We start from the raw sequence: 105,852 nt of genomic DNA on the forward strand, positions 1-105,852 counted from the left end.
CTCGAGTAGGACGCGTCGGCGTTGATCGCCCACCCGTTGCCGAAGTCGTACTGGTTGTTCCAGCCTGCGGAGAACAGGCGGTCCTTTTCCTTGGTGTACTCGTTCTGCAGGATCGAATGGAGGCCATCGATATGCCCGGTGGTCACGATCGGATAGGGCAGGGCCGGCACGTAGCCTACGTTCGAGTACGACACATTGTCGTAAGAGCTGCTCGACCACTGCGCACCATTCAGGTACGTCTTCTGGTCGAAGGTGGAGTAGTAGAGGTCCAGCGTGGAGTGGTAATGGTCGTTGGGCGCCCATTCGAGCACGGTCATCAGGCCGTTGCGCAATTGATTTTCCGATTTCGCGCGCAGTTGCATGCCCTGCTGTGACAACACGTTGTCGGGCATGCCCGGGGTGTGTGGCGCACGCCAGTAATCCGGGTTCTCCGCGCCCTCGGAGCCGTTGTTAATGTTCCACCACCATGCCTGGTACTGCTTTTCCTGCACCGGCGAATCCAGTTGCGCGAATCCGACCGCCAGGCCCAGCGTGTGGTCGAAGAACTGGTCGATGTACGAGAAGCTGGCGCGATGACCGGTGTCGCCGACACCCGTGCCGTGGTTCAGACTGCCGTGGGAATTGTTCTCTCCACGAAGATTGGCAGCGATGGCTCGCTTGGGCAGGTCGAGCGGTCTGATCGTGTGCAGGTCCACCGTGCCGGACAGGCCCTGGCCGATGAGGCTGGCGTCCGGCGTCTTGTACACCGCCGCTCCACTGATCAGCTCAGATGGATACTGGTCGAAATCGACGCCGCGGTTCTCGCCGATGGTGGCCTGCTCCCGGCCGTTCAACGTGGTACCGGCGAAGTCGGGCGACAGGCCGCGAATGGATATCTGGTTGGCGCGGCCGTCCACGCGCTGCGTGGCAAGACCGGACAGGCGCGCCAGGCTCTCGGCGATGCTGCTGTCGGGCAGCTTGCCGATGTCTTCCGCGGAGATGGCTTCGATGATGTTGTCGGAGTTCTGCTTTGCCTTGATCGCGTTCTGGATGCTTCCCTGAATGCCGGTGACGACCACGGCGTCGAGGTTGCTCACGGCGTCCGGGTTCGGGTTGCGCTTCGGTTTCTGCGCAGTGGCGGCAGGTTTCGCGGGCGCGTTGCCGGAGGTGTCCTGCGGGGGCTGTTCCTGTGCCCATGTCGTGCCGCAAGCGAAGGAAACTGCGGCGGCGCAGGCCATGGCAAGCGGTTTCGCACGGAAAGCAGGCACGGCGAAGCCGCGCGGCAGGTGGCGACGAATCATTCGATTTTTCCCCGCAAGTTCTTGCGACGCCCCCGCGGCGCCCTTGCGGCGGGAGGATGGGGTAGCGACACGTAAGTGTCATCCTGCGTCGCAACAGAATGCGAGGCACCCGTTCAGCTACCGGGTGGGCGTGAACGAATGAAGCTGCGGGAAGCGCGAGCGCGCTTCCCGCAGTTGTCACTGAAGCATCAGGCCTTGATGAAGGCCAGAAGATCCTTGTTCAGCTCGTCGGCGTGAATCGTCAGCATGCCGTGCGGGTAGCCCTTGTACACCTTGAGCTCGCCCTTCTTCAGGAGCTTCACCGACAATGGCGCAGAATCGGCAAAAGGCACGATCTGATCGTCGTCGCCGTGCATCACCAGCGTGGGCACGTCGATCTGCTTCAGGTCTTCGGTGAAGTCCGTTTCCGAGAACGCCTTGATGCAGTCGTAGTGCGCCTTGATGCCGCCGATCATGCCCTGGCGCCACCAGTTGCCCACGGTGCCCTCGTTGGGCGTCTTGCCGGGACGGTTGTAGCCGTAGAAGGGAATCGGCACCTCGCGATAGAACTGCGCGCGGTTGGCCGCGAGTTGCTTGCGAAAGCCGTCGAACACGGAGATGTCGAGTCCGCCCGGGTTGGCGGCGCTCTTCACCATGATCGGCGGCACGGCGCTCACGAGCACGGCCTTCGCTACGCGGCCCTTGCCATGCCGCGCCACGTAGCGCGCCACTTCGCCGCCACCCGTGGAGTGGCCGATATGGACGGCGTTCTTCAGGTCGAGGTGTTCCACCAGCGCGGCGACGTCGGCGGCATAGGTGTCCATGTCGTTGCCGGTGTCGGTCTGGGTGGAGCGGCCGTGTCCGCGGCGATCATGCGCGATGACGCGGAAGCCCGCGTTGAGGAAGAACATCATCTGCGCGTCCCAGTCGTCCGCGCTGAGCGGCCAGCCGTGATGGAACATGACCGGCTGGCCCTTGCCCCAGTCCTTGTAGAAGATCTGGGTTCCGTCTTTGGTCGTGATGAACGGCATCGTGTTTTCCTTTTTTCCGGTGGTGTTTGAAGCGGGTGCGGCAGCGGTCGCGGTGCTGGCGGCCAGCGTTCCGATGCCTGTCAGGGCGCCTGCGGCAAGTACGCCGGCGCCAATGACGAAGTTGCGGCGCGCCGGGTCGAGTGCCGGTTCGGGTGAGTCGGTCACGGGTGTGTCTCCTTGGTGGCTCCCTTCCTTTTTTAGGGGTTGCCGCCAGGAGCGGATAGGACGCGCATGCCCTCGTTTTTGGACGATTGCGGAGCGTGCACGCCGCGGGACTCAGCGAGTGCGATCGAAGCGCTCCTTATCGGCGGCTTCCTCCACGGTGTAGCAGGTCTCGGGCACGGCCTCGAGCCGTGCGCGCGGAATGGCTTCGCCGTTGCCGTCCGAGATGCCATAGGTGCCCTCGTCGATCTTCTCCAGCGCGCGGTCCACGGCCGCCAGGCGGCGCTCGTTGTGACCGAGCAACGCCTCGTCGTTTTCCTGCTGGGCGAAGCGCTCGCCGTCGTCGCCGGTGTCTTGCGGTTCTCCGCCGGCAGCCGTCTGGAGCGCCTGCTCGTCGGCGCCGGCGGCATCGCCCACATCCACCAGCTGCCGGCGCAGGTCGAGTAGCCGTTGCTTCTGGCGGGCTAGGAAGTCGTCATCGAGAGTCGTCGGTGCCATGGGGTTCTCCTGGGAAATGACCGGTATAGCAGGCCGCCGAATCCACGGCTTGTCGAATTCGGCGGCGCCTGCGGTGTCGCCGGGGATGCCGGAAGTACCATGGCGTGGTGCGGCGGGGCGCGGCTAAGATGCCGAAAAGCCACCGCGCCCAGGGGTAACCGCATGAAAGCCCGTTCTTTCGCCGTCATCGTAGCTGCGGCCTTGTCCGGCGCCATGGCGCCCGCATTCGCCTCGACACCGGAACAGTCCGCCGTGCTGGCGCCGGTGCAGGCGATGTTCGATGGCATGGCGAAGTACGACCAGGGGGCGATGCGGGCGACCGTCCAGCCCGAGGGAAGCGTGGCGTTGCTCCGCAAGGGCAAGGTTGTCCGGATGACGCTGGGGGAGTTCATCGATCGCATCAAGCCGGGCAAGGACACCATCGAAGAGCGTATACATGATCCGCTGGTGCGCATCGACGGCGATCTGGCCATGGTCTGGACACCGTACGAATTCCTGGTGAATGGCAAGGTGAAGCACTGCGGCACCGACCTCGTGCACCTGGTGAAGATGGACGGCCGCTGGCTGATCGCCGGTATCGCGGACAACAGCCGCGACGAGTGCGGTCACTGAGGGCCGCTCAAGTTTCCGTGCCGCGGGCCGTCACAGGGGCGATAGGGGCGACCCACGGAACGATGGGGACTTCGGGACATGATCGGACATGCAGGTATGGCCACGGCGAACACCCGGCTCGTCGAGGTGTCGTCTCTCCCAGTGCCGTCCGTTTCCGCCAATGCAGCGCCGGACACGGCGACCGCTCCCGCTTCGGTGGTGGTTACGCTGAGCGGCCTCGCCGCGCCGGAAGCATCGCCGACGTACGCGTTTCCTCCCGCATCGCCGCCCGTGTGGCAGACGCCGCCCCAGGACGCGATCTCTTCCCTCATGGCGAGCCGTTACACGGCCGCTTCGCTGAGCGGTCGTTTCGATGGCGTAGGCAAATCGCTCTTGGAACGGTTCGCGGCGGATGGTGGGGACTTTTCCCAGAGCGTGCGCCTGGGTGGCCCTTTCGCGGCGCCCGGTAACGGCGCGCAGGCGACTACCACGCTGAGCATACGGACGGCCAGCGGGAAATCGGTGGTGCTGGACATGACCACCGAGGACGGCAGCCTCGCGGTCGGCGTTCACGGCAGCGCCGGCCTGGACGAAGCCGAGCGTGCGGCCGTGGGAAAGCTTGCCGACGCGTTCCAGAAGGCGCTCGACGGCGCGGTGTCGACACCGCCCCGCATCGACCTCGAAGGCTTGGGCGGGTTCGACACCGCGGTGCTGTCCTCGGTCAACTTCACCGTCCGCTCGGCGGAGGCGGGCCGCACTCCCACCAACCTCGTGTTCCACGCCGATGCCACGACGCGCAACCTCACGCTGACCGGCGAGCGCGGAACCATCGACATGGCCGTCGATTTCCATGCCGCCGCCATTCTCGGCAATCGCGCGCAGCGCGCCGAAGCGCTCGCGGGATACCTGCGGCAGTTCGACGCCGCCGCGGTACGCGGGCAGGGCGACAGGGCCTTCATGGCGATGTTCAAGAGTGCTTTCGGTCAATTGACGGCATCGTCGGATGTTTCGCCTTCGGGCCTCGTGCCGATGGCGGGGGCACCTTCCGCCGTGCAAGCCTCGGTGCTCACGGGGCTGCCCGACTTCCATGCGTCGATCGTGCAGGCCGCGAGTGCGCCGAATCCTCTGAAGCCCTCCGAAAAGGACGGGTTCGCCTACTCGGTATCGCAGGAGACACGCATCAGCGGAAACGGCGCGCTCGATCGGGGTATTTCCCAGAACTTGCACTCGCAACTGAGCGCCAGCTACCACTCGCCGCTCAGTGCGGATGGTGCCTTGATGCTCACACTGGACCCGAAGTCGCAGAACTATGTCTACACGCACGTCGAAGACGTGGCCGACAGCCAGACCGACATCGCTTATGAAAAGGGGCGCCTTGCAAGAGCGAGCATCGCCCGCTCAGCCAGCCAGACGACGGAACGTTCAAGGTACGTGATGGCCAAGCTGGTGGACCAGGCCACAGTGCCCCATCGCGCGTCGGAAACGCGCGACCTGCTGGATCTGCTTCGGCCGCTGGATGAGGACGGAAGCGCGCCTACACGGCAAAAGCAGGCGTACCGCGACCAGGCGCTCGCCGCCGTGCACGCCACCGTCGGCCTGGAAGCCGATCCTTCGGCCTTGCTCGACACCAGGCGCGCGCGCGACTTCCCGTCATGAATGCCTGATCGTCGAAATCCGGCCGATCGGTCGTTGTCGGCATCGCATGCGGAATGTGTTCGCCGTGGGCACGGTATGGGCGTCGGACTTTCACATCCGGGGTTCTAAGCTCCCGAGGTCCCCTAACAACGGAGCCTCGATAATGAAAGCCGTCGTATTTCATGGCCTCGGTGACATCCGTCTCGACGATGTTCCGGAACCTCAGATCGCCTCCGAGTTCGATGCGATCGTCCGTCTTACCGCATCGGCGATCTGCGGCACCGATCTGCATTTCATCCGCGGAACGATGGCCGGCGTGGAACCGGGAACCATCCTCGGCCACGAGGGCGTCGGCATCGTCGAAGCGGTGGGCGAGGGCGTACGCAACCTCAAGGTGGGCGATCGCGTCGTGATTCCTTCCACCGTGGCTTGTGGATACTGCTCGTACTGCCGCGCGGGCTATTACGCGCAATGCGACAATGCCAATCCGCACGGCCCGGGCACGGCCTTCTACGGTGGCCCCAAGGAAGCCGGCGGACTGAACGGCATGCAGGCCGAGAAAGTGCGCGTGCCGTTCGCGCATGTGAACCTCGTGACGCTGCCCGATGCCGTGAGCGACGACGAGGCCATTCTTATTTCGGATATTTTTCCCACGGGCTACTTCGGTGCCGATATGGCCGACATCAAGCCCGGCCACACCGTTGCGGTCCTGGGTTGCGGTCCCGTCGGGCAGTTCGCCATCGCGTCGGCGCGGCTGCTGGGTGCCGGGCGCGTCATCGCCATCGACCAGCACGAAGACCGCCTGGAGATGGCCCGTGCCCAGGGAGCGGAGACGGTGGATTTCGGACGGGAAGATCCGGTAGAGACGGTGAAACGCCTGACCGGCGGCATCGGCGTGGATTCGGTGATCGATGCGGTGGGCGTGGATGCGGAGCACGCGCACGGTGGGCCTGCGGCCCAACATCCCGCGCCGGGCGACGCGAAGGATGCGTCACCGGATGCGCGCAGCGACGAAGGGACCTGGAAGGCGGGCGACGGACCGATGCAGGCGCTGGCCTGGGCGGTGGAGATGGTCGCGAAGGCCGGCACGGTGTCCATCATCGGTGTCTATCCTCCCACCGACAATCTGTTCCCCATCGGTGCCGCGATGAACAAGAACCTCACGGTACGGATGGGCAACTGCAACCATCGGAAGTACATCCCCATGCTCGTGGAGCGTGTTCGTTCCGGCGAGGTTGTACCGACGCGGATACTGACCCAGCGCGAGCCGTTATCCGACGTGCTTTCGGCCTATGAAGCGTTCGATCAGCGTCGGCCCGGCTGGATAAAGGTCGAGTTGAAGCCGTCCGTCCGGCAGGCCGGATAACCCTCCGCGTACTTGACGGACATATCGATGGGGGCCGCTGCTGCGGCCCCCATCTTTTTACTTCTTGGCTTCTTCCTGTTGCAACGTGCCGAGATCCGCGCCCGTGACGGGGTCTCGCTTCGGATCGGACTTGCCTCGCGCGGCGAACGCGTCGACCGCGGCCTTCTCGCCGCGTGACAACTTGACGTCGGCGTGTCCGTCGCCGCCATCGACAGGCAGGCTGTCCTCGCTCGGTACGATGACTTCGCTGAACCCCTTGCCCTCGCACCAAGGTCCAGTGCGATCGCCTTCGCCTTGCGACGTGTTGACGTAAGTGTCGGTGAAACGGGGATCGCCAGGGAGTTTGCCCGGCGGGAAGCTCTTGTCCATGGAGTACAACGCTTTTTCGAAAGACTTCTGGTGCGCGATCTCGCGCGTCATGAGAAAATTGAGCGCGTCGCGGACACCCGGATCTTCGGTGACGTTGATCAGCCGCTCGTATACGATCTTGGCGCGCGCCTCGGCGGCGATGTTGGAACGCAGGTCGGCCGTCGGCTCGCCGATGGTGTCCACGTATCCACCACTCCAGGGGACGCCGGCGGAATTGACGAGTGCCGGGCCGCCACCATAGAGCACGTGGGTCACGTGGCTATCGTTACCCGCACCCTGCAGGGCGCGGTACATCTCGGCCTGCTGGTCGACGGTCTCGGCGAGCATGCCTTTCGCACCGCGGTTCAGCATCGCGATGATGGAACCGATGACCTCCAGGTGGCTCAACTCCTCGGTGGCGATATCCAGAAGCATGTCCTTCCGGCCCGGATCTTCCTCGGCCAGCGCCTGCGTGAAATAGCGCATGGCCGCCGCCAACTCCCCTTGCGGGCCGCCGAACTGCTCAAGCATGAGATTGGCCAGGCCGGGATTCGATTCACTGACGCGTACGGTGTATTGGAGTCTCTTGTTATGACTGAACATCGCTGGCTGCGCTCCTCTTGGCTTGCGTGTTCGCCATGATGGGCATAGCCGGGGTGCAGGCAGTGGGCACCATGGGTGACGACCGAATCTACTCACGTGAAGCGCCGCTCGTTCACATCATGGTTCCGTCACGCATCCTGGCTGTGCGCTGCACGTCCGTTCCGAAAGCATGGGCGCTCCCGAAACCGACCGAAGGAACATACCTATGGCAGACATGCGCGAGAACCTCCTCGACTGGCTTCGCGACGCCCACGCTATGGAGCAACAAGCGGAGCACATGCTCAAGGCACAGGCCAGCCGTATCGAGCATTATCCCGTGGTGAAGCAGCGCATCGAGGAACACCTGCAGGAAACGCTGGGTCAGCAGGAACTCCTCCGCCAGTGCATCGAACGTCTGGGCGGAAAGCCTTCGGTCATGAAGGACATGATGGGCAAGGCGGCCGCCTTCGGCCAAGCCGCCGGCGGCATGGTGAATTCCGACGAGATCGTGAAAGGCGCGATGGCGAGCTACGTCTTCGAGAATCTGGAGATCGCGATGTATACCGCGCTCATCGCCGCGGCCGAAACCGTGGGCGACGAGGAAACGAAGCGGGCGTGCGAGAAGATCCTTCCCCAGGAACAGGCCATGGCCGAGTGGGTGCTGGAACACCTGCCGCAGCTGACCGAGGAGTTCCTGGTTCGCGACGCGACTCCCGACGTCGAAGCCAAACGCTGAAATCAGTGGCGCGGCGGCGACTCCTTGTCGCCCCGCGCCCGCTTCGGCGAGTCCACGTCCTCGTACATCTTCTCGTTCATGCGCGCCTGCATGTGCTCGGACATGAACCGGCGTGAGAAGACCATGGCCTTGTTGACGGCGCCGGCCACGACGACACGCTCGCCGCCCATGCACGCGCCGTAGCCGATCTCCGCCACTTCCTCGGGGTCCATGAGGTTCGCCTTCTGGAAAGCGAAGCTCTCCTCCAGGTCGCCTTTCGGGAAAAAGTCCGTGTCGGTCGGGCCAGGGCAGAGTGCGGTCACTGATACACCGGACCCTTCCAGTTCCGTGGCGATGGCTTCGCTCCACGACAGGATGAACGCTTTGCTCGCGTGGTACACGGCCATCGTCGGCCCCGGTTCAAAGCCCGCTATCGAGGCGGTATTCAGTACGCGCCCTTGCCCGCGCTGCACCATGCGCGGCAGGAACATCGACGTCAGCCGCAGAACGGCCTCCACGTTCAGCCGAAGCACCGAAAGGTGGGTGGCGAGCGGAACCTCCGCATAGTTGCCCTTGAAGCCGTGGCCGGCATTATTGACCAGGATATCCACCTGCCAGCCGGCGCCGTCCACCGCCGAGGCAATTGTCTCGAAGGCCTCCTTGCTTTCCAGATCGACGGCCACGGACAAGGTTTCGACGCCATGGCGCTGCTGGATGTCGCCCGCCAGCAACTCCAGTTCTGCGGCATCCGGCGCGACGAGGCATACGGGGTGGCCGTACATCGCGAACCGATGCGCCAGGTGCATGCCGATGCCGCTGCTCGCGCCGGTGATCAGGACCCGCTCGCTGTTCACGTTGCTCATCGTCGTCTCCGGTGGTCACCGCCATGCCCGCGGTACGGCACGATGCTGCGCGGGTAGCGCTCAAGCCCGCGTGCGCGGCGGATGAATTGACGCGACACGTGGATGAAGGCGTTCGCCAATGTCTTCGCCGGTGCCACACCCCTTTGCCGTGCCGACGACATCCGAGGGCAAAGGATGCAAGACGCCTCGTCAAGGGAGAACACAATGCTCGCGACTACCTATCGCCGGCCCTATCGGGTCAGCGCGCGCCACGTCCCCGACCCGGTCATCGAGCATCCACTCGACGCGGTCGTGAAGGTGCTTCGCTCGTGCATCTGCGGGTCAGACCTTCACCTCTACCACGGGCTCGTACCCGACACGCGCGTGGGCTCCATCTTCGGGCACGAGTTCGTCGGCGAGGTCGTGGACGTCGGTTCGGATGTTCGCAACCTGAAGGTTGGAGACCGGGTGCTCGTCCCGTTCAACATTTTCTGCGGCACGTGCTATTTCTGCCAGCGCGAGCTCTACAGCAACTGTCACAACGTGAACCCCGAGGCCACGGCGGTGGGCGGCATTTATGGGTACTCACATACCACGGGCGGCTACGACGGTGGCCAGGCTGAGTACGTTCGCGTGCCCTTTGCCGACATCGGGCCGACGGTCATCCCGCCCGGCATGCATATCGAGGATGCGGTATTGCTGACAGACGTGGTTCCCACGGGATACCAGGCCGCCGAGATGGGCGATATCCGGGAGAACGACACAGTCGTGATCTTCGGCGCCGGACCCATCGGCATCATCGCCGCGCGCTGCGCCTGGCTGATGGGGGCCGGGCGGGTGATCGTGGTCGATCATATGGACTACCGTCTGGATTTCGTCCGCCGCTACGCACAGTGCGAAACCGTAAACTTCCGCTCCGTGGGCGACATGGCCATCCATATCAAGAAGATGACCGACGGCCTCGGCGCGGACGTGTGCATCGATGCCGTGGGCTGCGAAGCGACGGGCAGCGTGATGCAGCACATCACGGGCGTGAAGATGAAGCTTCAGGCAGGTGCGGCCACGGTGCTGCATTGGGCCATCAACTCTGTTCGCAAGGGCGGAAACGTTTCCATCGTGGGTGTCTACGGCCCCACTTTCAACGCCGTTCCGATCGGAAACGCGCTCAACAAGGGCCTTACGCTGCGGATGAACCAGGCCAGCGTGAAGCGGCACCTGCCACGGCTTATAGAGCACATCCAGGAAGGTCGGCTCGATCCCCGCGCCATCATCACGCACCGCGTGCCACTCGAGGAAGTGAGCGATGCGTACGAGATGTTCTCGCGCAAGCAGGACCAGTGCATCAAGACCGTGCTCATCCCCCCGGGCGCCGACAGCGCTTCCTCGACCGCAACCTGAGGTATTCGCCATGAATGCACCGAAAGACCGCATCCCCGGCTGGGGCGCCGACCTCGACCGCGCCAACCGCCCCGCCGTGCCCATGGAGCGCATGCCGCCCCGCCTTGAAGGCGTTCATTGGGGCGACCCGACACCGCAAGCGTCCGACGTGGAGATTCTTCAGTCCACGGAACATTTCAAGCGGCCACCCGTGTTCGGCACCAGCGTGCCGCCGCGCGGTGTCAGCGGGTGGATCCGGCGCCGCGCCTTTCGCCACAGCGAGAACGACCTGCGCCACTGGCTTATGCTGCTTTTCGCAGACCGCGTGGACGTCGTGGAGAGCCTGGCCTCGGATGCACGGCGATCGCCGCGTGCGCGTTCGGCGGCAATGATCGCGGGAGCTACGCTCGCTGCGGCATGGTTATTGCGACGCGCGGGATATTAGGTCAGCCCATGAGGTCAGCCCGTGAGGGCGATGCGCACGATGGACAGCAGCGACAGCACCGCCATCAGCAACAGCGCCAGGCGGGTGAGAATGGCGCTCCAGAACGCAAGCCAGCGCGTGTGGATGTAGTCCTCATAGATATTGCGCAGCCCAAGTTCCGTGTGCCAGCAAACAAGCACGACAAACGTGGCCATCAGCGTGGCGTTCGCGGGATGGGCCAGCGCATGGCGCACCGTCGCATAGTCCTCGTGCATGAGTGTCAGCACGAGGACGACGAACCAGACGGAGAGGCCGACAAGCACCAGCGATGTGAACTGCATGCCCATCCAGGCCGCGGCGCCCGACTTGGCGGAACCGATGTTCCGGGCGCGTTTCAGCGGGTTGCGCAGGTCGCTCGTCATCGCCTCGTCCTCGTCGTAATCGCGCTTGTCGTGTCGCGGAAAGCTTGTCGAGGGGAGCGTGCAGCCAATCTTCCCCTTTCGTCAATACCCATTCACGTTGCTTAATGGAGCGGTCGCTCCGAGTCGTCCTGCGCACGGGAAAAACGTGATCCCGCAATGTCTTCATTGCGTTCACGGGATCAAGCTGGGCGCATGACGGACGCGCGCCTACGCTGCTGTCTTCAGTGTTGCATGACCCGACGCGGAGAAGACCCATGGCAGTAAAGACGATCGAAGACCTCTTCATTCACGAGCTTTCGGACATCTACAGCGCGGAGAAGCAGCTGACCAAGGCGCTGCCGAGGCTGGCACGCGCTGCCGAGGCTCCGGAACTCAAGCAGGCCTTCGAAGCCCACCTCGAAGAAACCCAAGGCCAGGTCGAGCGTATCGACCAGATCGTGGAGACGCTCGGCATTCGCCTGAAGCGCATGAAATGCGCGGCGATGGAAGGCCTGGTGGAAGAGGGCAAGGAAGTCATCGACGAGATTCCGGCCGGCCCGCTGCGCGACGCTGCCCTGATCGGCGGCGCCCAGAAGGTCGAGCATTACGAGATCGCTTCATATGGCACGCTTTCCGCCATTGCGAAGCAACTCGGCTACAAGGACGCCATTCCGCTCCTCCAGGCGACCCTGAAGGAAGAGAAAGCGACCGATGAAAAGCTCACGTTGCTTGCCGAGCAAGCGGGTAACCAGCGCGCCGCTGAAAAGTCAGCGGCCTGATGTCCGGCATGGAAGCCCGCGCCGGCCTCGTTCGGCGCGGGTTTCTTCGATGGAAGCTCGCCGCGGAGGAAACGACTGATGGGACGCACAGCAAGTAAGGTATTCACCGATCCCCAGGACATCGCACGCATGGAGCGCTGGGTGGAAGAACTGGCGATCAACGCACGGGTCCGCGTGCACCTGGTCGAAGAAGCGCCGGTGGAGGGCGTGGTCATGGTCACGCCGACCGTGCAGGTCTTCAAGGACGCCGACGACGTGGAAGGCATCAACGGTACGGTAAAACTCGAGGATCCGCAGCAGCCTGGCTGGAGCGGAGTGGTCTGGCTGGGCGACATCGTGCGCGTCGAGCATCTCGACTCGGTGACCATGGGCGCGACGAAAGCGTAAGGCGTAAACCTGTCCCGGGTAACGTTCAGCCCATATCTGCAGCGTGCGTGCGCGCCGGCCGCAGCGGTGGGCGTGTGCCGAGGTACGCCAGGAGTGCGGGCAGCGGCATGGGCTGCGCCACATGGTACCCCTGGATCTGATCGCATCCGTTCCGGCTTAGCCAGGTGTACTGGTTCTCGCTCTCCACGCCCTCGGCGACTACATGCATGCCGAGGGTGTGCGCGAGCATGATGATCGAGCGGCAGATCGACGCCGCGCGCTCGTCGGTGTCGACGCCGACCACGAACGACCTGTCGATCTTCAGCGAATCGATCGGCAGGTCGCGCAGGTAGGCCATGCTGGAGAACCCGGTGCCGAAATCGTCGAGGGACACGTGCGTGCCCTGGGCGCGCAGCGCTTGCAATGCCGGTACCGCGCGCTCCTGATCCATGAGGCTGCTCTCGGTCAGTTCCACTTGCAACGCATGCGCGGACAAGTGATATGCGGTCAAGACGGCGCGCACCTGGGCCGCCACGTCGCTGCGCTGGAATTGCACCGCCGATACGTTCACGGCCACCGGTAGATCCCCATGGCCGGCCGCGGCCAGGTCCAGGCAGGCCTTCGCGACGGCGTCCAGTGTCCAGCGGCCGAGCGGCAGAACCAGGCCCGTTTTCTCGCAGAGCGGAATGAACACGGCCGGTGGGACATGGGTGCCGTCGGACTGGCGCCAGCGGACCAATGCTTCAAGCTTGCATATCGCCCCGGTCGCGGCGTCCACGATGGGCTGGAAGTGCATCGACAGCTCGTCCGAATCGATGGCCTGACGCATGCGCGAGGCCATCGTCAGGCGTCCCATGGCGCGTTCGGCCATGGCGGGCTCGAACATCTGGATGGGCTCCGGTGCATTCGTGCGGGCATGTGCCGCCAGCGCGGCACTGGCGATCACCTGTCCGGCGCGGCGTCCGTCCAGCGGATGCGAGGCCGCGCCCAACTGCGGGTCCAGCGTGTGCAGGGTATCGTTGACCGCCACCGGCTCGTTCACCACGGCGAGCAGCCTTGCCACGATATCGTCGCGGCGCTCCGGATCGGTGATCGCGACCATGAACCGCTCGCCGGGGCGATGCGCCACCATGCCGTGTGCGCTGCCGATGGCGGCGAATCGCGCGGCGACCTGCCGCAGCACGTTGCGCCCGACCTCCAGGCCAAAGGTATCGCTTACGCGGTCGATGCCGCGGAGATGGATGTAAACCAGTTCATACCATGCGTGATCGCCGAGACCGTGTTCCAGGTATTCGACCAGTGCCTCGGTATTGGGAAGCCCGGTGATGACGTCGTGGGTGGCACGATAGGTGAGGGCGCGTTCCGAACGCAGCCGTTCGGTGATGTCCTCGGCCAGAACGAGTCGTGCCTCGTGTCCTGCGAAATCGATGCTCGCCGCGTGCACACGTACATCGAGCGTGGTGCCGTCCTTGCGACGGTGCACCCAGACCTTGCCCGGTTCGACGTCCTCGCCGTGATCGCGCGTCTGAAAAAGCCGTTCCAGGATCCGCGCATCCTGCAACGACCGAATATCGGTGATGCGCATGGAGAGGAATTCGTCTCGCGAGTATCCATAGCTGCGCACGGCGGCCTCGTTCACCTCGAGGAACGCCAGAGTCTTCGTGTCGAACACCCAGTAGGGGAGAGGGTTTTTGTCGAAGGCCAGCCGGAAGCGCCGCTCCGCGTCGGCCAGTTGGGACTGGATCTGCAGCCGCTCGTTCAGTTCGCGGATCTGCGCTCGTTCGCTGGCCGCCACCCGGCGGTACAGGTAGACGAAGCCGACGCAGTACGCGAGGTAGAGACAGATGCCGAAAAAGGCAAAGCGGTACCAGGGGCCGAGGATGGTGGACGTGGCGACGCCCACACTGATCCACAATGGATATTTCTCGGGACCGCTGACCGCCACCAGGCGATCCACGCCGTCCATGGGGGTCACCCTGTGGCTAGCGGCGGCATCGAACGGTTCGAACAGGCCGTCGACCGATTCGCCGACGAGGCCCGGTGAATGGCCGGTGCGAGCGACGATCTTCCCGTAGCGATCGGCAATGGCCGCCACGCCGCCGGTGCCCGCGTGCACGTGCTCCACGATGACCTGCAACTGGCTTTGCCTCAAGCGTGCGAGCACCCAGCGGCCGTCGCCGGCGGGTACGGCAATCGGCAAGAACCATTGTCCCTGCCGCGATTCCAGCGGGCCCAGGCGAAGGCTTTCACGGTTCGCGGCGTCGCGGACCCATGCAGGCAACGCCGGGTCGCCCTCGCCGGGCGTAATGGCCTTGCCGTTTTCGTCCACGAAAAGGAGGTCGGCGATCTCAGCCTTTTGTCGCCTGGCGACGCCCGCCATGTTCTCGGAAATGAGCGCTTCTGCGCGGTCGGGCACCGTGGCGAAGAATTCCTCGCTATCGGATGCCACGCCCTCCATGGCCCGTTGCACGACGCCCAGGTGTTCACCTAGCAGGTGCTGGCCGCTGTCGGCGAAGGCCTTCGTCTGCGCGCGCGCCGTCTCGACGCGTCGCTCGTAGTCCATGTCGAGGACAAGCGCCAGCCCGATGGCGAGAAGGAATGCGAGCACACCACCGACCATGCGGACCAGCCGCGCGGAACGATAATGTGCTGCTTCGGCCATGGACGCTCGCAGACGGCGGGAAGGGGCTCACCTGAGGCGAAACTAGCAACCTGCCCGCTCGACGGCAAGTCGCATCCCGTCACGTGAATGTGAAATCACAGGTCGAGCGACAACGGCCCTCGCGGTGTCGTGCAACAGATGAGTACATCGCCTTCGGGTGGCGGCAGGAGCGGGTCGGGCGCATAGGCGACCGCGCCTTCGACGAGCCCGCACTGGCAGGTATGACAGACGCCGGTACGGCACGACCAGCGCACCGGTACGTTGCATGCCTCCGCGAGTTCGAGAAGCGAGCCGTAACGTGGATCCCAGGCCACGCTCAGCCCGCTGCGAGTGAAAGTGACCTCCGGTCCGGTACCCGCTTCCGCGGGCGGATGGGGAGGCCGGCCCTCGGGCCCTGTCGTACCGGGAGTGAGGGAGGCTTCCGCGCCGAACGTCTCGCTGTGGATGTGAGAGACGTCAACGCCGAGCCGGCCCAGATCCGCCATCGTCTGCCGCATGAAGGACTGCGGCCCGCAAAGGTAGTAGTGCGCGTCGGGTGGAAGCCCCATCGCCGCAAGCCGGGAGCCGTCGATCCTGCCGCCCACCGCGTAGTCGCGGCCCTCGATGTCGCCGGCGGCGGGCCGGCTATAGAACAAGCACTCGCGCGAGCCGGGCAGCCTCGCCAGCGCGCTGCGTGCTTCGTCGCGAAACACGTCCTCGGTGCCGCTGCGTGCGCTGTGGATCCACCACACCGCCCGGGGCGGCGATTCCAACGCCAGCGCGTCGAGCATGGGAAGCAGCGGCGTGATACCGATGCCCGCGCTGATGAGCACCACGGGCGAGCCGTTCGACACCAGAGTGAAATCGCCTCGCGGCGCGCTCGCTTCCACACGGTGGCCGGCCGCGACGTGCTCGTGCAGGAAGCGGCTGCCTTCGCCTTCCGCCCGTTTGACGCTGATGCGATAGCTTTGCCCCGGCACGCAGCCGGAGATGGAATAGCTGCGCAGGACCGGCGATTGCTCGTCGCCCCTATCGACACGCAATGCCAGGAACTGCCCCGGCAGCGCAGGGGGCAGCGGCGAGCCGTCCGCCGGCACGAGCACGAACGACCGCACGGCGTCGTTTTCGCGATGCACGCTCTGCACGATGAATGGTCGGTAGCCGCTCCACGCCGGCTGGCTCCTTGCCGCGTTCCTGGGGCGGCCCTCGTCTTCCAGCATTTTCGCGAACGACTGCTTCCAGCCGGGACTCAAGGCAGGAATGCGCAACGCGCGTTCGAGGGTGTCGCGCGAGTGGCCGGGAAGATAGAGCAACGCGTCCACGTCGGCGACCGTCAGGTCTTCCGGCCCCTGGGACACGCGCTCGATCGTGTCGCCGGCGCCTATCTCGCCTTCTTCGAGCACCCTGAAGTAAAAGCCGGGACGATGGTGCGCCACCAGCAGCGACGCCATCTGCGGATGCTCCATGCGGATGCCCACGCGATAACACGTGACCCGTGGTTGGGTGACCTCGAAAAGCGCGCTGCCGATCCGGTACCGATCGCCAACGCGAACCTCGCTGTCCGGCAGTCCCTCGATGGTGAGGTTCTCGCCGAATCGGCCGTATTCCAGCGGCGGGCGCCCGAGGAAGGACTCCCAATAGCGATACGATTCGATCTGATAGACCATGACGGCGCGATTGGGGCCACCATGGCCCGCGGTGTCCGCCTGGCCGTCGCCGTCGATGTTGAGCGTGCGGACCATGACCCGGCCTTCCACCGGAGACTTGAAGATGCCGGTACGCACGATCCGGCCTTCCCATGCCACCTCGCGTGGCAACCCGACGTTGACCGAAAGCACGCTTGCCATGTCGTCTCTCCGCTGTGCGCGCAGTATATGCCTGCCGGGCGGATCGGTTTCGCCGCTCAGCGGGTGAATGCGGCCCGATGGCCGCTCAACCAGACGGCCATGTCTTGCAGTAGATGTTGCGAGGGAAACACCCGCCCATAGCACAGCGCCAGGATGGCTAGGGCGCCGCACCCGAGCACCGCCCTCCATGGGCCGTCGGGTGCACCCGGCGTCGCGCGCGGCGACGACAGCCCCCGCAGGAACCAGAAGGCGACGGCGGCACCGAGCGCCGCGCCCAGCCACACTTCCGATGGGCTGTGGAAACGCAAGACCAGCCGCGATACGCCTACCGCGAGGCCGAGAAGCAGGCCGAAGGCGATCGCCGCCGGGTGCCCGGCATGTCGCCAACCGCGCGAGAGCAGGGCCGCCAGCGCGGGCCACACCAGGATCGCCAGCGCGGTGTGTCCGCTGAAACCCGTGTAATCGAGCCCCGGCGGGCGCACACCCCACGCCATGAACAGCAGTTTGGAGAGCGCCACACATCCGCCGCACAGCGCGGCGGCCACCAGCCAGCGCCAACCGTCGCGGCGGTAGGGTGGCGGCAGGCCCAGGCAAATCGCCATCCAGCCCATCAGCGGAAGCAGCACCGCGCTGTCGCCCAGGGCGGTGATGGCCATCCATATCGTCACGTGCGACTCTCCCATCGGTTGTCTATTATGGCGACATGTTCCAGCGCCTATTGATCGTCTGCATCGGCAACATCTGCCGAAGTCCTACCGCGGAATACCTGCTCCGGCATCGCCTCGGTTCCGGTCACGCTGCCACAGTGTCGAGTGCCGGCCTCGGCGCGATGGCAGGCCGCCCCATGGACGGCACGGCGCTCGAGCTGTTGCGCGAGCATGGCGTCGACGGCGAAGGCCATGTCGCGCGCCAAGTGGACGAACGCCTGCTGCGCGATGCCGATCTCGTCCTCGCGATGGAACGGAGCCACGTCGATGCCATCCGGCGCATGGCGCCCGAAGCCAGCGGCAAGGTGTTCCTGCTCGACAAATGGCTTGGCGGTCGCGACATTCCCGATCCCTACCGCCAGCGCCGGCCGGCGTACGAGCAGGCGTACGGCATGATCGAGCAGGGCGTGCAGAGCTGGCTGCGTTACCTGTAGGTTCTATTCGCGGATCTTCTCCAGGTTCTTGTCGAACAGGTCGCCGTCCAGGTCGTTCGTGAGGGTATACAGGGTGTAGCGCTTGTTGAGGCGCGCGCCGCCGTCTCGTATCAGCGGCTGCCAGAGGAGGGTGGCGCGGCTGCGCGAGGAATGCGGCAACAGCATGTCGAAGGGAATGGACACGTAGATGCCCTTGTCGAAGCTGCCTTCGCCGTATCCGGCGCTGCCGGACTTGTTGGTGATCGTGGCATAGGCGCCCATCCTGGCCCCATTTGCGAACTCGCGCGACACGTCCACCGTGCTGCCCCAGTCGCCGGCAAGATAGCGGCCGACGCTCACCGCCACCGTGACGTCGTGGAAGCCGGTATTGAAATAGGCCGTGGCCTGCCCGGTGATCACGTGGTAACGGCGCAAGGAAAAATCCTGCCGGAAACCGCGCTGCTTCACCCAGTTCACATCGGCGCCCACGGCCCATCGCTCGCCGAAGGGACGGTAGAGCACCTCGCCGCCGACGCCGCCGTACATGCTCTCCAGCATGCCGGCGTACGCCAGACCGTAAAGATCCTGCCCGAGGCGTCGCGTCCCGGTGAGCTGGACATTGGGGAGAGTGACGTCCGAACGGGTCAGGTACTGCCGAAGGTCGGTGCGCACGCGAGGAAGGTTGCTCGGGGCGTCGTATTTGAACTTGTCGTAGTTGTTGGCCAGGTTGACGGCGAGCACGCCGTCGAGCCACAGATTGCGGTTGAAGTTGAAGGTGCCCGAAGCCGCACCGTACACCTGGTAGAGGACGAACGCGTCAGGGCCACCGAGATTCTGCTGGTAGCCGAGTGACGTGCCACCGGTGAAACGCTTGAGCGGCGCTCGATAGAGGACCTCTTCCTCGCGCGCGGTCACCGGGTCTTGCTCGACGCTTCGGCGGAAGTCGGCGAGCGGAAGCCGGTCGTCCAGCAGTTCGACGAATCGCGGCCGATGCACACTGGTTTCCACGATGGGCAGCCCGTTGCGTTCACTGGAGACGGTCAGCCATCCGATGCTGTCGTCCACGCGGCGGTCGACGATGCGGGTGGCGCGGCCGACGCCCTCGGCCGTGTAGAAGAACCGTTGCTGCTCGCCGTGGATCACGAGCTCGGAGCCGCGCCGTCCGATGCGCGACACGTCGATGCCCGCGTTCTCGCGAAGCCTGTCGGCCACCGCGGGCCAGTCGACCTGTTCCGGCGCAGCGCGTTGCGGTGCCGGAACTTCGGGCGGAGGCGCAGCGGTGGCCAGCGGCTCGGGTGCGGGATCGAAGGTCTTCGGTGGATCGACATGCGTCGCGAGGTTGCTGTGCAGGTTGAGGCCAGCCGTGACCACGTTGCCGCGTTCATAGCCGACAGTGAGGTCGACATTGCGGTTGAGGCGGAACACCGCGCCCAGGTTCACCGGCCAGCGTTGCGGCTGGTTGTTCTTCTGTGGCTGATGCTTGTAATCGTTGCCATCCAGTTCCGCCTTGAGGATCAGCCAGTCCCATGGCGAGCGGTACTCCACGCCGCCGAAGAAACCTGGCCGGCCACGCAGGAACTTGTTGATGCTGAACTTGCCGGTTCCCGTGCCGCCCGTGGGCCGGGTGCTGAAGCGGTCGCTCAGGATGTCCAGCGGATTGCCGATATCACCGCGCGCGCCCATGTAACCCCATGCGAGGCCAAGGCTGAAATCGAACGGGCCAGCGCGCTTGCTCGCCACCACGTATTCGCTGGAGAAGAGGCCCGTGCCGCCGACGTCGCGCGCGCCGACCGCCACCGCGGGCAGCCAGCGGCTCTCCTGCCACAGGCGCACCTTGGCGTCGATGGACTTGTCCTTGTAGGTCTGACTCCCGCTGAGCGAACGTGGCCCGTAGAGGCGATTGCTGACATTCGTATAGCGGAATGAGCCCTCCAGCCATGGCAACGGCTGCATGGAAACGTTGTAGTTCGTATAGGGCGTCGTGCGGCTCAGCACGAAACTGAACTCGCCTTCCTCCGCCATGCGCGCGGTCGGTGTCTGCAACAGTCCCACGCCGCCGAAGTCGCTCTGCGTGAAGGCTTCCTGGGCGTGAGCCACGGATGTGCCCCCGGCGAGCAACGCGAGCGCGGTGCGGCAGCAGCCGTGCCATGCGCGGCGCCGCATCAGGGGCCACCGCCATCGCCAGGCACCTGCGTGGCAAGGAAGGCGGCAACGTCCCGGTTGAACGCATCGTCCGCCGCGCCCGCGATGGCATGCCTGTCGAAGGGAACGTAGATCCAGGCTCCCGGCGCGAGCGGCCGGGGCGGGTCGCGATTCCACAGGGCCACGCCCTGCTCGAACACGGAGCCGTCGGGCTGCACTACGAATACGATGTCCGGATCGGCTGCGGCGGACGCAGGACACGCGGCGAGGTAACGGCGCGCATCCTGCATTGCAACGTGGGGCACGCGGCAAGCTTTCTCGACGGCGCCGACCACGCGAACGTCGTCGGGACGGCGAGGATAGACCAGGGTGTCGCCCGTGTTCATGGGCCAATCCTTGGCCCGGCCGGTTTCGAGGCGGGCCGGATCCAGTGAGACGCCCGTTCGTCTTCCGGTAATGGGAAGCTCCGACAGCCACGACTGGAACGACTTGCCGGCCGCAGAGGGCGTGAGGTCTCCCTCGCCAAGCGCCTTGTTGCGGATGGCCCCCAGTTCGTACACGAGACCGGCCCGGAGGCGAAGCTGTTCGCGCCGCAGACCCGGTTGGAGCCATGCGCCGGCGACGGTGTAGGCGTGAGGGGGCGCCTGCCGGGCCGCGGCAACGGAAAGCCGCTCACCGTCGCCGGGAGGCGCCGCGGGCGGAGGCGTCACATCGGCTGCGGATGCGGCGGACTCGCGGTACGGCTGCAATTGAATGAGTTCGAGGGGCAGTCCCGGCGCGACATGCTGCACGCTCTTCCAGACGAAGCCGTCGGTCGGATCGATCCAATAGCGGTTCGTCATGCTCACGCCCAGCGCCGGCGCGGATACATGCTCGTCGATGCGGCGAAGACGATGGATCGTGCCGAGGATCTCGACGTCCTCGATGGCCTTGGGCTCCAGTGTCGCCGTCAACGCGATGCCATAGCGGTAGCCCGGCGACCAGTCGACCTGGCGGGCGTACGTGACGGGCGCGCTCAAGTGCTGCAATCCGTCGTGGAACGGATTGCCGGCAGGGGTCGTCGTTTCCTCCAGGTCCTGTGGCAGGCCCACCGTCTTCACCACGAGTCCGTCGCGGGTGAACACCGCATCGCGCCCCGCGCCGTACCAGCCCAGTTCCCCGTCGGCAACGTGCGCGAGGATGAGAATGGCCTCGCCGTCGGGTCCGTTGGCCTGCATCTGGAAATACGGCGTGGCCGCGACGGAGGCCGGAGTGGGGTGCACCGTCTCGCGCCGCATCGCCAGCCGCAGCGACTCCAGGCTGCCGCGGGAGACCGACGAGCATGCCGTCAACGCCGTCAGCAGCAGACAGACACCGCCGAGGGTGGCAGCGCGCAGCGACAGACGCGTGAGGGGCTGGGCGCGACGTCGCACGATGACCTGTGCTCTCAGTGCCGCAGGGATCGGCCGCGGCCAATGCCGTAGTAGGCGATGCCGGCGTCTTCCACGGTGCGGGGATCGTAGAGGTTACGGCCGTCGAAGAGCGCCGGACTCTTCAACGCTGCCTTGATCCTCGCGAAGTCGGGGCTGCGGAAGGCTTTCCATTCGGTCACCAGGGCCATGACGTCGGCGCCTTTCAGTGCATCGTACGGGTCGTCGCAAAGCACCAGGTCGTCGCGTTCGCCGTAGATGCGGCGAGTCTCCGCACGGGCCTCCGGATCGTAGGCGCGCACGCGCGCACCGGCGGACCAGAGCGCCTCCATGAGCTTGCGGCTGGGTGCTTCGCGCATGTCGTCCGTGTTCGGCTTGAACGCCAGCCCCCACACGGCCACCGTCCTGCCTTTCAGGTCGCCGCCGAAGTATTCCGAGATCTGCGTGTGGATGCGTGTCTTCTGATCGGCGTTCACAGCCTCCACCATGGCGAGCAGCCGCGCATCGTAGTCGTGGCCGCGCGCGATGCGTTCCAGCGCCTGCACGTCCTTGGGGAAGCACGATCCGCCGTAACCCACGCCGGGATAGATGAAGTGGTAGCCGATGCGTGGGTCCGCACCGATGCCTTGGCGAACCAGTTCCACGTCGGCACCGACGCGCTCGGCGATATTGGCGATCTCGTTCATGAAGCTGATCTTGGTGGCCAGCATGGCGTTGGCCGCGTACTTGGTCAGTTCGGCCGAGCGCTCGTCCATCACCACCATGCGGTCGTGGTTGCGATTGAACGGGGCGTAGAGCTTGCGCAGGCGTGCGATGGCGCGGTCGCTCGACGAGCCGACCACGATGCGATCCGGACGCAGGCAGTCTTCCACGGCGTCGCCTTCCTTCAGGAACTCCGGGTTGGACACGACGTCGAAATCGGCCGCCGCGCCGCGCTCCACCAGCACATCGTTCACGGTGCGGCGCACGCGGTCCGCCGTGCCCACGGGCACGGTCGACTTGTTGACGACGACCGTATAACCGTCGAGGTGCTCGCCGATGGTGCGTGCCACGCCGAGGACGTATTTCATGTCGGCACTGCCGTCCTCGTCGGGCGGTGTCCCCACCGCGATGAAGATCAGTTCCCCGTGTGCGACGGCCGGGCCGGGGTCGGTGGTGAAGTCGAGTCGCCCGGAGGCATGGTTGCGCTTGACGATGGGCTCAAGGCCGGGCTCGAAGATGGGAACCACGCCCCGGCGAAGCCCTTCGACCTTCGCCTCGTCGACGTCGACGCAAACCACGTGATTGCCCATTTCCGCAAGGCAGGCACCCGTGACCAGACCTACGTAGCCCGTGCCGAATATGGTGACCTTCATTTATGTCGCCCGTAGAGTGTTGAAGTTGAGTGGATCGGACGCGCTCAGAGCTTGCTGTCGCGATCCAGGTTGTATTGCGCCGTGGCTGCGTTGTTGATCAGCCCGGAGAAGGGCAGCAACTGGCTGATGAACCGGTTCCAGCGGGTGATGCCGGCTGGCCCCACGAATACGACGTCGCCGGGCTTCACCGCGAACTGCGCGGCCACCGCGAACGCCGACGGCGAGGTGCCGTCGAGCTGGTATATGGTCGCAGGAGCCTTCTCGAAGTCCTCCACGCCGCGGATCACGTAAACCGACTTGCCGCGGGCGCTCGTCTGGTTGAGACCGCCGGCCCGGCCCAGGGCCTGGGTGAGCGAGAGGTCGCTCGTCTTGAAGGCGATGGCCTGGGGACGGAGCACCTCGCCGATGACATAGGCTTCGTGTCGATCGTTATAAGGGAGGTAGATGCTGTCGCCGCCCTTCAGGTAGATGTCGCGACCGCCCTCAGACGAGCGGGAGAGCGCGTCGAGATCGAGGTGGTAATCGTGGTTGTCGCGCCGGAGGACCACATTCGAAAGGTCGGCCAGCTGCGCGTTGACGCCTGCGGAGCCGATGGCCTGGCTCAACGTCAGGGGCGTTATGGTGATGTCTTGCGGGTCGGTTTTCACAAAGGCGCCGGACAGCGTGACCTTCTGGCTGGCGAAATTGACGATGCTGATATCGACCTGCGGCTTCTCGATGTACTTCGTCAGCTTGTCCGTAATGGCGGTGCGCAGTTCCTCCACCGTGAGACCCGAGGCGTGCAACAGGCCCACGTAGGGGTAGAAGAGCGTGCCGTCGGGCCGCACGAGGCGTCCGTTCGCCGCGGTCTGCTGCTGCGAGCCGGCAGGGGAGGTAAGTTCCGGATGCTCCCACACGGTGATGTAGAGGGAATCGCCAGGACCGATGCGGTAGGAGTCCGGCTTGTACGCGGTGAGCGCGGGGTCGATCTCGGGTGCGACGGCGCTGGCGCGGTCCATGGCAATCAGCTTGGGCGTGATGGGAACAAGCTGGTAACGGCTGCCAGTTGCGCTTTCCTTGTCGTTCAACTCGCCGGTTTTCATGTGCTGGCCGGGTGCGAGGATGCATGCTTGCAACAACAGGCAGCACCCGGCCAGACCGAGAGTCGGCAGGAACTTCATCGTTTACGGGGTCCTTCGATCGTGGCGCCTTCGTGAGGAGGCCATCAACGTACTAAAACCGATCAAACATTAACCGATCGGGAATATGAACGGACGTCTAGATGGCCAGACGCCTTCATCGTCGTTCAGTGCGTACCTCCCGTGCCGCCGGTTCCGCCTGTGCCACCGGTGCCGCCCGTACCTCCCGTGCCGCCTGTACCGTCATTGCCGGTGCCGTTCGCATCGTTCGCGGTGGCACCGGACGCCGCGGCCACCGCGGCCGTGCCTGCGCCCACGCGAGCAGGTGCGATAGCGCCGCGCGCGGCTTGATGCGCCTGGCTTGGCGTGGCCACGCGCGGCTTGCGGGGGCTGTTTTGCGAGGAGTCGTCGCTTGCCGCCGGACGCTGGCTCTGGGCAAGAAGCGGTGCCGCGACCGCGAGCAGGATGCACGCAACAAATAGACGTCTCATGGGCGTTGTCTCCAAGGGGAAAGGGCGTGTGCGCACCGCGTTCATGAACGCTTTCTCTCGCATGCGGTGCGTATTGCATTCACCGCCAACTGTGTTCCGTAAGCAAGGCAATCAGCTGAACGCACGATCCCGACCACTGTTTTTGTGACACCACTCCCAAATTTTCAGTTGTCGGATTGCGCAAGGTTTTGCGTGCGATGCAGCATGGGCCGTCGGACTGGATAAGTACGACATTTCTCAGATCGGGCCTTCTGTGCTGAAGGTCCGGTCCGAAACGTGTCGGCCCGCCGCCTGATCCGGTGACAGACAGGCAGGGCCTACAGTGGGGGCACGTACCTTGGGAGTCTCGCCGCTTTGGCGCGTCCCGCTCCGGCAGAAGGTGCTTGTCATGCAATTGTCTAAATTCAACGCCTTACTGGACCTCGAGATTCGCGCGAGCGATCCGATCTGCGCGATCGTGGCGGCTTACCTCGCGTACTTCATTCGCTTCGACACATGGCGAATGAGCAGCTTCTATGTCGTCGCACTGATCATCCTGATGCTGGCGACGCTGGCCGCGTCGATCCTGTTCAGGGTGTACGAGCGCCCCATGGGGGAGCGCGCTTATGAGCAATATTGCTGCATTGCCGCATCGTGGACAGTCGGCTTCGCGGCGTTGCTCGCGCTGGGCTACCTGCTGAAAGTGGGCGATCTGTATTCGCGCGGATGGGTCACGCTCACATTTTTCCTCGGGCTCGCATTGATGGCAGCCGTGCGGCAACTGGCCGTCGCTACGCTGTGGTATCTGCGGCGTCGGGGCGTGGGCCTGCGGCGTTGCCTGCTTATCGGCGCGACGGAGTCCGGCCTGCATATGGTTCGTCAGGCCAAGGCCAACCCGGCGTTGGGCATGACGATCGGTGCCTACGTCTCCACGAGCCACGACCAGGGCGTTCCGGAGGGCGTGCGTTGCGCCGGGTCGCTACGGCATATCGACGAGATTCTCGATCGGGGCGAATGGGACGAGGTGCTGGTGGCGCTGCCGGTGAGCGCACACCGCGCGATCGGTTATGCGCTCGACCGCATGGAAGAGCGGGTGATCACCGTCAAGTTCGTGCCGGACATGTTGGGGCGGCAGCTGATCAACCAGCGCATGGTCGATTGCGGTGGCATGCCGTTGGTTACGCTGCGGGACAGTCCCTTGCTCGGCCATGCCTGGCTGCTCAAGGCGGTGGAGGATCGAGCGATAGCGGCCGCGATCCTGCTCATGATCAGCCCCCTGATGCTGGCGTTGGCGATCGGCGTGAAGCTGTCGAGCCCCGGCCCCGTGCTGTACCGGCAGCGCCGCGTCGGCCTGGATGGCAAGGAATTCGAGATGCTGAAGTTCCGCTCCATGCCGGTGGACATGGAAAAGAACAAGGCCGTGCAGTGGGGCAATGCGCAGGCGAAGACCACGACCCGCTTCGGACGCTTCATTCGGCAGACCAGCCTCGACGAGTTGCCGCAGTTCATCAACGTGCTGCGCGGCGACATGTCCATCGTCGGACCGAGACCGGAACGGCCGATGTTCGTCGAGAAGTTCAAGGGTGAGATTGCCGGATACATGCACAAGCACCTGGTGAAGGCCGGCATCACGGGATGGGCCCAGATCAATGGCTGGCGTGGCGACACGGACCTCGTCAAGCGCATCGAGTACGACCTCTATTACATCAACCATTGGTCGCTCGCGTTCGACCTGCGCATCATTTTTCTCACCATCTTCAAGGGCTTCGTGCATAGCGAGGCACCGACGGCCACCGCGCCTGCCGTGGAGGTACGAGTCGAAAAAGCGAGTTAGCGGCACCAGGCACCTGTATCCACTCTCCGGCGGGGTATCGATTGAAGTTTCTCATCTGTGGCGGTGCGGGCTATGTGGGCTCGCACATGGTGCGTTACCTGGTGGAGAACCAGCACGATGTCGTGGTTTACGACGACCTCTCGACGGGCCATCGCGAAGCGGTGGCCGACGATGTGGCGTTCGTCCACGGCGATATCGGCGATGCGGTGACATTGTGGCGCCTGTTTGCCACGCACAAGTTCGACGCGGTGATGCACTTCTGCGCGCGCTCGCTGGTCGGCGAATCGGTCCTGGATCCGTACCAGTACTACCGCAACAACGTGGCCAATACGCTCATGCTGCTGGCCGCCATGCGCGAGGCCGGGATCCAGCGGCTGGTGTTCTCGTCTACGGCCGCCGTGTTCGGCAATCCGCGCAGCGACACCATCGACGAGACCCACCCGACCGATCCGATCAACCCGTATGGGCAGAGCAAGCTGATGATCGAGCGCGTGCTGGCGGATGCTTACCGCGCGTACGGCCTGCGCTCCGTTGCCCTGCGGTACTTCAATGCCGCCGGTGCGGACCCCTCCGGCGCCATTGGCGAGTCGCACCACCCCGAGACCCATCTCATTCCGAACCTGCTGCGGGCGGTGCTCGGTAACGGGCCGGGACTCAAGGTGTTCGGCGACGACTACGACACGCGCGACGGCACGTGCGTGCGTGACTACGTCCACGTGAACGATCTGGCGTCCGCGCATCTGCTGGCGGTCGAATTCCTCGAGGAGAACGAAGGCGCCTTCACGTTCAACCTCGGTAACGGCGAAGGTTTCAGCGTTCGCGAGGTCATCGCTGCGGCCCAGCGCGTCACGGGCCGCGAGGTGCCGCACGCGATCGCCCCGCGCCGGCCGGGCGATCCACCCACGTTGGTCGCGTCCAGTCTCCAGGCGCGCCGCACGCTCGGCTGGCAGCCGAGGATCGGTGTGCTCGACGACATCCTCGATAGCGCGTGGCGCTGGCATCTCCAGCCGCGCTATTGACCCGGCGCGAGCGGCATCAGGCCAGTCTGGCGATGCGCTGCAGGGCGTCGGGCACGGGCTTGCCGTTCGCGAAGCAGGCCTTCACCAGCGCGTTCGCTTCGGCGAGCGTTGGCCGGTAGGTCCTGAAGCGCTCCAGGATCTGCCTGTTGCCGGATGGTGTTCCCGACATTCCCTCGGCGTAGACGTGGTTTTCGGCCATGCGCGTCTGCGTGGCCAGATTCATGTCGATGCCGGGCGCCCGCGGCGCCACCACGATGTTGTCATGGATGGCCGTGCCGTTGGGAACGCCTCTCCAACTCGTGGCCTTGAAGACGGTCACCTGCGAATCCGCGTCGGGCTTGTCGGGAATGATAATGATGTTGTTGTATATCTGGCTCCCGTCCACCGGGCCGGAGATGCGCAGCGAGGCGCTGCCGGTCTTGCGCAGTGCGTCGTTGATGCTGACGTTGTAGCGCACGATGGTGCCGCGGTTGCCGATGCCCTGGGTATCGCGGCCGTCGTTGCAGACCAGCGCCATGCCGCCGACGTTGTCGTGGCTGTAGTTGTACTGGATGATCGTGCCCTGGCACTGGAAGTCGGCGTCGTATGCCTGCCCGTCGGCCGGGGCGCGATGGCCGCTCACTTCGTTGTACTGGATAAGCGTGTCGTCGCAGTCGAACGGCCAGATGCCTGCGGCGGCCTCGCCGGGGGGGAGGGTGCCGCATTCGCTTACCGTGTTCCGCTCCACGAGGGCACCGTGGCAGCCCTTCACCAGGATGCAGTCGCCGGGCACCGCTCGAATGCGGTTGCCGCGAACGGCCACACCGGTGGCGAGTCCACCGCCGCGGCTGCCGGCACGCAGGAACAGGATGCCGTCGCGCTGGCATCGTTCGATCATGTTGTTCTCGATGGCAAGACCGTCGTGTCGGGTCGGGCGGCTCCTGCCCTTCGTCTCGACGAGAATGGCGCTGCCTCCGCCGTCCTTCTTTACCGGCGAACCGTTGACATCGTGAATGTGCAGGCCCTGCAGGGCGATGCCGTGGACGATGCCCACGTCCTCGTGCAGCAGGTGAATGCCCGTCCTTCGCGGCGCCGGTTGCGGGCCACGGTTGGAAATGGCCAGGTTGCGCAGTGTCCAGTACTCGACGTTGCGGAGGACCACGGTGGATGCGGCGCTGCCGTCCGCGTGCAAGTGGGGGGCGTCGCCGTCGCCATAGGCGTCGACGACGATCGGCGCGCCCGCGCGTCCCGATCCCTTCGGGGCGAACACGCCTGCATAGGCTCCGCCGCGCTTGAAGAAGATCCGGTCACCCGGACCGAAAGCAGTCTGGTTCAACTTTCCTAGGCTGCGCCAGGCCTTCGTGGCGCTGCTTCCGTCGTGTACGTCGTCGCCCATGGCGCTGTCGATGTAGTAGTGCCTTCCCGTCGACGAGGCGGCGGCAAACGTCTCGCGTGGCAGGAAGGACGCCAGCATCAGGGCGCTGGTCGTCTGCCGGAGGAACGTACGGCGATCCATGGCGACCTCCGGCTCAGCGGCGCTCGCTCATGGAGTAGCGGTAGACGCCACCGTGCTTCCTCAGCATGTAGGCGAATCCGGCCAGGTGCTTCAAGGTGAGCTTCGAAAACTTGCGCGTGCGGCGTTTGTAGTCGTGGATCACGGAGATCCTGCGGCTGTAGTAGTTGCGCAGCCCCATCTTTCGGGTGCGCACGCAGAACTCCGCGTCTTCCGGCCCGAAGAAGATGCGATCGTCATAGCCCATCAGCAGGGCGGCCACTTCCTTGGTGAAGGTCTGGTTGGCACCCAGCACGTAATCGACTTCCATCGGGTCGTTGCCTTCGTCGAAGCGGGTGTCGAGCATCAGGTGCCGCTCCAGTTCGCGGCGCACGAAGCCGAGCCGCCGGCTCAACGGAACGCGCGCCGCGATCGGCTGGTAGAAGCGGGGGAAGCGTCGCGTGGAATCCTGGCGGCTCCGGTCGACGTTGAGCAGTTCGAAGCCCACCACGCCCGCGTCGGGATGCGACAGGAAGAAGTCCTCCACGATGCTGCCCGGGTCGTCGGTGAGGAAGATGGTGTCGTTGTCCAGCGTCATGCAGTACTTGCCACGGGCGAGGAACAGCCCGCGGTTCCGTGCGGGACCCACGCCGAAATTGCGTTCCAGCGGAAAATAACGGATCTGCGGCAGGGTGGCGACGAACTCGGCGCTGCCATCGGTGGAGCCGTTGTCGACGACGATGACCTCGTCGCGCGAAAAATCCACCTTGTCCAGCAGGGAGCGCAGGCAGCGCTCCAGGTTGCCCAGCTCGTTCCAGGTGATGATGACAATGGACAATCTCACATCGGCCTCGCTCATGACGATGCTCCAGCTGGGGGCGTGGTTGGGGAGGAGGGGGTGATGACGGCATTGGCCTTCACCACGAAGTTGTCCGGTATGACTACCGGTCCGAAGATGCATGCTCCGGTACCTATGGTGACGTTGTTCCCGATGACCGGCGTGCCGTCGCCGGGCCAGCGGTTGCCGATGCACACACGGGCATAGAGCGTGCAGTTCGCACCGATGGTCGTCTTGCCATTCACGATGACCCCAAAGGCGTGGTAGATCACGAGCCCGGGGCCGATCGTGGCCGTGGTAGGCAGGTAGCACTTGTGCACGAACTCGGCCAGCTTCTCGAAGACGCGTAGCGGCGCGTGCAGAGGCGTTCCCCGCGCCGTCGCGATCAGGCGGTAGCACAGGATCACCCAGAACGACTGGTCGAGCATCCACCAGAGCATCCCACGGTAGCCCGGCATGGATTTGTACCGGCGCACGTCGGCGCGAAAATCGTCAAGCATGGTGTGCCACCGTAGGGAGGGCTTCGCGCCTGGTGCGCGCTGTTTGCCGTAGGCGGGCACGATGCATGTCGTCCCGCGCATAGAACATACCCACGAAGAACCAGAAATACGCCTCGTAGCCGCTGAACTCGATGAATGCCAGCATCAGGTAAAGGAGCAGGAAGGCCTTGATGTTGCGTTGCTGCCCTTCGGCCGGCCGAAGCAGGATATGCCCCACCATGAGCAGGAAGAGCAGCAACGACTGGATACCGCCTTCGAGCAGGAACTGGAGGTAGATGTTGTGGACGTTGTTCTCGACGAAGGTCAGACCGGAGATCTGCTCCATGAGGGGCACGCCGTTGCCTACGCCGTAGCCGAACAGATTATGTTCGAGCGCCAGCGTGGCGCTGTTCCAGAGGGCCAGGCGCCCCACGTTCTTGTGTTCGAGCTGGGTTTCCGCCTGCAGGTTGAAGCGGTCCAGCACCGGAATATCCACCACCGAGGACAGCACGAGCCCCGCGACCAGCACGACCGCCGCGATACCGATGAAGGTATGGAAGTAATACGACCGGGTTTTCCTTGCCCGGTACGCGGCGATGCCGATGGATACCGCGGCTCCGACCAGGCCGGCACGCGAGAGCATGGTCGCGCTGGTGAGGAAGGCGATGCCCGCCGCTATCGGGTAGGCGCGGGTGCCGAGGAGGAGTATGGAGAGCAGGGCAAGCAGGCTGGCCTCGATGTTGCGACCGCCGGTGGACATGTAGAGAACACTGGAGGCACCCTCGGTGCGGGCGTACACCGCACCGAGCTGGCCGGCGTACACCGCATCGCGCACGACGATGAACACGATGCAGCAGCCCAGGATCCATACGAAGATGCGGCGCAGGTCCAGGTCCGGCAGCTTTCGCCCGAATACGTTTCCGAGGAAGTACGAAGCGGCGACAAACACCACCAGCGTCGACCGCATGCCGCCGCCATAGACCGCGGCGGCCCCCAGCGACGTGGCAGCCAGGGTGGCAATGAACGCGGTGGCCGGATTCAGCTTGAGATAGCGAAGCGCCGGAAAGTAGAGCACCGGCATCAGCAGGAGGAGGAGATGGTAGACATTCACGTGCGACTTGCTGGCCGTGCTGTGCGTCAGGGGAACCTGCACGAAGAGCATGGCCATCAGGGTAACCGCCGCGGCGCGCGTTTTGTTGATCTTCATCCGATCGCCACGCCGAAGAACTTGTGCAGCAGCAGCTTCACGGTCGACTTGTAGCCCCCCAGGGATACATTGCGCACGATCTCGGCCAGCGGCGGCCGCTCCCGGTTCATCACGTACTGGATGTTCCGGTGGTTGCGCCGCTGATCGGCATTCATCAGGCGCTCGTGCTTGGCGATGAAGCGCCCGCTGCCCTCGGCCCGTTTGCTGGAGTTGCGGATGCGTGCGCGGGAGCGATCATCGTCCACGAACGACAGAAGGCTGCGGGCGCGTACCGCGGGGCCGAAGCGCTCCGCCAGCCGGATCCACATGTCGTAGTCCTGCCAGGCGGGCATGCTCTCGTCGAAGCCGCCCAGTTCCCGCATGCGCGACAGCTCGGTCAGCACCTGGTTGCCCGCGAGATTGGCGTACAGCAGGGCGTGCAGATCCAGCCTGTCCGCCCTGGCCAGTTCCGCCTCGCCGTGCATGCGGTCGCGCAGCGCCGCCACGTCGGCCACCGACTGGAAGTAGCGGAATCGACTGCACGCGAACGATGGCTTGTGACGGCGGTACAGATCGACCAGGCACTCGATGCGCTGGGGGTGGAAGAAGTCGTCGTCGTCCAGACCGGTGACATACGTGCCGGAGGCCTGCTCGATGCAACGGTTGCGTGCGCTGCAGGCGCCCTGCGGCGTGTCGTTGCGCAGCACGATGACCTTGCCCGGATGACGGCGTGCGTACCACGCGAGTACCTCGGGCGTGTCGTCGGTAGAGGCTTCGTCGCATACCAGGATCTCGATCCTCGGCCAGGTCTGCTCCAGCACCGAGTCGAGCGCCCGCCGCAGCAGGGTGGAACGATTGCGCGTGGGAACGTAGACGCTTACCAGGGGTACGGTCGTGTCCATCATCAGGCACCTGCCGGCTGTGCGATTCGGGAGAGCCAGGTGTCCCGGTTCCGCCAGACGACCCAGAGCAGGGCCGGCGTCACCAGAAGGAAGCGGACCACACTGGCCTTCCAGTCCTCGCCGGGATAGAGGACCACCGCCAGCATGAGGAAGGCATAGGGCACGAAGCTCTCGACCATCCACGAACCGAAGAATTCACGAGCCGTGATGTCGATGATCTTCGAGGAAAAGAAGTAATAGGAAAGAACCGTCGCCAGCACCTGGCTGACCGCGAGCGCCACTGCCATGACCTGCAACGAGCCCGAGTACGCGCCGATGACCGTCACCAGCAGGGCCACGCCGCAGATCTTCAGGTTCCAGCCGAACTCGATGTCCGAACGACCCAGGCTCTGGCTGAGCGCGCCGATGAGCGAACCCAGAGGGCGCAGCATGCCGAAGAGCAGCATGAGCGGAATGAGGCCCGAAACGCCCGCATACCGTCGCCCGTAAAGGATGGTCACGGCGGCGGGGGCGAACACCGCCAGCATGATGAACACCCCGGCGGCGGCCACCGATACCAGGCGCAGGCCGGCGAGGTAAAGATCGCGCAAGGCCAGTGGATCACCCTGCCGCGTGGCGAGACGCGGCAGGGCCAGGCGCTGGACCACGGGCATGATCAGCTTCGTGGGTTGGAGCACCAGCTCCTTGGCCAGCGAATAGACGCCCAACGCAGCGAGGCCGAGGAACTTGCCGAGGATGATCTGATCGGCCTGGCTGCGCAGTTGGTTGATCACCTGCGAGCCCAGCTGGAAGGCGCCATAACGCAACGCCTGTCGCACGATGGCACGATCGAAGCCGCCACCGGGATGCCAGTCGCGTTCGGCCACGAACACGAAACACACCAGCCGCACCAGGCTGTTCACGATCATCGCGTAGACCGCCGCTTCGATCGACGCGCCGAAGACCAGTACCAGTACCAGCAGAGTGACGAGCCCGCTGAGGCGGCCGAAGACCTCGATGCGGGCCAGCCGTGGAAGCCGGAACGACTTGATCAGGCTGGCCTGGTATTGCGCCGCCAACCCGAGCAGCACGAAGTTCACGGTGGAAAGCCGCAGCAGTTCGCCCAGCTGCGACGAACCGTAGAAGGCGGCGATGGGGTAGGAGATGGCGAACAGCACCAGCGCGGAGGCGGCTCCCAGTCCCGCACTGATCATGAAAAGCGAGGTCCGTTCGCGGCGGGTGATGTCCTGGCGGTGCACGAGATAGCTGCTGAGGCCCATGTCCTGCAGCAGCGTGGCGATCGCGTTCACCACGTTGACTATCGCGAGCGCGCCGAGCAGATGCGCGTCCACATGGTGGGCGAGCACGGCGATCTGGAGCAGCTGGCTCGCGGCGCTGACAATGGTGGAACCGGCAGTCCAGAGGGCGTCGCGTCTGGCGGATGGCATGGCGCTTGTCTCCTAGGCCAGACGAGCAGCGAGCTGGTCGTGCAGCCGGCTCTGGTTGAAATGCGTTTCCACCGTGTGGCGCGCACGGCGCGCGATGGCGGGAAGGTCGTAGTCGCCGCGCTGGATGCCCGCCAGTCTGTCGGCCAGCGCATCCACGTCGCGCTCAGGCACCAGCCAGCCGGAGCGGCCGTCCTCGATCAGTTCCGGTATGCCGCTGTGCACGGTGGAGAGGCAGGGAACGCCACTGGCCATCGCTTCCATCAGCGACACCGGAATGCCTTCCTGGTCGCCGTCCTCCGCGGTGACGCTGGGCAGCGCGAACACGTCGGCGTGCGCGAGAGCGGCCTGCACGTACGCCTTGTCTCTCCGTCCCCGGATGTGGATGCAGCCCTCCAGCGACTTCGACGCGACGAATCGTTCGAGGTCGGCCTGCAGGGGGCCGTCGCCGATGACTTCCAACTCCACCGGCACCCGTCGCCAGGCAAGCTGGGCCACGGCGTCGCAGAGGTATGCGATGCCCTTCTTCTCCACCAGGCGTGCCACGCTGAGCACGCGGAGCGGGCGCGTAGGCGCGGGCACCCGGTCCTGCGGGGGACTGAAACGGAAACTGTCCAGATCCACGCCCATGCGGTGCACGTGGATCTTTTCCGGGGCGCAGCCCAGCGCCATCAGCTTGCGGCTCCACAGCGCGCTGATGGGCAGCATTTCCTCGCCTGTGGCGAATAGCCGTCGATAGTCCCGCAGGTGCCGATCGAGCACCTTGTACTGCGACAGGTCGTAACCGTGGAACACGGTGTACAGCGGGCCGTCGAGCAGGCCGAGCGAACGCAGGTGTGCCGCAAGCACTCCGGTGGGGCCGAAGTGCGCGACGATGGCGCCGGCCTTGATCGGTTCGCGCAGCCGGCGCGCCGCACCGGCCAGCGCTAGGCTCTTCGCGACATGGCCGTAACGCCGCACCGAGAGTGCGCGGCGGACGCGAGCTCGCGGCAGGCCGGGCAACACCTCGCGGGCACGTTGCAGGGCCACCTGCCATCCGGCGCCGGCACCGGCCTTGCGGGGGAAGATGAACGTGGTGCGTTCGATCAGGCCGTGCGTGCTGACGGCGTCGCCGGGCATCGGCTCGGCGCCGTGGTTGACGGCGAGGATCCGAACGTCGAAGCCCCGTTCGAGCAGGCCGACGATCTGGTCGATGACGAAGGTCTCCGAATACTTCGGGAACTCGGCGAGGACGAACAGCACCGTCATGTTCAGGACCCCATGGCGAGCGTGGCGAGCAGCGATTCGCGCGCGAATGCCTTCTCGCGGGCCACGGCGGCGGCTACCCGCGCCCGCAGTCCGGTATCGCCGAGCAGGGACAGCACCTTGTCGCGCAGCGTGCCGTCCAGCAACGAGTGCACGGGCACCGCCAGTTCGTCGATGCCGAGGCGCTTCATGATCCCCTCCGACTTGTGTTCGTAATTCAGCGCCACGGAAGGGGTGCCAAAATTCATGGAGACGATCGCGCTGTGCAGACGGGTGCCGATGGTGAGCACGCACGCGCCCAGTTGCCTTCCGAGCTGCACGTCGTTCAGCTCGTCCATCTCGACTTCGAAGGCTTCGGGATGGCGCAGGCGGGCACGCACCTTGAGGGCGATCATCCGGTCGTCCTTCGGATAGCCGTCGATGGCCGTACATGTGGAAAACGCGCGCACGTGGAAGCCGGCCTCGATGACCGCGTCGAGCAGTTCCGCGAATGCCGCCTCGTATTGCTCCTGAGTGACGCCCAGGCGTTTGTCGAAGGGCGCGAGTTCGCGGAAGGTCACCGCTACCGTGGGTCTTGCCGTGTCCACCGTCACGGGCGCCCCGGGATGCACCAGCCATGCGGTGTCCGACGTCCAGCGCAGCTTTTCCTGTGGGATGGCGGCGTCCTGCATGTAGCGCGCGCTGACTTCCTCGCGCAGGGCCAGCGCCTCGACCCGCGCCATCACGTCGCGGGAGACCTGGCGAAAGAAAGCGTGCTGGAACGGCCCGACGCTGTGCCCCAGCATGTAGACCGGCCGTCCTGCGAGCAGCGCGCAGCTCGCCAGATCGTACTGGGTGGCGCCGTAGAGATCGACGAAGAACGAACCCCCCACCTGGATCACCACGTCGTAGGCCGCCAGGGATGCGATGAACTCCCGGTGGGTTGCCGGCAGCGGAATCCACCGGCTCCACCAGCGCTTCCGCAGGTGCGCGTGCAGCAGCCATGGCACCCAGCGGCGCAGCAGCTTCGCGCGCAGCGTGCCGAAAGGCTTCTTCGCGGCCGCCAGGTAATATGCGTTCAACACGTCCGGAAGCAACGGGCGGCCCAGCAGGTATTCCGAACTGACGGGGAAACGGCTGGTCGCGTCGATGCGGCAACCGGGCAGGGCATCTTCCAGGCATTCCAGCAGGCCGCGCAGGATGGCGCAGTCCCCGCGATTCCCGCAGGTGTGGTTGCCGACGATAAGGATGCGGGTCATGGTCTTCGCTTCATGCGGTGGCCGCGTGCTCATGGGTCATGCCGGATCGGCCTTGTACTTGTAATAGGCGTAGGTGGAATAACCGGAGGCACGGCGCTCGACGGCGTTGAAGATCGCGCCTTTCAGCTCCACGCCGTTCTGTTCGAAGCGCTGCTTCGCCAGTGCGAGCTCGCGCGCCTTGTTCAGCCCGAAGCGCGCGACCAGCAGGCTCGTGCCCGCGTGGTGGCCGATCACCGCGGCGTCCGTCACGGCGAGGATGGGCGGCGTATCGATGACCACCAGGTCGTACGAGGGCACCACGCTGGCTATGAAGCGGGTGAAGTTCTCGTGCATCAGAAGCTCGGAAGGGTTTGGCGGCACCCTGCCACGCGCGACGAACGAGACATTGGGGAGCGGGCCGGGCTGTATCACTTCGGCGAGTTCGGCACCGCCCACCAGGAGGTCGGACAGGCCCAGGGCGGGCTTGATGCCGAGCACCTGGTGCAAGGTGCCCCGGCGCATGTCGCCGTCCACCAGCAGTACGCGCTGCCCCGCCTGTGCGATCACGGCGGCGAGGTTCGCCGAGACGAAGGTCTTGCCGGCGAAGGGGCTGGAGCCGGTGATCATGAGCACGTTGTTCTTTGCTTCCAGCCGCGCGAAATGCAGGCTGGTGCGCAGGCTGCGGATCGCTTCCACCGCAAGGTCGTTCGGCGACGCGATCGCGAGCAACGGGCCGCGCGAGGGCTTTCCCTGACGGGTTCGCGCCGCCTTGGTGCCGGGGCCGGTGCCCAGCGGTACCGACGCGTATACCGGGAGGCCGAGATCTTCGATGGCGGCCGGGTCTTCGATCCCGCGGTTGAGCACCTGCCGGAGGAACACGAAAGCCAACGCGAGGAAGCCGCCGAGGAAGGTCGCCACCACCACAACGAGGGCCTTGCGCGGCTGTACCGGCTGGGTTTTGTCCACCGCCGACGTGTCCACGATGCGCACATTCCCCACGGTGCCGGCGCGTGCGATGTCGAGCTGCTGGGCCTGGTTCAACAGGCTCGTGTAGGTGTTGCTGCTCACCTGGACGTCGCGGTTCAGCTTGAGCAACTGCTGCTGGGTGTCGGGCAGGTCACCGACTTCCTTCTGCATCTTGTCCTTTTGCGCCTGCAGCTGGCCCATCTGCTGTTGCAGGGCCTTGTAGGCGGGGTGGTCGTGTGTGAAGCGCCGGTCGATATCCGCTTCCTGGAGATGCAACTGCTGGATGTTGTTCTCGACGGCTACGATCTGGTCGAGCAGGCCCTTGGTCTGCATGCTCAGATCGATCGAATGCGCCTTCGTCTGGAAGTCGTTCATCGCCGCCTGGGCGCGGTCCAGTTCCTGGCGAACCTTGGGCAACTGGTCTTTCACGAACTGCAACTGGCTGGCCGCCTCCGCGGAGTTGCGCTCCACGTTCTGCCGGACATAGGCCGAGGTGACGTGCGCGAGCACCCGCTGCGCGAGATCCGGATCGGCGTTGTTGTAGCTGAGCCCGATGATGCCGGATTCGTTGCCCTGTTCCAGCGCGACGATGTCGCCCTGGAGCTTGCTTATGGTGGTGAGCGTCGGCTGCACCAGCACATCGAACCGGGTGCCCGGGTTGGCCGTGAGCTGCTTCAGCTGCATCGTCGCGCCGCCGCCATGCACCAGCTGGCCCACCGCTCCCGAGAGGATGCGCTTGCCGTCGTCGTCGTACAGGGCGTACCTGCCACCGTCTTCCGCCCTGAGTTCGAGCTTCTTGCCCATCAGCGAGTCGGGCAGGTCGAGCCTGAAAATGTCCACCACCTCGCCGCCCCAGCCAAAGCGGCTGAGCCCGAAGCGCGGCCGTCCAAGGTCGCCCGGTTTGTGGCCACGCGACAGGTAGTCGCCCACGAGAGGCAGGCGACGTGGCTGGACCTGAACGTCGAGGCGCAGATCGTTCACCGCCGTACCCACGACCAGGCGGGAGGTGATGAGCGCGATTTCCGTGGTGGCTTGCGAGGCGGTGGTGCCCAGAGATTGGGTAAGGTCGCTCAGGCCCGGCAGGCTCGGGGTCTTCTGTTCGACCTGCACGACCGCGGTGGCCTGGTAGATCGGCGTGGCGAGCATCGTGTAGAGCACGCCGGCCACGAAGAACGTGCCGGTGATCGCGGCGATGATCCACTTGTGGTCGAGCAACGTACCGAACAACGCGTTCAGATCGATGGTGTCTTCGTCATGAACCGGATCAATCTTGGTCGTCATGCGGCTTGGTCGTTCCCGAATCTGAATGGACGTCTAAACGTTTATATCGCCGATAGTCTGAACAGGTCGGGAAGATGTGTGTGATAAGTTGCTGATTCGTATATTGATTCGGGCAGGGCTCATCGCGCCGGCCCTGGCGGGCCGAGCGCTTCCTTCGCACCGAAATGGTGCGATCACGGGGTCATGAGGCGGACGCATTTCGGAGGGCGATGACTGTTCCGCCCATGCCGACGCCGTTCGTGGTCGATCACGATGTCCTTCGCCATGCCGGCCCCCAAGGTGCAAGGGGAATGGAGGGCCAGCTCATGGGTCCAGAATAGATGGCAGTCCGGACCGCTCAAAGGGAGAGACGCCATTTTTGCGACGCGCGTCAACTAAACGTCGCCATTGTGTCTGCATTAAGACATGCGTGTCATGACGATGCTAATGACAAGGAGCGTGACCTTGGTATCGCTGGACGTTGAGATCCGGATTCTGGTTTAGTGTTTTGCCCACATTCGACTTGGACGAAGGAGCGCCGCCATGACCGCGCCAGCTAAGATCACGCCCTGTCTCTGGTTCGACTTCAACGCCGAAGAGGCGGTGAACTACTATCTCTCCATCTTCAAGAGCGGCCGTATTCTCGAAGTGTCGCGTTATGGCGACGCGGTTCCTTCGCAGAAAGGTAACGTGCTTACGATGCGCTTCGAGATCGAAGGCCAGCACCTTCTAGCGTTGAACGCGGGGCCGCAGTTCCCCTTTACCGAAGCGATTTCACTGATGGTCGACTGTGCGACGCAAGACCAGGTGGACGAGCTGTGGGCGAAGCTGAGCGCCGGCGGCAGCGAAGGCATGTGCGGATGGCTCAAGGACAGGTTCGGCTTGTCGTGGCAGATCGTGCCAAGACAGATGATCCCGATGTTCAGGAGCTCCGATAGCGCGGCGGCCGCGCGGGCGATGCAGGCGATGATGTCGATGCGGAAGATCGACATCGCAAAAATCGAGGCTGCGTTCGAGGGCAGGTAGCGGCATGTCTTCCGCTACTTGCCGTTGGCCGAGGATCAGGAGGCCTTCTTCCTGGCCTTGCGCTGCTGCTCGACATAATTGCGGTAGGCGTCCATGGCCGCGTCCTGGCGGAGGAGCTTCGACGCCGGGTCGATGACATACAAGGTGGTTTCTTCCGGAAGTTCGACATCGCCGCGACCGTCCGTCATGGGCAGGGTCACGACACGGTCGCCGACCTTCACCTCGACGGGCAGGGGGAACGGGCCGTTGCCGGGTACCGACCAGGCAAGGTGCAGTAACCGGCCTTCCTGCTTCACCTGAAGGTCCGGCAGCGCGGCCTGGTAGAGGTACACGTTGAAGAACCAGTGCATGTCCTTGCCCGTGACCTTGTCGACGATGTCGATGAATTCCCTCGTCGTGCCGTACCGGGGCGAGAAGTTGCCCGGCGTCGGGTTCTCGGTGCCGTAGACCATCAGGCGTACCGAGCGGTAGAAGGCGTCGTCGCCGATCAGGTTGCGCAGGGTGTGCAGCATCAGTGCACCCTTGTTGTAGATGTCCTGGCCGGGGCCCCCGCGCTCGTCGTTGTATACGTCTTCCTCGCGCCGCGGGGATCCCGACACGATCGGGTGGTGATTGGCGACGATGGTGCGCAGGCGCATGAGCGTGGAGAAATAGGCCTGCTGGCCGCCGATGGCGCCCGCGTAGAGCGGCTGCATGTATGTGGCGAACGCCTCGTGGATCCACATGTCGTCCCAGTCGGCATTGGTCACCTGGTTGCCGAACCACTCGTGGGAAAGCTCATGTTGCAGCAGGTCGTCGTAACCGTACGGCGTCTTGGCGTATTCGTTGCCATACGCGTTCACCGTCTGGTGCTCCATGCCTTTGTATGGGGTTTCCACCACGCCCATCTTCTCGGAGCGGAACGGGTAGGGACCGATCGTGCCCTCGAGGAAGTCGAGCATGTGCGGGAATTCCGCGAACAGGGCGCGGGCCTTGGCATCGTCGTCCACATACCAGTAATGCATGGGGTAGGTGTCGCCGAAGCGGCTCTTGTAGGTGCCCGATAGCTCGCGGTATGGCCCGATGTTGAGGGAAATGCCGTAGGTGCTCACGTCGTGCGCGCGCCAGTGGTAGGTGCGCATGCCGTCCTTCTCTTCCATGCCGACGGCGACGCCGTTGCCCACCGCCACCAGCGGCGCGGGCACGGTCACGTGTTCGTCCACCAGCTTCGGGCGGCCTGTGGGGTGGTCGATGCACGGCCAGAAGAGATCGCACCCTTCGCCTTCCACCGCCGTGGCAATCCACGGTTGGCCGTCGGGCGTCGTCGACCAGACCATGCCGCCGTCCCAGGGCGGCTTGACCGCCGTATGCGGGCGACCGTGGTAGATCACCCGTACCGCTGTCGTGGCACCCGCGGCCAGCGGACGCGGAAGATCCACTTCGAGATGGCCGTCGGTGTTGCGATATGCCCCTGCCGCGAGGCGCTGGCCGTCGACTTCCACGGCGTCGATCGGAAGGTTGCGGTCGAGGTCGAGAACCACACGCTTCAAGGGCGCCTTCGGCCGGAAGGTGAGGGTGGCGTCGCCTTCAAGCCGTCGGGCCTCCGGATCCACGCGGAAACGCAGGTCTGCGTGTTCGAAGCTGACCGCCTGCTGTTCGGGCGTAAGGGGCGCTCCGGAATTGATCGTGAAGTCCGTGAGCGGCGGCGGCGCAGGCGGGGCGGAAGGCGAGCACGCGGCGGCGCTGAGCGCGAGGCAGATGCCCACAGGAAGGGGATGGCGCATGGCGTGATGGGTCCGGGACGAAAGGGAGCAAACGTCCGACCATAGGAAGGCCGAAGACGATGACGCATGTGCCGGTAGTCATTCACTCGTCGTTTGCGTGGCCGATGGCAGCTTGGCACCTTCTCCGCCGCCCAAGGTCAAGTGCCCTAGCATGCGTAGCGACCTGTCGCTCTATTCGGTCGGCCATTCGAATCGGGAAATCGACGCGTTCCTGGCCGTGCTCGGGGACGCGCGCATCGAGTGCGTGGTGGACGTGCGTACATTCCCCAGGTCGCGCACGAATCCCCAGTTCAACGTCGAAGTGCTGCCCGACGCGCTGGCAGAGCACGGCATTGCTTACGAATATCTGCCCGATTTGGGCGGCCGGAGACGAAAGTCCAGGGACATCCCGCCGGAGGTCAACGGTTTTTGGAAGGTGTCCAGCTTCCACAACTACGCCGACTATGCCATGTCGGATGCCTTCCAGGCGTCGCTCGCGGAGCTGCTACGACTCGGCGAAGAGCGACGCTGCGCGATGATGTGCTCCGAGGTTCTGTGGTGGCGCTGCCATCGGCGGATCATCGCCGACTACGCCATGGCTGCCGGTCGCAAGGTGTGGCATCTCTTCGACGTGGGTCACGTGGAAGAGGCCCGGCTCACGCCTGGCGCGGTGATCGAGCGCGGGCTGGTCGCCTACCCGGCATCCCCGTGAATCAGGACCCGGTTACGGCAAGCGCCACGTTCCCTTCCGTCACGGACAGACGAGCAAGGGCACCTCGCCGTTCCTGAGGATGCTCCGCGCCACATCGTGCAGGAAACTGCGGCGATGTCCGGAGCCCTTGCCCGGCACCACGATCATGTCGCAGCGGTGCGCGTTGGCCCGGGCCATCGCGACGGTATCGGGGCGATGGTCGAATGTGTACTCGGTGGATACCTTGACGCCGACCATGTCCCCCGCGTGTTTCGCGTCGTCGAGCAGCGCCTGGGCGCTGGACGTCACGCGCTTGAAGCAACCGCCGCCTTCGATGTAGTCGGCAAGAAGGTTCACCGTCGGAAGCGGAGAGATGACACTGAGCGCGTATACGTGGCTGCCCAGGGTGGCCGCCGTGTCCATGCACAGGTGAACGGCGCGGTCCGACGCTTCGGTGCCGTCGACAAGAATGAGGATGCGCTCGAACGTGAGGGACGGCTCATCCTGGCACACCAGCACCGGCACGCGCGCTGCGAGGAGCACCTCTTCCGTCTTGCTGCCGAGCACGAACCGTTCCAGCCCGTGCCTGCCGTGCGTTCCCATGACGATCAGATCGCATGCATGCTGTCTGGCGAACTCGAGGATCGCCCGCCCGGGCGACGCGTGGGCGACCTGGGTGGCGTCGCAGGGCATCCCTCGCGCCAGGGCCATCGTTTCGACCTGCGCGAGGCAGGCTGCCGCGTTCTGCTGTGCCTCCACGACGCTGTCGGTCTCCGAGACCGTGGCCACGCCGCCAACATGGTTACGAGTCGGCGCGTGCTTCACGACGTGCAGGGCCGTGAGGTGGGCACCGCATCGCCGTGCCAGTTCCACCGCGATGCGTGTGGCCCTCAGCGAGGCCGGTGTGCCGTCTGTGGGAAGAAGGATGTGCTTGAACATCGTGCCCTCCGCAGCTCGTGTGCTGAGCCGAGGATGGGCCGTTCCCCGGACGCCAACTTGACCGGGATCAAGACGAGGCGCGATTGACCTGTGTCAATCGCCCCGGAAGGCGCCGGCCGTACAACAACGGTTCCAGCACGAATGGAAGGTGGCTGCCATGAACGAGAACATGTTTCCCCAGAATCCGGACGACGCGCTCGATTGGCACACGCTCGGCGAGCCGGCGCGAAAGCACGAGGCCGACCCCTTGACCAGGTTTCGCGACATCGCCGTCGTGGTGGCGCACCTGCCGGGGGACACTCTGGCGATCACCTGTGCCGGCGGCCTCGCGCGGCGAGCTGGCGGGCACCTGCATGTTCTGCAGATGCTCGCGATGCCGGTCGAGGCACCGGATGCCTGGGCGTTGGTTCCCGATCCCGCGCTGGTCGAGCGTTACGCGGAGCTTCGTGCCAAGGCCGCGCGGCAGGCGCGGGATATGCAGCACCGCTTGTCGGCCATGTGCGTGCAGGGCGATGTGCTCACGCTCGAAGCACTGTGTTCCGCACCCCCCGCCATGGCCGCCGCGGCAGCCCGCAGGGCAGACCTGGCGGTCATCGGACGTCCTGCCACTTCCCCGTCCGACGCGTCGATCGCGCATGCCTATTTCGCCGGCGTGTTGCTCGAATCGGGGCGTCCCGTGCTGGTCGTACCCGAAGGCACATCGGCGCGCATGCCGCCGAGACGGGCTGTCGTCGGCTGGTCGGACACCCCGGAAGCAACCCGCGCCGCGCACGACGCCTTGCCGCTCCTCGAATCGGCCGAGGCGGTCGATATCGTGGTCGTGAACGCCCCGAAGGAACCCGTGGAAGCGGTCGAACAATCTGTCGAGGGCCTTCTGACTCACCTGCGTCACCACGGCGTCCGCACTGAACTCACGCTTTGCTCGTCGGGCCGCTCGCCCGTCAGTCGCATGCTGCTGGAGCAGGCGCACCGGAAGCAGGCGCAACTCATTGTCGTCGGGGGGTACGGACACGGACGCATGCGCGAGTGGGCCCTGGGCGGCACCACGCGCGAACTCTTCCACGACTCGCCGATTCCCGTCCTCTTCTCCCACTAGTGCTGCCGTTGATCCCGATCAAGTCGGCCAAGACTTGCGCGGCATATATCTGTTCCACGAACTCATTCGGAGAATCCGCCATGGCAACCACGACGTCCCGGTCGGCGAAACCCGATTTCCCCTCCATCGAAGGCGACCATTGGATCGAAACCCTGGACGACGGCACCCATGTGCTCGTTCGCCCCCTGCGCCCGGAAGATCGCGCGCGCGAAGAAGCCTTCATCCGGAGGTTGTCCTCCACGTCGCGCCGGAACCGGTTCCTTGGCGAGATCCGCGAGGCGTCGCCCGGGTTGCTGGACCAGCTCATGAACGTGGACGGCCGCCGGGCGATGGCTTTCGTGGCACTCGCCCACGATAACGGCGAGCTACGCGAAGTGGGCATCAGCCGTTATGCCGCCGACCCAGGTATGGAGCGGTGCGAATGCGCGGTGACGGTAGCCGACGACTGGCGGCACCGCGGCCTGGCGGTACTGCTCATGCGCCACCTCATCGAGGTGGCTCGCCGTGAGGGGTTCAAGGCGCTGTACTCGCGGGACCTGGGCGAAAACAAGGACATGCGGGAGCTGGCCGAGTTCCTGGGTTTCTCACGCAAACAGGACGCCGACGATCCGTCGCTTGTCATCCACACCCTGCTGCTCTGACACACGCACGGAGGCACCGTGATCGTCTACACCTGCCATGGCGCCGCGCGCGGCGTCACCGGTTCCTGTCACCTCGTGCAATGCGGCAACAGCCAGGTCCTGATCGATTGCGGCATGTTCCAGGGCGGCCGTGACGCCGACGACGCGAACGCCCGCGGGTTCGCGTTCGATCCGCGCTCGGTCGATGCCGTGCTGCTGACGCACGCACACCTGGACCATTGCGGCCGGCTGCCGAAACTGGTGCGCGACGGCTTCGCCGGGCCGGTCTTGTCCACCGCCGCCACAAGGGATCTTGCCCGCATCGTGTTGCTGGACGCCGCATCGCTCCAGGAACAGGAGGCGCGCCGGGCCGCCGCGCGCGGCGACGTGAACGCCACGCCATTCACGACCATCGCGGATGCGTTCCTCGCGATGGAGGCGTTCGACGGTGCCGTCGGTTATGGGGAAACACGCGAGGTGGCACCGGGGATCCGCGCCACCTTTCTCGATGCGGGGCACATCCTCGGCTCCGCCAGCATCCTGCTGGAACTGGACGACGGGACGAGCCGGCGGCGGATGGTCTTTTCGGGCGACCTCGGCCATCACGGCAGCGGGATGTTGCGCGAGCTTGCGCCCGCCCCGGAAGCCGACGTCGTGGTCATGGAAACCACCTATGGTGACCGGCCGCACCGCGATTTCTCGGCAACGGAAAGCGAGTTCTTCGAGGCCGTGGCCACCACGCTGCGGCGGCATGGCAATGTGATCGTTCCCACGTTCGCCCTGGAACGCGCGCAGGAAATCCTTTACTGCTTGCACCGGGGCATGCGGAGCGGTGCGATTCCCGCGAATACGCCAGTGTTCCTGGATTCGCCCATGGCGATCTCCGCCACGGAGGTGTTCCGGCGTCACCCGGAAGGCCTGAGCGACGCCTTTCGCGCGTTGCTGGCCCAGGAAGATCCCTTCGACATGCCGCACGTGCGCTTTACCCGCGGTGTGGACGACTCCATGGCGATCAACACGATCGAAGGAGGCGCGATCATTCTTGCCGGCTCGGGCATGTGCACGGGCGGCCGCGTGGTGCATCACCTCCTGCACAATCTGGACCGGGACCGGGCGGGCGTTGTCTTCGTGGGTTATGCGGTAGAGGGGACGCTGGCCAGGAGGATCATCGACGGGCAGAAGCGCGTGCGTATCGGTCGCCACGACGTCGCCGTGCGCGCGCAGATATGGACGATCAACGGTTTCTCGGCGCATGCGGGGCAGCCCGAACTGCTGGCGTGGCTTGGAAATTCGCCGCGACGGCAGGTGCTGCTGGTGCACGGGGAGCCGGACGGCGGCATGCAGGTCATGGAACAACTCCTGCGCGCGCGGGGCGTCTCCGTGGCATGTCCTGCCCTGGACGCTCCCTGCCGGCTCGCATAGCTCGCACAGCAAGCCTGCCGGCTTGCTTCAGTGGTAGAGCAAGGCAGGCAGGTTGCCATGGGCCAGCACATGCCGCGTGACGCCGCCGAACAGCTTTTCCCGCAGCGGCGTGTGTCCATAGGCGCCCATGACGAGCAGATCGGCCTTGAACTGGCGTGCGTGCTTGAGGATCGCGGCGCCGGCTTCGGCCGGGGAAGCATGCATGCGCTGGCGGGTCGCCTCGATGCCGTGCTGCGCCAGGAACGCCATGGGATCGAAGGTTGGCGCGTCCTGTTTGGCAGCACCATGCGCTGCGCAGCCGTCAAGCAGGAGCACGTGCTGGGCCGCCGCGACGAACGGCAATGCCGCGCGAATGGCACGGATGGCCGGCCGGCTGCCGTCCCAGGCCAGCATCACGCGGTCGAAAACGCCGGAGGGAGCACAGACGTCGGGCAGTACGAGGCAAGGCAGGCCCGTACCAGTCAACAGCGACCCCAATCCTTCGAGCGGGTCGGCGTGAGGATCCGCCGGCCGCTGGACGACGATCAGGTCGTGCCACGCGCTCAACATCGCAAGCGCATGGCTGGCATCGTTCCCCAACACCGCCCACTGCGGACCGTGCGCCCCGGCGGTCTCGGCCATGCGTATGAACTCATCGCCATCGCCACCCAGGCGCAGGTCGTCCTTGCGCTGGGCAGATGGCGCCGGCTGCAGTAGTGCCGCGACGGTGGCGTCGGTGCGGAAGGCGCGGCCGCCCAGGAACGCCGGCGAAGCTTCGCAGCCCGTCACCGATCCGCCGTCGCGTGCCGCCAGGCGGCTGGCAACATAGGCGGCGCCGTCGCGCGGGCCGGAGACGATCGCCAGCACGTCGCCCACCGGCGGCAGGCAGCTGGCCGGCGAATAGGGTGTGGTGTCTTGCGAGGATTTGGTCGTGTTCATGTCCGCTCCTGACGAGGGTCGATAGCACCCTTGTACGACTTCGGCGCCAGGCCGACTTGATGCCGGTCAACTACTTCACGCTCGTCCGGCGACGATGCCGAACTTGACCGCGATCAAGACGAACCGGTGCGCTCCGCGCGAAGGTGTAGGCAGTCCCTGACAAACATGAACGGGAGGCTGCCATGGACAAAGCGCCGTCGAAGCCGTACCGATCGCTCCTGCGCCAGCCCATCTCCGAGGGGGAGGTTCCCGACGAACTGCAGCCTTCGAACGATGCACTGCGCCTGCTCTGCCGAACGTGCGCGAAGACCTTGCCGCGCGGCGACATGGTCACCGAGTGCAAGCCGCCCTTTACGCGGATACTCATAGCGACGGACGGATCGGCCCTTGCCGACGACGCGGCCACGCTTGGGGTTTCGCTCGCCCAGGCCCTGGTCGCATCCGTCGTTTTCCTGCACGCGGCAACGCCATGGCGGGGAGGGCGCGTGCTGGCGCGCCTGTTCGCGGCCGCCGAGGTCGCCGTGGATCCGGACTGCGCCTCGCTCGCCGAGCGCAACCTCGAACGACAGCGCGTCCTTGCCATGAATGCCGGCGTCCGTTGCGAGACGCGACTGGCTTACGACCCGCATCCGGATCGAGCCATTCTCCAGGCGGTGGCGGACACCGGCTGCGACCTCGTTGTGATGGGCGCGCGTGGCGGTCGTCTGGCGCGTCGCGTCGCCGCGCGAATGAGCGTGCCGCTGCTGACGTGCCGGGGCGCAGCACCTGTCGAGTCCGCTGCCGCAGGCAGTTGACGTACGTCAAGGTGGACTGCCGACGACGTCGTACAAGAGACTTCCCCATTTCACCGGAGCGCCGACATGTCCCTCCCTGCCAGCCAAACGACCGTTCCCCATGCGGCGAGCTCACCCTGGCGCGAGATCGCCGTCGCACTCGTACAGACGCGGAGCGATGCCGTCGCCATCGAGTTCGCCGGCGCGGTGGCCCGCCAGTTCGATGCAAGGTTGCAGGTGCTGCAGCTCATGGTGATGCCCGCGCCGATGATCGATGCATGGGCAATGATTCCCGACCCCAGCTTCCCCCAGATCTACGACGACTTGCGCGAATCGGCGCGCACCGCGGCGGACTCCACCCGCAAGACGCTCGCGGCGCTGGGTGTGCCGGGCGACGTGCGCACGCTGGAGGCCCTGTGCGTGGAGCCCGCCAGCCTGGCCGCAGGTGCTGCGCGTTCGAGCGACCTTGTAGTCCTGGCGCGCCCTGAGGACGGACAGGCCGATCTAGCGATTGCCCATACCTACTTCTCGGCGCTGCTGCACGAGTCGGGGCGCCCCATCATGGTGGTTCCACCGAACGATCTGCAGCCATACCCGCCGCGACGTGCGCTCGTGGCGTGGTCGGACACACCCGAGGCTGCCCGTGCCTTGCAGGAGTCGCTTCCTCTGCTGGAAAAGTGCGAGCGCGTGGAGGTGCTGCTGGTCGATCCGGTGGCCAGCGCGCTGGAAGCGCGGGAGGAGCGCGGCAGCGGCGCGCTCGGTTATCTGCGCCGCCATGGCGTCGCGGCACATCTGGATACCTGCAAGTCCCGTGGCCGGTCGATCGGCGAATCGATCCTTGCGCATGCCCAGCATATATCGGCGGAACTGATCGTCGCCGGCGGGTACGGACACGGGAAGGTTCGCGAATGGGTCATCGGCGGCACGACGCGCGACCTGTTCTTCCAGGCGCGCGTGCCGGTGCTGTTCGCCCACTGATCCGGAGCCCGTTGCCATGCAAAGATCCACCCCCGACGTCGCCCCGTCGCGGCCTCGCACGAGGAAGCACGCCGCCGACGTGTCGACCGACACGTTCAACGGCATCCTCTCCATCCTGGGACAGGAGCCGCACGACGCCGCGGTGCTCGAGGCCGCCGCGCATTTCGCGCCACACGGGGACGAATGGCGTGCCTTGTTGCCGGTTCCGCTCCCTGAGCACGTGCCGTGCCCCTGGGGCGAATCGCCCGTACGGGCGCTGGCCATGGACCATCTGGCGCGGCGCGGCGATGCCGAGGCCCACCTCGAATCGCTCCGTCGATCGCTAGCGCGGCTGCATGCGAAGGCGGCCTGCGAACGGGCCGATTGCACCGAACGGCAACTCGTCGACTCGGTCCTGCGCCTCGCGCGCGGCGCCGGGTGCGTGGTGACAGGCGTTCCTCTCGAAGCCGCACCCATGCGGCCGGTGGCCACGCGGTGGTTCAGCCATCTTCTGGTCCGAAGCGGCCGGCCCACGCTCGTCTTGCCGCGCGGGGCGACGTTGGCCCGCCGGCCGCGCCGCGTGCTGGTTGCCTGGAGCGACACGCCGGAGTCCGCGCGGGCGCTGCATGAAGCACTGCGTTGGTTACCGTCCGGATGCGCGCTGCGCATCGTCACCGTCGCGGGGGCAGGGCAGGCACGCGCCGTCTACGAGAGCACGACCGGCGCCTCCGCACTGGCCGGCCATCTCGCCAGTCACGACATCATGGCCACGTTCGACGTACTTGATGGCCAGGGCAGGCCTCCGGAAGATGTGCTGCTCGATGAAGCGCGCACCACGTCGGCCGACCTGATCGTGATGGGCTGCTACGGCCACAGCCGCACCGCGGAATATGTCTTCGGCGGCGTTACCCGAGCACTGTTGCACCGGTCTCGGGTACCCCTGCTGATGGCGCATTGAACAGCACCAGGTCGCAACGGTGCGCGGTGGACGCCTCGCGCACGATCATCTCGGCATCGTTTCCGAAGGCATAGCGGCATACGCAGGGCACGCCCGCGGTGGCGGCCATCCGGCGTACGTGGCGAAAAAGGCGCTCACCGGCATCGACGGCATCCTGCGAACGAGGCCCCCACGAAGACTGGGTGCCACCGTTCGCCGGCGTGACGATGAACAGCACGGTGACCCGGGCGCTGATGCGGGAGGCGATGCGAAAACCAAGGGCGACGTCGCGCTGGGTGCCGGCACGGCCATTGATCGCGACGAGCAGATGGGGAAACAAGTTGGCGGCACCTTGGGATGGAGAAGCAGGCCTATCGGAACCCATGGAGGCCGCATCGACATTGATGCCGGTCAAGGCGCGACGATTCCCGCGGGACCGTTACAAAGCGTTACGAACCGTTGCAGTGGCGAACACGTTCCGTGACGCAAGGCGTTTAACGTGGCTTCACGGCAACGGGATCGAACCAGGGAGACCCACCATGACCACGAGCATCGACCATCCATTCGCCCGATCCCTTCCATGGACGGCCTGGCCCTCGGCGCCATCGCCGGACGCGGGCCTGGACCTGGACGTGCTCCAACGCCATCTCGCGGTCACCCGGCGGAAGCACAAGGCCGGCCAGCACCTGTTCCACGCGGGCCAGCCGTTCCGCGCACTGCACCTGATCCATTCGGGATCGTTCAAGACCTCCGGTCTGACCGACGACGGTCGGGAGAGGGTCACGGCGTTCAAGATGCGCGGCGAGTTGATCGGGGTGGATTCGATCGGTCTCGGCTCCTACGCGTGCGATGCCGTTGCCCTCGAAGACAGCGAAAGCTGGGAGTTGCCGTATCCGGCCGTGATGAAGGCTGCAACGCACGTTCCCGGTTTGCAGGAGCAGATCCATGCCGCGCTCGCCGCGGAGATCCGCTGCGATCGCAGCTGGATGCTGCTGCTCTCCACGCTTGCCGCCGAACCGCGGGTGGCCGCGTTCCTGATCGACATGGCGGCGAGACAGGCGCGGATGGGTTACAGCGCGAGGCACTTCATCCTGCGCATGAGCCGTCTGGACATCGCAAGCTTCCTCGCGATCAAGCACGAGACGGTGAGCCGCGCCCTCTCGCACCTGGCCGACCGCCACTTCATCAGCGTTCAGCGCCGGGAAGTACGCGTGCTCGATGCGGAAGGACTGCGCGAGATGGCTGTCGCCGCCTGATCAGGACTGCGACAGCACCCGCTGCCAGACGGCCAGCAGTTCTTCGCGGCGATACGGCTTGCGCAGCAGCGGAAAGGCCGGTTCTTCGGCGGGATCGTCGCCTCGCGAGTCGAATTCGTAGCCCGAGGTGAGCAACACCTTGAGTGCCGGACGACGCGCCTTGAGTTCATGGGCCAGTTCGATGCCGGATTCTCCCGCGCCAAGAACCACGTCGGTGAACAGCATCTCGATATCGTCGTGGGCGTCGAAGATCGCGTGCGCCGAAGCGGCATCGGGGGCCTCCAGGGGTACGTATCCCGCCGAGCGCAGGAAGGACGCCGCGATGCGGCGTACCTCGGCTTCGTCTTCGACCACAAGGATGCTCGCGCCGCTCGAGGCGACGGTGGAGGCTTCCGGCGGCCCGACGACCTCCGCGCGGGCCACGGGAAGCACCATCTCGATCCGCGTGCCTGCGCCGGTTTCGCTTTCCAGCGTGAGCCGCCCCCCCGATTGCTTCACGAACCCATAGACCATGCTGAGGCCGAGTCCGCTCCCCTTGCCGGGACCCTTCGTGGTGAAGAAGGGTTCAAAGGCGCGGGCACTGACTTCCGGCGGCATGCCGACGCCGGTGTCCACCACCGAAAACACCACGTAGGAACCCGGCGCGAGATCCTCGTCCGCCTGAACCTCCAGCGCCCGGGCCGAGATGATCAACTTGCCGCCGTTCGACATGGCGTCTCGCGCGTTCAGAGCGAGGTTGATCAACGCGGCCTCCAGCTCGCCCGGATCGGCGAACACGGCGGGCAGGGCGTCCGTGCAACTCGCCATCACGCGAATCTGCTCGCCCAGCGTGCGGCCGAGCATGTCGCTCAAGTCGGCCAGGAGCAATTCCGGCCGCACGGCGCGCGGGGTGAGGCGCTGGCGTCGCGAGAAGCCGAGCAGTTTCCGGGTGAGTGCCGACCCTCGTTCCACGGCGCGCGACGCGCTTGCCACCACTTCCGCGGTTTCGGCGTCCTTGGCGCCGTCCATCTCCAGCAGCTGCAGGTTTCCGGAGATGATAGTGAGCAGGTTATTGAAATCGTGCGCGATGCCGCCGGTAAGCTGGCCCAGGGCGTCCAGGCGCTGGGCATGGGCCAGTTGCTCGTCGGCGCGTCCACGCTGGATGGCTCCCGATAGCACGTTGGCCACGGCGCCCACGAAGTGGTGCCTGTCGCGATCGCTGCCGTTTCCGTTGCCGGGGGGCAGCCATGCAACGAGGTAGCCGGCGGGCGCACGCCGATCCGGTAGCGTGGCCACCACGGCGTGCGGCGACGGTGCGCCGAGGAGAGCAGGGAATGCCACGACTTCGCCGGCTTCCATCCTGCCGCGCTGGAGTCCATCCAGCATCGGCAGCCAGGGGGCGTGGGACAGGCTTTCCTTGAACGCCGGATCGAGCCCCGAGGAGCCGCTGACGCGAGGCTTGTCCCCGTGCGGGTCGGTCAGCAGGATCGCGACCGCCGGCGCGCTCAGTGCCGAAGCGATCAATGCGGGGATCTCGGCGAGGGCCGCCTCGTGGTTGGGCGCAACGAGAATGCGCCGGCTGATGTCCGCCAATGCGGCATCGTAGCCGCTGCGGGCAAGTGCCTGACGGGCGCGCTGCGTTTCCGAGATGTCGCGGATGGACGCGGCGAAAAGGGCTTCCGGGCCACCGGCGATCGGACTCAGGCCAATTTCCACGGGAAACGGCGAGCCGTCTGCGCGCACGCCCGTGAGTTCATAACCGGCGCCCATGGGACGAACACGCGGGCTGTCCATGTAATGGGTGCGGTGCGCCACGTGCAGTGCGCGCACCTGGTCGGGCAACAGTACCTCGATGAGCTGTCCGGCCAGCGTGCCCGGCGCGTAGCCGAAGAGGGATTCCGCCCGCGGGTTGGCCAGCACGATGGTGCCCGACTTGTCCACGACTACCATGGCGTCCGGGGCCGTTTCGAACAGGGCCCTGAAGAGGGCGGCATCCGCGAACCGGTCCGGCCAGGAACTCATGTCCGTTGCACCGTGGGAGTGAAGAGGTAGCCGGTACCCCGCACGGACTTGATCAACTGCGGCTGCGCCGGGTCGGACTCGATCTTGCGGCGCAGGCGCCCCACCTGCACGTCGATGGCGCGGTCGAAGGGGCCTGCCTCGCGTCCGTGCACGTGGTTCATCAACTGGTCGCGGGTCATCACCTGGTTGGGGTGTTCCACGAGCGTCTTGAGCAGGGCGAATTCGCCCGTGGTGAGTTCGACGCGGGCGCCCTCGCGGTCGGCGAGCGTATGCGTGCGCAGGTCCAGAATGAAACGGTCGAAGGCGAATCCGCCGGGTGTCGCTGGCGGTGACGGCGGAGCGGGCTCCGAAGAGCCGCGCGTACGCCGCAGCACGCTGCGAACGCGGGCCAGCAGTTCACGCAGGTCGAAGGGCTTGGTCACGTAGTCGTCCGCGCCCAGTTCGAGGCCGACGATGCGGTCGACCGACTCGCCGCGCCCGGTAACGATCACGACCGGGCCGCGCCATTGCTCGCGCAGGTAGCGCGTGATGGCGAACCCGTCTTCCCCGGGCAGGCCGAGATCGAGCAGGACGAGGTCGACCGGCTGGTCGGCGATCGTGCGGCGCATCTGATTTCCGTCGCCCGCGGTGAGCACCTGGAAACCCTGGGCGGAGAAATAGCGCGACAGAAGCGTCGTCACGTCGGTTTCGTCGTCGACGATCAATAACGTGTCGCCCGATTTGTCGGCCGCCATGGGCTCTGTCCCTTGAGAGTAAGCCGGGCCTCGCCGGTCGCTTGCCGCCCATTAAAAAGGACGAGGCCCTGCACGGCAAGTATGCGTTCGTGGGCGATCCCCGAACGTCAGGCCACGGCGTGCTCCGTACGCGTGGCTTCGAGTACGGCCATGGCGGCCGAGGCCACGCGCGACGCCGGGCTGTCGGCGCGGCTCGTGAGGGCGACCGGAAGCGACGCGCCCAGCACGATGCCGGCGGCGATGCCGTCGGCCAGGAGCACCAAGGCCTTGGCCAACAGGTTGCCGGATTCGAGGTCGGGAGCGATGAGGATGTTCGCCCTTCCGGCCACCCGCGCCTCGATATGTTTCATGTCCGCCGCGGCATGGCTGATCGCGTTGTCCAGGGCAAGCGGGCCTTCAAGGTCGGCCCCGACGATCTGGCCGCGTTCGGCCATCTTCGCCAGGGCCGCCGCGTGCAGCGTGGCCGGCATGGTCTCGTGCACCGTCTCGACGGCGGCCAGCACGGCGACGTGCCGGTGCTCGATGCCGATGGTCTGCGCCAGCCCGATCGCGTTCTGGCAGATCTCGCGCTTTTCCTCAAGACCGGGGCGCAGGTGGATCACCGCGTCGCTGATGAGCAGTGGGTGCGAGTAGGCCGGCGTGTCGATCGCGAACGCATGCGACATGCGTCCGCTGCCGCGCACGCCCGCATCGCGGTCGAGCAACACGTGCATGAGGTCCGCAGTGTGGATGTCGCCCTTCATCAGCGCGGCGACGTCGCCACGGCGACCCGCCAGCGCCGCGGCCCGGGCGGCGGCACGGGCATCGCTCGCATCGCGGATGGTGACGCCTTCGAGACCACGGCCGAGGGTATCGGCCAGTTGCCGGATCTGCGCCTCCGGGCCGAACAGCCAGGGCTCGATCAGCCCATGCGACGCCGCATCCAGCGCCCCTTCCAGCGAGACGGCGCTGCACGGATGGATCACGCCCATCGGGATCCGTGGCCGGTCGCGACAGCGTTCCAGGAGAAAACGGAAGCGGGGGTGACGCAGGTCGCCTTCGGCGGCCGTTTCGTTGATTGTTGGGGTCATGGCGATTCCGGAGCCGGCGTTCGATGGGGTGGCAGGTGCGTCAGCGCACGACCAGCACGGGGACTTTCGTGCGCTCGAGCACCTTGCGGACCACCGACCCAAGGAACGCCGTCATGACCGCATTCCGCCCGTGCGAACCCATGGCGATCATGTCGAATTTGCCGCGGCGTGCTACCGCGGCGATCTCCTCGGCGGCGTCCCCGATGCCGAACGCTTCCTCGTAATCCACGCCGGCCTCGCGCAGGACCGTTCGCGCCCGCCGCATGGCGGCCTGGCGGTTCTGTGCGTGGAATGCCGCGATAGAGACCTCGTCCAGGTAAGTGGCGATATGGCCGTTGAGCGGCGCATCGACGTGGATCAGCGTCAACTCGGCCCCCTCGACGGCGACCTGATGGCGCAGGACGAAGCGCAGTGCACGGATCGAGGCCGCGCTCCCGTCGATAGCTGTAAGGATCTTCATGGAGTGATCTCCGTGGGTGGCCGGCGCGCCCCGAGGGCCGTCGTGTCCCCATTCTTCGATCTCGTTCCGACCTGCATCTTGATCCGCGTCAACGCGGCCCGCCCAACGTGGCAGTCTCATGCGCCTGATCGCTACCGGAATGCCGCATTGTCCGCACAGTCGCCGAACACACGAGGGGAAACCGACCCGGGCGCGGGTGCCGTGTCGCCGGCGCCTGCGCCTGTGCGGATTCGGCAACGGATGGCGCTTCCGCCCATCCTGTTGGCCGCGACCGTGCCGATTCTCGTCTGGTCAGGGTGGTCTCCGAACGACCGGGGCGACTGGTTGCTGGAAAACGCGCTTGTGGCGATTGCCATGCCGCTGTTCGTCGCCGGCTATCGCAGGCTGCGCTTCTCGACGCTGAGTTACCTGATGCTGTTCGTCTTCTTCTGCCTCCATGAGGTCGGCGCGCATTACACCTATTCGAAGGTTCCGTATCCCCAGTGGCTGGGATGGTTGCCGGACCTGGCCTGGACAGGTGCCGGCGAGTCCCGCAATCACTACGATCGCGTGGTGCACTTCGCCTACGGATTCCTCGTGATGCCTGCGGTTTTCGAACTTTTCGCACGCCGGGCCGCGCTGCAAGGCCTGTGGCGATGGCTTGTCCCGGTCACCTTCGTGATGGCGCACTCCATGGTGTACGAACTGGTGGAGTGGGGAGCTGCACTCGTCTTCGGAGGTGACCTGGGGCTGACGTACCTCGGCACGCAAGGCGATGAGTGGGACGCGCAGAAAGACATGCTCCTCGCGACCGCGGGGAGCGTGGCAATGACATGCCTGCTCGCCGCGGCGGGCTGGCGCGGCCTCCGGGCCGCCGTCGCGGACACGCGGTCATAGCGCCGATGCCCACCGATATCGGCATCCTTTCTCTTACGCCGCAGGTCGTCTCGCTGGGCGTGGGGTTGGGCGTGGGCCTGCTGATCGGGCTCGAGCGGGAACGCGCGAAAGACCACCACCCGCGCGCCCTGCCTGCGGGCGTGCGAACCTTCAGCATGCTCGGGCTGGGCGGCGTGATCGCCGCATTCGCCGGTACCGCGGCCATCTGCGTCGGCGGACTGTTCCTGGCCTTCGTCGCGACGGCGAGCTATGTGAGAAGCGCCACGGAAGGGAAGGAAGACGCCGCTGGCAACCGAACCCCGCCAGGCCTCACCACCGAAGTGGCGATGCTCGTGACCTTCCTGCTCGGCGTCCTGGCCGCGTCGTCCGCGGCGCTGGCTGGCGGCGTCGGCGTGGTGGTGGCCACGCTCCTCGCCAGTCGGGCGCGCCTGCACCGCTTCGCGCGCCAATGGCTGTCGGAGCGGGAACTGCACGATCTGCTCATCCTCGCGGTGGCCGCGTTCGTGGTGCTGCCGCTGCTGCCCGACGTCACGGTGGACCCATGGCAAAGCATCAATCCGCGACGGCTCTGGTGGCTGGTGGTCGCCGTGATGTCCATCGCCTCGGTCGGGTATCTGGTGCTGCGCATTTTCGGCGCCAGGGTTGGCCTGGCCGTTGCGGGTCTGGCCGGCGGATTCGCATCCAGCACGGCCACGGTGCTCGCAATGGGCGAACGGGCCAGGGAGGCTCCGGCGCTGGCGGCGACGGCGGCCAGTGCCGCGATCCTCGCGAACGTGGGCAGTCTCGTGCAGCTGTCCGTGGTGGTTGGATCCCTCGCTCCCGCGTTGCTCGAACGATTGGCGATTTCCCTGTTGGCGGCCGGCCTGGTCACCGTGGTATGCGCCGTGGCGGCGGCATGGGGCGCGGGTACGACGGCAACGCCGGGCAGGCTCGCCGGATCCCGCCCATTCAGGCCGGGCGCCGTTCTTCGCTTCGTCGCCATCCTCGCGGGCGTACTCCTGCTTACATCGGTGCTCCGCGAGTGGTTGGGAAGCGGCAGCCTTCCGTGGCTGATGGTGTTTTCCGGCATCGCCGACGTGCACGCCGCCGCCGCGTCGGCGGCGCAATCGACGGCGAACGGGCAGATCGGATTGGGTCTCGCGTCCGCGTGCGTGCTCATCGCGTACGCATCCAGTGCCGTCTTCAAGTGCACGCTTGCCTATGCCAAGGGCGGCACCCGCTATGCGTTGAAGGTTGCCCCCGCCACCGTCGCGATCCTCGCGGTGTTCGCACTTGCACTCTGGTGGACGTCGCCCTGAGCGATAGGCACCTTTCGTCAGCCAGGCGCCTTGCGCGCGGCGCTCGTACGTGGTCGGGAAGCCGGCAGCCGTCGCCCTCGCCGCGAAGACTTGCGTCGTTCCTTGCGAAAGGAGAGCCGCTGCGCGGCTGGTGTCTTATGGCTGGCGCCGCGGCGGACCCGGGCGTCCAGGCGGGGGTTTCCGACTCGGCATCCTGCCTCGGCGGAAACGGCGGGCCGTCCTGGCCCGCCCCCTGCGGGCCTTTTCCACCCGCACGCCCTCGACTCCAGACATCGCGGCGAGGGCGACGGCTGCCGGCATCGGACGGTGAGGCGGTGTGTTGTGTAGTGCGTGGCGTGCGTTGCTTTGTCGGTCTGTGGTGATCGTTCGCGCCTGAGTCGCTGGGTGCCTGCCTTCACAGGCACGACGGTGTGGGGTGCTGCGGAAGCCGGGAGTCGCGCGCTCTTCTGTAGGAGCCGCCATGGCGGCGAGACAACCTGGCCCCAGTCGATCCGAGTGCGATTTTTGGAAACCGGCTTGCCGCGAGCACCCATCGCCGCTGGAGCGGCTCCTATAGGACACGATGCAGCGTTATCGCCAGCGTGCCTCGCCGCCATGGCGGCTCCTACAAAGGACAGCGCAACGCTATCGCTGGCGTGGTTCGCTGCGCTCCAAGCGCCGCAGCCCACCTACCGTCGTGCCTGCGAAAGCAGGCACCCAGCGCCCGGTCGGCAAGAGACGAAAACATACCATCGGCTTCAGCTCCGGCTCTCCCACCAGCACTCCGCACCGTCGGTTGCCAGTACCCGTTCCCCTCGCCGCGATGTCTGGAGTCGAGGGTGGCCGGGCGGAGAAGGCCCGAAGGGGGCGGGCCAGGACGGCCCGCCGTCTTCGCCGAGGCAGGAGGCCGAGTCGAAGACCCCCGGTCGGACGCCCGGGTCCGCCGCGGCGAAGCCATCAGACACTGAGCCGCGTAGCGGCTCTCCTTTCGCAAGGAACGACGTAAGCCTTCGCGGCGAGGGGAACGGGTGCTGGCTCTCACGCCACGGCACAGGCGCCGATGCGAGGCCGACCAGGCGAGCCCATCCTACGAAGCGAATCTCATACCGACTCCATATGCGCAGTCACGCCACGCAGCCGGAATACGTGAAGCACCAAAAATAAGCGCCCTGACCAAGACGCGAATTGTCTCGCGGCGTAACGCTGAGTGTTCCGACCCGAGGGGCATTCATCAGGAACCGGTATGACATTCCTCAACTGCACGCGTTCCATTTCCGGCAGGTGGTCTCTTCTGCTGACCGGTGGCTTGCTGGTTTCGTCGATTGCCTTCGGTCAGGAGGCGAAACCGGTCAGCCCGGTCATCAAGATCAACGAGGCGGCCGCCACCGCGCCCATCGAGAGCACACCATTGCGCGATTCGTTGACGATGTTGTCGGGTTCCGGCGGAAACATCACCGTTCTCAATGGCAAGGAAGGACAGTTCCTCGTCGATGCGGGCATTGCCGTCTCGCGTCCCCGCGTCGAAGCGGCCTTGCGGGCGCTAGGCAGCGGCCCGGTGAAGTACGTCGTCAACACGCATTACCACTGGGACCACACCGACGGCAATCCGTGGCTTCACGACCTGGGTGCAACGATCGTCGGCACGGCGGGGACGGCGAAACGCGTGTCCACCGTCACGCGAGTCGCATTCTGGGATTACACCTTCCAGCCCTTGCCGGCCGGCGGTGTTCCCACTGACATTGTAAAGAAGGACAAGCGTTACCACTTCGCGGGCCAGACCATCGAGGTGAAATTGGCGCGGCCATCGCATACCGACACCGACCTCTACGTCCTTTTCAAGGAGGCCAACGTCGCATCCCTGGGCGACCTTTTCTGGAACGGCGTTTATCCGTTCATCGACAACGAACACGGCGGCGGCATCGACGGCATGATCGCTGCCGACGACGCGATCCTTGCCCAACTCAAAGACGACGTGGTCATCGTGCCGGGACACGGCCCGGTCGGCACGAAGAAGCAGTTGAAGGATTTCCGCGACATGCTTGCCGGCATCCGGGACAACGTGGCCGCGTTGAAGAAGCAGGGGAAGACTCGCGACGAGGTGGTGGCGGCGAAGCCCACCGCCAAGTACGACGACGTGTATGGCCACTTCGTGATCGGTCCGGATTTCTTCGCGCGCATCGTCTATGACGGTTTGAAGTGAGCGAAGGCGAGGGAGTCGTCCATGGTCTGGAAAGGGTCGCTGGTTCTCGTGGTCCTCGGGGTGTTCGCCGTGTTCGGCCTGCGCGCGGGAGAAAGCGCGTCGTCGCCCCCGGGCGGAAACGCATCGCCGATCTATGGCGTGGTACTGCCCGCGGACTACAGAAACTGGCAGGTGGTGAGCGTGGCGCACGAGGCCGGCAGCCTCAACGACATACGGGTCATTCTCGGTAACGACATCGCCATGAAGGCCTTTCGCGAACATACCCTGCCTTTTCCCGACGGCTCGATCATCGCTCGCCTTGCCTGGAAATATGAGGCGTCGGCACGCAACGATGCCATCTTCGGTCGACAACAGTCCTTCGTGGCCGGCGACCCGACGAACGTGCAGGTCTCGGTCAAGGACTCGAAGCGTTATGCAGAGTCAGGCGGATGGGGCTACGGACAGTTCGAGAACGGAAAGGCAAATCCGGGCAGGCCACTGATGCAGACCTGTTTCGCTTGCCACAGAAAACTGCCTGCCGAAGACGACTTCGTATTCACGACGTATTCGCCGTAAGGGAGTCCGGGCGGTCATGGCCCGGACCAGCGGCCCCTACGGTTGGGAGGTGGCCTTTCGCGATCGCATCAGCGCGTCGTAGTCGGGCGCCTCCACCGTTCGTTGCTGCAGCGACGTGCGATAGTTGCCTTGCATCACCAGCGACACCTCGCCCAGTCCGCCGTCCTGCGCGGTGCTCCAGGCGGCGATGGCGATGGTGTTGTCGCCGTGCCGATTCAACAGGCCCGACGGCAGCTCGAAATCGGTCTGCGGTCCCACGTCGCTGATGTAGCGGCCGATCTGCCAGCCGTTGACGAACACGACGGCCCGATAGTGGTGGGGCGCGGCATCGTGGATACGCAAGGCGATCGGCACGTCCTGCCCCTCGGGCAGGTCGAGATGGAACGTGGTGCGGTACCAGTCGACGCCCGGCGTTTCCCTGCCATGCGGCAACGTGGCGGCCTTCCATCGCCCATCGTCGAAGCCGGGAAGCTGCCAGCCCATGCGCTCGCCAAACAACCCGCCAGCGTTGAACGGGCCGCGTACAGGGTCGGGGAGATCCTCCCCACCGGCGTTGCCCTGGATCTTCCAACGAATGTCGGTGGGCGCGCCGGCGAACGTTGCCGAGATAAGGCCCCGCCGCTCACGGAACGCGCCATTGCGCTCTTCCTGGAGATGGCCATGGTTGTCGACCAGCACCGACACCACATTGTCTTCGCCCTTCTTCAGCCACGTCGGATCGATGGCGAACTGCTGCGCGCCGCTGGGGTTGTTGCCGAGGAAGTGGCCGTTGAGCCAGGCGGTGAAGATGCCGTGGTTGCCCAGGTGCACGCCGGTGTTGGCGGCCAGGCGAATACCGGTTTCCTTCCCCGTGGCGCGAAAGTGCCCGCGATACCACACGTTTCCGTGATGGAAACCGTACGCGTCGCTGTCGAGGATAGGCAGCCGGTGGTCCCAGTGCGGATTGGGCGAGCTGGCACGGTCCGTGGCTAGCCATCGGCTATCGTCGAACGCGGGTGCGATCTCCGGCGCGCCGTCGTGCACACGCCAGCGATCAAGGCGGGGAAGTGTCACGGGCGCGGGCCCATCCACGTGCGCGAGAAGGCTGGCGGAAGGCGTCGCCACGGCATCGACCGGCACGCCATTCCAGGTTATGCCGCGCGTACCGGGCGGCGTGAACACCTCCAGCTCGCCGGCCTGCTCGGTGTCGCCCGTGAGCGCGACGGTGTCGCCCACCCGCACCGCATGGCGTACCAGATAGGGGCCGCGAACCAGCACCGGACCGTCGGCGGTGTCCAACTGCCAGAAGCGCATTGCCGCATCGTTGTCGCCGATCAACAGGAGCAGCGAGGCGTCGCCTTGTTCGATGCTCATGCGCGCAAGGCCGTCGTGACGATAGTTGAGTCGCAGCGAGTGCGTGGCGGCGTCCCAATGCGTCGTCACAGCCCCTTCGAGGACACGAACCGATGGTTGGGCCGGATAACGCAGGACGATCTCGCCATCTCCGCCATGGCGGCCGTAGAACAGGGCAAGGTCCTTCGGTCCCTGGCGCAGCTGGGTCATCAATTCCGACGTGGCATACGCGAGGTTCTGTTTTCCGAAACGGAAGTTTGCGAGCAACACCTTGGCGTCACGTCCATCCACATGAATGGCCGTGCCGGGCTGTTGCGGTACCGTGGTCTCGCCCGCGCCGGCCAGCGCGATCTTCAGGTGCGTGGCATCGTTGGACGTGTCCTGGGGCTCCGCATGGCGGAGGAAGTAGAAGCGCGTGCCGTCGTCGGGGTTGATGCGCGCGGTGACGCGAAGCCGGCGATTGTCCGGCACCGATGCTCCGACCTCGTCGGTTCGGGCCAGCGACGGCACGGCATGGATCATGTAACCGATGAGTTTCTGCTGGTCGTATTTGGAAGTGAGCTGACGGCTGGCGGTGATCGCGGCGCCGTAGTCGTACGACGTGTAGACCCCCGGCGACGACAACCATCCCCAATTGATGCCGCCGTAGGTCATGTAGAAGTTCTGCATGGTGGACCCGGCCGCCATCATCGACTCGTAGAACACCCGCTCGAACGCCGGTCCGGTGAGTTTCCGGCAGGCTTCGTAGCCGGGGCCGCCCCATACGTCGAAGGCACCGCCCTGGTACTCGGGGAAGAACAGGGGCGCGTGTGTCAGTTCGCGGCGTTCGGCGCTGAAGTCGTAGATGGCATTCCAGCGTTCCGGGCGCGTGCAGTCGAAGTCCAGTGGATAGGAATCCTGGCCCGGAATGTCGGTGGCGCCCAGACCCGACACGAAATTGCCGTTGTGGTTTCCCGTGAGCGGCACCGTGATGCCGTCGGCACGGGCCTTGTCTTCCAGAGCCTGCATGTAACGGCGCGTGTCCTCGGACTCGTCGTAGAGTTCGTTCTCCACCTGGTAGAGCAGGACCGTGCCGCGCCCGTCGGTCACCTGGTGCCGCGCGATGATCCGGTTGATCTGCGTCATCCATTCACGGTATGCGGCGGTGTATTCGGGAGAGTCGGAGCGCGGCTTGCCCGCGGTCGTCACCAGCCAGCCGGGGAACCCGCCCGCGTCGGTTTCCGCATTGATGTACGGGCCGGGGCGCGCGATGACATAGATGCCGACGTCACGTGCCATGTCGAGCAGCCGGTCTACGTCGCGGATGCCCGAGAAATCGTAGACCCCGCGCTTTGGCGAGTGATAGCCCCAGTCGAAATAGATCTCCACGCCATTGAAGCCGGCGGCCTTCATCTTCTGCAGCACGTCGAGCCAGAGGTCGGGGGAGGGCAGGCGCCAGTAATGGAACGAACCCGACCAGAGATACGTGGGTTTCCCGTCGATGACGAGCGAATAGCGGTCGTAGGTCACGGTGTGAGCAGGGGCCGCCGTGGCGGCGGACGCACCCAGGACCGCCAGCGCGAGGCCGGCCCAACGAAACGAGATCATCCCACCTCCGATCGATGACGGATCGCCTTTGCGGCGTCCGCCGAAGGATGGGTGACTTTGGGGTTTTATGCAACTTTGTGGAATTTGCTCCGGAGCCGGGCGCGGGGATCGGGAACGTACAGCGTGCACAGGCCGGCGATGAAGAGACTGGCCCCGCCCAGCCCGAGCGCCGCGATCGGCTGGCCGTGGAAGCACACGCGCAGCAGCAGGCCGAGAATGCTGGCGGCAAGCACCTGCGGAATCACGATGAAGAAATTGAAGATGCCCATGTAGACGCCCATTTTCGTCGTGGGCAGATGATCCGAAAGCATCGCGTAGGGCAGCGACAGGATCGACGCCCACGCGAACCCCACACCCACCATGGACAGGAGAAGCCAGCGCGGGTCGCGGATATACAGGAACGAGAGCAACCCTGCGCCGCCCAGGCAAAGGTTGATCATGTGGCTGGACCTCAGTCCCCAATGGCGCACCATCAACGGGACGACCACCGCGGCCAGGGCACCGAATCCGTTGTACGCGGCGAACAACACGCCCACCCAGTTGGCTCCTTCGTTATAGGCCGACGAGCCGGTATCGGCGGCGGCGTACATCGTCTGCGTTACCCCGGCCGTGGTGTAGATCCACATCGCGAACAGGGCGAACCAGGAGAACAGCTGCACACCCGCCAGACGGCGCATGGATACAGGCATGCCGTAGAGATCGCCCATCACTTCGCGCAGCATGCCCTTGCTGCGGGTGCGACTGAGCCAGGTGAGCAGGAGACCGAACACGATCAAGCCGCCGCCCAGAAGGTAAACCTCCTTTTCGAGCGCGAAGTGCCTTATCGCGAAGATCACGCCGATGCCCGCCAACAGCAGCAGCGAGCCCGGCCGTCCGGCGCGCGACACGTCCGCCGATGGGCCTTCGGGTACGTTGTCGGTGAACGATCGCAGCTGCGTCGGCGGGTATTCCCGTGTGGTGAGCATGGTCCAGAGCACCGCACCCAGCAGTACGGCACCGCCGCCGTAGAACGCGTACTTCACCGTATCCGGGATGCCTCCGTCCGGCGCCACGTTGGCGACGCCGAAGTGCGCCAGCACCCAGGGCAGGATGGACGCGACCACGGCACCCGCACCGATGAAGAAGCTCTGCATGGCGAAGCCGGCAGGCCCCTGCCGCGTGGGGAGTTGATCGCCCACCAGGGCGCGGAACGGCTCCATCGACACGTTGATCGACGCGTCCAGGATCCACAGCAGGCCGGCGGCGATCCAAAGTGCCGGCGCGTTGGGCATCCACAACAGTGCCAGCGAGGCGAACACCGCGCCGGCCAGGAAATACGGACGGCGCCGGCCCAGCCGGTTCCACGTGCGGTCGGAATAGTGGCCGACAATCGGCTGCACGATCAGTCCTGTCAGCGGCGCGGCGATCCACAGGGCGGGAATGTCGTTCACATCCGCACCCAGTGTCTGGAAGATGCGGCTGACATTGGCGTTCTGCAGGGCCAGGCCGAACTGGAGGCCGAGGAAGCCGAAACACATGTTCCATATCTGCCAGAACGAAAGGGGGGATCGCTCCCTCATCGGCGCCCGGCCTTCATGTCGGCGACGGCATGCCGTGCGCGTACGCCTGTGAACAGCGTACTCGGCATGTGCGCAGTGAGCCTGCGCCTCGATTCTTGCGGGTCATGGTTTCCTCCTCCGACGACAGTTATGTCATGGGCTCGCGCGTCCCGCATGCTGCGACCGCAGCATTCGCGGCCGCGATCACGCTTGTAAACGGTACGCTTCCGGCGGCATAGTCGATCGACAGCGCGATCGAAAAACGGAGAGTCCATGCGGGTACGCCTCGAAGATGTGGCGCGCGCAGCGAACGTGTCGCCCAAGACCGTCTCGCGCGTGCTGAATGACGAGGCCAACGTGACGGAGGCCACGCGCCAACGCGTGCGCGCGGCCATGGAGGCCATGGACTATCGCCCGCATCCCTCCGCGCGCAGCCTCGCCGGGAACCGTTCATTCCTGGTGGCGATGCTCTACGACAACAACGACAACCCGTCGTCTACCTATCTGGCGGAGATCCAGGACGGCGTGCTCGAGGCCTGCGACGCGCATCGCTACAGCATGATGGTGCGTCCGCTCCGCATGCGGGACGGCGACTTCATCCGCCGCTTCGACGCGTTGATATCCGATCACCATCCGGACGGCGTGGTGCTCACTCCGCCCCTCACCGACTACGCACCGCTGCTGAAGCGGTTGCGCGAGCGCAACGTACCGTATGCCAGCGTGTCGCCGCTGCGGAAGGGCAAGACCCTGGGCGTGACGATGGACGAGCAGCAGGCCGCCCGCGCCATCGTGGACCACCTGCTGGCCCTGGGACACCGGCGCATCGCGCATGTGATCGGCATCGCCAATCACGGCGCCAGCCGCTGGCGCCTCGCAGGTTATCGCGACGCGATGGCCGCCGCGGGCATCCCTGAGGACCCGGCGCTGGTGGTGCAGGGCGCCTTTACCTTCGCCTCCGGCGTGGCCGCGGCACGGCAACTCTTGTCATTGCCGACGCGCCCGACGGCGGTTTTCGCCGCCAACGACGACATGGCCACCGGCGTGATGTGGGCGGCGGGCGAGTACGGCTTAAAGGTGCCCCAGGACCTGTCGGTCTGCGGGTTCGACGACACGCCGCTGTCCCGCCAGCTCTGGCCGGCTCTCACCACGGTGCAACAGCCGAGCCGCGAGATGGGCAAGATGGCCGCCGAGCAACTGCTCGGCGAGTTGCGCAACCACGGCAGCGGCCGCCTGGTACAGGTTCCCTTCTCCCTGCAGATCCGCGGTTCTACGGCGGCAGCGCCCTGAGAGTGCATGTCCGGCGCGACACGCCTTCATGCTGCATAGCAAATTGACAGCGCTGTCATTCCTGCCAGTATGCGCCCCGTGAAGCGCGCCGCCGGCGTGCAGCCAGGAGGGTTCAGTGCCGTTGCCGCAGCGATCCAGCGTGTTCTTGCGAAGCCTTTCCGTGGCCCTGACCCTTGCCGGTGCCTTGCCGATGACCTCGTCCGTCCAGGCAGCCGATGCTGCCGTCGCGCACCCGGAAACATGGCCCTCCGCGAAGTCGCCGCTGCCGGCCGACCCCCAGCTCGAAGCACGGGTGCGCGCATTGCTCGCGCAGATGTCGGTGGAAGAAAAGGTCGGCCAGATGATCCAGGCCGACATCCAATACGTCACGCCCGACGACGTGCGTCAGTACCGGCTCGGGTCCGTTCTCGCGGGAGGCAATTCGAAACCGCCCGGGCATCCGTTCCCGGTGGCCTCGCAGTGGCAGGCGTTGGCGGACGAGTTCTACCGCGCGTCCATGGACACCTCCCGCGGCGGCAAGGCGATCCCGGTGTTGTTCGGTATCGACGCCGTGCATGGCCACAACAATCTGGTCGGCGGCACGCTGTTCCCGCAGAACTCCGCGCTGGGTGCTGCGCGCGATCCGCAGCTGATCCATGACATAGGCGTTGCGACCGCGCAGGAACTTCGTGCCAGCGGCATCGGCTGGACGTTCGCGCCCACGCTCACCGTGCCGCAGAACGGGCGTTGGGGCCGCGCGTACGAAGGTTACTCGCAGGATCCGTCTTTGGTGGCCCGCTACGCCGCCGCCGTGGTGAGCGGATTGCAGGGCAATGCGCGCACCGCGGAATTCCTGGATGCCAGTCATGTGATCGCGACCGCCAAGCATTTCCTCGGCGACGGCGGCACGGAAAACGGCAAGGACCAGGGCGATGCCCGTATCGGCGAGGCCGCCTTGCGCGACATCCATGGCGCGGGCTACGTCCCCGCGATCGAGGCAGGCGTGCAGGTGGTGATGGTCTCGTTCTCCAGCTGGAACGGGGTGAAGATGGCGGGCAACCGTTCTCTCGTCACCGGTGTGCTGAAAGAACGCATGGGCTTCGACGGCATCGTTCTTGGCGACTGGAACGCGCATGGCCAGGTGCCCGGCTGCACGAACGAGGATTGTCCCGTGGCATACAACGCGGGGCTGGACATGTTGGAAGCACCCGATTCCTGGAAGGGGCTGTACACCAACACGCTCGCGGAAGTAAAAGCCGGCGTGATTCCGATGAGCCGGGTCGACGATGCGGTGACGCGCATCCTGCGGGTGAAGATGCGCCTGGGCATGTTCGAGGCCGGTTTGCCGTCGTCCAATGCGCTGGCGGTGCGCTCCGCCGAAGTGGTCGGCAGTCCTGCGCATCGCGCGCTCGCCCGCCGCGCCGTTCGCGAGTCGCTGGTACTCCTGAAGAACAACCGCGCCGTGCTGCCGATCGATCCGCGCAAGCATCTGCTCGTCGCCGGCGACGGTGCCGACAATATCTCCAAGCAGAACGGGGGATGGACGCTGAGCTGGCAGGGCACGGGCCTTACCAACGCGAATTTCCCGGGCGCCACGTCCATCTGGGGTGGCATCCAGGTGCAGGTGAAGGCAGCCGGAGGCACCGCGGAGCTGTCACCGGAGGGCGACTACAAGCAGAAGCCCGACGTTGCCATCGTCGTGTTCGGCGAAGACCCTTACGCGGAGTTCCAGGGCGACCTTCCGAACCTGGCCTACCGTCCGGGGAACGATCACGATCTGGACCTGCTTCGCAAGCTGCGCGGGCAGGGCATTCCTGTGGTGGCGGTGTTCCTGACCGGTCGCCCGCTGTGGCTCAATCGCGAGATCAATGCGTCCGACGCGTTCGTCGTGGCGTGGTTGCCGGGAAGCGAGGGCGAAGGCATCGCCGATGTGCTCCTGCGCACTCCGGAAGGCCGGGTGGCGCATGATTTTCACGGGAAATTGGCTTACGCGTGGCCACGCAGCGCGGCGCAGATTCCAGTGGCGGCGGCTGCCCGGGGCGAGAAGCCGCAGTTTCCGTTCGGCTTCGGCCTGACGTACGCGGACCGCACGGATACGCCTGCATTGCCGGAAGATCCGGGGCTTGTGCTTAGCAACCAGCAATCCGGCGTTTACTTCACCCGTGGCAAGTCCGCGCGCGATGTCGCGGTGCGCCTGATCGGCGCCAACGGCGAAAGCGTGAATGTCGCTGCCGTGCCTGCCGCTACGGCGGACGGTAGCCTGCGGATCGGTGCGCTCGACTACAAGGCACAGGAAGATGCACGAAGCCTCAGCTGGAGCGGCAAGGATTCGGGAGCCGCACGCATCGAACTGGTGGCTACGGCGCCCATGGACGTGGACCGCGAAACCAATGGCGACGTGATGCTCGTGACCACCCTGAGAGTGGACGCGATCTCGGCCGGCGATACGTCGACCATCGGCATCGGGTGTGGCGCAGGCTGCGAAGGTCAGGTGTCCATCGGACAGCAGCTTTCCTCGTTGCCGAAGGGCCAGTGGCTGCGTGTCGGCATTCCGTTGAAGTGCTTCCGCGCCGCGGGTGCGGACATGAGCAAGGTCGACCGGCCGTTCGAATGGTCGAGCCGCGCGGGAGCAGCGATCGCCATCACGGACGTATCGCTGGGCACGGTCGCTGACCGCAAGCTGGCGTGTCCTCCGAAAACGGGTCAGCCGTAACCGCACAGATGTGAAGCACTACGCGTCTCGCCTGTTTGCTGCGCAGCAAAATGCCCGGCAGACAGGTGCGGCGTAGTCGAGGAAACCTGTATTTGAAGGGTGTGTATCGACGATGCCGCCGTGCTGCCATGCGGCAAGCATTCGTCGCCCCGGAGTTCTATGATCCAGTAATGACAGCGCTGTCATTCAAGGATCGATGACGTGCCGTTCGGGGAATAGGGGAAATCTTTGTCACGACCGATGCACGCGGCGGACAACACATAGTCAATCGATGGATGGGGAGAGCCAGATGAGTCTGCATCGCAACTTGTTGTACGTCGCCATATCGCTCGTGATCGCTCCGGGCACGCTGCTTGCCGCGGATCAGGAAACCACAGGGCAGGACGCCGCGTCGAAGAACCCGGCGACTGCCGAACGGAAGGTGCAGAACCTGGACGCCGTCTCGGTCACCGCGACCAAGCGCGAAACGCCTCTGCAGAAGACGCCGGTGGCTGTTACCGCGATCACGGTCGACACGCTCGACAGGGAGCGCGTGATGACGGTGCAGGACCTCACCAAGCTGGTTCCCGGCCTGCAAGGCACCTCGCAGGGCGATCATGGCGTGGTGACGCTGACTCTCCGCGGCATCGGCAATGACAGCGCCAAGACTGAATACGCCGACCCGGAAGTCGCCACCTTCGTCGACGGCGTTTATGCGCCGCGCGCCGAGGCTGCCTCCGGCCTGCTGCTCGACATGGAAGGCGTGGAAACGCTGCGTGGCCCGCAGGGCACGCTCTGGGGCCGCAATTCCACCGCGGGCGCCATCAGCTTCCAGACCGCCAAGCCGGACATCGGCGCGGGCTTCTACGGCAACGCGCAGGTGGAAGCGGGCAATTACAACCAGACAGGCGCGAGGGCGGCGTTCAATCTGCCCATCAGCGATACCTTCGCCATGCGCGTGGCAGCGGTGCACCAGCAGCACGACGGCTATGTCGATTATCAGAGGCCATCGGGCCAATTGCCCAGTGTGGCCCAGCAGCAACAGGCCTACCTCGCCTCCGGCGGCAACCCGGCCAACTTCAGGCCGATCGATCCCAGCTGGTACGTGCAGAACGGCGACAAGTACAACGCCCAGGATCAGTCCGCCGCGCGCATCAGCACGCTGTGGCAGCCGAGCGACGCCTTCAAGTGGAACCTTTCGTACGAGTACTTCGTCGATCGCGGCACGCCCAGCCTCAGCCTGATGCAGACCCCGCGCCAGGGCCAGGATTTCTGGTCCGCGCTGATCGATACCGCGCCGTACCTGCACCGTACGTCGAACACGGTGCGCAGCCGCATGGACTGGACGATCAACGACGGTGTGCAGCTGAGTTATATCGCCGGCTACAACAAATATTCCGGCAAGAGCGACTTCGACCAGGACGTGGGCGTCAGCGTACCGACCAGCTTCACCACCAACGGCGTCTACCAGGACGATCGCACCAACGATTCGAACTACAAGAACTGGAGCCAGGAAATCAACCTCAAGTCCGTGGGCGCGCAGACCGTGGACTGGATCCTCGGTGCGTACTACGGCTACGAAGACAACGACATCCGCTTCGACATCCCCATCATGAACGGCACGCGCTACGGTACCGTGAGTTGGCAGGGGTCCTTCATCCAGCCGAAGGAAACCGTGGAGTCGTATGCGGTGTTCGGTCAGGCCACGTGGCACTTGAGCGACCACTGGCGTTTGACGGGCGGCGCGCGCTGGTCGCACGACACCAAGGAGAACAAGGGCGGCATCAACTGGGGTTGGGCGTACGACCCGACCGTTCCCCAGGTACCCATTTCTCCGGATGTCTATCCCAACCCGTCGAACGGCTTCTCCATCTCGCAGCGGAACACCGCCCGCTACAGCAAGAGCAAGCCCACCTGGTTGCTGCGCCTGGATACCGACGTGAGCGAGAACGGCTTGCTCTATGCCAGCGTGTCCACCGGCTACAAGTCGGGCGGCACGCAGGACGCGGGCACGCTGTACAAGCCCGAGACGCTGACCAACTACGAAGTCGGCAGCAAGTTCACCTTCCTCGACGGCCACATGACGTGGAACTCGGCCGTCTACTACGAAGACTTCAAGAACTTCCAGCTCTCGGCACCCATCGTGTATCCCGACGGCAACCATGGCCTGGGCTTCTCCAATGTGGGTGGCAGCACCAAGGTGCTCGGTATCGAATCGGAGCTGGCGTATCAGGCCACCGACGATCGCTTCAACCTGATCTTCTCCGCCATTCCGAAGAAGGAACTGGGGCGGCTGGTGTATGCCGGTTCGAACGATTACCAGGGCCTGCCGGCGTGCCCGCCGGAGTCCAACCTCGCCAATTGCGCGGACGTGACCGGGAACGACCTGCCGCATGCGCCGAATGTGTCGCTCACCGGCATCTACGAGCACACCTTCCACCTTGCCAATGGCGGCCGCCTCACGCCACGCATCAGTGCGCAGTACCAGAGCTCCCAGTGGCTCAGCTACTTCAACCTGGGCTCCGGCGACCGGCAGAAGTCGTACACGCGCGGCGACGTGTCGTTGCGCTACAGCGAGCCGGGCGACAAGTGGTGGGTGAACGCTTACGTGCAGAACGTGTCCGACGGAAAGATCCGCACCAGCGCCGGTCGCTTCCTCATGTCCGACGGGTCGCTGCAGTACGTGTCGCAGTACCTCGCGCCGCGTACGTACGGCGTACAGCTGGGCGTCTGGTTCTGACCTTGATGCACGGCGGCTCCCATGATGCACCTGCCGCCTGAGGTTTGCCGTTCTCCCGGCGGCGCCCCGGAAGGGCGTCGCCATCTCTCCCAATGAATGGCGCTTGCCGGGCCCGCGTGGGGCGGCCCGGCAATTCTTTTTGATCATCGTTCGGCAGCGGCGGGGACACTCCATGGCGCGTCTGAAGAAAGTATTGATCGTGGGCGGCGGCACCGCCGGATGGCTGGCAGCGTGCTATCTGGCCAAGGCGGTCAACGCGGTCGACCCGCGGAGCGTGCAGGTGCATCTGGTGGAATCGCCCGACATCGGCCTGCTTGGTGTCGGGGAGGCCACGTTCCCCTCCATTCGCGGCACGCTGTCGGCCATTGGTCTCGACGAGCGCCGTTTCCTCGTCGGCGCCACGGCAACGTACAAGCAGGGCATCCACTATCGCCACTGGGTACGCCCACCCGGCGCACCCGGGCCGGACCATTTCTTCCATCCGTTCAACGTGCCCAGCCAACGTCCCGGTGGGCCGGAGCTGTTGCCGTACTGGTTGCTGGGCGCCGCTCCCGCGGGCATGCCGTTCGCCGACGCTGTGTCGATGCAGACCACCCTGGTCGATCACTCGCGCGCGCCCAAACGGGCAAGGGATGCGGACTACCAGGGGCCGATGAACCACGCGTTCCACTTCGATGCCGCCTGTTTCGCACGCGTGTTGGCGGAACATGGCCAGCAGGCGCTCGGTGTGGTGCGCCATGCGGCGACCGTGGAGCGCACGGAACTGGACGAGCATGGCGCCATCGCGCGGGTGGTGACGAAGGAGGAGGGCGCACTCACCGCCGATCTCTACGTGGACTGCACCGGCCTGCGCGGCGCCCTCATCGGCAACGCCATGCAGTCGCCGTTCCGCAGCCGCGCGGATGTGCTGTTCGCCGACCGCGCGGTGGCGATGCAGGTACCCTATGACACCCCCGACGCCCCGATTGCCTCGTACACGATTTCCACGGCCCAGGAGGCCGGGTGGATCTGGGACATCGGCCTGCAGAAGCGGCGTGGCGTGGGATACGTGTATTCGTCGCGGCACACCGACGACGAACGCGCCGAGGAGGTTTTCCGCTGCTACGTGGGCCCCGCGGGCGATGCCCTGAAGGCCATGCACATCAAGTTCGAAACGGGGTACCGTCCGGAGCACTGGCGCAAGAACTGCGTGGCAGTAGGCCTCGCAGGCGGCTTCGTGGAGCCGCTGGAATCCACCGGCATCGCCCTGGTGGAACTGGCAACCTATCTGCTCACGCACCTTCTACCCGCCGACACCGACGAGATGGAAGGCGCCGCGCGTCACTTCAACGAGATGATGGTGGCCCGTTACGATCGCATCATCGACTTCATCAAGATGCACTATTGCCTGAGCCAGCGCCGCGACTCGCGTTTCTGGATCGACAACACCGACCCTGCGAGCATCCCGGCAACCCTTCAGGACAAGCTCGAGAAGTGGAAGCATCGCCCGCCGCACCGGCTGGATTTCGTCAGCGATCTGGAGATGTTCATGACCTCCAGCTGGCAATACGTGTTGTACGGTATGGAGTTCAAGACCGATCTCGAACCCATGCGCAGCGCTTACCCGCACGTGGACGCTGCGCGCCATGAGTTCGCCATGATCCAGCAGGCCGCCCTTCGCGCGCTCGACGACTTGCCGGACCATCGGGCGCTTGTCGAGCAGCTGTGCGACGAGCACGCCCGGCGCGGCCAGGGTCATGCCGCCGGTGTTCTCCACGCCTCGGCCTGAACCACCGATTCGATGCACGCGCGCAGCCAGCGCTGTGCCGGATGCTTGTCGTTCCGCCGGTGCCAGATCATCACGTAGGGGCAGGGCGCCAGGTCGATCGGCGGCTGGCGGATCTTCAGATGATGTTTCCACCGGTCGTCGTCGACTACGCCGAGCATCAACGTCCCGACGAGGTCCGACGTTGCGATCAGCGCCGGTGCCGGATACATCTGCGTGACGGTGACGCTCAGTCGCCTCGACAGTCCCCTCCTGGCGAGCACGGTGTCGGTATGGCCGAAACGATCGCCCTCGGGCGAGACCAGCAAGTGGTCGAGCGATAGGTATGTGTCGAGATCGAGCGGGCGACCGGCCGCGGGATGGCCTTTCCGCATGACGCATACGAAGGGTTCTTCGAACAGGGGCTGCACGAATATCCGACCGGGCGCGCTCCTTGGCGGCACCCCGATCGCGATATCCGCCTCGCCGCTGTCGAGCAGTGTGATCGCTTCGTCCCTCGCGCCATAGGTAACGACGTGCAGCGCGATGGAAGGACTGCCGGTGCGAAGTCGTTCGATCAGGCGCGGCGCGACCTTGAAGGCGGCATGCTCCTGCATCGCGATGTTGAACGTGAGCGTCGACTCCCGCGGATCGAAGTCGTCCGTGATACGAAGTGTCTGCCTGATCTCGCGCAGCGCTCGTCCGATGGGCTTGGAAAGATCCATGGCCCGCTGGGTCGGCTGGAGACCCTCCTTTCCGCGGACGAACAGTTCGTCGTTGAAAAGGCTGCGCAAGCGGGCGAGCGCCGCGCTCATCGCCGGTTGCGTCCTGCCGATGCGCCTTGCCGCCTTGGTGACGCTGCGCTCCGTCATCAACGCATCGAAGGCCACCAGCAGGTTGAGGTCAAGCCCATGTAAATCCATGGAATTGATGTAATCACATATCCCTTATCGATGGAACGGCCGGGCATACTCGCCGCCGAGTCACCCCTCCCATCCCCGAAAACCAAGGAAAACTTCCATGCCGTTCGCCAACTTCAAGGTTCCCGAAGCCGCGCTCTCCCGCGCGCAGAAGGAAGAGATCGTTCACCGCACCACGGCCATGCTCGTCGAATATTTCTCGGAAGCCGCCCGGCCGCACACGATGGTCCTGATCGAAGAAGTGAAAGACGGAGGCTACGCCCGGGCCGATGAGGTATTCACCATTCCGGAAGCCTATCGCGCGAAGGATTGAGCGACAGGGCGTCTGTTTGCCCATTATTTCGGCAGAAGGTGGTACAGGCCGCCGGGTGAGCCGTCTTCAAGCATCCAGAGCGAACCGTCCGGCGCCTCTTCGATATCGCGGACGCGCTTGCCGACGCTCCACCGCTGAACCGCCGTGGCGCCGCCATTGTGGTCGAACGTGACGCGAACGATGCCCAGGCTCACAAGGCCGCTTAGCAGCGCGCTGCCATTCCAGTCCGGGAACAGCTTGCCCTTGTAGAACATGAGATTGCCCGGAGCGATCACCGGGCTCCAATAGATCACCGGCTTGACCAGGTCGGGACGCGTGTCGGGGCTGGGAATCGGTACGCCGTTGTAGTTGATGCCGTAGGAGACCAGCGGCCAGCCATAGTTCTTGCCGCGCTGGATCAGGTTCAGTTCGTCGCCACCGCGCGGGCCATGCTCGAGCTCCCACAAGCGGCCGTCCGGTGCGAAGGCGAGGCCGTAGGGCGTGCGGTGGCCGATGCTCCAGGTTTCCGCCGGCGTGCGGTTGGGGCCCTGGAACGTATAGGTGCTGACGACGGGCGCCGTTTTGGCCTTCTCGGTGTCGGCCGGCGGATCGATCAGCGGAATGGTGCTCGCGCCGACCTTGCCCGCCCAGGGGTTGCCGGGCGCCGGTTTGCCGTCGAGCGTCAGTCGAAGGATCTTGCCCACCGGCTGACTGGGGTCCTGCGCTGGCGTGAAGCGCTGGCGGTCGCCCAGTGTGAGGAAGAGATACTTGCCGTCCGGCGAAAAGGCGATCTGACCGCCGGGCTGGCCGCCCTTGCCCGAGGGTACCTGGCGCCACAGCACCTGGAAGCCCTCGAGCCGGGGCTTGTCGTCGAGCACCAGCCGCCCGCGACCCAGGGCCACCGCGCCGCCGTAATCGCCCGGCTCGACATAGGTGAGGTACACGTTGTGGTCGGTCGCGTAGTGAGGCGACAGGAACACGCCCAGCATGCCGTTCTGACCTTCGTAATAGCTCGCTGGTATGCCCCCGAGATCGGTCTTGGCGCCTTCCGGCGTCACGAGGGCGACGCGGCCGACCTTCTCGGTGACGAGCATGCGGCCATCGGGCAGGAACGCGATACGCCAGGGCACGTCGAAACTCGCCACCCTGGTGATGGTGAAGGGCAGGTCGGGTTCGGGCTTCTGCTCGCCCGCGTTGGTCTGGGCGTGGGCCACATTCGCGGCCAGAACCGCCAGTAATACCCCGTTTACCCGTTTCATCATGTCCGCGTCCCCGTCCGAGTGATTCGGCCATCTTAGCGTCGCCACCCCTCACGAGGCGTGACAGTTACTTTAGGTTTGGCGCTCGCTTGCAAACGGCGCATGTCGGGCATACAGTGAACCAAATGGTTCACTATCAAGCCTCGCTGGACGCAACCTTTGCCGCGCTTTCCGATGTCACCCGTCGGGGCGTGCTGGAGCAGCTTGGCGAATCGGAAGCCTCGGTGTCCGATCTCGCCCAACGGTTCCGGATGACCCTTACGGGCATGAAGAAGCACATCGGTGTGTTGGAGCAGGCTGGACTGGTGACGACGGAAAAGGTCGGGCGCGTCCGAACCTGCAAGCTCGGGCCGCGCCGCCTGGAAGAGGAGGCCGCCTGGATCGAACGGCACCGCCAACTCTGGAGTGCACGCTTCGACGCTTTGGACGAGATCGTCGAGCACTTGAAACGCAAGGAGAAGACAGATGCCCAACGAAAGAGAAGGTAATCCGGCCGCCATGAACCCGACCTCCGTGGAACGCAGATCCGAGCGCGAACTCGTCGTGACGCGAACATTCGACGCCCCTGTGCATATCGTTTTCGAAGCCTGGAGCACCCCCGACCTGTTCAAGCAATGGTGGGTTCCGAAGTCCACGGGCATGACGCTTGTATCGTGCGAGATGGATATCCGTACCGGCGGCACGTACCGACTCGTGTTTCGCCACCCGGCCTTCGACCAGCCGATGGCGTTCTTCGGCACGTACAAGGAAGTCACCGCGAACACGCGCATCGTCTGGACGAACGAAGAAAGCGAAGACGGCGCCGTAACCACCGTGACGTTCGAAGAGCGCGCCGGCAAGACGCAGGTCACGCTGCACGAGCTCTATCCCACCGAAGCGGCCCGCGACGAAGCCATCGCCGGTTCGGCGGAAGGGCTACCCGAGCAGTTTGCGCAACTGGACGAGTTGCTCGCCGCCAGGGCGTGACAACGGGATGTCGTCAAGTCCGTCGCCCGAGGGTCACAGGAACAGACCCAGGGCGACGAGCCCCATCGCCCCGGTCGCGATCCACCCAACGACGCGCAGCGCGCCCTTGAGGATGAACGGGCCCATCAGGGCCCTGCTGGAGGCAGCGAGCATGATCGCCCCCATGAGTGGCACCGCGACAACGCCGTTGATGACGGCAGACCAGAACAGCAACCGGAACGGCGCGATGGGCAGGAAGGTCAGCAGCGTTCCCAGCGCCGTGGCAATCGCCAGGATCGCGTAGAACGTGCGGGCCTGGTCCACGGTGCTTTCCAGGCTGCCTTCCTGCCCGAGCAACTCGGACAGCGCATAGGCAGCGGAGCCTGCCAGCACGGGAACGGCGAGCATGCCGGTGCCGACGATGCCCAGCGTGAACAGCGTCGATGCGAGGTGGCCACCGAGCGGATCCAGCGCGCGCGCCGCGTCGGCCGAGGTGTCGATCGACGTCACGCCGGCACCGTGCAGCACCACGGCGGCGGTCAGCATGATGAAGAACGCGACGGCGTTCGAATAGATCATGCCCAGGTCCGTGTCGACACGTATGCGCTGGAATTCTTCCGGCGCGTCTTCCGGTGCGGACAGCAGCGACCGGGCGCCCGGATCGGCCCGCTCGGTCTCGACTTCCTGTGCCGCCTGCCAGAAGAAGAGGTAGGGGCTTACGGTCGTGCCGAACACGGCCGTGAGCGCGACCAGCGTCTGATGGTTCCACTCTGCCGGACGCCAGTGCGCGAGCAAGTCCCGCCAGGGAATCCCCACGACGCATGCTGTGAGGACATAGGCGAGAAGGCTCATCGTCAGGAGTTTGAGGATAGGCGCGTAGTGCCGGAACGGAATGAACATTTCCAGCAGCAGCGACACAGCGGCGCAGAGCAGGGCCAGGTAGCGGGGATGCCCGTCGGTGAGCATGGCCAGCGCATCCCCCATGGCTCCGATATCCGCGGCCAGGTTCACCACATTGTTGACGACGAGCAACGCCACGAGGCCACCCACCAGGCCACGCGGCAGGATTCGCACCAGATTGGCCGTCAACCCCATTCCCGTTACCCGGGCGATATGGGCACAGATCGTCTGGATGCCGATCATCAACGGCACCGTGGCCACGGTCGTCCAGAGCATGCCGTAGCCTAGCTGCGTGCCCACCTGCGAATAGGTGGCCACGCCGCTGGGATCGTCGTCCGCGGCGCCCGTGACCAGACCGGCCCCGAACCGTCGCCAGACGCCTCTCGTTCGTGCGACGCCGACGCTGGCGGCGTTAGTCGGCACGCCATTCGATGTGCAGATTGTCGTGAACCTTCCTTACCCCTGGAATGGCCCATGCGGCTCGCTCGATCGCGCGGCGTTCTTCGTAGTCGCCCACGTTACCCTCCAGGGTGACCTCGCCGGGACTTACGACATCGATCTGTATCCGCGCGGCTTCACCGTCCACGTGGCGACGGAGCGCATCCTTGATCTTGTCGCGTACGTCTTCCGACTTCAGCGCCTGCTTTATCTCTACGTTGTTGATCACGCCGTGGATGCCGGTCAACCGCCTTACCGCCGCCTCGGCGGCGAAACGCTGGTAGTGCCAGTCGACGGTTCCGGTCAGGGTGATCCATCCATGCGACACCTTCACGCGGATCGAATCGGTGGGAACGGCGCTGCTCCAGGCGAGGATCCTGGCGGCGCGTGTGGCGATCTCGTCGTCGTTGACCTTCGCGTCTTCGGCAAGCCGAACCTCGATTTCCTGCGCAAGCGCTTTCACCCCTTTGATGCGCCAGACCGCCTTTTCCGCATCCACCTTCTGCGAATAGCTGGGAACGTGCCCGCTGAGGGTGACCACGCCTCCCGCAACCGACACGGCAATGCCACGGGAATCGATGCCCGGCTCGAAGTCCAGCTCCTCGATGATTTCCTGACGCAGTTGCATATCGTTCATGGCTTTTCTCCGTTGAGAGGGGACTTTTGTTCTAGCAAGGAGGGCAGCGCCCATCTGATCCAGGTCACGACCGCGCGCCGTGGCGCACTGTGGCCTTCAGGCGGCCGGTCGCTTCGGTTCAGCGGCGAAGTGGTCGGGAAAGCCGGCACGCACATGGCGTTCGAGCGTTTCGGCCTGCAGGCCGACAATATCCTTGCCTAGCGTGCCGGCGACCCCGGCAAGCTCGAGGTCCCCGATCTCCTCGCAAAGCATGCCCAGGAAGCGCGGTGGCGCGACGAGAAAGACCCGTGCATAGCGTCGGTGCGCATGCGCTTCGCCCAACTGCTCCGCGATGTGTTTCGCAAATGCCCGGGCACTGTGATCCTTCCTGCTTTCGCGAGGCTCGATGACGTGTCTCGCGCCGCCGACGCTTTCTTGCGATCGCGGTACCGTACGCCCGGTGTTGAGGGCCATCGGCGGTCCCCGCAGTTCGGGATTGGCGTATCCGGCCACCTCGGTCCATGCACCTTTCCTGTCGGGTGCTTCGAACAGCCGAGCTCTTGCGGCATCGCAAGCGAGTATCCAGATAGTGGACATGGAAAGCCCCCTTGGTGTCAGTGGGAGAAGAACGTCGGGAGAGTGGTTTCGAAGAAGAGCTCGCGTGTCGTGCCTCCCACCGTCCATTCCCGCCACCTAGGGTGACCGTAACCACCCGCCACGAGCAATCCGGCTTTCACGTTCCGGCAATAGTCCAGGAGCAGGCGGCTCGGCACGCGGCCTTCGCCGCGAATCCGGTGGACGGTGACGTTGACGCCGTGCGATCGCAGCAGCAGTGCGGCAGCTTCACCTGCCTCGGCTGCGCTCTCGAGCGGCGAGGCCGGCGGATCGATGGTCACGAAATCGACGGTCGTGGCATTCAGCAGCAACGGCAACGCATCGTGCATGGCCCGGGTCGCTTCCGGTGAGTCGGTCCAGGCGATCACGGCCTGCTGGATCGGCAGTGTGATCTTGGCGCCCTCGGGTACGACCAGGACAGGCCTTCCCGAATTGAGCAGGAGACCCGCGAAGAGCGCGTGGGTATAGGTGGCATCCGCGATCGATCCCGAGGGGCGCGCGGTCACGACGAGATCGGCCCTGCGTGCAGCCAGTGCCGCGAGACTGGCGGGGTCCTGGAAGGTGGCCTCGAGGGTCGTGATATCGCCCTCAACGCCATACGAGGCCAGGCGATGGCGAATGTCCTGGGCCTGCCGTTGCGCCTCGCCACGGATCTGCTCGTGACGCTCGGAAATGGCCGGGTCCATGGAGAGTGCCCAGGCACTGGCGTCCACGGGCATCGGCAGCAGTTGGATGACGCTCACCTTGGCGTTCGCTGCAGCGGCGATGGCTGCCGCCGCAGCGAGCGCGGCACTGTCGCAGCTGACTTGCGCGGCGAGGCTGCCGATGTTGTGCCAGCCGATGGATGCCTCGCCTACGCGCTTTGTTGCGGTACGTGATGTGACGGACATGGTGTGTTCCTCCCCGGGGGATGGCACCCTTGTAACGGGTGCGCCCGGAGAGGACATTGACGAGGATCAACCCGAGGCGATTGCGTTATTGACCGCCTTGAAGCTTCTTCAGGTGTTCGGCACCGTGGGCGTTGGAAGGATCGAGTGCCAGCGACTTGCGGTAGTTCGCGATGGCGTTCGGTTTGTCGCCCAGCGTCTCGTAGCCTTCCGCCAGGCTGTCGAAAGCGTTCCAGCTGGTTGGCCATTGCTCGGTGTTGTAGCGGAAGAGGCCGATCGCCTGGGCGCCCTTGCCTTCGCGCAACAGGCCGTAGGCCCAGGTGTTGACGAACTCCTCCGAAAGATGCAGCTCCGGATACTTGCGCTTCACGTCTGCGATCACGCGCGAGGCATTGGCGGAACGGTCCTCCTGCAACGCGCGTTCGAGCGCCACCAGCGCCGGCGGCCTTCCCCAGATATCTTCCAGTGCCTGGTTGGCCAGATCCTGCAGCTCGTTCTGCGCTTCGCCCGGCCGGTTGGCCAGAAGGATGATCCCGTAGCCGAGCGCGGGGTACATCTCGATGTAACTGGCGCAACCGAAGGTGCTGCCGGACATGCGCAGGCGCGGCTTGTTCTCGACCGTTCTGCTGAGAACCCAGTTGAGGCCCATCGCGGATTTGCCGGGGTCGCCCCAGGCAGGCTTCTGGGTCAAGCGAATGGCCGGGTCGGTTGCCGCCAGCTCCGCGGCCAGGAACTTCGCCATGTCGCGCGTGCTGTAGCGCAGGCCACCCGCCATCAGGAATGCATCTTCGTACATGCGTGGCATGGCGACGTGGCGCTTGTTGTAACCGTCGACCTCCAGGGATTCGCGGCTCTTTCCAAATCCCGTCTGCATGCCCAGCGGCTTCTCGATATAGCGAGCCACCAGACTTTCGTACGATTCGCCATAGACCTTCTCCAGAATGCGGCCCATGAGCACCGGCGCGAGATTGGAGTGTTGCGTCTGGGTGCCGGGCTTGCGACTGAGCCTGGCGTTCCTGAGTTCTTCGTACACCTGGTTCGGTGTGATGCGTTTCATGGCGTCTGTCGCGATGAAGGGCGCCTTGTCCGGATCGGCACCGACGGGAAACGGATTGGGCAGATTGTCGGGTAGCGCCGAGGTGGTCGTGACCAGGTCGACGATGCGCACCGGCGTGCCTTCCCATGCCAGGTTCGGATAGTCGCCGGGGAGATACTTACGAATGTCGTCCTGGAGGTTGATCTTCCCCTCCAGTACGGCGTGCGCGAGGATCAACGCATTGAACACCTTGCTGATCGAGCCGATCTCGTACACCGAGTCTTCCGTGGGCGGTTTGTCCTTGCCGCGCGTGGTCGTACCGAAGTTGTAGAAATGCGGCTGGCCGTTCCTGACCACCGCGATCGATACGCCGTCGGCACGGCCGTCCGCAATGAATCGGGTTCCGAGCACTTGAAAGACGCGGTCCATCCGGGCCTGCTCGGACTCGGGAGCACTCTGGGCCACCGCCATGGAGGCAGGTATCGGGGCGAAGCAAATCAGCAAGAGGAGGAGCTTGCGAAACGGCATCGTGTCATTCCTGTGGGCGATGGGGCGTGCAACGCCGACCGCGTCCGGATGGCCGACGGCGGGCTCGTCGCTGGGATGGATGCAGGAGGGCAGGAAAAGGTTGCAACCTCCCGCGTCGGACACCTGATGGCGACCGACTCGCGCCATGGGACACGAGGCGCCCCTGTCAGCCCGCGAGCACGCCGTCTTCCTCGGCGGCCGTGAGCGGCGCCGCTTCCAGGCCACACTCCATCAGCAGCGGCGATGGCACCCGCGATGCGGGGTGCATGCGGATCAACTGCAGGATCGATCCGGACACGCCGCTCATCAGGCCCGGCGTGAACGCATCGCGTGCCAGCCCGCCGACGATGCCGTGTTCCTCGATGCTGGACAACACGATCGCTGCCGGGGGGAGTCCGGTGCTGGGCACCAGGGCAGGGGAGATGCGTGCTGCCCGGGTCAGCAGTTCCCAGGTGCTGAGGTCGCCATGGCAAAGGGTATGGCTGTGTCCCCAACCTCCCTCGGCGGCGGCGCGCACCGCGCGGCGCAGTGTGTCCAGATGACGCGGGTGCCTCGTGCGCTCGTACAGATCACACGCCGCCATGCCGATGCCGACACTGCCATGGCACCAGGTATTGGCGAAGTCGCCGCTGTCCGGTTTGCGCACATCGATCCAGTTGCCCGCCTTCGCGTCGTACAGCGATTCCTCGAAATCAAATGCCCGCTCGGCAAGCTCGAGCCAGCGGTGACGATCGCTGCCGTTGCCGGCCTCGCTGAGCCCGAGGCGTGTGAGCGCCCAGCCGCTGCCCGTCGCGCCGTGCGCGAAGCCGCCGATCGGCTCGCTGAAGATGGAAGCGGACCAGCGCGCGCCACGCTCGTCGACGATGGCGGTGGCCTCGAGATGCCTCCCCGCACGCGCAGCCAGTGTCAGCCAGCGTGGATCGCCGGTGGAATCGGCGAGATTGATGAGGGGAACGATCGCGCCGCCGACGCCCTCGAGGATATCGAGCACGCGTTCGTTCTCGATGTCCCACTGTTCCATACGGGCCGCTTGCGCGACGGCGTGGGCTAGGAAGCCTTCGCCGGGACGCAGGTGATCCAGCGTGAGCCAGGTTTGCACCTGCGAGCCCAATCCGATGAAACCACCGATGGCCTCGGCTTCGTCGGCGTCCTCTGCGACGCGAAGGATGCGGAGCACGCCCTGCAGCGCCCCCGTGACCCCGGCCACCTCGTCCACGCGGCCATGACGCATTTCTTCCGCGTACGCGGCGAGTGCCAGCGCGATACCGCCCAGGCCCACGTAGAGATTGGCCTGCAGTGTCCGCATGGTCCAGCCGCCGCGGCCGAGGATCGGACTGATCCATGTCATGGTGCCGTCGTTGCCACGCACCGAGAGGCGCAGGAGCTGTTCGAGCGTTTGCCGGGCCATCGACCGGCGCCGGCGATCCAGGTCTCCGGCATGCGCTCGCCGGGCGGACAGATCGTATGGCGAGCGCTTGTCGTCGTTGAGGCGGACGTTGAGGTGGGCAGTGACGAGGGCGCCGCGAATGGTCAGTTCTTCCAGTTCGATGCGCATGTCCAGCCACGCACGAAACACCTCGTCGCGTTGCGTCTCGTCCAGCACGTTCGCGAAGACGGGAACGTCGCCATGGCGCATGTCGTCGATTTCACCGGCGATGGCCGAAGGATCGGCCGGAGCGATGGGCGAGACCGCGGCGTTCCGTGCCAGCAGGTCGCGAGCCCGCTCGATGGCGGCCGCTTCGTCGTGTAGCGATGCAGGATGCCAAAGCATGCGCATCACTTCGACATACGCCTGGGTAGGCCGCCGGATGCGTCGTATACGGCAACCGACGAAGGCGTCGAGCAACGGAGCGAGCTCCCCGTTTCGGTGCCGCTCGACAAGCGTTTCGGTCATCGTGCGGAAGCCCGCGACGATGTCTTCCCAGAATCGGGAGATATCGGGGTGGCGGCATGGATGGTTCTTGCCGGTTTCGATGTCGATGCTGACCAGACCCACACGCGCATCGGTGGTGCCGGGATCGACGATCTCGGGCACGCGGATCTTCGGTTGCTCACCCTGCAACGCGCCGATGGCGGAAATATCGACACCGTCGAGGCCGAGCACGGGCGCTCGGAAGGGCACGAGGCCCGTGCGCAGCACCGAGGAGCGAATGAGCGCCTGCGCAAGGTCTACCGCTTCGCCCTTCTGCGACGGCGGGAGTGGAACCTCCGTCACGAACAGGCTCTCGACGTCGACCACATAAGGCACGACGGATGAGGCGATGAGGTTTTCGTAGTGGATGTCGGTGCCGCCGAGCAGCCGCATCACCGCCAGCCAGTGCCCGATGTTGCGATAGAAGATGGACAGCTGGGTGTCGTCGGCACAGTAGATGTGCTCGACGTAGCGGCTCCAGCCGTAGTCGACCCGGTCGAGCACAGCGGGTACGCGTATCCGCGAAGGATCGCCGGGGAGTACGGTAGCGAGAAAATGGTCCAGGGCTGCATCGACGCGCAGCGACCTCGGTTTGTACATCACCGTTCCGCCGGCAAACGTAAGGCGTGCCACTGATTGTCCGCCCTCGTGCACGTCGCCTTCGCCGAGGTCGAGCGCGCGTAATTCGCCAAGTTCCGTTCCGACGAAGCGGGACAGGGCTTCGCGATCGGTTGCCAGCCGCGAAAGCATGGTGGCGATCGCCCGGCGCTGCTGGTCCAGCACGCGGGCGAGGCGGCCGTGCAAGACGGGATATCGGCGAGCGAGTGCCGCGGAGAACTCGGGCGTCATGGCTCGCGCGATGAAGGCAGCGAAGCGCGTGGCCTCGGTCCCCTCGGGCAGGTCGCCGGAGAGCTTGGCTGCATGCAACTCAAGCAGGAGCACACGGTTGAGCTTTCGCTCCGCGTTGTCGAGCAAGGCACGCTCCGCGGCCGCTGCGACGAGCAGACGCTCCGCGTGGTTGAATCCAGGTTGACGGCCGATGTCTTCGGCGAGTTGCCGGCGCGCATCGCGAGCGAAGAAGGCGATGACAGGAGCGAAGGCGTTCTGCGAGGCGGATGCGTCCATGAGCGTTCCCGGCGATACCCTTGGGTTTTAAGGGGGAAAGAGATAGCCGTGGTGGTTGGCCACGGCTATCGCGGCTACTGCCTGTCAGCAGCAGACGCCCGGCCGGGAAGCCGTACACGAACTGCAATTCGAAACCAGTGCGATGTCCGTGCTGGTCATCGCCATCACCGTCTGGGCATGGCCCTCGGTGTAGAGCGAGCCAGCCGGGTTGTCATACCCACCTACGCTATCGGCGCCACTCAGCCATCCCGCCAGGATCTTGTCGGTCTGCATACGAGTACTCCTAGGTTTTTCAGGTGTGCGCCCGGACGTTGAAGAAGCGCATCGCGGCGGGCGCGTCCACGACGACGCCGAAGCATTCTGATGAGTTCGGAAGGAGTATTCGCAGCGCTTGCCGAATTAGCGTGCAATCGATACCGCATGACGGCTATGCGTTTCTGGCACCATGTGACGACGTCGCTTCCTCGGAGGGAAGGGTGCATCGATGATCCTCAAGCGCTTCATCGTCCAGCACCGCGCCCTTGTGCTGGGGGCCGTGGTTCTTTCCGCCGCAAGCGCGGCCTGCACCATGGCCTTGCTGTCGCATATCAACGAACTCGCGGCACACGGCCTGCCCGACGCCCGCGCAGCGGCCCTGTGGGTGGGCGCGGGGTGGTTGCTGGCCGTGCTCGGCACGGGTGCCGCGTCGCAGTTCATCCTTGCCCGCCTGGGCGGCGATCTGGTCGCACAGCTTCGCCTCGTTCTCTCGCGGCGCTTCATCGACCTGGAGTACGAGAAGCTGGCCAACGAGAAACATGCGATCTTCGGCTCGCTGATCGAGGACGTGGCAAGCATCGCGCCGCTGGTGCTCGTCGCGCCCCTCTTGGCGTACAACCTGCTCCTCGTTGTGCTCTATGCCAGTTACCTGGCCAGTGTGTCGCTGCCGCTGCTGTGCATACTCGTGCTCTTTCTCGGCACCACGGTGGCGGCCTCGCTGACGCTGGAGCGGTTCCTTCGCCGTCGCTTCGACGCCCTTCGCGAAGCCAACGAGAAGGTCTTCGAATACTTCCGCTACTTAAGCGAGGGGAAGAAGGAGCTGGCACTCAACGCGGCGCGCGCCCGACATGTCGCCGACCAGCTCATTCGCCCCGCCATAGGTCGCTCGCGCCGCCTCATGATCCAGGTGCATACGGGCCTGGGCTTCAACGAGGCGTGGTCGTCGGCGGTGATCTACGCATCGGTGTTCGTCATCGTCTATGTCGGCTATGCGACGCTGGCGTTGCCGCAGGCAACGATCATGCGCTTCGTGATCGGCGCGCTTTTCCTCAGCGGGCCCGTGGCGTTCATCGTCAGCGCTGCCCGGCAGGTGGGTGTGGGCACTGCCAGTCTGAGACACCTCCAGCGGGTGGGGCTGGATATGGGCGACGAGGCCGAAGTAGCCGGACGCGACGATGAGGGGGAGGGTGACGACGCGTGGCATACCATATCGCTCAGGGGCGCCACGTACGCCTATGCCGGCGACGAGGATGGACGCATCGCGCTGGGGCCGGTCGATGTCGACATACGCCGTAGCGAGCTTCTCTTCATCGTCGGAGGCAACGGTAGCGGCAAATCCACCTTGTTGCTCCTGCTCGCCTCGCTGCTCACGCCACGCACAGGCGAACTGCTTATCGACGGCGTGCCTCTGGATGGCGACAAGCAGCGGCACCGCCGTCGCTTCACGGGCGTCTTCGGCGATTTCTTCCTCTTTCCGCATGTGCTCGATGCGGCCGGGCGCCCGGTATCCGACGAACGCATCCGGAACCTGCTCGCATCCCTGGGGCTGGGTTCCCAGGTAACAGTGGAGCAGGGGGAACTGTCGAAGCTCACCCTCTCGACGGGACAACGCAAGCGTCTGGCACTGCTGCAATGTTATGCGGAAGACCGCGACATCTTCTTCTTCGACGAATGGGCCGCCGATCAGGATGCCCATTTCCGCGATTACTTCTATCGCACGCTGCTCCCGGACCTGAAAGCGCGGGGCAAGACGGTTGTGGCGATCACTCACGACGACCGGTATTTCGGGCTTGCGGACCGTGTGCTGAAGCTGGAAGCCGGGCGTATCGTATCGGATACGCGGCAGAGCGTTGCGGGCGCCGTGCACGGATCGCTCGCGAAGGAGTCTGCGTCGACGCAGGTCGACTGATGCAGGATCGGCATTCGTGCGCGTACCCCGAGCGAGCGATCTGACTCGCCAACGTTCAAAACGGTGATCTTGCGCACATCTTTCACCAGCCCGACATTGCGTATCATGCGTGCGACCAGGGGCAGGGGTGTCTCATGTCATCAAGCAGCGAGCCGGCAGCCGCCGGCAGCGGTTGCACGCGCCCGAAGGCATCTGTGTCTTCGGGCAAGTCAAACCCATCGTGAGTATTGCCCGTGACGGCATGCCGTCGCGCCGGTGGCGCTCGCTCCTGACAAGGGTAATCCAATGAATCGAGTGTTCCGCATCGTCTGGTCGCAGACGTTGAGCGCGTGGGTCGTCGCCTCCGAATTGGCCGGTCGGCACGGTAAAGGGCGTGGCCGCGCGGTTCAGGACGGCGCGGACGAACGCTCACTCTCGCGACGTATCGCGGAATCGCGGGCAATGCGCCTTGGCGTGCTTGCCGCGCTTGCAGCCATGTACGCGCCAGGCGCGCTGGCTGTGGACCGCTACTGGGATGTCAACGGCGGTTCGGCCGGTAGCGGCGGCACCGGTACGTGGAACACGGTGTCGCCCTACTGGAACGCCGCCGGCGATGGCGTGGCAGGTCCATTCTTTGCCTGGAACAATGCGGGCCTCGACAACGCGGTCTTTGCCGGCACGGCAGGAACGGTGACACTGGGAGCGCCGGTAACCGCGAACGCGCTCACCTTCAACACGGTCGGCTATACCCTCACGGGCGGCACGCTCACATTGGCCGGTACCACGCCAACGATCACGGGTGCCGGGGCGATCAGCTCGGTCATTGCCGGCACCGCCGGACTTACCAAAGCCGGAACCGGCACGCTGACGCTGAGCGGAGCCAACACCTTCAGCGGCGGCATCAATGTCAACGGTAGTTCGCTGGTCGTGAATGGCGACGCCGCGCTGGGCGCCGCGAGCAATGGCGTGACGATGGCAGCGGGCACGGGCCTCGGCGCCAGCAGTGCGCTTGCTTCTACCCGTGTTGTCAGCCTGACCGGCGGCACGGTGAGCCTCACGGGGCCAGGCGTCGGATCAGCCCGGTTCACGGGAACTGCCAATCTGAACGTCGGTGGCAACGTGATCATGAGTAACGCCGCCAGCGATTACGATGGCGTGACGGCCTTTCGCGGCGGTGGAAGCTACGGATTTACGTCGATCGGCAACCTTGGCGAGGCCAGCTCGCTCGGCGCACCAACCAGCGACGCCAACGGCCTGGTGAGCGTGGCGGCAGGAGGTGGCCTCGGCGGCTCACTGTATTACACCGGCGACGGCGACGTTTCCAATCGCGACTTCCAGTTCGGCAATACGTCCAGCGGTGGTACCGCCTTGCGGAACACCGGTACCGGCACACTGGTCTTGAGCGGCGACATGACGATGTCGGGGTCCTGGACGCTGGGGCATAGCTTTGTCGCACAGTCCGCCGACCTGCAGATTCTCGGCGTGATCAGCAGTCCGAACTCGACCCGGACCATCGGTTACGCCGGTGGCGCCGGCCGCAGCATCGTCCTGGGTGGCGCCAATACCTACAGCGGTCCCTCGACCATCAACACGATCACCGTGTATGCCCCGGTGCTAGCCGATGCTGGCAGCAGCAGCTCCTTCGGCACCGGCACGGATGGCAACCTCAACCTCCAGAACGGCACCTTGCGCTATACCGGCGGCGCTACGTCGTCGAACCGCACGATCACCTCCGATGGCGCCAACACGTTTGCCAACGACGGCACCGGCGGCGTCTCGCTCACTGGCCAGGTCGCCTTTGTCGCCGGCGGCACCGATACATTGAACCTGTCCGGCACCTATGCCGGCACCAATACCGTGAGCGGCGTCTTTTCCGGCACGGGCAACCTGGTGGCGAACGGCAGCGGCAACTGGTTGCTGAGCGGCGCCAATACCTACACGGGCACCACCACCGTACAGGCGGGAACACTCACCGCAGGCAGCGTCGATGCTTTCGGCGCGTCGAAGGGATTGATCGTCAACGGCGGCACGCTGGATCTCAACGGCCTGGCCATCAGCGCGCCGTCCCTGTCCGGCACCGGCGGCGTGGTGCAACTGGGCAGCGGCTTGCTCACGCTCAATGCGTCGGCGGGCAGTACGAGCTACGGCGGCACCATCGCCGGTACCGGTGGCCTCACCAAGCTTGGTGCGGGCACGCAGACGCTTTACGGAACCCACACCTACAGCGGTGCCACGACGATCGGTGGCGGCACGCTGGCGCTGGATTTCGCAGGTAGCCCGAGTACCGACATCATCAGCAATGCTTCCACCCTCAATCTCGCCGGCGGTACATTGGCGGTGAAGGGCACGGGCGCGGCCAATACCCAAACCTTCAACGGGCTGAACGTTACCGCCGGCAACAACCGCATCAATGCCAGCGCCGGCACGGGCGGTTCGTTGACGGTCGCACTGGGGGCGATCACCCGCGGCGGCGGCCTGGTCGATTTCGGCTACAACACCGGCGCGACCATCACGACGACGCAGCCGGACGGCGCGCTCGGCGGGTGGGCGACGGTCAACGGCTCGGACTATGCGCAGGTGGCAGGCGGCGTGATCACCGCGTTCACCGCGTATGCCGACAAGGACGATGCCGGCCAGTGGCTCAATGGCGACATCGTCAGCGACGAGGGCGGCGCGGCAAACACACCCTACTTCGGCACGGTGAACGGCAACGTCGCGCTCGGCGGCCTCAAGTACACCGCCGCGGCGCCGTCGACGGTGAACGTCGGCACGGGCAATACACTGGGCGTGGACGGCAGCATCATCCTGTCGCCGACGCTGGGTACCACCACGCAGACCATCCAGGGCGGCTCGCTGACCGGTGGCGCCGGCGGCAGCCCCCTCGGTGTGCTGCAGAACAGCGGCGGTACGTTCAACATCCGCTCGACCATTGTCGACAACGGCGGTGCCACCAGCTTCATCCTCGGCGGTTCGGGTGCCGGTACCGTTGCGCTTTCCGGTGCCAACACCTACACCGGGGGCAACACGGTGAGCGGGGGCACCCTGTCGTTCAACAGCATCGCCGACGGCGGCGCGGCCAGTGCGATCGGTGCGTCGGGCAATGCGTCGTCCAATCTGGTGCTGGAGAACGGCACACTGCGCTACACCGGCGCCACCGCCAGTTCCGACCGAGGTTTCACGCTGGTCAATGGTGGTCCGTCGCGCACCATCCAGGTCGACGGTAGCGCCGATCTGACGTTCGGCGGGGCGGTGACCAGCCCCGACGATGCCGGTTTCACCAAGACCGGTACCGGTACGCTGACGCTTTCCAACGGCGCCAACGATTTCATCGGACCGGTGACGGTGAGCAATGGCTTGCTGTCGACCGGCACGCTCGCCAACGGCGGCACGGCAAGCGGCATCGGCGCCGCCACGTCCGACCCGGCCAATCTCGTCCTGCAGACCGGCGGCGGCCTGCAGTACACCGGCGCCACGACGTCGACCGACCGCGGCTTCACGCTCGCTGGCGGGCAGGGCCACGTCGACGTCAGCCAGGCAGCCACCACGCTGACCGATAGCGGTACGGTGGTGGGAGGCGGAACCCTGGTCAAGGATGGCGCCGGCATCCTGGTGCTGTCGGGTGCCAATACCTATACCGGCGGCAGCACGGTCACTGCCGGTACGCTGCAGGCCGGGTCGGCTACGGCTTTCGGTGGCAGCGGGCCCGTCACGGTCAATGCCGGCGCGACGCTCGACGCTTCCACTTTCAAGGTCACCATCGGTGGACTGAACGGCGCGGGCAACGTCACCCTGGGCACGGGCGGCGGTCTGGTGATCAACGGCAACGGTACGTTCTCCGGCGCCATCGGCGGCCCGGGCAGCGTCACGGTGGTCGGGCATTCCGAGGTCATGAACGGCTGCGGAAGCAGTTACACCGGCGCCACCACGCTCTCGTCCGCCACCATCAGCACCGACTGCCTTGCCAATGGCGGCCAGGCCAGCGGCATCGGTGCCTCCGGAAGCGCACCCGCGAATCTCACGCTCAGCAGCGGCACGTTGATCTATACCGGCGGGAGCGTTGCCATCGATCGCGGTATCCAGCTCACCGGCAATGGCGCATTGAGCGTCAGCAACGCGGCTACGACGCTCGGCATCGGTGGCACCATCCAGGGCACCGGGCAGATGCAGAAGCTGGGGTCCGGCACGGTGGAGTTCGGTGGCACCAACACGTATACGGGCGGCACCTACGTTCGTGCCGGCATCTTGCGTGCTGGCGCGACCAATGCATTCGGCACCGGTTATGCGACGCTGGACGACACGGCCGGCGCCGCGCTCGACCTCAACGGCTTCAATACCGGCGTCAGCTACATCAACGGCGGCGGCACGACCGGCGGCAACATCGATCTGGGCAGCGCAACGCTCACGATCACGAACGGTGCCCTCAATTTCGCCGGCGCGATAAGCGGCACCGGCAACCTGGTGAAAAACGGAGGCGGAACGCAGTTGCTGTCCGGGAGTGCGAGCACCTATACCGGCACGACAACCGTGAATGCGGGTCAGCTCCAGGTGTACGAACTCGCCGACGGCGGCGCAACCAGTTCGATCGGCTCGTCCGGCAGCGCGGCCGGCAATCTCGTGCTCAATGGCGGCACGCTGGCCTATGTCGGCGCGGGCGACGCCACCAACCGGCTGCTCACGCTCGGCCCATCGACCACCAGCGCGCTGGACGCGTCCGGTACGGGCGCGGTGCAGTTCACCAGCACGGGCGCGCTTGCCTTCAGCGGCGCCAACACCTCGCAAACGGTGACGCTGACCGGCACCAGCGCTGCAAACAACGGCCTGGCCTTGCAGATTGCCGACAACGGCACCGGCAAGACTTCGATGAGAAAGACAGGTACCGGCACCTGGATCCTGCGCAATCCGGCCAGCACGTACACCGGCGTCACCACGATCACCGGCGGCGTGCTGGGCGTGGACAAACTCGGCAACGGCGGCCAGGCGAGCAGCATCGGCCAGTCTTCCGGCGCGGCGGCGAATCTGGTGATCGGTAGCGGCGCCACGCTGCGCTACACCGGGACGGGCGACACCACGGACCGTCTGTTCACGCTGTCCACCGGCGCAAGCGTGATCGAATCCTCCGGCACGGGCGCCATCGTCTTCAGCAATACCGGTTCGGCTGCCTATGCCGGCAACGGAAACCGCACGCTGGGGCTCGGAGGCAGCAACACCGGCCTCAATGCGATGGGCGGCAGCATCATCGACGGGCCCGGCGGCGTCACCACGGTGGCGAAGAACGATGCGGGCACCTGGGCGCTTACCGGCAACAACACCTACACCGGCAACACGGTGGTCAACGGGGGCATTCTGCAGATCGGTGCCGGTGGTACCACCGGATCGATCGCGAGTCCCAGCGTCATCGTCGCGGCCGGTACGCTGGCCTTCGACCGTTCCGACACCATGACGCTGGCCGGCACGGTTTCCGGCGCCGGCAACGTGGTGCAGCAGGGCACGGGCACCACGGTCTTCACCGCCGCCAATACCTATACCGGCGGCAGCACCATCAGCGCCGGCACCCTGCAGCTTGGCAATGGCGGCGCCAACGGCAGCATCGTCGGTAACGTCACCGACAACGGCACGCTGGCCTTCAACCGGTCGGACGTCTATACGTTCGGTGGCCTCATAGGCGGCACCGGTGGCGTCACGCAGCTCGGCGGCGGCACCACCGTGCTCACGGCGGCCAACACGTATGCTGGCGCGACGAACGTGCAGGCCGGCACGCTGCTGATCAACGGGGACCAGGCTGCCGCGACCGGCACCACTACCGTGCAGAGCGGCGGCACGCTGGGCGGCAAGGGCGTTATCGGCGGCAACGTGACGGTGGAGAGCGGCGGCGCTCTCAGTCCGGGCGATGCCGGCGCGGCGGGCACGCTCACCATCGACGGCAACCTGAACCTGGCGAGCGGGGCTGCGCTGAACTACCAGTTCGGTCAAGCGAACACGGTGGGCGGCGCGCTCAACGATCTGACGGTGGTCCACGGCAACCTCACCCTCGACGGCACGATCAACGTCGCCGCGACACCGGGCGGCAGTTTCGGGCCAGGGCTTTACCGCATCGTCAGCTATGACGGTGCCCTGACCGATAACGGCCTTGCGCTGGATACCGCGCCGGCCGGCACGTTCCAGGTACAGACCTCCATCGCGCACCAGGTGAACCTGCTCAATACCGGCGGGCTCACGCTCAACTTCTGGGACGGCCCCTCCGGCCACGCCAACAACACCATCGACGGCGGCACGGGGGTGTGGCAGAACTCGTCGGGCAACGACAACTGGGCCGACCAGACGGGCCAGTACAACGCGCCTTACAGCGATGGCGAGTTCGGCATCTTCATGGGCACGCCGGGAACGGTCACGGTGGACAACAGCCTCGGCGCCGTCACCAGCTCGGGCATGCAGTTCGCGGTAAGCGGCTACACCATCGCAGGCGGTCCGCTCACGTTCAGTGGCGCGCCGAACATCGTCCGTGTTGGCGACGGCACCGCGGCGGGCGCCGCCATGACCGCGACCATCGCCGCCTCGCTGACCGGCACCGGCGGACTGGTGAAGGAAGACCTCGGGACATTGGTGCTCTCCGGCAGCAATACCTACGCCGGTGGTACCTCCGTCAATGACGGCACGCTGGAGGTATCGTCCGACGCCAACCTCGGCGATGCGTCCGGTGCCCTCGCTTTCGACGGCGGCACGCTGCGCAACACGGCAGCACTGTCTTCCGCCCGCGCAGTGACGATCAACCAGCAAGGCGCCACGCTCGATACCCAGGCGGCGCTCGTCCTGTCCGGAACGATCGGTGGTGCCGGTGGCCTGACCAAGATCGGTGCCGCCAGCCTCACGCTGGACGGGAACAACAGCTACGCGGGCGGCACCGCCATCGACGGCGGCAGCATCGTGGTCTCCAGCGATGGCAACCTCGGCGATGCCAGTGGCGCGCTCACCTTCGACGGCGGTGTGCTTGAGAATACGGCCGGTTTTGTTTCCTCGCGCACGATAACGTTGAATGGCGCCGGTGGTCGGTTGCTCACCGACGCCGACCTCACCTTGAACGGCGCCATCGGCGGTGCGGGCACGTTGACCAAGGACGGCGGCGGCGCGCTGGTGCTGACCGCGAACAATAGCTACACCGGCAGTACGCTGATCCAGGCCGGCACGTTGCAGTTGGGCAACGGCGGAAGTGGCGGCGCCATCCTGGGCGCCGTCACGAACAACGGAACACTGGTATTCAACCGCTCCGACAACCTGGCCTTCGCCGGGCTGATCACCGGCGTCGGTGCGCTGGAGCAACAGGGTAGCGGCATCACCGTGCTCGGTGCCGACAACAGCTACGCCGGCCCGACCGCCGTGCGTGCGGGCAGCCTCTTCGTCAATGGCGATCAGAGCCTCGCCACGGGCGACACGTCGGTGGACGCCGGCGGCACGCTTGGCGGCAAGGGCACCATCGGAGGCAACGTGCTGCTGGCTGACGGCGCCACGCTCAGCCCGGGCGACCTTGGCGTTGCGCCGGGCACGCTGACCGTCAAGGGAAGCATGGCGATGAGTGATGCCAGCAACCTCGACGTCAGCTTCGGCCAGGCCAACGTGGTGGGCGGTCCGCTGAACGATCTGCTGCGGGTGAATGGCGATCTGACGCTCGACGGCACGGTGGACGTATCGGTATCCGCAGGCGGCACGTTCGATCCCGGCATCTACCGCATCATCGGCTACGACGGCGCGCTCATCGACAATGGCATGAGCATCGGCACTGTGCCGACGCCGAACTATTTCCTGCAGACGTCCATTGCGCAGCAGGTGAATCTGGTCAACACCGCCGGCCTCGACGTCAGCTTCTGGGACGGCAATGGCGCGCGCGGCGACAGCCAGGTGCAGGGCGGCGACGGCGTGTGGCAAAACGCCGGCGGCAACGACAACTGGACCCTGATCGACGGAAGCGTGAATGCGCCTTACCAGGACAGCTCGTTCGCCATCTTCGGCGGCGCGGGCGGTACGGTGACCGTGGATGACACCCTGGGTGCGGTGAACAGCGGCGGCATGCAGTTTGCGGTCGGGGGATATCGCCTGCAGGGCGACAGCATCGCATTGGCCGCGACGCCGACCATCATCCGCGTCGGCGATGGCACGACGGCGGGCACCGGCATGTTCGCCACGATCCAGTCGGTGCTTACCGGCACAGGCGGCATGACCAAGTCCGATCTCGGCACGCTGGTGCTCGCCGGCGACAACACCTATACAGGCGGAACCACCATCACCGGTGGCGCGTTGCAGATCGGCGAGGGCGGTACGAACGGATCGATCCTGGGCGATGTGACCGACAACGGTGTCCTGGCCTTCAATCGATCGGATGCGCAGACTTTCGGCGGGATGGTGTCCGGCACAGGCGCGTTGATGCAGGTAGGTAGTGGGGCCCTGACGCTCACCGGCGCCAATACGTACACCGGCGAAACCATCGCGCAGACCGGAACGCTGCTGGTGAACGGTGACCAGTCCGCTGCGACCGGTGCCACTACCGTGCGCAGCAGCGGCACACTCGGGGGTACGGGCACGATCGGCGGCGACGTGAGGGTCGGCGACGGCGGCACGCTGAGCCCGGGTGACGCCGGAGCGGCGGGCACGCTCACCATCAACGGCAACCTGGCGTTTGCCGGGACCAGCAGGCTCGATTACCAGTTCGGCCAGGCCGGCACGGTGGGCGGCGCGCTCAACGACCTGACAGTGGTACACGGCAACCTCACGCTGGATGGCACGCTCGACGTCGCGCCCACGGCGGGTGGCAGCTTCGGCGCGGGCGTGTATCGCCTCTTCAGCTATGACGGCTCGCTCACGGACAATGGCCTGGCGCTAGGCACGGTGCCGACGGCGGATGCCTTCGTGCAGACGTCCATCGCGCACCAGGTGAACCTGGTAAACAGTGCCGGCCTCACGCTGAGCTTCTGGGATGGCCCCGGTCATGCCAACGACGGCGCCATCGCCGGCGGTACAGGTACCTGGCGCCTCGACGACAACGACTTCTGGGCCGATGCAAGCGGTTCGCTCAATGCGCCGTACAGCCACGGTGCGTTCGCCGTGTTCGGCGGCGCCGGTGGCACCGTGTCAGTGGACAATGCGAACGGCCAGGTGTCGGCGTCGGGCCTGCAGTTTCAGACAGACGGGTATCGCTTGACGGGCGGTACGCTGGCGCTGGCCGGAGGCGCATCGGCTATCCGCGTGGGCGATGGCACCGCGGCCGGTGCGAGTATGACCGCCACCATCGAGACAGCGCTCATCGGTAGCGGCATGCTGGTGAAAGACGACCTGGGCACGCTCGTTCTGACCGGCACCAACGTCTACGCGGGCGGCACCGAAGTCCGCGCCGGCACGTTGCAGGTGGCCAGCGACGGCAATCTCGGCCTCGACAGCGGTGCACTATCGATCGACAACGCCACCTTGCACACGACGGGGAGCTTCATCACGCAGCGCACGGTGGGCCTGGGCGGCGACGCCACGGTGGATACCGATACCGGAACTCATCTCGAATTCACCGGCATGGTCTCCGGACCGGGCAGCCTCACCAAGACCGGTGGCGGTACCCTCACCCTGAGCGGCAGTTCGACTTACAGCGGAGGGACCACGGTGGCCGGCGGCACGCTGCTCGCGGGCACCGAAGGCGCATTCAACGCATCGTTGGCGTTCACCGTGCAAGGTGAAGGCACCCTCGACCTGGACGGCCATTCGCAACGCGTCGCTTCGCTCGACAACGCCGGCAACGTCGCCCTGGGCAACGATCCCGGCACGGTGCTTACCGTTGCCGGTAATTACACGGGGCAGGGCGGCACGTTGAATGTCGACGCGGCGTTGGGGGGCGACGACTCGGTCACCGATCGCCTGGTGGTGACGGGCAACACGGCGGGCAACACCGTCGTGCGCGTGACCAATGTGGGGGGCGCGGGTGCGCCGACCCGGCAGGGCATCAAGCTGATCGACGTGCAGGGTGCATCGAACGGCTCATTCGCGCTGAAGGGCGACTACGTGTTCCAGGGTCAGCAGGCCGTGGTGGCCGGAGCTTATGCGTATCGCCTGTACAAGGACGGCGTCGATTCGCCCGACGGCGATTGGTACCTCCGTTCGGCGCTCACCGCCGGCGCGTCGGCCGGTGGCGAGCCGCCGGACGCGGATCCGCCGCAGCCGCTGTACCAGCCGGGCGTGCCGCTGTACGAGGCCTACGCGGGCGTCCTGCAGCAGCTCAACACGCTCGATACGCTGGCCGAGCGTGTCGGCCACCGGCTGTGGGCCACCGCGCAGGATGCCGGGGACATGAAACCGGGCGAGGGCGTGTGGATGCGCGTGTCGGGTGGCGACCGCACGCTGCATCCCGAAAGCTCGACCAGCGGCGCGAACTACGACGTGTCCTCGCGGAAAGCGGAGGCCGGCATCGACACCACCGTTACCGAAAACGAGGGCGGCCGGCTCGTGGCGGGCGCGACCTTGCAGTACGGTCGCAATCACTCCGATGTGCGCTCGCTGTACGGCCAGGGCCGATTGGAAACGGACACCTATGGCATCGGTGCGTCGCTCACCTGGTATGGCGATCGCGGCTTTTACGTGGATGGCCAGGCACGCGGCATGCGTTTCGACACCGATCTGCGCTCCGGCACCCTCGGCCAGTCGCTCAAGGACGGCAACAAGGGGTACGGATACGTGGCCGGCGTGGAAGTGGGCCAGCGCATCGGCCTGGGCGATCACCTGTGGGCGATTCCGCAGGCCCAGTTCAGCTATGGCAATGCGCGCTTCGACGCGTTCAACGACAGCTTCGGTGCGCGCGTATCGCAGCGGGAAGGGAAGGCGATCACCGTGCGCGGCGGCCTGGCCATCGACTACCAGCACGCATGGCAGGCGGCATCGGGCCCGATGGCTACGCACGTTTACGCCATCGCCAACGTGTATCGCCACGCGACGGACGACGCCCGTGTGAAGGTGGCCGGCACCGACTTCAGCACGCGCAACGAGCGCAACTGGGGAGGCTTCGGACTGGGCACCACGCTGGATTGGGCGGGCGGGCGCTATTCGGTCTACGGCGAGGTGCAGGCGAGCACCGGGCTGTCGCACTTCGGCGACAGCCATGCCCTCAACGGCAGCCTGGGGTTCCGCATGCGCTGGTGATGTGGCGCATCCCGCAACACCCGATCCGCGGCCGGTCGGGTGTTGCCGGGCACGGCGCTCAGGGGAACGTTACGTCGGAGAACGATGCCGGTCGCGTAGGATCAGCGCGGCGAGGCCGCTCCGGCATCCGTATGGAGCAGACGCCGCATGGCACCCTCGACCACCTGGGTGAACTTGTCGGGCTGGCCGTAAGCGCGCGCGAGAATCATCGCGCCGTACACCGTCGACATGAACGACTCGGCTTCCACACTGGCGGCGCTCTTCAGCGTGAACACGCCACGCTGCGCACCGGCCGTGAGTACCGTCTCCAGCCAGCGCGACAGGTCGCGGAAGTGCATGCGGACGCTTTCGGCGAGTTCTTCCGGCAGGCAGTCCAGTTCGCTGGCCAGCATGCCCGCGACGCAGAAGGGCGCCGACGCATCGGCGATGCACTTCTCCCAGTAGCCGGTATACCCCTGCAGTTGCCGCAAGGGGTCGAAAGCCTCGCTTTCCATCATGCGGATCTGCTCGCCGATGATGCCGCGCGACTGCTCGACCACGGCCTTGGCAAGGTCCGCCTTGGCAGGGAAATGGTGATGGATGGACGCCTTGCGTACCTCCACCTGAGCGGCGACGTCGGCGTAGCTGAAACCGCTGTAGCCACGCGTCTGGATGAGGTAACGGGCGGAATCGAGGAGCTTTTCACGGGTGCTCATGGGTGACAGCCTACCAGTAGGTCGGGTGCTTTTCAAGGGCTGAACAGCGTTTTTCCTCGTTGCGAACTAAATAGTTGACTCTAAGCCTACCGACTAGTAGGTTTGCGCTCCCCAGTGAGGACAATCCCATGAACTTCCTTCGTAACTACTACTACCTCCGCTCAGTGGTCTCCTTTTCCTGGGTGGCGCTGGTGGTGCTGTTCGCCCAGCTCAACGTGCCCTTCGCCTTCAGCGCCACGTTGATGGTGCTGTATCCCGCCTGGGATGCGGCCGCGAACTTCGTCGACGCCCGGCGCTCGGGCGGGCTGCGCGCCAACCCCGGCCAGCGCCTGAATGCCGCGACGAGCACGGCGACGGCTGTCGCACTCATCGTGGCGCTCATCAGCCACGGAACGGCCGGCGGAGTGCTGGTCTTCGGTATCTGGGCCCTGCTGGCAGGCTTGTTTCAGCTGTGGGTGGGCATAAGCCGCCGCAAACTGGGCGGTCAGGCCTTCATGATGCTCAGCGGCGCGCAGTCCGCGCTGGCCGGTGTCTTCATGGTCATCAAGTCGTTTGGCCATGAGCCGAGCATTGTCGGGCTGGCTCCGTATGCCGCCTTCGGCGGCCTGTATTTCCTCCTCGCCGCCTTGCGTCTTACCTTCCGGACGGTACGCGCGTAATCGTCGTTCGCGATTTTCCCGGCTACCGCCCGCATGTTGACCGGCGTCAATACACGTGGGCAGGGACGGAGGTTTCATCGGCATCGTACCGTTCGCCACGATGTCGGAGGGACGCATGCTTCCTGCCACATACGAGGCCTTCCTCGACCGGAAGGATGCGGGTGAGCAACTCGCCGCCGCCCTGGCGGGGTTGCGCGGCACCCGTCCGCTCGTGCTCGGGATCCCGAGGGGCGGGGTGGTCGTCGGTCGGGTCGTCGCAGACCACCTCGAGGGCGATCTCGATGTCGTGCTCGTACGCAAGCTCGGCGCGCCGGGGAACGAGGAATTCGCCGTCGGCGCGATCGACGAGAGCGGTCACCTGGAGATCGGCAGGGAAGCCGGTCAACTGGGACTCGGCGACGCTTACCTGAGCCGCGAAGCATCGCGGCAATTCGCGCGCATCGAGGAGCGGCGCCAGCTCTATAGCCCGCACCGTGTTGCGCACGACCCGAAAGGCCGCGTCGTCGTCGTCGTGGACGATGGCCTGGCCACGGGAGCCACGATGCGCGCCGCCCTGACCGCCACGCGGCGACATGGTCCCGCCCGGTTGATAGCGGCCGTTCCCGTGGCTTCGGCGGACCGGATTCCATCGATCAGGGCATTGGCCGACGAAGTGGTCTGCCTGTCCGTGCCCAGGCACTTCCGGTCGGTGGGGGAACACTATCTTTCCTTCCCCGCGGTCGAAGACGCCGAAGTCATCCAACTGCTGAAACCCGCGGGTCATCCCGCGACCGCCCCTTTCGTCGGCGGCATGCGCTTTGCAGTCGATGGCGTCGTGCTGGAGGGCGATCTGCACGTTCCGGCCGACGCGAAGGGCTGCGTCGTATTCGTACACGGCAGCGGCAGCAGCCGGCACAGCACGCGGAACAAGCATGTGGCGCGTGCGCTCGAAGACCGCGGGTTCGCCACATTGCTGTTCGACCTGTTGAGTCCCGACGAAGACACGACGTTCTCCGAGCGGTTCAACATCGCGAAGCTGGCCCGCCGGCTCGACGGCGTGCTGAACCGCCTGGCCGACGAGCCACATGTGGCAAGCATGCCTGTCGGCCTGTTCGGCGCGAGCACCGGGGCGGCCGCGGCGATCGCGGTTGCGGCCCACCGTGACGACATCCGGGCGCTGGTTTCCCGCGGCGGAAGACCCGACCTGGCGGGAGCCGTGGCGCTGGCCAAGGTCGGCGCGCCAACACTGTTCATCGTTGGCGGCGCCGACACACAGGTGATAGCCCTCAACCGCCAGGCTCTGGCGGCAGTGACGGGTGTCGGAGAGCTGCGACTCGTGCCGAACGCAACGCACTTGTTCGAGGAGCATGGCGCACTGGAACAGGTCGCAGCCATGGCCGGGGACTGGTTCGCCCGCTGGCTGCCTCAAGGTTGACCGCGGTCAATAGGTACGGGCGCGCGATCGCGTAGGTTTCGAGAAGGCAGCCCCGGCGCGCCATGCCGGTTCGGATGCCGTCCGTAGAGCCAGAGAGGAGTTACCGACCATGACGAGCATGATTCGCTGGAATCCACTCAAATCGCTGTCGGGCATCGATCGTTTTCCCGACTTCGATGACCTCATCCGCAACACCTTCCCTCGTACCTCGTGGGGCAACGCGGAGATCGCGCCCGACATGCGCATCGACGTGACCGAAAGCGACGGTGCGTACAAGGTGAAGGCGGATATTCCAGGTGTGGACAAGAAGGACATCGACATCTCGATCAACGACAACCAGGTGGCCATCACCGCCGAGGTGCGGCGTGAAACCCGCCAGAAGGAAGGCGAGCGCGAGATCGTGACGGAACGTTCCTTCGGCCAGGCATACCGCGCGTTCACCCTGCCGGCCGCCGTGTCGTCGGACAAGGCCGAGGCGCATTACGAGAATGGCGTCCTGACGCTCACGCTACCCAAGAAGGAAAACGGAAGCGCACGGAAGTTGAAGGTCAGCTGAGAGCCTTCGTGCGCCTCTCCATAGCGGCGGGGAGGCGCATCTTTCTTCCAGGCCCATGGGGGCATCCGATGAACGAACACGCGCAGATCGCGAGCATCCGTTCCGGTGCCACGGTGCTGGAAGGCGATGACACCGACTACGACGACCTCGTCGAACGCGCCGGCCAATGCCGGATTGTCATGCTGGGGGAGGCCACCCACGGTACGGACGAGTTCTACCGGATGCGGGCGGCCATAAGCCGTCGCCTGATCGCCGAGCGGCAATTCGACGCCGTTGCCGTCGAAGGCGACTGGCCCGATTGCTGCCGGGTGGACCGCCATGTGCGTGGCGGAGGCGACGACGGCGCCTCTGCCTCCGGAAGCCTCTCGGATTTCCAGCGATTCCCCCGTTGGATGTGGAGAAACACCGCGGTAGTGGACTTCGTCGACTGGCTCACCGCCCACAATGCGTCGCGGCCGAAGGCGGAGCGCTGCGGCTTCTACGGGCTGGATATGTACAGCCTTTACCGCTCTGCGGACGCGGTGATCGACTACCTCGCCACCGTCGACAGCGAGCAGGCCGAGATCGCGCGGCACCAGTACGCCGCGCTCGACCATGTGCGCGACCCGCAACGCTATGGCTATGAAGCCGTGCGCGGACTGCGCCCGGACTGCGGCGAAGCGGTAAGGCAGCGGCTGGCGGAGCTGGTGCAGCGGCAGGGCGAATACAAGTCCGCCGACGTTCCGGATCCTGAGGACGCCTATTTCTTCGCCGAGCGGAATGCGTGCGTCGTGGCGAACGCGGAATCGTATTACCGCGCGATGTTCGGCTCGCGTGCGCTCAGTTGGAACATGCGCGATGCGCACATGGCGCAAACCCTGATGGCCTTGCAGGCGCACCTTCGCGCACAGGGACGGGAAGGGCGGGTCTTGGTCTGGGCCCACAACTCGCACGTGGGAGACGCCCGCGCCACCGAGATGTCGCTCGGCGGCGAGTACAACCTGGGCCAGCTGATGAGGCTGGTGCCGGCGGCAGGACCGGTGTTCCTCGTGGGTTTCACGACCTATACGGGCACGGTGCGGGCCGCCTGGGAGTGGGGCGGCGAGGCGGAAAGCAGGCGCGTGAACGAGGCCGTGGAGGGTAGCTACGAGCACGTGTTCTACCGTAGCGGACTCGAGGCATTCTACCTTCCGTTCGCACATGATGCCGTTGCGCCGCTGGACGGGCCGCTCCTTGAGCGAGCGATCGGCGTGCTCTACCTACCCGACACCGAGATGCAGAGCCATTATCTGTATTCGCGCATGCCACGGCAGTTCGACGCCGTGTTCCACCTCGACGAGACCCACGCGGTCGAGCCGCTGGATTGACCGGGCGGTCAACGACCCTGAGACGCGGGGTTGACGTAGATCAAGGCGCCTGCTGCGAGCCGGCGGATGATCGATACCGTCGAAGTCCCGCCGACGCGATTCTGGCGGACACAGGCAGCCGGCTTCCGTTCGCCGGGCGCATCCATAAGGCAGGTTGGGAACTCCCCGGTCACGTGGCTCGATGCACCAAGTTTCACGCATCCGACGAAGCCTCGTTCATCCACCCATCAAAGGAGAACTAGCCATGCGTTGTCATCGCCGTGTTTTAGTGATTTCGTCGTGTCTGCTGGCGGTCGCTCTCACCGCTTGCCATGGATACGTCAAGAAGGCCGATTTCGACTCCACTGTCGCCGAACTCCGTGCCAACGACCAGAAACAGCAGCAGGAGATCGACGGGCTCACCGAGCAGATGCGCCAGCGCTTCGCCGACTACGACGCGAAGATCGCTGCCATGAAGGGGCGTATCCGCGTGGACGCCGCGAGCCATTTCGCATTCAACGACTCCACCCTCCGCGAGGAAGACAAGCCCTTGCTGGACGACTTCGCAAAAGTGGTATCGGGCAATTTCCCGGAAGCCGTCATCACCGTCGAGGGCTTCGCCGATCCGGCGGGAAGCACCGCCTTCAATCGCCGCCTTGGCCAGGCACGCGCCGACGCGGTACGCGATTACCTCGTTTCCACCGGCGGTCTCTCAGCGGACAAGGTGCGCGCCGTGAGCTACGGCGAAGCGCGGAATCGCCAGGTGCTCCCCGGTCAGTCCGGTGAGGGCGGCGAGCCGAACCGCCGTGTGACGCTGGTGATCGACTATGCCGGTGCGATGGCGGGAGCTTCCGGCGGATAAGCGTGCTTTGACGCTGCCGTGGCGAAGGGCCTGGGAACCATCGCCCCGCCACGGTGGCGGCATCGTCGACCGACACTGCGCTTCGGAAAGGAAGCCGGGAATGGAGTCACGCGTTCCGGTGAACCCTTGTTCGGAGGTATACGGTCATGCGTATATCCCTTCTGATCCTCCTGCTCGCTCTCGCTCCGGTGGGGCAGTCGCTCGCAAGTGGCGGCCCCCTGGGCATCGACCATCGGCTGCACTACGACAACAGCGGCATCTGGAAGCGAAGCAACCAGAAAGCCCTCGTCTACGGCAGCATCGTAGGAATAGGGGCGGGCGCACTCGCGCTCGGAGACGGGAGCGAATTGGGTGATACGTTCTGGCGTTCCGTCGATGCCATGGTGATCAGTGGCATCGGGACGCAGGGACTCAAGTACGCCTTCGGCCGCGAGCGACCTTCGCAGACGAACGATCCCAATCGGTTCTTCAAGCACGGAAAGAGCTTCCCCAGCGGTGAGGTGGCAGCACTCTCCGCGGCGGTCACGCCGTTCATCGTGAGGTACGGAGACGACCATCCTGTCGTTTACGCGCTGGCGCTGTTGCCGGCCTACGATGCGGTGGCGCGCGTTAAGGTCCGTGGACATTGGCAGAGCGACGTGCTGGCCGGCGCCGTCATCGGCACCGGCATCGGGATATGGGCATCGCGTCGCGATTCACCCCTGATCGTGGGCTGGCTGCCGGGCGGTTTCAGCGTGGGGTATGTCCATCACTTCAAACCATAGAGCGGCAGGTCTGCCGCACCTCGGCTCATGCAGCGCCGTCCGCTACCTGAGATAACCCCGTTCAAGCGCGATGACGACGGCGTGCGACCGATTGTTGGCGCACAGCTTGCTCATCGCGTGGGACAGGTGCTCCTTGATCGTCTCCGGCGACAGGCCGAGGCGGAGGGCGATCTGCTTGTTTTCGAGGCCCGCGGCGACGCCCTGGAGTATCAGTATCTCGCGCTCGGTGAGGGCCTCGGTTCCCGGGTGATCGCCAGGCTGCGTGGCAAGAAGACGCCAGCCCTCGCTGGTCAGCATGTCCTGCGTGTCCGGATTCTGCCGCATGTAATCGACCGCGAAAGCACAGGCAGGCTCCACGAGCAGGCCTTGCTGCCGTGCCTGGGCCATGGCCACACGCATCAGCTGGATACCCACGCCGTTGGCGATGAGGTTGTCGGAGATATCGACCCGGAAGAAGCTCAGTGTCTTCCCGTCATTCCGGTACCAGGCGCTCGCGGTCTCCTGACCGAGTTCCGCGACGAAGCGCCCCTCGTCGGGCACCTCCCTGATGACGATCTCCGCTGCCATGCTCGCGCCATGGAATGGCCGGAAACCCGGCGACCGGGGAATCCTAGCCTGTGGGAGACCGGAACGATTGCACTATTGGGTCAGCACCGGATGTCTGGTTTTTGCGCTGTGCATGTCCGGTTGGCCTTCGTCGGAATACATCGGCGCACGTCACCTTTCTGCAATCCCGGCGCGTGCACGTTTCGCACACTGCGGCCATCCATCCACGGGTGTCTCCCATGTCCGATAGCTACCACGCCGCCGGCCGTCATCGGCTCAGCGCAACTATCTCTCTGCTGTTCGCACTGGCGGCGGCTTCGTCGGCACATGCCGCCGATGACGCGCCCGGTTTCTTCAAGATGCCGCTGGGGAAGGTCACCGTCGTCGCGCTCTCCGATGGCAACTTCACGCTTCCCGCATCGGGCCTGATGGTCGAAGCCCACAAGGGTGAGGTCCAGAAGGCTCTGGCGAAGGCACATCTCGGCGACGGTGTGCCGACATCGGTCAATGCGTTCCTCATCGATACCGGCGACAAGCGCATCCTCATCGACTCCGGTTCCGGCACATTTCTCGGTGCCACGCTCGGGGAGGTCAACGCGCACCTGCGGGCGGCGGGTTACCGTGCCGACGCGATCGACGAAGTGCTGATCACCCATCTGCATGCCGACCACGTGGGCGGGCTCATCGACCAGGGCAAGATGGTGTATCCGAACGCCATCGTGCGCGTCGACGCGCGGGAGAAGGCGTTCTGGGAAGATCGCGGCAACGCGGGCAAGGTCGATGCCTCCGTGCAGGCGACCTTCGATGCGGTGGCCACCGCGCTCAAGCCGTACGAGGCCGCAGGCCACGTCAAGGTTTTTCATCCGGGCGACGTCGTCGGACCCGGGATCACCGCAGTGGACGAGCCGGGCCACACGGCAGGCCACACCGGCTATCGTGTCGAAAGCGAAGGCAAAGTACTGATGGTCTGGGGTGACCTCGTCCACCTTGCCGTGGCGCAGTTCCCCGATCCGAAGGTCACCATCCGCTTCGACAGCACGCCGGCCGCCGCCATCACCACCCGAGAGAAGGCATTGCGGACAGCGAGCAAGTCCGGCGAACTCGTTGCCGGCGCGCACATCCCGTTCCCGGGTATCGGGACGGTGCGGAAGGCGGGTGCCGGTTATACGTGGGTCCCCGTTGGGCCGTGATTGGCAACATAGGTTCTTCGTGCCGATCGTTGGTGCTTTGTAGCCAGGTTCGTGTGGGGTTCGCTTCGTAGGGTGGGCTCGCCTGTTCGGCCTCGCATCGGCGCCTGTGCCGTTGCCTGAAAGCCGGCAGCCGTCGCCCTCGCCGCGAAGACTTGCGTCGTTCCTTGCGAAAGGAGAGCCGCTGCGCGGCTGGTGTCTGATGGCTTCGCCGCGGCGGACCCGGGCGTCCGGGCGGGGGTTTCCGACTCGGCCTCCTGCCTCGGCGGAAACGGCGGGCCGTCCTGGCCCGCCCCC

Annotated in this window: 84 protein-coding genes (1 of these 84 cut by a window edge); 40 read left to right on the top strand and 44 right to left on the bottom strand. The window is 65.6% G+C overall.

Annotated elements, in window-relative coordinates; genetic code table 11:
- The 3 genes from FHS47_RS11475 to FHS47_RS11485 all read right to left on the bottom strand — a co-directional run.
- Positions 1-1,280 carry the 5' end (the start) of a TonB-dependent receptor gene (locus FHS47_RS11475; RefSeq protein WP_167027230.1) on the bottom strand. The gene continues 1,630 nt to the left of window position 1, outside the view, so the window shows 1,280 of its 2,910 coding nt (coding positions 1-1,280); its start codon is at positions 1,278-1,280; its stop codon lies beyond the left edge, outside the window.
- A gap of 188 nt (positions 1,281-1,468) precedes the next feature.
- Positions 1,469-2,290 carry an alpha/beta hydrolase gene (locus FHS47_RS11480; RefSeq protein WP_208381968.1) on the bottom strand — a complete coding sequence of 274 codons (822 nt, stop codon included), beginning with the start codon at positions 2,288-2,290 and terminating at the stop codon, positions 1,469-1,471.
- 276 nt (positions 2,291-2,566) lie between these two features.
- Positions 2,567-2,950 carry a TraR/DksA family transcriptional regulator gene (locus FHS47_RS11485; RefSeq protein ID WP_167027236.1) on the bottom strand — a complete coding sequence of 128 codons (384 nt, stop codon included), beginning with the start codon at positions 2,948-2,950 and terminating at the stop codon, positions 2,567-2,569.
- 162 nt (positions 2,951-3,112) lie between these two features.
- Here FHS47_RS11485 and FHS47_RS11490 point away from each other — a divergent pair, with 162 nt between their 5' ends.
- The 3 genes from FHS47_RS11490 to FHS47_RS11500 all read left to right on the top strand — a co-directional run bounded on the left by FHS47_RS11490 (position 3,113) and on the right by FHS47_RS11500 (position 6,542).
- Positions 3,113-3,562, top strand: coding sequence for a nuclear transport factor 2 family protein (locus FHS47_RS11490; RefSeq protein WP_167027240.1), 450 nt, complete (start codon positions 3,113-3,115; stop codon positions 3,560-3,562).
- A gap of 78 nt (positions 3,563-3,640) precedes the next feature.
- Positions 3,641-5,197 carry a hypothetical protein gene (locus FHS47_RS11495; protein ID WP_167027243.1) on the top strand — a complete coding sequence of 519 codons (1,557 nt, stop codon included), beginning with the start codon at positions 3,641-3,643 and terminating at the stop codon, positions 5,195-5,197.
- Between the two features lie 142 nt (positions 5,198-5,339).
- Complete coding sequence (locus tag FHS47_RS11500) at positions 5,340-6,542, top strand: zinc-dependent alcohol dehydrogenase (protein WP_167027246.1); 1,203 nt, start codon at positions 5,340-5,342, stop codon at positions 6,540-6,542.
- A gap of 57 nt (positions 6,543-6,599) precedes the next feature.
- On the opposite strand, the gene FHS47_RS11505 is transcribed toward FHS47_RS11500, so the two are convergent.
- On the bottom strand, positions 6,600-7,493 hold the full coding sequence (locus FHS47_RS11505) for a manganese catalase family protein (RefSeq protein WP_167027249.1): 894 nt from the start codon (positions 7,491-7,493) through the stop codon (positions 6,600-6,602).
- A 205-nt stretch (positions 7,494-7,698) separates the two neighbouring features.
- Here FHS47_RS11505 and FHS47_RS11510 point away from each other — a divergent pair, with 205 nt between their 5' ends.
- The gene (locus tag FHS47_RS11510; protein WP_167027252.1) at positions 7,699-8,208 is read left to right on the top strand and encodes a ferritin-like domain-containing protein; all 510 of its coding nucleotides are present in this window, start codon (positions 7,699-7,701) and stop codon (positions 8,206-8,208) included.
- A 2-nt stretch (positions 8,209-8,210) separates the two neighbouring features.
- Here FHS47_RS11510 and FHS47_RS11515 read toward each other — a convergent pair whose 3' ends face one another.
- A complete protein-coding gene (locus FHS47_RS11515; protein ID WP_167027255.1) occupies positions 8,211-9,050 on the bottom strand; it encodes an SDR family oxidoreductase in 840 nt (279 codons plus the stop codon).
- Positions 9,051-9,254: 204 nt separating this feature from the next.
- Here FHS47_RS11515 and FHS47_RS11520 point away from each other — a divergent pair, with 204 nt between their 5' ends.
- Together FHS47_RS11520 and FHS47_RS11525 are read left to right on the top strand one after the other, a co-directional pair.
- Positions 9,255-10,427: a zinc-dependent alcohol dehydrogenase gene (locus tag FHS47_RS11520; protein ID WP_167027258.1), complete on the top strand. Its 1,173-nt coding sequence runs from the start codon at positions 9,255-9,257 to the stop codon at positions 10,425-10,427.
- A gap of 10 nt (positions 10,428-10,437) precedes the next feature.
- Positions 10,438-10,851, top strand: coding sequence for a hypothetical protein (locus FHS47_RS11525; RefSeq protein WP_167027261.1), 414 nt, complete (start codon positions 10,438-10,440; stop codon positions 10,849-10,851).
- Between the two features lie 14 nt (positions 10,852-10,865).
- On the opposite strand, the gene sdhD is transcribed toward FHS47_RS11525, so the two are convergent.
- Positions 10,866-11,252, bottom strand: coding sequence for a succinate dehydrogenase, hydrophobic membrane anchor protein (gene sdhD / locus FHS47_RS11530; protein WP_167027264.1), 387 nt, complete (start codon positions 11,250-11,252; stop codon positions 10,866-10,868).
- A gap of 254 nt (positions 11,253-11,506) precedes the next feature.
- Here sdhD and FHS47_RS11535 point away from each other — a divergent pair, with 254 nt between their 5' ends.
- Together FHS47_RS11535 and FHS47_RS11540 are read left to right on the top strand one after the other, a co-directional pair.
- Complete coding sequence (locus FHS47_RS11535) at positions 11,507-12,010, top strand: ferritin-like domain-containing protein (protein WP_167027267.1); 504 nt, start codon at positions 11,507-11,509, stop codon at positions 12,008-12,010.
- 78 nt (positions 12,011-12,088) lie between these two features.
- Positions 12,089-12,397, top strand: coding sequence for a DUF3247 family protein (locus FHS47_RS11540; protein WP_167027270.1), 309 nt, complete (start codon positions 12,089-12,091; stop codon positions 12,395-12,397).
- A 25-nt stretch (positions 12,398-12,422) separates the two neighbouring features.
- Here FHS47_RS11540 and FHS47_RS11545 read toward each other — a convergent pair whose 3' ends face one another.
- The 3 genes from FHS47_RS11545 to FHS47_RS11555 all read right to left on the bottom strand — a co-directional run bounded on the left by FHS47_RS11545 (position 12,423) and on the right by FHS47_RS11555 (position 17,532).
- The gene (locus tag FHS47_RS11545; protein WP_167027273.1) at positions 12,423-15,038 is read right to left on the bottom strand and encodes an EAL domain-containing protein; all 2,616 of its coding nucleotides are present in this window, start codon (positions 15,036-15,038) and stop codon (positions 12,423-12,425) included.
- Positions 15,039-15,133: 95 nt separating this feature from the next.
- Entirely contained in the window at positions 15,134-16,864 is a 1,731-nt protein-coding gene (locus FHS47_RS11550; RefSeq protein ID WP_167027276.1) for an MOSC and FAD-binding oxidoreductase domain-containing protein, read from the bottom strand.
- A gap of 56 nt (positions 16,865-16,920) precedes the next feature.
- Positions 16,921-17,532 carry a phosphatase PAP2 family protein gene (locus tag FHS47_RS11555; protein ID WP_167027279.1) on the bottom strand — a complete coding sequence of 204 codons (612 nt, stop codon included), beginning with the start codon at positions 17,530-17,532 and terminating at the stop codon, positions 16,921-16,923.
- A gap of 35 nt (positions 17,533-17,567) precedes the next feature.
- On the opposite strand from FHS47_RS11555, the gene FHS47_RS11560 reads away from it, so the two are divergent.
- Positions 17,568-18,005 carry a low molecular weight protein-tyrosine-phosphatase gene (locus tag FHS47_RS11560; RefSeq protein WP_167027282.1) on the top strand — a complete coding sequence of 146 codons (438 nt, stop codon included), beginning with the start codon at positions 17,568-17,570 and terminating at the stop codon, positions 18,003-18,005.
- A gap of 3 nt (positions 18,006-18,008) precedes the next feature.
- Here the strand turns inward: FHS47_RS11560 and FHS47_RS11565 are convergent, their stop codons facing one another.
- The 5 genes from FHS47_RS11565 to FHS47_RS11585 all read right to left on the bottom strand — a co-directional run bounded on the left by FHS47_RS11565 (position 18,009) and on the right by FHS47_RS11585 (position 24,499).
- Positions 18,009-20,147 carry a YjbH domain-containing protein gene (locus FHS47_RS11565; RefSeq protein WP_167027285.1) on the bottom strand — a complete coding sequence of 713 codons (2,139 nt, stop codon included), beginning with the start codon at positions 20,145-20,147 and terminating at the stop codon, positions 18,009-18,011.
- The gene (locus tag FHS47_RS11570; RefSeq protein WP_167027288.1) at positions 20,147-21,538 is read right to left on the bottom strand and encodes a YjbF family lipoprotein; all 1,392 of its coding nucleotides are present in this window, start codon (positions 21,536-21,538) and stop codon (positions 20,147-20,149) included. Before FHS47_RS11570 ends, FHS47_RS11565 begins: the two co-directional genes overlap by 1 nt.
- Positions 21,539-21,552: 14 nt before the next feature.
- Positions 21,553-22,890: a UDP-glucose/GDP-mannose dehydrogenase family protein gene (locus FHS47_RS11575; protein ID WP_167027291.1), complete on the bottom strand. Its 1,338-nt coding sequence runs from the start codon at positions 22,888-22,890 to the stop codon at positions 21,553-21,555.
- Positions 22,891-22,934: 44 nt separating this feature from the next.
- On the bottom strand, positions 22,935-24,050 hold the full coding sequence (locus FHS47_RS11580) for a polysaccharide biosynthesis/export family protein (RefSeq protein ID WP_208381919.1): 1,116 nt from the start codon (positions 24,048-24,050) through the stop codon (positions 22,935-22,937).
- 125 nt (positions 24,051-24,175) lie between these two features.
- On the bottom strand, positions 24,176-24,499 hold the full coding sequence (locus FHS47_RS11585) for a hypothetical protein (RefSeq protein ID WP_167027294.1): 324 nt from the start codon (positions 24,497-24,499) through the stop codon (positions 24,176-24,178).
- 388 nt (positions 24,500-24,887) lie between these two features.
- Here FHS47_RS11585 and FHS47_RS11590 point away from each other — a divergent pair, with 388 nt between their 5' ends.
- Positions 24,888-26,312, top strand: a complete 1,425-nt coding sequence (locus FHS47_RS11590) for an undecaprenyl-phosphate glucose phosphotransferase (RefSeq protein ID WP_167027297.1) — start codon at positions 24,888-24,890, stop codon at positions 26,310-26,312.
- 41 nt (positions 26,313-26,353) lie between these two features.
- Positions 26,354-27,331: a UDP-glucose 4-epimerase GalE gene (galE, locus tag FHS47_RS11595; protein WP_167027300.1), complete on the top strand. Its 978-nt coding sequence runs from the start codon at positions 26,354-26,356 to the stop codon at positions 27,329-27,331.
- A 16-nt stretch (positions 27,332-27,347) separates the two neighbouring features.
- Here galE and FHS47_RS11600 read toward each other — a convergent pair whose 3' ends face one another.
- Genes FHS47_RS11600 through FHS47_RS11640 form a run of 9 tightly spaced genes read right to left on the bottom strand, consistent with a single transcriptional unit; the run spans position 27,348 to position 38,340 of the window.
- Complete coding sequence (locus tag FHS47_RS11600; protein WP_167027303.1) at positions 27,348-28,826, bottom strand: right-handed parallel beta-helix repeat-containing protein; 1,479 nt, start codon at positions 28,824-28,826, stop codon at positions 27,348-27,350.
- 13 nt (positions 28,827-28,839) lie between these two features.
- Positions 28,840-29,661, bottom strand: a complete 822-nt coding sequence (locus tag FHS47_RS11605) for a glycosyltransferase (protein WP_167027306.1) — start codon at positions 29,659-29,661, stop codon at positions 28,840-28,842.
- The gene (locus FHS47_RS11610; protein ID WP_167027309.1) at positions 29,658-30,140 is read right to left on the bottom strand and encodes a DapH/DapD/GlmU-related protein; all 483 of its coding nucleotides are present in this window, start codon (positions 30,138-30,140) and stop codon (positions 29,658-29,660) included. The genes FHS47_RS11605 and FHS47_RS11610 overlap by 4 nt, the downstream gene beginning before the upstream one ends.
- Positions 30,133-31,326, bottom strand: a complete 1,194-nt coding sequence (locus FHS47_RS11615; protein ID WP_167027312.1) for an O-antigen ligase family protein — start codon at positions 31,324-31,326, stop codon at positions 30,133-30,135. Before FHS47_RS11615 ends, FHS47_RS11610 begins: the two co-directional genes overlap by 8 nt.
- A complete protein-coding gene (locus tag FHS47_RS11620) occupies positions 31,323-32,210 on the bottom strand; it encodes a glycosyltransferase family 2 protein (RefSeq protein ID WP_167027322.1) in 888 nt (295 codons plus the stop codon). Before FHS47_RS11620 ends, FHS47_RS11615 begins: the two co-directional genes overlap by 4 nt.
- Positions 32,210-33,634 carry a lipopolysaccharide biosynthesis protein gene (locus FHS47_RS11625; RefSeq protein WP_167027324.1) on the bottom strand — a complete coding sequence of 475 codons (1,425 nt, stop codon included), beginning with the start codon at positions 33,632-33,634 and terminating at the stop codon, positions 32,210-32,212. Before FHS47_RS11625 ends, FHS47_RS11620 begins: the two co-directional genes overlap by 1 nt.
- A 12-nt stretch (positions 33,635-33,646) precedes the next feature.
- A complete protein-coding gene (locus FHS47_RS11630) occupies positions 33,647-34,879 on the bottom strand; it encodes a glycosyltransferase (protein WP_167027326.1) in 1,233 nt (410 codons plus the stop codon).
- 2 nt (positions 34,880-34,881) lie between these two features.
- Entirely contained in the window at positions 34,882-36,114 is a 1,233-nt protein-coding gene (gene wcaK / locus FHS47_RS11635) for a colanic acid biosynthesis pyruvyl transferase WcaK (RefSeq protein WP_167027328.1), read from the bottom strand.
- Positions 36,115-36,150: 36 nt separating this feature from the next.
- Entirely contained in the window at positions 36,151-38,340 is a 2,190-nt protein-coding gene (locus tag FHS47_RS11640; protein WP_167027330.1) for a polysaccharide biosynthesis tyrosine autokinase, read from the bottom strand.
- Between the two features lie 522 nt (positions 38,341-38,862).
- On the opposite strand from FHS47_RS11640, the gene FHS47_RS11645 reads away from it, so the two are divergent.
- Positions 38,863-39,345, top strand: coding sequence for a VOC family protein (locus tag FHS47_RS11645; protein ID WP_167027332.1), 483 nt, complete (start codon positions 38,863-38,865; stop codon positions 39,343-39,345).
- Positions 39,346-39,380: 35 nt separating this feature from the next.
- On the opposite strand, the gene FHS47_RS11650 is transcribed toward FHS47_RS11645, so the two are convergent.
- On the bottom strand, positions 39,381-41,108 hold the full coding sequence (locus tag FHS47_RS11650; RefSeq protein WP_167027334.1) for a M1 family metallopeptidase: 1,728 nt from the start codon (positions 41,106-41,108) through the stop codon (positions 39,381-39,383).
- 151 nt (positions 41,109-41,259) lie between these two features.
- Between FHS47_RS11650 and FHS47_RS11655 the strand changes: the two genes are divergently transcribed.
- A complete protein-coding gene (locus tag FHS47_RS11655) occupies positions 41,260-41,799 on the top strand; it encodes a DUF488 domain-containing protein (protein ID WP_167027336.1) in 540 nt (179 codons plus the stop codon).
- A gap of 39 nt (positions 41,800-41,838) precedes the next feature.
- Here FHS47_RS11655 and FHS47_RS11660 read toward each other — a convergent pair whose 3' ends face one another.
- Positions 41,839-42,717 (bottom strand): universal stress protein, encoded by an 879-nt coding sequence (locus FHS47_RS11660; protein WP_167027337.1) that lies wholly within the window; start codon positions 42,715-42,717, stop codon positions 41,839-41,841.
- 157 nt (positions 42,718-42,874) lie between these two features.
- Between FHS47_RS11660 and FHS47_RS11665 the strand changes: the two genes are divergently transcribed.
- The 3 genes from FHS47_RS11665 to FHS47_RS20035 all read left to right on the top strand — a co-directional run bounded on the left by FHS47_RS11665 (position 42,875) and on the right by FHS47_RS20035 (position 45,855).
- Positions 42,875-43,813, top strand: coding sequence for a universal stress protein (locus tag FHS47_RS11665; protein ID WP_167027339.1), 939 nt, complete (start codon positions 42,875-42,877; stop codon positions 43,811-43,813).
- An 80-nt stretch (positions 43,814-43,893) separates the two neighbouring features.
- A complete protein-coding gene (locus FHS47_RS11670; RefSeq protein ID WP_167027342.1) occupies positions 43,894-44,454 on the top strand; it encodes a GNAT family N-acetyltransferase in 561 nt (186 codons plus the stop codon).
- An 18-nt stretch (positions 44,455-44,472) separates the two neighbouring features.
- Entirely contained in the window at positions 44,473-45,855 is a 1,383-nt protein-coding gene (locus FHS47_RS20035) for an MBL fold metallo-hydrolase (RefSeq protein ID WP_167027345.1), read from the top strand.
- 27 nt (positions 45,856-45,882) lie between these two features.
- Here FHS47_RS20035 and FHS47_RS11680 read toward each other — a convergent pair whose 3' ends face one another.
- Positions 45,883-46,773 carry a universal stress protein gene (locus FHS47_RS11680; protein WP_167027348.1) on the bottom strand — a complete coding sequence of 297 codons (891 nt, stop codon included), beginning with the start codon at positions 46,771-46,773 and terminating at the stop codon, positions 45,883-45,885.
- 182 nt (positions 46,774-46,955) lie between these two features.
- Between FHS47_RS11680 and FHS47_RS11685 the strand changes: the two genes are divergently transcribed.
- The 3 genes from FHS47_RS11685 (at position 46,956) to FHS47_RS11695 (ending at position 49,461) form a co-directional block, all read left to right on the top strand.
- On the top strand, positions 46,956-47,567 hold the full coding sequence (locus FHS47_RS11685) for a universal stress protein (protein ID WP_167027351.1): 612 nt from the start codon (positions 46,956-46,958) through the stop codon (positions 47,565-47,567).
- Positions 47,568-47,633: 66 nt separating this feature from the next.
- Positions 47,634-48,524, top strand: coding sequence for a universal stress protein (locus FHS47_RS11690; protein ID WP_167027354.1), 891 nt, complete (start codon positions 47,634-47,636; stop codon positions 48,522-48,524).
- 16 nt (positions 48,525-48,540) lie between these two features.
- Positions 48,541-49,461 carry a universal stress protein gene (locus FHS47_RS11695; protein WP_167027357.1) on the top strand — a complete coding sequence of 307 codons (921 nt, stop codon included), beginning with the start codon at positions 48,541-48,543 and terminating at the stop codon, positions 49,459-49,461.
- Here FHS47_RS11695 and FHS47_RS11700 read toward each other — a convergent pair.
- Positions 49,409-49,855 (bottom strand): universal stress protein, encoded by a 447-nt coding sequence (locus FHS47_RS11700; protein WP_167027360.1) that lies wholly within the window; start codon positions 49,853-49,855, stop codon positions 49,409-49,411. The genes FHS47_RS11695 and FHS47_RS11700 overlap by 53 nt on opposite strands.
- 124 nt (positions 49,856-49,979) lie before the next feature.
- On the opposite strand from FHS47_RS11700, the gene FHS47_RS11705 reads away from it, so the two are divergent.
- Positions 49,980-50,696 (top strand): helix-turn-helix domain-containing protein, encoded by a 717-nt coding sequence (locus tag FHS47_RS11705; protein WP_167027363.1) that lies wholly within the window; start codon positions 49,980-49,982, stop codon positions 50,694-50,696.
- On the opposite strand, the gene FHS47_RS11710 is transcribed toward FHS47_RS11705, so the two are convergent.
- The 4 genes from FHS47_RS11710 to FHS47_RS11725 all read right to left on the bottom strand — a co-directional run bounded on the left by FHS47_RS11710 (position 50,697) and on the right by FHS47_RS11725 (position 54,961).
- Complete coding sequence (locus FHS47_RS11710) at positions 50,697-52,697, bottom strand: PAS domain-containing hybrid sensor histidine kinase/response regulator (RefSeq protein ID WP_167027366.1); 2,001 nt, start codon at positions 52,695-52,697, stop codon at positions 50,697-50,699. It abuts the gene before it with no gap.
- Positions 52,694-53,431, bottom strand: a complete 738-nt coding sequence (locus FHS47_RS11715) for a response regulator (protein ID WP_167027369.1) — start codon at positions 53,429-53,431, stop codon at positions 52,694-52,696. The genes FHS47_RS11710 and FHS47_RS11715 overlap by 4 nt, the downstream gene beginning before the upstream one ends.
- Before the next feature lie 107 nt (positions 53,432-53,538).
- Positions 53,539-54,501: a bifunctional enoyl-CoA hydratase/phosphate acetyltransferase gene (locus FHS47_RS11720; RefSeq protein ID WP_167027372.1), complete on the bottom strand. Its 963-nt coding sequence runs from the start codon at positions 54,499-54,501 to the stop codon at positions 53,539-53,541.
- Between the two features lie 40 nt (positions 54,502-54,541).
- Positions 54,542-54,961 (bottom strand): universal stress protein, encoded by a 420-nt coding sequence (locus FHS47_RS11725; RefSeq protein ID WP_167027375.1) that lies wholly within the window; start codon positions 54,959-54,961, stop codon positions 54,542-54,544.
- Positions 54,962-55,201: 240 nt separating this feature from the next.
- On the opposite strand from FHS47_RS11725, the gene FHS47_RS11730 reads away from it, so the two are divergent.
- From FHS47_RS11730 to FHS47_RS11745, 4 genes are all read left to right on the top strand, one after another.
- Positions 55,202-55,837 carry a DUF2238 domain-containing protein gene (locus FHS47_RS11730; RefSeq protein ID WP_167027378.1) on the top strand — a complete coding sequence of 212 codons (636 nt, stop codon included), beginning with the start codon at positions 55,202-55,204 and terminating at the stop codon, positions 55,835-55,837.
- A gap of 5 nt (positions 55,838-55,842) precedes the next feature.
- The gene (locus FHS47_RS11735; RefSeq protein ID WP_167027381.1) at positions 55,843-57,135 is read left to right on the top strand and encodes a DUF4010 domain-containing protein; all 1,293 of its coding nucleotides are present in this window, start codon (positions 55,843-55,845) and stop codon (positions 57,133-57,135) included.
- Positions 57,136-58,357: 1,222 nt separating this feature from the next.
- Positions 58,358-59,314: an MBL fold metallo-hydrolase gene (locus tag FHS47_RS11740; RefSeq protein WP_208381920.1), complete on the top strand. Its 957-nt coding sequence runs from the start codon at positions 58,358-58,360 to the stop codon at positions 59,312-59,314.
- A 21-nt stretch (positions 59,315-59,335) separates the two neighbouring features.
- Positions 59,336-59,869: a cytochrome P460 family protein gene (locus FHS47_RS11745; RefSeq protein WP_167027384.1), complete on the top strand. Its 534-nt coding sequence runs from the start codon at positions 59,336-59,338 to the stop codon at positions 59,867-59,869.
- 36 nt (positions 59,870-59,905) lie between these two features.
- On the opposite strand, the gene FHS47_RS11750 is transcribed toward FHS47_RS11745, so the two are convergent.
- On the bottom strand, positions 59,906-62,788 hold the full coding sequence (locus tag FHS47_RS11750; protein WP_167027387.1) for a beta-galactosidase: 2,883 nt from the start codon (positions 62,786-62,788) through the stop codon (positions 59,906-59,908).
- A gap of 65 nt (positions 62,789-62,853) precedes the next feature.
- Entirely contained in the window at positions 62,854-64,347 is a 1,494-nt protein-coding gene (locus FHS47_RS11755) for an MFS transporter (protein WP_167027390.1), read from the bottom strand.
- A 252-nt stretch (positions 64,348-64,599) separates the two neighbouring features.
- Between FHS47_RS11755 and FHS47_RS11760 the strand changes: the two genes are divergently transcribed.
- From FHS47_RS11760 to FHS47_RS11775, 4 genes are all read left to right on the top strand, one after another.
- The gene (locus tag FHS47_RS11760) at positions 64,600-65,613 is read left to right on the top strand and encodes a LacI family DNA-binding transcriptional regulator (RefSeq protein WP_167027393.1); all 1,014 of its coding nucleotides are present in this window, start codon (positions 64,600-64,602) and stop codon (positions 65,611-65,613) included.
- 160 nt (positions 65,614-65,773) lie between these two features.
- Positions 65,774-68,305, top strand: a complete 2,532-nt coding sequence (locus tag FHS47_RS11765; protein ID WP_208381921.1) for a glycoside hydrolase family 3 protein — start codon at positions 65,774-65,776, stop codon at positions 68,303-68,305.
- Between the two features lie 289 nt (positions 68,306-68,594).
- A complete protein-coding gene (locus FHS47_RS11770) occupies positions 68,595-71,024 on the top strand; it encodes a TonB-dependent receptor (protein ID WP_167027396.1) in 2,430 nt (809 codons plus the stop codon).
- A 172-nt stretch (positions 71,025-71,196) separates the two neighbouring features.
- On the top strand, positions 71,197-72,792 hold the full coding sequence (locus tag FHS47_RS11775) for a tryptophan halogenase family protein (protein WP_167027399.1): 1,596 nt from the start codon (positions 71,197-71,199) through the stop codon (positions 72,790-72,792).
- On the opposite strand, the gene FHS47_RS11780 is transcribed toward FHS47_RS11775, so the two are convergent.
- Entirely contained in the window at positions 72,759-73,691 is a 933-nt protein-coding gene (locus tag FHS47_RS11780) for a LysR family transcriptional regulator (protein WP_167027402.1), read from the bottom strand. The two genes, FHS47_RS11775 and FHS47_RS11780, sit on opposite strands and share 34 nt — an antisense overlap.
- A gap of 97 nt (positions 73,692-73,788) precedes the next feature.
- Between FHS47_RS11780 and FHS47_RS11785 the strand changes: the two genes are divergently transcribed.
- On the top strand, positions 73,789-74,001 hold the full coding sequence (locus FHS47_RS11785) for a 4-oxalocrotonate tautomerase family protein (RefSeq protein ID WP_167027405.1): 213 nt from the start codon (positions 73,789-73,791) through the stop codon (positions 73,999-74,001).
- A 23-nt stretch (positions 74,002-74,024) separates the two neighbouring features.
- Here FHS47_RS11785 and FHS47_RS11790 read toward each other — a convergent pair whose 3' ends face one another.
- Positions 74,025-75,242, bottom strand: a complete 1,218-nt coding sequence (locus FHS47_RS11790) for a PQQ-dependent sugar dehydrogenase (protein WP_167027408.1) — start codon at positions 75,240-75,242, stop codon at positions 74,025-74,027.
- 122 nt (positions 75,243-75,364) lie between these two features.
- On the opposite strand from FHS47_RS11790, the gene FHS47_RS11795 reads away from it, so the two are divergent.
- Both FHS47_RS11795 and FHS47_RS11800 read left to right on the top strand, forming a co-directional pair.
- Positions 75,365-75,727 carry a metalloregulator ArsR/SmtB family transcription factor gene (locus FHS47_RS11795; RefSeq protein WP_167027411.1) on the top strand — a complete coding sequence of 121 codons (363 nt, stop codon included), beginning with the start codon at positions 75,365-75,367 and terminating at the stop codon, positions 75,725-75,727.
- Positions 75,705-76,205 (top strand): SRPBCC family protein, encoded by a 501-nt coding sequence (locus FHS47_RS11800; protein ID WP_208381922.1) that lies wholly within the window; start codon positions 75,705-75,707, stop codon positions 76,203-76,205. Before FHS47_RS11795 ends, FHS47_RS11800 begins: the two co-directional genes overlap by 23 nt.
- Before the next feature lie 33 nt (positions 76,206-76,238).
- Here the strand turns inward: FHS47_RS11800 and FHS47_RS11805 are convergent, their stop codons facing one another.
- The 7 genes from FHS47_RS11805 to FHS47_RS11835 form a co-directional block, all read right to left on the bottom strand.
- Positions 76,239-77,507, bottom strand: a complete 1,269-nt coding sequence (locus tag FHS47_RS11805; protein ID WP_167027414.1) for a divalent metal cation transporter — start codon at positions 77,505-77,507, stop codon at positions 76,239-76,241.
- Positions 77,497-78,159 (bottom strand): BON domain-containing protein, encoded by a 663-nt coding sequence (locus FHS47_RS11810; protein ID WP_167027417.1) that lies wholly within the window; start codon positions 78,157-78,159, stop codon positions 77,497-77,499. The genes FHS47_RS11805 and FHS47_RS11810 overlap by 11 nt, the downstream gene beginning before the upstream one ends.
- Before the next feature lie 96 nt (positions 78,160-78,255).
- Positions 78,256-78,735 carry a host attachment protein gene (locus tag FHS47_RS11815; protein ID WP_167027420.1) on the bottom strand — a complete coding sequence of 160 codons (480 nt, stop codon included), beginning with the start codon at positions 78,733-78,735 and terminating at the stop codon, positions 78,256-78,258.
- A 17-nt stretch (positions 78,736-78,752) separates the two neighbouring features.
- Positions 78,753-79,643, bottom strand: a complete 891-nt coding sequence (locus FHS47_RS11820; RefSeq protein ID WP_167027423.1) for a universal stress protein — start codon at positions 79,641-79,643, stop codon at positions 78,753-78,755.
- 85 nt (positions 79,644-79,728) lie between these two features.
- The gene (locus FHS47_RS11825) at positions 79,729-81,204 is read right to left on the bottom strand and encodes a serine hydrolase (protein WP_167027426.1); all 1,476 of its coding nucleotides are present in this window, start codon (positions 81,202-81,204) and stop codon (positions 79,729-79,731) included.
- A 166-nt stretch (positions 81,205-81,370) separates the two neighbouring features.
- Positions 81,371-84,241, bottom strand: coding sequence for a type 2 lanthipeptide synthetase LanM family protein (locus tag FHS47_RS11830; RefSeq protein WP_167027429.1), 2,871 nt, complete (start codon positions 84,239-84,241; stop codon positions 81,371-81,373).
- A gap of 84 nt (positions 84,242-84,325) precedes the next feature.
- Positions 84,326-84,514, bottom strand: coding sequence for a DUF6229 family protein (locus tag FHS47_RS11835; RefSeq protein ID WP_167027432.1), 189 nt, complete (start codon positions 84,512-84,514; stop codon positions 84,326-84,328).
- Positions 84,515-84,725: 211 nt separating this feature from the next.
- On the opposite strand from FHS47_RS11835, the gene FHS47_RS11840 reads away from it, so the two are divergent.
- Both FHS47_RS11840 and FHS47_RS11845 read left to right on the top strand, forming a co-directional pair.
- Positions 84,726-86,405 (top strand): cyclic peptide export ABC transporter, encoded by a 1,680-nt coding sequence (locus FHS47_RS11840; RefSeq protein ID WP_167027435.1) that lies wholly within the window; start codon positions 84,726-84,728, stop codon positions 86,403-86,405.
- 285 nt (positions 86,406-86,690) lie between these two features.
- Positions 86,691-97,547 (top strand): autotransporter-associated beta strand repeat-containing protein, encoded by a 10,857-nt coding sequence (locus FHS47_RS11845; RefSeq protein ID WP_167027438.1) that lies wholly within the window; start codon positions 86,691-86,693, stop codon positions 97,545-97,547.
- A gap of 101 nt (positions 97,548-97,648) precedes the next feature.
- On the opposite strand, the gene FHS47_RS11850 is transcribed toward FHS47_RS11845, so the two are convergent.
- The gene (locus FHS47_RS11850; protein ID WP_208381923.1) at positions 97,649-98,242 is read right to left on the bottom strand and encodes a TetR/AcrR family transcriptional regulator; all 594 of its coding nucleotides are present in this window, start codon (positions 98,240-98,242) and stop codon (positions 97,649-97,651) included.
- A gap of 128 nt (positions 98,243-98,370) precedes the next feature.
- On the opposite strand from FHS47_RS11850, the gene FHS47_RS11855 reads away from it, so the two are divergent.
- From FHS47_RS11855 to FHS47_RS11880, 6 genes are all read left to right on the top strand, one after another.
- Positions 98,371-98,901, top strand: a complete 531-nt coding sequence (locus FHS47_RS11855) for a DUF308 domain-containing protein (RefSeq protein WP_167027441.1) — start codon at positions 98,371-98,373, stop codon at positions 98,899-98,901.
- Between the two features lie 115 nt (positions 98,902-99,016).
- Positions 99,017-100,315 carry a phosphoribosyltransferase family protein gene (locus FHS47_RS11860; RefSeq protein ID WP_167027444.1) on the top strand — a complete coding sequence of 433 codons (1,299 nt, stop codon included), beginning with the start codon at positions 99,017-99,019 and terminating at the stop codon, positions 100,313-100,315.
- Between the two features lie 109 nt (positions 100,316-100,424).
- Complete coding sequence (locus tag FHS47_RS11865) at positions 100,425-100,871, top strand: Hsp20/alpha crystallin family protein (protein ID WP_167027447.1); 447 nt, start codon at positions 100,425-100,427, stop codon at positions 100,869-100,871.
- Positions 100,872-100,939: 68 nt separating this feature from the next.
- Entirely contained in the window at positions 100,940-102,217 is a 1,278-nt protein-coding gene (locus tag FHS47_RS11870; RefSeq protein ID WP_167027450.1) for an erythromycin esterase family protein, read from the top strand.
- Positions 102,218-102,461: 244 nt separating this feature from the next.
- Positions 102,462-103,058, top strand: coding sequence for an OmpA family protein (locus FHS47_RS11875; RefSeq protein ID WP_167027453.1), 597 nt, complete (start codon positions 102,462-102,464; stop codon positions 103,056-103,058).
- 146 nt (positions 103,059-103,204) lie between these two features.
- Positions 103,205-103,822, top strand: a complete 618-nt coding sequence (locus tag FHS47_RS11880; RefSeq protein ID WP_167027456.1) for a phosphatase PAP2 family protein — start codon at positions 103,205-103,207, stop codon at positions 103,820-103,822.
- A 42-nt stretch (positions 103,823-103,864) separates the two neighbouring features.
- Here FHS47_RS11880 and FHS47_RS11885 read toward each other — a convergent pair whose 3' ends face one another.
- Positions 103,865-104,389 (bottom strand): LuxR C-terminal-related transcriptional regulator, encoded by a 525-nt coding sequence (locus tag FHS47_RS11885; RefSeq protein WP_167027459.1) that lies wholly within the window; start codon positions 104,387-104,389, stop codon positions 103,865-103,867.
- Positions 104,390-104,607: 218 nt separating this feature from the next.
- Between FHS47_RS11885 and FHS47_RS11890 the strand changes: the two genes are divergently transcribed.
- Positions 104,608-105,558, top strand: a complete 951-nt coding sequence (locus FHS47_RS11890) for an MBL fold metallo-hydrolase (RefSeq protein WP_167027461.1) — start codon at positions 104,608-104,610, stop codon at positions 105,556-105,558.
- Positions 105,559-105,852: the final 294 nt, after the last annotated feature.

The organism is Luteibacter sp. SG786 (assembly GCF_011759605.1).
In the GTDB taxonomy this organism is placed as follows: domain Bacteria; phylum Pseudomonadota; class Gammaproteobacteria; order Xanthomonadales; family Rhodanobacteraceae; genus Luteibacter.

What these genes read in the sequence shown, in the direction of transcription:
- FHS47_RS11480 (WP_208381968.1), bottom strand. Translation starts at nt 2,290, where the DNA reads ATGCCGTTCATCACGACCAAAGACGGAACCCAGATCTTCTACAAGGAC.
- FHS47_RS11485 (WP_167027236.1), bottom strand. Translation starts at nt 2,950, where the DNA reads ATGGCACCGACGACTCTCGATGACGACTTCCTAGCCCGCCAGAAGCAA.
- FHS47_RS11490 (WP_167027240.1), top strand. Translation starts at nt 3,113, where the DNA reads ATGAAAGCCCGTTCTTTCGCCGTCATCGTAGCTGCGGCCTTGTCCGGC.
- FHS47_RS11495 (WP_167027243.1), top strand. Translation starts at nt 3,641, where the DNA reads ATGATCGGACATGCAGGTATGGCCACGGCGAACACCCGGCTCGTCGAG.
- FHS47_RS11500 (WP_167027246.1), top strand. Translation starts at nt 5,340, where the DNA reads ATGAAAGCCGTCGTATTTCATGGCCTCGGTGACATCCGTCTCGACGAT.
- FHS47_RS11505 (WP_167027249.1), bottom strand. Translation starts at nt 7,493, where the DNA reads ATGTTCAGTCATAACAAGAGACTCCAATACACCGTACGCGTCAGTGAA.
- FHS47_RS11510 (WP_167027252.1), top strand. Translation starts at nt 7,699, where the DNA reads ATGGCAGACATGCGCGAGAACCTCCTCGACTGGCTTCGCGACGCCCAC.
- FHS47_RS11515 (WP_167027255.1), bottom strand. Translation starts at nt 9,050, where the DNA reads ATGAGCAACGTGAACAGCGAGCGGGTCCTGATCACCGGCGCGAGCAGC.
- FHS47_RS11520 (WP_167027258.1), top strand. Translation starts at nt 9,255, where the DNA reads ATGCTCGCGACTACCTATCGCCGGCCCTATCGGGTCAGCGCGCGCCAC.
- FHS47_RS11525 (WP_167027261.1), top strand. Translation starts at nt 10,438, where the DNA reads ATGAATGCACCGAAAGACCGCATCCCCGGCTGGGGCGCCGACCTCGAC.
- sdhD (WP_167027264.1), bottom strand. Translation starts at nt 11,252, where the DNA reads ATGACGAGCGACCTGCGCAACCCGCTGAAACGCGCCCGGAACATCGGT.
- FHS47_RS11535 (WP_167027267.1), top strand. Translation starts at nt 11,507, where the DNA reads ATGGCAGTAAAGACGATCGAAGACCTCTTCATTCACGAGCTTTCGGAC.
- FHS47_RS11540 (WP_167027270.1), top strand. Translation starts at nt 12,089, where the DNA reads ATGGGACGCACAGCAAGTAAGGTATTCACCGATCCCCAGGACATCGCA.
- FHS47_RS11545 (WP_167027273.1), bottom strand. Translation starts at nt 15,038, where the DNA reads ATGGCCGAAGCAGCACATTATCGTTCCGCGCGGCTGGTCCGCATGGTC.
- FHS47_RS11550 (WP_167027276.1), bottom strand. Translation starts at nt 16,864, where the DNA reads ATGGCAAGCGTGCTTTCGGTCAACGTCGGGTTGCCACGCGAGGTGGCA.
- FHS47_RS11560 (WP_167027282.1), top strand. Translation starts at nt 17,568, where the DNA reads ATGTTCCAGCGCCTATTGATCGTCTGCATCGGCAACATCTGCCGAAGT.
- FHS47_RS11565 (WP_167027285.1), bottom strand. Translation starts at nt 20,147, where the DNA reads ATGCGGCGCCGCGCATGGCACGGCTGCTGCCGCACCGCGCTCGCGTTG.
- FHS47_RS11575 (WP_167027291.1), bottom strand. Translation starts at nt 22,890, where the DNA reads ATGAAGGTCACCATATTCGGCACGGGCTACGTAGGTCTGGTCACGGGT.
- FHS47_RS11580 (WP_208381919.1), bottom strand. Translation starts at nt 24,050, where the DNA reads ATGAAGTTCCTGCCGACTCTCGGTCTGGCCGGGTGCTGCCTGTTGTTG.
- FHS47_RS11585 (WP_167027294.1), bottom strand. Translation starts at nt 24,499, where the DNA reads ATGAGACGTCTATTTGTTGCGTGCATCCTGCTCGCGGTCGCGGCACCG.
- FHS47_RS11590 (WP_167027297.1), top strand. Translation starts at nt 24,888, where the DNA reads ATGCAATTGTCTAAATTCAACGCCTTACTGGACCTCGAGATTCGCGCG.
- FHS47_RS11600 (WP_167027303.1), bottom strand. Translation starts at nt 28,826, where the DNA reads ATGGATCGCCGTACGTTCCTCCGGCAGACGACCAGCGCCCTGATGCTG.
- FHS47_RS11605 (WP_167027306.1), bottom strand. Translation starts at nt 29,661, where the DNA reads ATGAGCGAGGCCGATGTGAGATTGTCCATTGTCATCATCACCTGGAAC.
- FHS47_RS11610 (WP_167027309.1), bottom strand. Translation starts at nt 30,140, where the DNA reads ATGCTTGACGATTTTCGCGCCGACGTGCGCCGGTACAAATCCATGCCG.
- FHS47_RS11615 (WP_167027312.1), bottom strand. Translation starts at nt 31,326, where the DNA reads ATGAAGATCAACAAAACGCGCGCCGCGGCGGTTACCCTGATGGCCATG.
- FHS47_RS11620 (WP_167027322.1), bottom strand. Translation starts at nt 32,210, where the DNA reads ATGATGGACACGACCGTACCCCTGGTAAGCGTCTACGTTCCCACGCGC.
- FHS47_RS11625 (WP_167027324.1), bottom strand. Translation starts at nt 33,634, where the DNA reads ATGCCATCCGCCAGACGCGACGCCCTCTGGACTGCCGGTTCCACCATT.
- FHS47_RS11630 (WP_167027326.1), bottom strand. Translation starts at nt 34,879, where the DNA reads ATGACGGTGCTGTTCGTCCTCGCCGAGTTCCCGAAGTATTCGGAGACC.
- wcaK (WP_167027328.1), bottom strand. Translation starts at nt 36,114, where the DNA reads ATGACCCGCATCCTTATCGTCGGCAACCACACCTGCGGGAATCGCGGG.
- FHS47_RS11640 (WP_167027330.1), bottom strand. Translation starts at nt 38,340, where the DNA reads ATGACGACCAAGATTGATCCGGTTCATGACGAAGACACCATCGATCTG.
- FHS47_RS11645 (WP_167027332.1), top strand. Translation starts at nt 38,863, where the DNA reads ATGACCGCGCCAGCTAAGATCACGCCCTGTCTCTGGTTCGACTTCAAC.
- FHS47_RS11650 (WP_167027334.1), bottom strand. Translation starts at nt 41,108, where the DNA reads ATGCGCCATCCCCTTCCTGTGGGCATCTGCCTCGCGCTCAGCGCCGCC.
- FHS47_RS11655 (WP_167027336.1), top strand. Translation starts at nt 41,260, where the DNA reads ATGCGTAGCGACCTGTCGCTCTATTCGGTCGGCCATTCGAATCGGGAA.
- FHS47_RS11660 (WP_167027337.1), bottom strand. Translation starts at nt 42,717, where the DNA reads ATGTTCAAGCACATCCTTCTTCCCACAGACGGCACACCGGCCTCGCTG.
- FHS47_RS11665 (WP_167027339.1), top strand. Translation starts at nt 42,875, where the DNA reads ATGAACGAGAACATGTTTCCCCAGAATCCGGACGACGCGCTCGATTGG.
- FHS47_RS11670 (WP_167027342.1), top strand. Translation starts at nt 43,894, where the DNA reads ATGGCAACCACGACGTCCCGGTCGGCGAAACCCGATTTCCCCTCCATC.
- FHS47_RS11680 (WP_167027348.1), bottom strand. Translation starts at nt 46,773, where the DNA reads ATGAACACGACCAAATCCTCGCAAGACACCACACCCTATTCGCCGGCC.
- FHS47_RS11685 (WP_167027351.1), top strand. Translation starts at nt 46,956, where the DNA reads ATGGACAAAGCGCCGTCGAAGCCGTACCGATCGCTCCTGCGCCAGCCC.
- FHS47_RS11690 (WP_167027354.1), top strand. Translation starts at nt 47,634, where the DNA reads ATGTCCCTCCCTGCCAGCCAAACGACCGTTCCCCATGCGGCGAGCTCA.
- FHS47_RS11695 (WP_167027357.1), top strand. Translation starts at nt 48,541, where the DNA reads ATGCAAAGATCCACCCCCGACGTCGCCCCGTCGCGGCCTCGCACGAGG.
- FHS47_RS11705 (WP_167027363.1), top strand. Translation starts at nt 49,980, where the DNA reads ATGACCACGAGCATCGACCATCCATTCGCCCGATCCCTTCCATGGACG.
- FHS47_RS11710 (WP_167027366.1), bottom strand. Translation starts at nt 52,697, where the DNA reads ATGAGTTCCTGGCCGGACCGGTTCGCGGATGCCGCCCTCTTCAGGGCC.
- FHS47_RS11715 (WP_167027369.1), bottom strand. Translation starts at nt 53,431, where the DNA reads ATGGCGGCCGACAAATCGGGCGACACGTTATTGATCGTCGACGACGAA.
- FHS47_RS11720 (WP_167027372.1), bottom strand. Translation starts at nt 54,501, where the DNA reads ATGACCCCAACAATCAACGAAACGGCCGCCGAAGGCGACCTGCGTCAC.
- FHS47_RS11725 (WP_167027375.1), bottom strand. Translation starts at nt 54,961, where the DNA reads ATGAAGATCCTTACAGCTATCGACGGGAGCGCGGCCTCGATCCGTGCA.
- FHS47_RS11730 (WP_167027378.1), top strand. Translation starts at nt 55,202, where the DNA reads ATGGCGCTTCCGCCCATCCTGTTGGCCGCGACCGTGCCGATTCTCGTC.
- FHS47_RS11735 (WP_167027381.1), top strand. Translation starts at nt 55,843, where the DNA reads ATGCCCACCGATATCGGCATCCTTTCTCTTACGCCGCAGGTCGTCTCG.
- FHS47_RS11740 (WP_208381920.1), top strand. Translation starts at nt 58,358, where the DNA reads ATGACATTCCTCAACTGCACGCGTTCCATTTCCGGCAGGTGGTCTCTT.
- FHS47_RS11745 (WP_167027384.1), top strand. Translation starts at nt 59,336, where the DNA reads ATGGTCTGGAAAGGGTCGCTGGTTCTCGTGGTCCTCGGGGTGTTCGCC.
- FHS47_RS11750 (WP_167027387.1), bottom strand. Translation starts at nt 62,788, where the DNA reads ATGATCTCGTTTCGTTGGGCCGGCCTCGCGCTGGCGGTCCTGGGTGCG.
- FHS47_RS11755 (WP_167027390.1), bottom strand. Translation starts at nt 64,347, where the DNA reads ATGAGGGAGCGATCCCCCCTTTCGTTCTGGCAGATATGGAACATGTGT.
- FHS47_RS11760 (WP_167027393.1), top strand. Translation starts at nt 64,600, where the DNA reads ATGCGGGTACGCCTCGAAGATGTGGCGCGCGCAGCGAACGTGTCGCCC.
- FHS47_RS11770 (WP_167027396.1), top strand. Translation starts at nt 68,595, where the DNA reads ATGAGTCTGCATCGCAACTTGTTGTACGTCGCCATATCGCTCGTGATC.
- FHS47_RS11775 (WP_167027399.1), top strand. Translation starts at nt 71,197, where the DNA reads ATGGCGCGTCTGAAGAAAGTATTGATCGTGGGCGGCGGCACCGCCGGA.
- FHS47_RS11780 (WP_167027402.1), bottom strand. Translation starts at nt 73,691, where the DNA reads ATGGATTTACATGGGCTTGACCTCAACCTGCTGGTGGCCTTCGATGCG.
- FHS47_RS11785 (WP_167027405.1), top strand. Translation starts at nt 73,789, where the DNA reads ATGCCGTTCGCCAACTTCAAGGTTCCCGAAGCCGCGCTCTCCCGCGCG.
- FHS47_RS11790 (WP_167027408.1), bottom strand. Translation starts at nt 75,242, where the DNA reads ATGATGAAACGGGTAAACGGGGTATTACTGGCGGTTCTGGCCGCGAAT.
- FHS47_RS11795 (WP_167027411.1), top strand. Translation starts at nt 75,365, where the DNA reads ATGGTTCACTATCAAGCCTCGCTGGACGCAACCTTTGCCGCGCTTTCC.
- FHS47_RS11800 (WP_208381922.1), top strand. Translation starts at nt 75,705, where the DNA reads ATGCCCAACGAAAGAGAAGGTAATCCGGCCGCCATGAACCCGACCTCC.
- FHS47_RS11810 (WP_167027417.1), bottom strand. Translation starts at nt 78,159, where the DNA reads ATGAACGATATGCAACTGCGTCAGGAAATCATCGAGGAGCTGGACTTC.
- FHS47_RS11815 (WP_167027420.1), bottom strand. Translation starts at nt 78,735, where the DNA reads ATGTCCACTATCTGGATACTCGCTTGCGATGCCGCAAGAGCTCGGCTG.
- FHS47_RS11820 (WP_167027423.1), bottom strand. Translation starts at nt 79,643, where the DNA reads ATGTCCGTCACATCACGTACCGCAACAAAGCGCGTAGGCGAGGCATCC.
- FHS47_RS11825 (WP_167027426.1), bottom strand. Translation starts at nt 81,204, where the DNA reads ATGCCGTTTCGCAAGCTCCTCCTCTTGCTGATTTGCTTCGCCCCGATA.
- FHS47_RS11830 (WP_167027429.1), bottom strand. Translation starts at nt 84,241, where the DNA reads ATGGACGCATCCGCCTCGCAGAACGCCTTCGCTCCTGTCATCGCCTTC.
- FHS47_RS11835 (WP_167027432.1), bottom strand. Translation starts at nt 84,514, where the DNA reads ATGCAGACCGACAAGATCCTGGCGGGATGGCTGAGTGGCGCCGATAGC.
- FHS47_RS11840 (WP_167027435.1), top strand. Translation starts at nt 84,726, where the DNA reads ATGATCCTCAAGCGCTTCATCGTCCAGCACCGCGCCCTTGTGCTGGGG.
- FHS47_RS11845 (WP_167027438.1), top strand. Translation starts at nt 86,691, where the DNA reads ATGAATCGAGTGTTCCGCATCGTCTGGTCGCAGACGTTGAGCGCGTGG.
- FHS47_RS11850 (WP_208381923.1), bottom strand. Translation starts at nt 98,242, where the DNA reads ATGAGCACCCGTGAAAAGCTCCTCGATTCCGCCCGTTACCTCATCCAG.
- FHS47_RS11855 (WP_167027441.1), top strand. Translation starts at nt 98,371, where the DNA reads ATGAACTTCCTTCGTAACTACTACTACCTCCGCTCAGTGGTCTCCTTT.
- FHS47_RS11860 (WP_167027444.1), top strand. Translation starts at nt 99,017, where the DNA reads ATGCTTCCTGCCACATACGAGGCCTTCCTCGACCGGAAGGATGCGGGT.
- FHS47_RS11865 (WP_167027447.1), top strand. Translation starts at nt 100,425, where the DNA reads ATGACGAGCATGATTCGCTGGAATCCACTCAAATCGCTGTCGGGCATC.
- FHS47_RS11870 (WP_167027450.1), top strand. Translation starts at nt 100,940, where the DNA reads ATGAACGAACACGCGCAGATCGCGAGCATCCGTTCCGGTGCCACGGTG.
- FHS47_RS11875 (WP_167027453.1), top strand. Translation starts at nt 102,462, where the DNA reads ATGCGTTGTCATCGCCGTGTTTTAGTGATTTCGTCGTGTCTGCTGGCG.
- FHS47_RS11880 (WP_167027456.1), top strand. Translation starts at nt 103,205, where the DNA reads ATGCGTATATCCCTTCTGATCCTCCTGCTCGCTCTCGCTCCGGTGGGG.
- FHS47_RS11885 (WP_167027459.1), bottom strand. Translation starts at nt 104,389, where the DNA reads ATGGCAGCGGAGATCGTCATCAGGGAGGTGCCCGACGAGGGGCGCTTC.
- FHS47_RS11890 (WP_167027461.1), top strand. Translation starts at nt 104,608, where the DNA reads ATGTCCGATAGCTACCACGCCGCCGGCCGTCATCGGCTCAGCGCAACT.